Source organism: Metabacillus idriensis, assembly GCF_050483325.1.
Classification (GTDB): Bacteria; Bacillota; Bacilli; order Bacillales; family Bacillaceae; genus Bacillus_P; species Bacillus_P idriensis_A.
In genome coordinates, this window is record NZ_JBCMYF010000014.1 from 57672 (window position 1) to 161571 (window position 103900).

At 40.4% G+C, this 103900-nt stretch carries 98 protein-coding genes and 1 riboswitch (1 of these 99 running past the window's edge); of the genes, 30 read left to right on the top strand and 68 right to left on the bottom strand.

What is annotated here, in order from left to right:
• From ABEQ24_RS09900 to ABEQ24_RS09945, 10 genes are all read right to left on the bottom strand, one after another.
• Positions 1–417 carry the 5' portion of a hypothetical protein gene (locus tag ABEQ24_RS09900; protein ID WP_430006634.1) on the bottom strand. It extends 84 nt beyond the left edge of the window, so only the first 417 of its 501 coding nucleotides appear in the window; its start codon is at positions 415–417; the stop codon falls past the left edge of the window.
• A gap of 132 nt (positions 418–549) precedes the next feature.
• Positions 550–1134, bottom strand: a complete 585-nt coding sequence (locus ABEQ24_RS09905; protein ID WP_430006635.1) for a DUF2441 domain-containing protein — start codon at positions 1132–1134, stop codon at positions 550–552.
• Positions 1135–1188: 54 nt separating this feature from the next.
• Positions 1189–1377: a hypothetical protein gene (locus ABEQ24_RS09910; protein ID WP_430006636.1), complete on the bottom strand. Its 189-nt coding sequence runs from the start codon at positions 1375–1377 to the stop codon at positions 1189–1191.
• Between the two features lie 159 nt (positions 1378–1536).
• Positions 1537–1749: a hypothetical protein gene (locus tag ABEQ24_RS09915; protein ID WP_430006637.1), complete on the bottom strand. Its 213-nt coding sequence runs from the start codon at positions 1747–1749 to the stop codon at positions 1537–1539.
• Between the two features lie 781 nt (positions 1750–2530).
• The gene (locus ABEQ24_RS09920; RefSeq protein WP_430006638.1) at positions 2531–2818 is read right to left on the bottom strand and encodes an RNA polymerase alpha subunit C-terminal domain-containing protein; all 288 of its coding nucleotides are present in this window, start codon (positions 2816–2818) and stop codon (positions 2531–2533) included.
• Positions 2819–2942: 124 nt separating this feature from the next.
• A complete protein-coding gene (locus ABEQ24_RS09925; protein ID WP_430006639.1) occupies positions 2943–3326 on the bottom strand; it encodes a VOC family protein in 384 nt (127 codons plus the stop codon).
• Positions 3327–3858: 532 nt separating this feature from the next.
• The gene (locus ABEQ24_RS09930; protein WP_430006640.1) at positions 3859–5202 is read right to left on the bottom strand and encodes an ABC transporter substrate-binding protein; all 1344 of its coding nucleotides are present in this window, start codon (positions 5200–5202) and stop codon (positions 3859–3861) included.
• A complete protein-coding gene (locus ABEQ24_RS09935; protein WP_430006641.1) occupies positions 5199–6806 on the bottom strand; it encodes a response regulator transcription factor in 1608 nt (535 codons plus the stop codon). The genes ABEQ24_RS09930 and ABEQ24_RS09935 overlap by 4 nt, the downstream gene beginning before the upstream one ends.
• Positions 6778–8586 carry a cache domain-containing sensor histidine kinase gene (locus ABEQ24_RS09940; protein WP_430006642.1) on the bottom strand — a complete coding sequence of 603 codons (1809 nt, stop codon included), beginning with the start codon at positions 8584–8586 and terminating at the stop codon, positions 6778–6780. The genes ABEQ24_RS09935 and ABEQ24_RS09940 overlap by 29 nt, the downstream gene beginning before the upstream one ends.
• A 475-nt stretch (positions 8587–9061) precedes the next feature.
• Positions 9062–11449, bottom strand: coding sequence for an immune inhibitor A domain-containing protein (locus tag ABEQ24_RS09945; protein ID WP_430006643.1), 2388 nt, complete (start codon positions 11447–11449; stop codon positions 9062–9064).
• 290 nt (positions 11450–11739) lie between these two features.
• On the opposite strand from ABEQ24_RS09945, the gene ABEQ24_RS09950 reads away from it, so the two are divergent.
• Positions 11740–12057 (top strand): hypothetical protein, encoded by a 318-nt coding sequence (locus ABEQ24_RS09950; protein ID WP_070875801.1) that lies wholly within the window; start codon positions 11740–11742, stop codon positions 12055–12057.
• A 400-nt stretch (positions 12058–12457) separates the two neighbouring features.
• On the opposite strand, the gene ABEQ24_RS09955 is transcribed toward ABEQ24_RS09950, so the two are convergent.
• The 4 genes from ABEQ24_RS09955 to ABEQ24_RS09970 all read right to left on the bottom strand — a co-directional run bounded on the left by ABEQ24_RS09955 (position 12458) and on the right by ABEQ24_RS09970 (position 16075).
• A complete protein-coding gene (locus tag ABEQ24_RS09955) occupies positions 12458–13339 on the bottom strand; it encodes a 5'-methylthioadenosine/S-adenosylhomocysteine nucleosidase (RefSeq protein ID WP_430006644.1) in 882 nt (293 codons plus the stop codon).
• Between the two features lie 242 nt (positions 13340–13581).
• Positions 13582–13685: riboswitch (purine riboswitch) on the bottom strand.
• A gap of 242 nt (positions 13686–13927) precedes the next feature.
• Entirely contained in the window at positions 13928–14173 is a 246-nt protein-coding gene (locus ABEQ24_RS09960) for a phosphatase (RefSeq protein ID WP_430006645.1), read from the bottom strand.
• Between the two features lie 113 nt (positions 14174–14286).
• Positions 14287–15126 carry an MBL fold metallo-hydrolase gene (locus ABEQ24_RS09965; RefSeq protein ID WP_430006646.1) on the bottom strand — a complete coding sequence of 280 codons (840 nt, stop codon included), beginning with the start codon at positions 15124–15126 and terminating at the stop codon, positions 14287–14289.
• A 55-nt stretch (positions 15127–15181) separates the two neighbouring features.
• A complete protein-coding gene (locus ABEQ24_RS09970) occupies positions 15182–16075 on the bottom strand; it encodes a TRM11 family SAM-dependent methyltransferase (RefSeq protein WP_430006730.1) in 894 nt (297 codons plus the stop codon).
• 131 nt (positions 16076–16206) lie between these two features.
• Here ABEQ24_RS09970 and ABEQ24_RS09975 point away from each other — a divergent pair, with 131 nt between their 5' ends.
• On the top strand, positions 16207–16479 hold the full coding sequence (locus ABEQ24_RS09975) for a hypothetical protein (RefSeq protein ID WP_430006647.1): 273 nt from the start codon (positions 16207–16209) through the stop codon (positions 16477–16479).
• Positions 16480–16655: 176 nt separating this feature from the next.
• Entirely contained in the window at positions 16656–17081 is a 426-nt protein-coding gene (locus ABEQ24_RS09980) for a hypothetical protein (protein WP_430006648.1), read from the top strand.
• A gap of 68 nt (positions 17082–17149) precedes the next feature.
• On the opposite strand, the gene ABEQ24_RS09985 is transcribed toward ABEQ24_RS09980, so the two are convergent.
• From ABEQ24_RS09985 to ABEQ24_RS10015, 7 genes are all read right to left on the bottom strand, one after another.
• Complete coding sequence (locus ABEQ24_RS09985; protein ID WP_430006649.1) at positions 17150–18595, bottom strand: DEAD/DEAH box helicase; 1446 nt, start codon at positions 18593–18595, stop codon at positions 17150–17152.
• 162 nt (positions 18596–18757) lie between these two features.
• Positions 18758–19867, bottom strand: a complete 1110-nt coding sequence (menC, locus tag ABEQ24_RS09990) for an o-succinylbenzoate synthase (RefSeq protein ID WP_430006650.1) — start codon at positions 19865–19867, stop codon at positions 18758–18760.
• 1 nt (position 19868) lies between these two features.
• Entirely contained in the window at positions 19869–20678 is an 810-nt protein-coding gene (locus ABEQ24_RS09995; RefSeq protein ID WP_430006651.1) for a GNAT family N-acetyltransferase, read from the bottom strand.
• 17 nt (positions 20679–20695) lie between these two features.
• Positions 20696–21817: an amidohydrolase gene (locus ABEQ24_RS10000; RefSeq protein ID WP_430006652.1), complete on the bottom strand. Its 1122-nt coding sequence runs from the start codon at positions 21815–21817 to the stop codon at positions 20696–20698.
• Between the two features lie 13 nt (positions 21818–21830).
• Positions 21831–23210, bottom strand: a complete 1380-nt coding sequence (locus tag ABEQ24_RS10005) for a YjiH family protein (protein ID WP_430006653.1) — start codon at positions 23208–23210, stop codon at positions 21831–21833.
• 24 nt (positions 23211–23234) lie between these two features.
• Complete coding sequence (locus ABEQ24_RS10010) at positions 23235–24086, bottom strand: MurR/RpiR family transcriptional regulator (protein WP_430006654.1); 852 nt, start codon at positions 24084–24086, stop codon at positions 23235–23237.
• A gap of 166 nt (positions 24087–24252) precedes the next feature.
• Positions 24253–25029, bottom strand: a complete 777-nt coding sequence (locus ABEQ24_RS10015; protein ID WP_430006655.1) for a LysM peptidoglycan-binding domain-containing protein — start codon at positions 25027–25029, stop codon at positions 24253–24255.
• A 1027-nt stretch (positions 25030–26056) separates the two neighbouring features.
• Between ABEQ24_RS10015 and ABEQ24_RS10020 the strand changes: the two genes are divergently transcribed.
• The 5 genes from ABEQ24_RS10020 (at position 26057) to ABEQ24_RS10040 (ending at position 31878) form a co-directional block, all read left to right on the top strand.
• A complete protein-coding gene (locus ABEQ24_RS10020) occupies positions 26057–27088 on the top strand; it encodes a LacI family DNA-binding transcriptional regulator (RefSeq protein ID WP_430006656.1) in 1032 nt (343 codons plus the stop codon).
• Positions 27089–27393: 305 nt separating this feature from the next.
• On the top strand, positions 27394–28650 hold the full coding sequence (locus tag ABEQ24_RS10025; protein ID WP_430006657.1) for an ABC transporter substrate-binding protein: 1257 nt from the start codon (positions 27394–27396) through the stop codon (positions 28648–28650).
• Positions 28651–28742: 92 nt separating this feature from the next.
• Positions 28743–29672 carry a carbohydrate ABC transporter permease gene (locus tag ABEQ24_RS10030; RefSeq protein ID WP_430006658.1) on the top strand — a complete coding sequence of 310 codons (930 nt, stop codon included), beginning with the start codon at positions 28743–28745 and terminating at the stop codon, positions 29670–29672.
• Positions 29672–30502, top strand: coding sequence for a carbohydrate ABC transporter permease (locus ABEQ24_RS10035; RefSeq protein WP_430006659.1), 831 nt, complete (start codon positions 29672–29674; stop codon positions 30500–30502). The genes ABEQ24_RS10030 and ABEQ24_RS10035 overlap by 1 nt, the downstream gene beginning before the upstream one ends.
• Positions 30503–30546: 44 nt before the next feature.
• Positions 30547–31878 carry an alpha-glucosidase/alpha-galactosidase gene (locus ABEQ24_RS10040; protein ID WP_430006660.1) on the top strand — a complete coding sequence of 444 codons (1332 nt, stop codon included), beginning with the start codon at positions 30547–30549 and terminating at the stop codon, positions 31876–31878.
• Positions 31879–31938: 60 nt separating this feature from the next.
• Here ABEQ24_RS10040 and ABEQ24_RS10045 read toward each other — a convergent pair whose 3' ends face one another.
• Positions 31939–32820 carry a sulfite exporter TauE/SafE family protein gene (locus ABEQ24_RS10045; protein ID WP_430006661.1) on the bottom strand — a complete coding sequence of 294 codons (882 nt, stop codon included), beginning with the start codon at positions 32818–32820 and terminating at the stop codon, positions 31939–31941.
• Positions 32821–33158: 338 nt separating this feature from the next.
• Between ABEQ24_RS10045 and ABEQ24_RS10050 the strand changes: the two genes are divergently transcribed.
• Positions 33159–34190, top strand: a complete 1032-nt coding sequence (locus tag ABEQ24_RS10050; protein WP_430006662.1) for an FUSC family protein — start codon at positions 33159–33161, stop codon at positions 34188–34190.
• A gap of 58 nt (positions 34191–34248) precedes the next feature.
• On the opposite strand, the gene ABEQ24_RS10055 is transcribed toward ABEQ24_RS10050, so the two are convergent.
• Both ABEQ24_RS10055 and ABEQ24_RS10060 read right to left on the bottom strand, forming a co-directional pair.
• Positions 34249–34563, bottom strand: a complete 315-nt coding sequence (locus ABEQ24_RS10055; RefSeq protein ID WP_430006663.1) for a TM2 domain-containing protein — start codon at positions 34561–34563, stop codon at positions 34249–34251.
• A 154-nt stretch (positions 34564–34717) separates the two neighbouring features.
• On the bottom strand, positions 34718–35836 hold the full coding sequence (locus ABEQ24_RS10060; RefSeq protein ID WP_430006664.1) for an acyltransferase: 1119 nt from the start codon (positions 35834–35836) through the stop codon (positions 34718–34720).
• 345 nt (positions 35837–36181) lie between these two features.
• Here ABEQ24_RS10060 and ABEQ24_RS10065 point away from each other — a divergent pair, with 345 nt between their 5' ends.
• Positions 36182–37081, top strand: coding sequence for an NAD(P)/FAD-dependent oxidoreductase (locus ABEQ24_RS10065; RefSeq protein WP_430006665.1), 900 nt, complete (start codon positions 36182–36184; stop codon positions 37079–37081).
• Positions 37082–37112: 31 nt separating this feature from the next.
• Here ABEQ24_RS10065 and fabF read toward each other — a convergent pair whose 3' ends face one another.
• On the bottom strand, positions 37113–38351 hold the full coding sequence (fabF, locus tag ABEQ24_RS10070) for a beta-ketoacyl-ACP synthase II (protein WP_430006666.1): 1239 nt from the start codon (positions 38349–38351) through the stop codon (positions 37113–37115).
• A 216-nt stretch (positions 38352–38567) separates the two neighbouring features.
• Between fabF and ABEQ24_RS10075 the strand changes: the two genes are divergently transcribed.
• Positions 38568–39998 (top strand): TerD family protein, encoded by a 1431-nt coding sequence (locus ABEQ24_RS10075; protein ID WP_430006667.1) that lies wholly within the window; start codon positions 38568–38570, stop codon positions 39996–39998.
• A gap of 171 nt (positions 39999–40169) precedes the next feature.
• Here ABEQ24_RS10075 and ABEQ24_RS10080 read toward each other — a convergent pair whose 3' ends face one another.
• Positions 40170–40388 carry a hypothetical protein gene (locus ABEQ24_RS10080; RefSeq protein WP_430006668.1) on the bottom strand — a complete coding sequence of 73 codons (219 nt, stop codon included), beginning with the start codon at positions 40386–40388 and terminating at the stop codon, positions 40170–40172.
• A 211-nt stretch (positions 40389–40599) separates the two neighbouring features.
• Here ABEQ24_RS10080 and ABEQ24_RS10085 point away from each other — a divergent pair, with 211 nt between their 5' ends.
• The 6 genes from ABEQ24_RS10085 (at position 40600) to ABEQ24_RS10110 (ending at position 46029) form a co-directional block, all read left to right on the top strand.
• Entirely contained in the window at positions 40600–41931 is a 1332-nt protein-coding gene (locus tag ABEQ24_RS10085) for a 5'-deoxyadenosine deaminase (protein WP_430006669.1), read from the top strand.
• A gap of 95 nt (positions 41932–42026) precedes the next feature.
• Complete coding sequence (locus tag ABEQ24_RS10090; RefSeq protein ID WP_430006670.1) at positions 42027–42398, top strand: hypothetical protein; 372 nt, start codon at positions 42027–42029, stop codon at positions 42396–42398.
• A gap of 336 nt (positions 42399–42734) precedes the next feature.
• Positions 42735–43049 (top strand): PTS sugar transporter subunit IIB, encoded by a 315-nt coding sequence (locus tag ABEQ24_RS10095; RefSeq protein WP_430006671.1) that lies wholly within the window; start codon positions 42735–42737, stop codon positions 43047–43049.
• Between the two features lie 5 nt (positions 43050–43054).
• Positions 43055–44371: a PTS cellobiose transporter subunit IIC gene (gene celB / locus ABEQ24_RS10100; RefSeq protein WP_430006672.1), complete on the top strand. Its 1317-nt coding sequence runs from the start codon at positions 43055–43057 to the stop codon at positions 44369–44371.
• A 12-nt stretch (positions 44372–44383) separates the two neighbouring features.
• Positions 44384–44704, top strand: a complete 321-nt coding sequence (locus ABEQ24_RS10105) for a PTS lactose/cellobiose transporter subunit IIA (protein WP_430006673.1) — start codon at positions 44384–44386, stop codon at positions 44702–44704.
• 2 nt (positions 44705–44706) lie between these two features.
• Positions 44707–46029, top strand: a complete 1323-nt coding sequence (locus ABEQ24_RS10110; protein WP_430006674.1) for a 6-phospho-beta-glucosidase — start codon at positions 44707–44709, stop codon at positions 46027–46029.
• A 38-nt stretch (positions 46030–46067) separates the two neighbouring features.
• On the opposite strand, the gene ABEQ24_RS10115 is transcribed toward ABEQ24_RS10110, so the two are convergent.
• Both ABEQ24_RS10115 and ABEQ24_RS10120 read right to left on the bottom strand, forming a co-directional pair.
• Positions 46068–46541: a CBO0543 family protein gene (locus tag ABEQ24_RS10115; RefSeq protein ID WP_430006675.1), complete on the bottom strand. Its 474-nt coding sequence runs from the start codon at positions 46539–46541 to the stop codon at positions 46068–46070.
• Positions 46534–47031 (bottom strand): CBO0543 family protein, encoded by a 498-nt coding sequence (locus tag ABEQ24_RS10120; RefSeq protein ID WP_430006676.1) that lies wholly within the window; start codon positions 47029–47031, stop codon positions 46534–46536. Before ABEQ24_RS10120 ends, ABEQ24_RS10115 begins: the two co-directional genes overlap by 8 nt.
• A 138-nt stretch (positions 47032–47169) precedes the next feature.
• Here ABEQ24_RS10120 and ABEQ24_RS10125 point away from each other — a divergent pair, with 138 nt between their 5' ends.
• Positions 47170–48000 (top strand): STAS domain-containing protein, encoded by an 831-nt coding sequence (locus tag ABEQ24_RS10125; protein WP_430006677.1) that lies wholly within the window; start codon positions 47170–47172, stop codon positions 47998–48000.
• Between the two features lie 162 nt (positions 48001–48162).
• Here ABEQ24_RS10125 and ABEQ24_RS10130 read toward each other — a convergent pair whose 3' ends face one another.
• The 3 genes from ABEQ24_RS10130 to ABEQ24_RS10140 form a co-directional block, all read right to left on the bottom strand.
• The gene (locus ABEQ24_RS10130; protein ID WP_430006678.1) at positions 48163–48552 is read right to left on the bottom strand and encodes a DoxX family protein; all 390 of its coding nucleotides are present in this window, start codon (positions 48550–48552) and stop codon (positions 48163–48165) included.
• Positions 48553–48614: 62 nt separating this feature from the next.
• A complete protein-coding gene (locus ABEQ24_RS10135) occupies positions 48615–49466 on the bottom strand; it encodes a M56 family metallopeptidase (RefSeq protein ID WP_430006679.1) in 852 nt (283 codons plus the stop codon).
• Position 49467: 1 nt separating this feature from the next.
• Complete coding sequence (locus ABEQ24_RS10140) at positions 49468–49881, bottom strand: BlaI/MecI/CopY family transcriptional regulator (RefSeq protein WP_430006680.1); 414 nt, start codon at positions 49879–49881, stop codon at positions 49468–49470.
• Positions 49882–49998: 117 nt separating this feature from the next.
• Between ABEQ24_RS10140 and ABEQ24_RS10145 the strand changes: the two genes are divergently transcribed.
• Together ABEQ24_RS10145 and ABEQ24_RS10150 are read left to right on the top strand one after the other, a co-directional pair.
• Entirely contained in the window at positions 49999–50904 is a 906-nt protein-coding gene (locus tag ABEQ24_RS10145; protein ID WP_430006681.1) for an exonuclease domain-containing protein, read from the top strand.
• Positions 50905–51003: 99 nt separating this feature from the next.
• A complete protein-coding gene (locus ABEQ24_RS10150) occupies positions 51004–52551 on the top strand; it encodes a multicopper oxidase family protein (protein ID WP_430006682.1) in 1548 nt (515 codons plus the stop codon).
• A 137-nt stretch (positions 52552–52688) separates the two neighbouring features.
• On the opposite strand, the gene ABEQ24_RS10155 is transcribed toward ABEQ24_RS10150, so the two are convergent.
• The 4 genes from ABEQ24_RS10155 to ABEQ24_RS10170 all read right to left on the bottom strand — a co-directional run bounded on the left by ABEQ24_RS10155 (position 52689) and on the right by ABEQ24_RS10170 (position 58534).
• Positions 52689–53054 (bottom strand): winged helix-turn-helix transcriptional regulator, encoded by a 366-nt coding sequence (locus tag ABEQ24_RS10155; RefSeq protein WP_430006683.1) that lies wholly within the window; start codon positions 53052–53054, stop codon positions 52689–52691.
• Positions 53055–53238: 184 nt separating this feature from the next.
• Entirely contained in the window at positions 53239–54225 is a 987-nt protein-coding gene (locus ABEQ24_RS10160) for a Gfo/Idh/MocA family protein (protein ID WP_430006684.1), read from the bottom strand.
• Positions 54226–54300: 75 nt separating this feature from the next.
• On the bottom strand, positions 54301–54987 hold the full coding sequence (locus ABEQ24_RS10165) for an MgtC/SapB family protein (RefSeq protein WP_430006731.1): 687 nt from the start codon (positions 54985–54987) through the stop codon (positions 54301–54303).
• A 328-nt stretch (positions 54988–55315) separates the two neighbouring features.
• Positions 55316–58534 carry an efflux RND transporter permease subunit gene (locus ABEQ24_RS10170; RefSeq protein WP_430006685.1) on the bottom strand — a complete coding sequence of 1073 codons (3219 nt, stop codon included), beginning with the start codon at positions 58532–58534 and terminating at the stop codon, positions 55316–55318.
• A gap of 220 nt (positions 58535–58754) precedes the next feature.
• On the opposite strand from ABEQ24_RS10170, the gene ABEQ24_RS10175 reads away from it, so the two are divergent.
• Positions 58755–59606 (top strand): TetR/AcrR family transcriptional regulator, encoded by an 852-nt coding sequence (locus ABEQ24_RS10175; RefSeq protein ID WP_430006686.1) that lies wholly within the window; start codon positions 58755–58757, stop codon positions 59604–59606.
• Between the two features lie 80 nt (positions 59607–59686).
• Here ABEQ24_RS10175 and ABEQ24_RS10180 read toward each other — a convergent pair whose 3' ends face one another.
• The 7 genes from ABEQ24_RS10180 to ABEQ24_RS10210 all read right to left on the bottom strand — a co-directional run bounded on the left by ABEQ24_RS10180 (position 59687) and on the right by ABEQ24_RS10210 (position 67021).
• A complete protein-coding gene (locus ABEQ24_RS10180; protein WP_430006687.1) occupies positions 59687–60301 on the bottom strand; it encodes a protein kinase family protein in 615 nt (204 codons plus the stop codon).
• A gap of 34 nt (positions 60302–60335) precedes the next feature.
• Complete coding sequence (locus ABEQ24_RS10185) at positions 60336–60782, bottom strand: DUF6376 family protein (protein ID WP_430006688.1); 447 nt, start codon at positions 60780–60782, stop codon at positions 60336–60338.
• Positions 60783–61040: 258 nt separating this feature from the next.
• The gene (locus ABEQ24_RS10190; RefSeq protein WP_430006689.1) at positions 61041–61355 is read right to left on the bottom strand and encodes a hypothetical protein; all 315 of its coding nucleotides are present in this window, start codon (positions 61353–61355) and stop codon (positions 61041–61043) included.
• 103 nt (positions 61356–61458) lie between these two features.
• Positions 61459–63327, bottom strand: coding sequence for a PTS fructose transporter subunit IIABC (locus tag ABEQ24_RS10195; protein WP_430006690.1), 1869 nt, complete (start codon positions 63325–63327; stop codon positions 61459–61461).
• A gap of 24 nt (positions 63328–63351) precedes the next feature.
• Positions 63352–64263, bottom strand: a complete 912-nt coding sequence (gene pfkB, locus ABEQ24_RS10200; RefSeq protein WP_430006691.1) for a 1-phosphofructokinase — start codon at positions 64261–64263, stop codon at positions 63352–63354.
• Entirely contained in the window at positions 64260–65012 is a 753-nt protein-coding gene (locus tag ABEQ24_RS10205) for a DeoR/GlpR family DNA-binding transcription regulator (RefSeq protein ID WP_430006692.1), read from the bottom strand. Before ABEQ24_RS10205 ends, pfkB begins: the two co-directional genes overlap by 4 nt.
• Positions 65013–65257: 245 nt before the next feature.
• Positions 65258–67021, bottom strand: a complete 1764-nt coding sequence (locus ABEQ24_RS10210) for an ABC transporter ATP-binding protein (protein WP_430006693.1) — start codon at positions 67019–67021, stop codon at positions 65258–65260.
• A gap of 155 nt (positions 67022–67176) precedes the next feature.
• Between ABEQ24_RS10210 and ABEQ24_RS10215 the strand changes: the two genes are divergently transcribed.
• Positions 67177–67956, top strand: a complete 780-nt coding sequence (locus ABEQ24_RS10215) for a hypothetical protein (protein ID WP_430006694.1) — start codon at positions 67177–67179, stop codon at positions 67954–67956.
• Between the two features lie 12 nt (positions 67957–67968).
• Complete coding sequence (locus tag ABEQ24_RS10220) at positions 67969–68433, top strand: hypothetical protein (protein ID WP_430006695.1); 465 nt, start codon at positions 67969–67971, stop codon at positions 68431–68433.
• Between the two features lie 275 nt (positions 68434–68708).
• On the opposite strand, the gene ABEQ24_RS10225 is transcribed toward ABEQ24_RS10220, so the two are convergent.
• On the bottom strand, positions 68709–70103 hold the full coding sequence (locus ABEQ24_RS10225; protein WP_430006696.1) for an L-cystine transporter: 1395 nt from the start codon (positions 70101–70103) through the stop codon (positions 68709–68711).
• A gap of 200 nt (positions 70104–70303) precedes the next feature.
• Here ABEQ24_RS10225 and ABEQ24_RS10230 point away from each other — a divergent pair, with 200 nt between their 5' ends.
• Positions 70304–71128 carry a protein-glutamine gamma-glutamyltransferase gene (locus ABEQ24_RS10230; protein ID WP_430006697.1) on the top strand — a complete coding sequence of 275 codons (825 nt, stop codon included), beginning with the start codon at positions 70304–70306 and terminating at the stop codon, positions 71126–71128.
• A 470-nt stretch (positions 71129–71598) separates the two neighbouring features.
• Here ABEQ24_RS10230 and ABEQ24_RS10235 read toward each other — a convergent pair whose 3' ends face one another.
• The 4 genes from ABEQ24_RS10235 to ABEQ24_RS10250 all read right to left on the bottom strand — a co-directional run bounded on the left by ABEQ24_RS10235 (position 71599) and on the right by ABEQ24_RS10250 (position 74903).
• Positions 71599–71859, bottom strand: a complete 261-nt coding sequence (locus ABEQ24_RS10235) for a hypothetical protein (RefSeq protein WP_430006698.1) — start codon at positions 71857–71859, stop codon at positions 71599–71601.
• Positions 71860–71930: 71 nt separating this feature from the next.
• On the bottom strand, positions 71931–72554 hold the full coding sequence (gene kynB, locus ABEQ24_RS10240) for an arylformamidase (RefSeq protein ID WP_430006699.1): 624 nt from the start codon (positions 72552–72554) through the stop codon (positions 71931–71933).
• Positions 72551–73822, bottom strand: a complete 1272-nt coding sequence (gene kynU, locus ABEQ24_RS10245; protein WP_430006700.1) for a kynureninase — start codon at positions 73820–73822, stop codon at positions 72551–72553. The genes kynB and kynU overlap by 4 nt, the downstream gene beginning before the upstream one ends.
• Positions 73788–74903, bottom strand: a complete 1116-nt coding sequence (locus tag ABEQ24_RS10250; RefSeq protein WP_430006701.1) for an NAD(P)H-dependent flavin oxidoreductase — start codon at positions 74901–74903, stop codon at positions 73788–73790. Before ABEQ24_RS10250 ends, kynU begins: the two co-directional genes overlap by 35 nt.
• A 171-nt stretch (positions 74904–75074) precedes the next feature.
• Here ABEQ24_RS10250 and ABEQ24_RS10255 point away from each other — a divergent pair, with 171 nt between their 5' ends.
• Both ABEQ24_RS10255 and ABEQ24_RS10260 read left to right on the top strand, forming a co-directional pair.
• Positions 75075–75473 carry an HIT family protein gene (locus ABEQ24_RS10255; protein WP_430006702.1) on the top strand — a complete coding sequence of 133 codons (399 nt, stop codon included), beginning with the start codon at positions 75075–75077 and terminating at the stop codon, positions 75471–75473.
• 59 nt (positions 75474–75532) lie between these two features.
• Complete coding sequence (locus tag ABEQ24_RS10260) at positions 75533–75865, top strand: DUF948 domain-containing protein (protein ID WP_430006703.1); 333 nt, start codon at positions 75533–75535, stop codon at positions 75863–75865.
• Between the two features lie 56 nt (positions 75866–75921).
• Here the strand turns inward: ABEQ24_RS10260 and ABEQ24_RS10265 are convergent, their stop codons facing one another.
• The 12 genes from ABEQ24_RS10265 to ABEQ24_RS10320 form a co-directional block, all read right to left on the bottom strand.
• Positions 75922–76848: an MBL fold metallo-hydrolase gene (locus ABEQ24_RS10265; protein WP_430006704.1), complete on the bottom strand. Its 927-nt coding sequence runs from the start codon at positions 76846–76848 to the stop codon at positions 75922–75924.
• Positions 76845–77249 carry a secondary thiamine-phosphate synthase enzyme YjbQ gene (locus tag ABEQ24_RS10270; RefSeq protein ID WP_430006705.1) on the bottom strand — a complete coding sequence of 135 codons (405 nt, stop codon included), beginning with the start codon at positions 77247–77249 and terminating at the stop codon, positions 76845–76847. The genes ABEQ24_RS10265 and ABEQ24_RS10270 overlap by 4 nt, the downstream gene beginning before the upstream one ends.
• Positions 77250–77339: 90 nt before the next feature.
• Positions 77340–80216, bottom strand: coding sequence for an ATP-binding protein (locus ABEQ24_RS10275; protein WP_430006706.1), 2877 nt, complete (start codon positions 80214–80216; stop codon positions 77340–77342).
• Complete coding sequence (locus tag ABEQ24_RS10280; protein ID WP_430006707.1) at positions 80203–80574, bottom strand: response regulator transcription factor; 372 nt, start codon at positions 80572–80574, stop codon at positions 80203–80205. Before ABEQ24_RS10280 ends, ABEQ24_RS10275 begins: the two co-directional genes overlap by 14 nt.
• Before the next feature lie 370 nt (positions 80575–80944).
• Positions 80945–81793 (bottom strand): hypothetical protein, encoded by an 849-nt coding sequence (locus tag ABEQ24_RS10285; RefSeq protein WP_430006708.1) that lies wholly within the window; start codon positions 81791–81793, stop codon positions 80945–80947.
• Complete coding sequence (locus tag ABEQ24_RS10290; RefSeq protein WP_430006732.1) at positions 81786–83138, bottom strand: glycosyltransferase family 2 protein; 1353 nt, start codon at positions 83136–83138, stop codon at positions 81786–81788. Before ABEQ24_RS10290 ends, ABEQ24_RS10285 begins: the two co-directional genes overlap by 8 nt.
• 49 nt (positions 83139–83187) lie before the next feature.
• Complete coding sequence (locus tag ABEQ24_RS10295) at positions 83188–84222, bottom strand: HEAT repeat domain-containing protein (protein ID WP_430006709.1); 1035 nt, start codon at positions 84220–84222, stop codon at positions 83188–83190.
• Positions 84223–85827, bottom strand: coding sequence for a GGDEF domain-containing response regulator (locus ABEQ24_RS10300; RefSeq protein ID WP_430006710.1), 1605 nt, complete (start codon positions 85825–85827; stop codon positions 84223–84225). It abuts the gene before it with no gap.
• A 138-nt stretch (positions 85828–85965) separates the two neighbouring features.
• Positions 85966–87627 (bottom strand): glycoside hydrolase family 13 protein, encoded by a 1662-nt coding sequence (locus tag ABEQ24_RS10305; RefSeq protein WP_430006711.1) that lies wholly within the window; start codon positions 87625–87627, stop codon positions 85966–85968.
• Positions 87628–87931: 304 nt separating this feature from the next.
• Positions 87932–89167, bottom strand: coding sequence for a dicarboxylate/amino acid:cation symporter (locus ABEQ24_RS10310; protein ID WP_430006712.1), 1236 nt, complete (start codon positions 89165–89167; stop codon positions 87932–87934).
• Between the two features lie 101 nt (positions 89168–89268).
• The gene (locus ABEQ24_RS10315) at positions 89269–90582 is read right to left on the bottom strand and encodes a hemolysin family protein (RefSeq protein WP_430006713.1); all 1314 of its coding nucleotides are present in this window, start codon (positions 90580–90582) and stop codon (positions 89269–89271) included.
• Between the two features lie 117 nt (positions 90583–90699).
• A complete protein-coding gene (locus ABEQ24_RS10320) occupies positions 90700–92004 on the bottom strand; it encodes a glycosyltransferase family 2 protein (protein ID WP_430006714.1) in 1305 nt (434 codons plus the stop codon).
• Positions 92005–92161: 157 nt separating this feature from the next.
• Between ABEQ24_RS10320 and ABEQ24_RS10325 the strand changes: the two genes are divergently transcribed.
• Both ABEQ24_RS10325 and ABEQ24_RS10330 read left to right on the top strand, forming a co-directional pair.
• The gene (locus tag ABEQ24_RS10325) at positions 92162–92404 is read left to right on the top strand and encodes an atypical membrane-integrating protein (Mistic protein) (protein ID WP_430006715.1); all 243 of its coding nucleotides are present in this window, start codon (positions 92162–92164) and stop codon (positions 92402–92404) included.
• Between the two features lie 12 nt (positions 92405–92416).
• Positions 92417–93409 (top strand): potassium channel family protein, encoded by a 993-nt coding sequence (locus ABEQ24_RS10330; protein ID WP_430006716.1) that lies wholly within the window; start codon positions 92417–92419, stop codon positions 93407–93409.
• Here the strand turns inward: ABEQ24_RS10330 and ABEQ24_RS10335 are convergent.
• From ABEQ24_RS10335 to ABEQ24_RS10345, 3 genes are all read right to left on the bottom strand, one after another.
• Complete coding sequence (locus ABEQ24_RS10335; RefSeq protein ID WP_070875860.1) at positions 93406–93810, bottom strand: YugN-like family protein; 405 nt, start codon at positions 93808–93810, stop codon at positions 93406–93408. The genes ABEQ24_RS10330 and ABEQ24_RS10335 overlap by 4 nt on opposite strands.
• Positions 93811–94453: 643 nt before the next feature.
• Positions 94454–95803, bottom strand: a complete 1350-nt coding sequence (locus ABEQ24_RS10340; RefSeq protein WP_430006717.1) for a glucose-6-phosphate isomerase — start codon at positions 95801–95803, stop codon at positions 94454–94456.
• A 143-nt stretch (positions 95804–95946) separates the two neighbouring features.
• Positions 95947–97110 (bottom strand): iron-containing alcohol dehydrogenase, encoded by a 1164-nt coding sequence (locus ABEQ24_RS10345; protein ID WP_430006718.1) that lies wholly within the window; start codon positions 97108–97110, stop codon positions 95947–95949.
• Between the two features lie 158 nt (positions 97111–97268).
• Between ABEQ24_RS10345 and ABEQ24_RS10350 the strand changes: the two genes are divergently transcribed.
• Positions 97269–97502 carry a DUF378 domain-containing protein gene (locus ABEQ24_RS10350; protein ID WP_430006719.1) on the top strand — a complete coding sequence of 78 codons (234 nt, stop codon included), beginning with the start codon at positions 97269–97271 and terminating at the stop codon, positions 97500–97502.
• An 83-nt stretch (positions 97503–97585) separates the two neighbouring features.
• On the opposite strand, the gene yugI is transcribed toward ABEQ24_RS10350, so the two are convergent.
• From yugI to ABEQ24_RS10380, 6 genes are all read right to left on the bottom strand, one after another.
• The gene (gene yugI / locus ABEQ24_RS10355; protein ID WP_133312401.1) at positions 97586–97984 is read right to left on the bottom strand and encodes a S1 domain-containing post-transcriptional regulator GSP13; all 399 of its coding nucleotides are present in this window, start codon (positions 97982–97984) and stop codon (positions 97586–97588) included.
• 100 nt (positions 97985–98084) lie between these two features.
• A complete protein-coding gene (locus tag ABEQ24_RS10360) occupies positions 98085–98615 on the bottom strand; it encodes a GNAT family N-acetyltransferase (RefSeq protein WP_430006720.1) in 531 nt (176 codons plus the stop codon).
• A 59-nt stretch (positions 98616–98674) separates the two neighbouring features.
• On the bottom strand, positions 98675–100321 hold the full coding sequence (locus ABEQ24_RS10365; RefSeq protein ID WP_430006721.1) for a hypothetical protein: 1647 nt from the start codon (positions 100319–100321) through the stop codon (positions 98675–98677).
• Positions 100314–100871, bottom strand: a complete 558-nt coding sequence (locus tag ABEQ24_RS10370) for an RNA polymerase sigma factor (RefSeq protein WP_430006722.1) — start codon at positions 100869–100871, stop codon at positions 100314–100316. Before ABEQ24_RS10370 ends, ABEQ24_RS10365 begins: the two co-directional genes overlap by 8 nt.
• 208 nt (positions 100872–101079) lie before the next feature.
• Entirely contained in the window at positions 101080–102246 is a 1167-nt protein-coding gene (locus tag ABEQ24_RS10375) for an aminotransferase (protein WP_430006723.1), read from the bottom strand.
• A complete protein-coding gene (locus ABEQ24_RS10380; protein WP_430006724.1) occupies positions 102243–102743 on the bottom strand; it encodes an Lrp/AsnC family transcriptional regulator in 501 nt (166 codons plus the stop codon). Before ABEQ24_RS10380 ends, ABEQ24_RS10375 begins: the two co-directional genes overlap by 4 nt.
• Positions 102744–102984: 241 nt before the next feature.
• Between ABEQ24_RS10380 and ABEQ24_RS10385 the strand changes: the two genes are divergently transcribed.
• Positions 102985–103818, top strand: a complete 834-nt coding sequence (locus tag ABEQ24_RS10385) for an alpha/beta fold hydrolase (RefSeq protein ID WP_430006725.1) — start codon at positions 102985–102987, stop codon at positions 103816–103818.
• Positions 103819–103900 lie beyond the last annotated feature (82 nt).

Below are 103900 nucleotides of genomic sequence, written 5' to 3' on the forward strand. Positions count from 1 at the left end.
TGCTACCACAGACAGAGGTAATATAACTATATCTCTCTTTTTGGAGTAAAGAGCTGCCTCTTCTTCAATACACTTGTGTAAGACGTTAAGTTTAGAAGAATAATGATATACAGAATAGAACTCATACCATTTAAAGTCCTGATTAATATCCCTTTTTATTACTTCTCCAATATATGCACCTAGTCTTAACACGAATATATCAAAATGATCATTTAAAAGTGTCGTACCAACTTCCGAAGTCATTAATCGTTTTGTATATATATCAATATAGCGAATACTTTCAATAGTGAAATCTAAATTTCTCTTTGTAAGGTTCTCTTGATCCCAAGTATCGTTTGAGACATCCTTATACATCAATTCCGCTATACCTTTTAAATCATCTTTTATCAATTTTGTTCTGTTTATGAAACTAAACATACAAGGAATCTCCTTTATCAATTATCTTCAAAATTATTTTGCCCTTTACTTTAATAAGAAGAGACAACACTTTGTTAAGCAATCGCCCCCGATTGTTTAATAAAAGAATTCAAGATATCACCTAGTCTGTTTTTAAAATTCCTCAATAATTTCTACAACTTCTATTTTCCCATTTACCAAAAGCTCCGGTAAATCGTTTTCTTCACCGTTTTGCCAATATTCTTTAGCTTGTTTCATTTTTTGTGAAAAAGGAACCCCATCTTCTTTTGGTAAGAGGTTTCCGTTCCCTTCAAATGATTTACCCTCCACACGCAGTTTAACAATCTGCAAAACTCTTCGATTGTACGAGTCGAATATTTTTTTCCATTTCAAAACATCACTATAGGTTTTAGCTGCATACAAACAAGAAAGCCGTGAAGGATATTCAGGATAATCTTTTAGTCTAACGATTTCAACTATAACTTCTCTTACAGCTCTCATTGTTTGATCCATATACTTTACTGCTACTACAGCATCGTCTTTATTCAACTTCAAGCCATTATCGGAGATACCACTTTGTAAGATCTGATCAAATGTTTCGCCTTTAGCATTTAATTGATTTGTTTCAAAAAAGAACCGGAACAAGGTATTGTATTCGTTATTGTCAAAGTTAATAATCTGACCAAGACTCATTTTATTCTTGGTAACTAGATGGTATACATTTATGACCTTGTTCATTGATTTGATTTCCTCCAATGCTTTTCAATAATGTAGTTATATACCTGTTCAAATTTAATCATTATCCCTAATAATAACCTTGGCCATTAGTCCACCGACAATAGTTGTTAATCCAGCAAAAATCCCAGCATATATCCTTTTATCCCAGTCTATAAGAGAATTTGAAATAGGAACTACAGTGGCAGCAAAAACGCTCATAAGTATTATTTGAGGGAGGTTTAATTTCATTTTTAACTTTTCCATCGAAAGCTCCTTTTCAGACCAGAGAAATCCCTATTAGATAATACCAATTATTTCAAATGAGAATCTTAATAACAATACTATTTATATAAAAAAGGAGACTTATCTTGTTCCGGATAAGCCCCCAATAGTTCAAAATTACATATAAGGAATTTACAGCTTTTATTTTGTCAATTTTTGATCATTTTCTTCATATGGAGCTTCGTGTTTTGTGTCACTCATTGGTATTTCATTTGAATAATTCCGCACAAGACCATTGTCTATGTCGTTTACCGGTGTATATTCATTGCTTGGCAGCTTGCGGTTTTTCCTTATAATTTTATAAAGAGAAAAAGCGACTACACCAATAATGACAGTAAGAAAGATGATTTCCATTTGAACACCTCGTTTTTTTGACCTTCATTAACCTAATTCGCTTATGTATAAGATTATCCTGCTAAGGATTTATCTATTAAATGGAAAAACCGCCCTTATGCAAATGAGAATCAAATTTAAAAAAATATACTTAATTCCAATAAAAGTTAATCATACTTATTCCATTAAACTGCCCTTTAATTGAATAACTGTTATTTCCATTTTAACATAATTGTCCAATATCCTGATTTAAAAATTCAATGAAAAAGCACACCATATTATTGGTGTGCTAATTAGTTTGCTTTCTAACTTTTTGTATCTCTGAACCCAAAACGTGATAGCTGTTTATTGCATTTTTATCCTTGGTAGATTTAACCAATTAGGTTGCTCCGCATTAAGGTTTTTTGGTTTGATATAGTTCCATTTCTTAACTGTCACTTTCTGTAGAACTTCCTTTCATCCATAACTTTTAGCACAGGTTTTAGCACACTAAATAACATATCAATTTTATGCTGGACAATAACCATTGTCCACTGGTTTTTTGGAGTGCTATTCCTACTGTTATTTCCATTACTAAAACACGTTATACCTTGATATATCAACAAAAGAAAGAGACCAAAACGCTTTGCGAATTGGTCTGCTAATTATAGTGCTATTTTGTATTTTCCCTCCCAAAACGGAACCCGTTATCCTGAGACTTCGGGTTTCTTTTTGGAGAGGAAGAACCTTAAACTGAAATCGAACAGGTTAAGATTTCGTTTGTTCGATGAATTTACTGAATATGATTGATATGATATTGAAGTTAATTTCTAAATGATAAACCACTTTCTTTCAAAGAAGCTCTAAGCTTCGGTAAAGATGCCGGACCTATACCATGTAAATTAAAAATCTCTTTTTCACTAAAACCAGATAGCTGCTGCAGGGTGGTTATTCCTTCGTGCTCCAAAGCTCTTCTTGCAGGTGAGGATAGCTGTGAAAGAAATCCGTTATCCGGTTTGCGTTCCTGCTCACATGTTGGACAACTTGGACAATCACTGCTCTTATAGTATTTATGCCCTTCGTCGCATATCCTTAAAGTTTTGGCTGACATATATATTCGCTCCTTTTTATCATTACAAATATAACTTTTTTATCATTCTTTTTATTTTTGGAAGCCTGCAATGAATTTAAAAGCCGATCCCAATTGGAATCGACCAAACGTTTTAAGTTGTTTTTTACTTATTTTTCTCCATGACTGCAAAATAGTTCTTTTCACTATCAGCAAAGTTAAAAACTCTCCGTGAAGGCATTTCTGCAATTTCTCCAACGGTGACTTCATTATTTAACAGGCGGCTATGGAATTGATCGAGATTGTCTGTGAAAAACATTAAGGAAGGTGTGCCCAGATTTAGTTCTGGCTGCATTTTGGCGATGAGTTCTTTATCATGAAGAATAATACTTGTTTCAGCATCATTTGAAGGGGCAATTTCAATCCATCTCATTCCTTGACCGTTTTCCTCTTCAGAAATAACGGTGAACCCTGCATTTTCCGTCCAAAATTTCACAGCCTCATCCTGGTTCTTTACATATACCATGACCTGTCCAAGTTTCTTAATCATCCTAATTCACTCCTTTTAATTTTTATACAGAATTACGGGCTGCTCATCATGTTCAATATTTTTTATTCAACAAATCTGGACTTTTTCCTTCCTAAACGTCTAATCCCAACTCAAAAACAAAGTGCATTCCTCCTTTTTGAAGAAATGCACTTATTAGCAGCCCTAACTTATACTTCTCGAATCCATCATTCTTTGTTCTTTAATAAATTTAGCAAATAGATAACGAACGAAAGGTCCCATAATGATGAGCTGGAGAGGGAAGGCAAATACAGTCCAAAATAAAAACTTTCTCTCTTCGATGTCGGCAAATTGCTTCATCCCTTCTTTTAAGTACTTCGCCATTATAGCGAAAAGGGATATCCTTTCATAAGTGACAACTTTGCGAACAATTTCTCATATTGAAAAAACGGCTCCAATAGCTGAATAACCAGCCTTTTTTTGTTGGGAGGCTGGTTATTCTATGTTTTATTAATTTTAATTTTTTTTATAAATGCATCATTCATGTAAAGAATGTCTTGTGCAGCAGCACCGTTCATTTCTTTTCATCAATATCTTCCAATCCGCCATTAATTTTAGCCACAGCCTTATCAGCAGATGCTTTAACATCTTTTCCCCCTATGCCGATGTCTTCAAATAATTCCTTAAGAGCATCGCTGATGACAGGGTATGCCGGTGAAACTGGCCGGTTTTTTGAATACTTTAATGCCTGCTGCACAAAGATGTTTTTCGGATAGGCTGTCAGCTCGGGAAATGCTTTTGAGACGGAAAATCTCGCTGGCATGTCGCCGGTTATTTCGACATATTTTTTTGAACCTTCAAAGCTCGTCATATACTTGATAAACGCCCATGACTCTTGCGGATGCTTTGATTTAGCTGAGATGCCGAGGGCCCAGCCTCCATTTGGAGTAACTTGATGGTCTCCTTTAGGTAAAGGAGCTACTCCATAGTCCTCCCCTAGTTTGAAATCCGGATAGTTCCGTTCGATTTCCTCAAGCATCCATGATCCCAGGACAGACATGCCCAGATGCCCTGTTACAAATGGATCTGGAGGCAGCTCAACAGCTGCCACTTTGTAGCGGTGATAGAGATCCTGATATAATTGCAGGGCTTCTACCGCATTTTCCGAATTAAGATACCCCATGGCAGTAGTTCCATCAGGACTGAGAACATCTGCACCGAATTGCCATAATAATGGCGTTTTGAAGTAGGCAGGAGATTCTCCGTCGCTGAATCCCTGGCCAGGATCAATTCCGTAGATTTGATTCCCTGGATCATTGATTTTTTGTGCAAGTTCCACCGCTTCGCCCCATGTCATCGGATCAGCCGGGTCCTTGGACGGAAGCGGCAATCCCGCTTTTTTAAACAGGTCAATGTTATAAAATAAGGCCACACCGGATTCTGCAATGGGAGACAAATAGATTTCATCTTTAAATTTCATGCCTTCAAGTGTTGAAAAAGGAATATCCTCGATTTGCCCTTCTTCTTTCATTTCCCTGTCAATCGACAATAGCGCACCTGAATTGGCATAGAGCGCCAGGTTAGGACTGTCGATCGACATAATATCAGGCGGACTTCCTGCCGCTATTTCCGTCCTCAATCTTAATTCATAGTCCCCATAAGGGATGGCATTCATATTAATGGTGATGCCGGGGTGGGAGGATTCAAAGGCCGAAATCAGTTCTTTATAAGCTTCATTTTCTAGCTTGGTGCCATAATTTCTCCAGAAAGTAAGTTCAATGTTCTCTGATTTCTCAGCTGGCAGCTGATTGTTCTTTTCCTCATCTGAAAACAAGCTAAATGATGAAAAAGCATAATATCCTGCTGCAATGAATAGCAAAATGAGTATTGTAAAAATAAGGACTCTATTTTTCATCATCTTTCCCTGCCTGCCATTTCATCCAGGTTCAAAGCAGTCTTCCGGTATTCTGCCGGTGTCTGTCCAACGTGTTTTTTAAAGACGGTGCTGAAGTAGCCTGAATTGGAATAGCCTGTTAAGTATGCAATATCAATCACTTTCAGCTGTCTGTCTTTTAACAGTCCGCATGCATGCTTCATTCGCACTTCCACTAAATAATCACTGAAGTTCTGACCGATATGAAGCTTAAAAAGTTCAGATAAGTAGGCACTATTAATATGAAATTGCTCAGCAAGCGAGGTCAGCGTTACTTCATTTGCATAATTCAGATCCAAGTAGCGGCGGACATTTTCAACGATGGCTAAACCATTGGGCGAAGAACGTGACTTGCTTACAAGAAGAATAATTCTGTGAGCAAAAGCCGTTACTTGTTCAATGACTTTTTCATGGGCAGTCAATTCTCCGATACTCTGCTGGCATGTCCACATTGTTTGATTTATGTCCGTTCTGTCCATATCATATTTCGCAGCAAGTGATTCAAGCATCAGGAGAAGCCTGTTGGCTGCAAACGAGAAAGACAGCATAGACTTGTTTTTTGCTTCATTCAAAAGATCAAATATCAGCTTGCTGCATTCCTGTAAACTGCCATTTTCAATGATGTTTGCTGCTTTTTTCTCCTGATCAGGCGAAAGTTCGAAAACCTTCTTATGGTGCGTACCATCGATTATTTGTGATTTTGCACAAGGATCACTCTGACTCCACGCAAGCAGGGAAGAAATATAGCCTGTCTTTAACTCTGTCACACTTACCGGTTTTCCCATTCCAATCACTGTCTCAGCTTGGAGATATTTTCTAACATAAGTTTGCACCTTTTTCACCATACTCGACGTTTCTAAAGGCGTTTTTTTATCTTTACAATGAAGAAAATGAAGCATGTTTGCATAGCCCGCATCATAAAAAATACAAGTTCCTTTATCCTGATCAGCCATTTCTTTGCAGAGCATCCTGAACGGGAGCCAGAGTTCTTTTACTGATTGCTGAGCTGACGCCCTAAGTTCAACAGTGAAGAATTGAACTTGCATTTCATCCTCCGCCAGAAAGCCCAGATTGAGGTGATGGAGTCTTTCTGCCGCAGCTGGTTCAGACCATTCTTCCTTTACCAGCTGCAGCACATATTGCTCTTTCATTTCTTCGAGCTGTGTGTGAACAAGCCTCGCCACTTTTTCTGTTTCAAGCAGCTTCTTTTTTTCAAGAACAATTTCATCCTTCACTCTTCTCAAAGCCTCTGCCAGCTCATTGGGAGCAACAGGCTTAAGCAAGTAATCTTTCACACCTTCAATAAGAGAAGATCGAACATAATCAAAATCTGAGTATCCCGATAACACAATGACTTTTACATGAGGATATTCCCTGCTGCACCTTCCCGCAAATTCAATCCCGTCCATGACAGGCATCCGTACGTCCGTTATCACCAGATCTGCTTTTTTTTCCTCTACTAATTGGAGGGCTTCCTTTCCGTTTGATGCTTCTCCTGCAATTTGAAATCCCTCTTCTTCCCAGTTTGCTTTCATTTTCAGCCCTCTGCGGACTTGAATTTCATCGTCCGCTATAATGACCTTCATCATGTATATCCCCCTCGTTTCCCTTTATACATAATGCAATTCTTGTCCCAATGCCCTTTTCTGAAAAGATTTCGATTGAAAAGCGGCTGCCATAATAAAGTTTCAGCCTGCCAATCACATTTCTCAGGCCTATGCTGCTCCCCCCGCTGTCCAATACACCCATCGTTTCATATTCTTTTTCTTCATCCAAAAGCTGTGAAATCAATTCCTCAGACATGCCTATGCCATCGTCTTCGATTAATATGGTTAACTTATTTTCTCTCCATTCCGTCCGAATCAGGATTTCTGCAGATGTTTTTTCCGCCAAACTATACTTCACCGCATTTTCAACAAGCGGCTGGATAATAAATTTACAGATTGGGAAGGAAGCAGCTGCCGGATCGTCCTCAATTCTAAACATAATAGCACCATCGTACCTAAGCTTCACAATTTCAATAAAATCCCGGATATAGGCAAGCTCTTCCCCTAACCTGACAATGTCTGTTTTCGTGTTTAATGAGTATCTCATCATTCTGCCAAGGTAGATGCTTACATCCAAAACCTCTTTCTGTTTATTCTGCAGCGCAAGACTGCCGATCACCTCAAGTGTATTGTTCAAAAAGTGGGGATTGATCTGGAGAAGCAGTGCTTTATATTCAGCATCTTTCCTTCGGAGGTTCGCCTTATATTCTGTTTTAATCAATTCATTCAGTTTCCTGATCGTATGATCAAACACCTTTATCGCATACCCGACCTCATGATTATAGGATTTAATCGTCGGCATAAATGTCTTTGCTCCTTCAAGATCTCCTTTTTCAACGAATTTCATCGCATTTATGAGCTTTCCAAGCGGACGGACAATATTTGAAGAGAGCACATAAGAGGCAAGGATCGTCAGCAGAAAGATCAATCCGCTGAAAATCAATAATTTCTGCTGCAGCCTGTCAATTTCTGCAAACAGCTCAGACTTCGTGATTTCGCTCACCAGCGTCCAATTGCCTATCTTCAGCTTTTGAAAAAAGACAAGATAGTCTTCATCGCTGTACGCTGATTCTATTAATCCATTAAACTGCTCCATTCGATGAATTTTTCCGAGGCTGTCATTTAATACGGAAGCCGGGGTCTCCATCTTTCCGGTCAGCACGTTCTCTCCGTTATCATCCAGCAAATAAACTCTTCCATTTTCGCCGAGCTTGATTTTTCCAAGTGCCGTTTCAAGCAGCGAAGATGGAAAACTGACTTTGATAATTCCGGATAAATCAAGCATCTGCATATCAAAAAGCGGAATTAAATAACTGTTAATCTCTGTTTCTCTCATCGTCTGGTGCAGCTGATACGGGTCACGGTGATGGTTGACCCAGCGCTTTTCGCCCTTTGAAAACTCTTTATACCATTCTGTTTCAGCAAGCTTGGGGTTATCCCCCCAGGTCCCTGTCCCATCGTTTAAATAAACAGAAATGTCCATCCCGTTTGAATTATTAATCATCATGGAAGAAAGCTGCATTTTCAGCTGATTTTTGATCAGCAGCCGTTCAGAAGATTGAACAGCAGGATCACTTTCAGATTGCAGCCACTCCTGAGTTGCCTGATTGACCAGTACCTGCTTTCCCAAATCCTCTGCCTGCGAGGTGACCGAGTTAATATAGATGGAGTACTGCTCCATCATTTCGACTGTTGAATCCTTCGTCTGATCTTCAATCACGGATGTAAACCAAGCCGGAATGAGAAGGGATAAAACAAGGAATGGAACGGTCAGGAGAATTGTAAAAATGATGAACAACCGATTTCTAAGAGAATAAAACATGCTGCCTCCCGGTAACTTTTCAAAAGTTTCTGTCAGTTCTTTTTTCTTACAGTATAATACAAACTTGAGTTTGCTGGTTTGGATTTTTATTAATAGTCCATTTAGTAAACGTCAGAATAAAAAAAGAAAGTGGCGGGGAGAAACCTTGTTGTTCAATTTCTAACGTTTCTCAGAACACGATTTAATCCTGAAAATACAGGAAAGGATAAGAAGAATTGACAGCACTGTTTGAGGTAGCTCCACATTGAAAAAGTGGCAGCACTCCGGGGAATTCCGCCACAACTGAGAAGACACCACCTGAAAAGTGGCAGCACTCCGGGGAGTGGCGCCACAACTGAGTATGGGACATCAAATATCCAACAAAAAAATTATGGCTATAGAACCTTTTATACAGAAAAAATCCGAACTATTAACTCCCAGTTCGGATTTTTCTTTGCCTATCTGAATTTTGTCCCAGCTTCTTCACTCATAATTCTTATTTGCGGATCCAGACGGCTCCAGCAGAGTTATCCTTCGCTTCGCCTACAACCTGGAATTTCAGGCCGTAGTTTGGAACATTTCGTCCAGCGTCTGGAATAACTTCATTCATGTATGATCTTGAGTCATCGAAGAATGTGACTCCTTTTAATCCGTTGTAGCTGTATTCGCCGCGTGTCGGGCTGTCTACGTACCATGAAGCAGATTTGTCATATGAGAATGCTGCATCTGCAATTTGATAGCGTGTTGATTGTGCTGTAGTCAGTTTCCCGTCAAGCAACCCGTATAATGGCTGAGGATGAGAGTCAACGACTCCAAGGAACCCTTCACCAGGATGCACGCCAACCCAGTTGTCTGAGTAGCTGTCATCTGCATACCAGACGACCATGCCTGTATTGTATTTAGGTCCGCGGGAGAAAGCTAATGCTTTGTCAGATCCGGCGTAGTTTCTCCACTCCAGGTAGTAATGGTGTTTTGCAAAGAATGTTCCGTTAAATGCTTTGAAGCCGTCTAATGTAAATTTAGGTGTGCCTTCTGCATCGTCGGTGAATAGCTCCTCGCCATCAGCAGTAAGAATGGCATTGTCTAAAGCAAATCCTTCAGGTGCAAGGCCACCGTCTGTTAAGTAATCAAATACCAGTTTTACTTTTTTACCGGCAAATTCACTGAGATCATAGGATTTGTCGATCCATGCTCCATTGGTTGTTCCTTTAGTAGTGTCGCCGTCAGAAACATCGCCGCCTAAGACTTCAAGAACTTTGGTGCCGTCAGCTGTTTCTGCACTTACAGTCAAGTAGTCACATGCACAGCCATACTCAATGTCATAGTTTGCTTTGTAAGTAAATGCTGCGGTTGTTTTTCCTGTTAAATCAAATTCAGGTGTTTCCATCACAGTGTGAAGGTCATCGCCTTTTGTACTGTGATAGTATTTTTCGCCGAATTCAGGCTGAATTGTACTTTTCACTTGTTTTTCAGGAAGGTTGACTTTCACGATTCCTGGATTGTTTGATTTAGTGACACTCTGATCGAGGAATGCTGCTGTTCCTTCAGCTGTCACCTCTGTGTAGTCAATCTCTTGAATGTTTGCCCAGTTTCCGCCCATAACAGTTTGGAAAAACTCTTTGTTTTGCGGGGAGAAGCTTGTCGGTTCTGTTCCCGCTGTCTGGCCATTCCAGCTGCCACCGCTCATGATGGACCATGAAGCAACCGGCTCGCCATTTCCGCTGTACTGCGTGTCATATTCATCAGGAAGACCTAAATCATGTCCGAATTCATGTGCGAATACGCCGACTGCACCATCTTCTGGCTGGATTGTGTAGTCAAATGCAGCCATTTGTCCACCCCAGTATGGTACTTCTGCTTTTGTTCCTTCAACTTTGTATACTCCGTCCAACGTCCAGCGGTGAGACCAGATGGCATCGCTGCCAAGCTTGCCGCCGCCAGCTTCTTGCCCGGTTCCAGCATGTACAATCATCAGATGGTCAACAAGTCCGTCAGGCTCGTTTTGATTGCCGTCTCCATCTAAATCATATAAATCAAACTCGTCATATTCAGCTAAGTCCATTCCTGAGGCAGCTGCAGCATTGAGCGTTTCTTTTACAAGATCACGAGGTCCAAGCGGTGCCAGGTTGTCATGGCCGCCTGCTGGATTGTCATCTCCATAATCAGCTGCTTTGCCCGGAACAGTCAGCCATTCTGAAACAGTGCCGTCAACGGTATAGCTTCCGCCTGACTGCTCTTCATAATATTGCTTGAAAGTCTGTACTTTTTTACCGCCTAACAGCTGAAAGGGCTTGTCCCCAAACAGCATTTTTTCATAATGCTCTTTGCTGAAGTCATTTGAATACATGTAGCCGTCTTCTTTGATAATATTGTTATGCTTGAAATCTTCAAATTCAACAAGCAAAATCAGGACTTTATCTTCTCTTACAGCACCATTGTATTTAGCCTGTTTTGCCGGTTTTACATTTACAAATCCGTCTTTTTTGCTTTTGCCCAGCTTTTCATGGCCTTTATTTAATTGCTTTGTCAGCTTTTCCTTTTGCTTTGTTAAAAAATCCTTTGATTTCTTGTCGATTTCCAGTTTTGAATCCTGATCGTCTTCATGGAGATCAACTGTTGGCTTTTCCCCTTGCTTTTTCTCGATATATTTCTGCACAGCGATAGCGACTTCTTTATCACTTGCTTTTTGCGGAATGAGCCCTTGTTTTTTCAAAGCATTTGCCAGACGGTCCTCATTGATAATGTTCAGATCAATTGGTGCGGACAACGCCGTTTGAACGTCTGTTGGTACAGGTTCTTTCGCAAATGCAGCTGGCGCGAAAAGGCTTGCGACCAAACTTGTTGCTAGAAGTGATGTTCCGAATTTCTTGCTCCACTTTGCCAATACTACCCCTCCTATTTGTAAGAACATGTAGAATTTTCTGTTTTTTCTACATATTTAAAGATAGCACAATCTGGATTAGATAGAATTGACCTTTTCTCCTATAATCGGAAAAATTTTACTAGAATAATAGACCAATAGCAATATGATGAAACCGTTCTATTCAGCCTATAAACATGGAGCAAAAGCAGGGAAGAAGGACGATAATCACCCAATTACCCCCACAAAATTGTCATAGATGATAAATAGTGTATTGAGATACATAGGCAATCAAGCTGCTGAGGAGGGTAAATATGGAATCATATGTGAAAGATTCTCTGCATGAATGGAAAGAGGACATGCTGAAGCAAAAGAATGAAATAGACGCAGAATATGATAAGGTCAAAAGCGAGCTACAGCTATATTCCTATAAATTCGGCATTACAAAGCAAGTGATTCAATCTACTATAAATGATGAAATCATAAACAATATCAAAACAACCTATCAAAAGCCATTCGAAGAAAAATTCAATGAGCTGAAGCTTTATATAAAAGAGCTGGAAGAAAAGCGCAGGGTTTATCAGATGTTTGTGGAGAAGATCGAGAAGGTCAGCGAGTCTGAGGAAAATTAACGATTTTACAAAGAGGCTGGGACATAATAATCATCTCCTGAATGAAAGCCGAACATTGAAGTGTGCGAAAACCATTAAAAGAAATGGCTATTTTCGCATAGATTGTTGTCTTTCATGATAAATAATGTCCGTTCCCTTCCGCTGCAGGAACTTGCTTTCTGCGGGGAGCGTGGAAGCCTCCTCGGCGAGCCTGCGGGGTCTTCCATTTCGCTCTATTTTCCCGCAGGAGTCAAGTTTATCCGCTGCAATCCACTTAAGGTTTCTACCATTTAGTCAAAGAAAAAAATCCGAACTAAAACGAAATTCAAGTTGGAATTTCACATAATAGTTCGGATTTTTCTTTGGTTGGAAACCTTTTGTCCCAGCCTCTTGATCTATATTCACTTAAGCCTGAACTAACTTACTTACTCGTGATATCAGATATATACTTTTTAACAACTTCATAAACATACTCTTGATTTGCTGCAGCAGTATCAGGGTTATATTTACCGCCGTTTACTTTATTATTAGATAATACACGGATACCAAGGAATGCTACATCATAAGCTTTGGCAATTTGTGCGGCAGATGCGCCTTCCATTTCTTCTACAGACGAACCATACTTAGCATGAAACCATTTAATGCGGTCAACTTCATTATTCCATACGTCTGCAGAACCTATCGTACCTTCGACAATTTTACCTTTTGTATATGTATCTTTGACAGCATTAGCAGCTTTAAGTAAATCTTTATCGCCCTCATAGAAACGCGGCTTTTCAGCATTAGGATCTTCTCCTGCACTTCCTTCAGAAGCCATTAAGTCCATTGGTTTCCAAATTGTTGGATCAATTCCTTGATTTTCATCCTTATCTGCTGTTTTTAAGGAACCTAAGTTTACCGTTCTTTTCCCCAAAACAATATCAAATACGTTTAAATTCGGATCATGTCCGCCTGAAGTTCCTTGATTAATGATTGCAATTGGATTATATCTTTCGATAGCTAGCGCCGTAGCAGCTGCAGTATTTTCCATACCCTTGCCTGTTTTTGCAACGATAACCGGATAGTTGTCCAATTTTCCTATGTAAAATATAAATGTCCCTGATTTTTCTTCTTTAACATCTTCTAACTTTTTTGCGAAATTTTCAGCTTCGATTGGCATTGGCCCTTGAACAAGAATAGGTCTTTGATCATCTTTTTTAGCAGCTTTATACTGGGAAGCAGTACTGCAGCCTGCTAATACTGTTAATACATATATGGTGATAATTGCTAATGAGGCATATTTTTTCAGCTGTTTGTTTTTCATTAATTCTCTCTCCTTAGTGTGACTCATCTGATTGTATTTCTGCAGTATTAAATATGAAATCCTCCTTATTTAGTCCAATTTGCTTTTTCTGCTTCCGTCTGAATATGATCTGAATGCTTCTGGTTCTGACACAAAAAAGAGGTCTAGAAAAAGCAGAATGATTTCTACCTTCTAGACCTCTAAGTTAAAGTATGAAAAATTCAGCAAAATAGAAACTTCTTGCCAAAGCTAAAAAAGCTGAACAGCCTAATACTTTAACTCGTAGTCCAGTTCTTTCAATGGGAACCAGGTAGAGACGCTCAGACCATATTACTGAGGATATACGAGAAATGATATATAAATTAATTACTTTGATAATATAACAAAATAATGATGGATAATCAATAAAAATACGAATATTAATTAATAAATATTTTATATTGTTCGCTTTATCGGCACGTAATAGACACTATTTAAAATTTAAGATGATTATATATAACTAACACCGAATTTTATTATTCAAAAACGTTTCCTGCTATCTGAATTCAACAAAAATATGGATTTGAAAAGGCGCTTCCTCTTTTAAAAGAAACGCCTTCCATTCATGAATCACTGCTCCTTCATTCCAATAATTACATAATATACCGCCCCTAGAAAAAGCAAAGCGCTCAATATTAATGGGAGTGTGCCTATCTCTATTAGTGCTGTACTAAACAAACCGAATCGAGAGTCAAATCCTCCTCCGATTTCAGGAGACGATAAATAGAGTGAATAAACTGCTGCTGCGACAAGTGTTAATCCAAACAGCACAGCACTTGATATGACACCCATGCCACCAATGACTATTTTCTTCATTTCCTTCTCTCCCTAATTCAAAGTAAGACTATGTATCTATTCCATATTCAGGTAAAATAACCCTTCTTTGAAAAAATAAAAAAGCAGCCGGTGCATAGTGTGCCGGCTGCATCCTATTGAAGATATTTCCCATGATCAGGCATGGCAAGCTTTTCAAAATCCCTGCTTAATTCGGCTAGGCCGCCTCTCAGCTCTTCTCCTGACATAGGCAGTCCGTGACCAGTGATGGCAGTGGATGGCTTCAAAGCTTCCAATGTTTTCACTGAGTTCCAGGCAGCTTGCCAGTCTGTTGTGTAATACCTTGGGGGACCTGAAAGTTCCTGCTTCTGAGTGAATACTTTGTAGAGTGAATCCTGTCTGACTGTGACGAATGCATCTCCCGCGATCAATGTCCGGTCTTCTTCACGATAAAAAGAAACATGGCCAGGCGTGTGCCCAGGCGTATGGATCCATTTCCATTCTGGCAGTCCCGGAATCTGTCCATTTTCTCCTAATGCTTGAACATGATCCGTTAAATTGATGGCATCATTAGGAAAAAACCGTGAAATCTTGGCGATCAACCCGCCTTCAACACTTCCATCAGGTTCCGGATAATCTTTTTGACCCGTCAGATATGGCAGTTCAAGTGCATGAGCGTAGACAGGCACCTGCCACTGTTCAACAAGTTCAATGATGCCGCCGACGTGATCGAAATGCCCATGTGTCAGCAAGATTGCTTTAGGCGCCATTTCTACCCCTGCATGTACTTCGAAAGCTGATTTAATCGTGTCTGCAGAGTGCGGCATTCCTGCGTCAATTAAATACCAGTCGTCTCCGCTTCTCAGGAAAACAACATTTACAATTTGATTCGTGTAGCAATATACCCCAGGCAGGACATCGAACTCCAGTCCGCTTGCAACAGATGTCATCGGCACCCATTTGTTCTCAAAGGAGCTCTCCATTTGGTCACTCATTGCTGATACCTCCTATGTATGATTCAAAGAGTTAGTATCCACAATTTGTATGTCTTTATTCACAAACCAAAATCTGTCTGCTGAACATCTGTTTTCTCACTGTACAGCGGTCTGCAATGCGAAACCCGGCCTCTTCAACCATATGATCCATTGTTTCACTTGTCACAACCACCGTTTTATCTGCAATGCGGCGTGCATGTTTTAAGATCGACAGCTGCTCATCAGGTGTAGCGTGAGTATATAGATTATAGGGCATATCAATAATGGCGACATCATACGTGTCTGTGATTTCTGATATCGGTGCTGTTTTGACGTCGCATTCATAGCCAAAATGAGCGATGTTTTCTCTGGAGCCGTCTGTCACCAGAGGATTAATATCGCGGCCGACAATATCAATGCCCATGGATAATGCTTCTACTAAAACGGTTCCTATTCCGCAGCACGGATCGACTGCTTTTATGCCGGCAGGGTTTGGCACAGCAATATTGGCAACGGCTCTTGCAACCCTAGTGCTAAGTGCGGTGGAATATTCGCGCGGTTTTTTTAAATGATGCAGCCAGACCGGTTCGCTTTTGCGGTACTTTCCGAAATACCAGCGGCCGCCAAGAGTTGTCAGGCCAAATGTCTGGTCAGGATTCCGAACATCTGCTTCAGCTTTGAATTGCCAGCCAACCTGCCGCTCCATGTTTCTGCGCTCCTGGTAGCTGATTTGCTCGTGATCTTCAAGATCATTGATTTTCAGAAAAATAATCTTAAACGTATCCGTTCCGATATCAATCTGCTCAACCTGCTTTACAATCTCAGAAAGCTCGTCTCCTTCGTAGATGACTTCGAGTCTTTCTTTCATAAAAGGACTTCTGCTAGGATCTATGCCCACTTCACTTTTCAGACTGAATCCGTCGGGCTGAACGCCAAAAAAAGAACGCATTTCCAAGTGACATAGGGACATCTCCTCTTCTGTACATGCAAATGTATATATAAATGCCGGTTTTCGGCTAAATTTATCCAATTTATTCCCATCCTTCAACACTTTAAAATATTCATCTATCAAACCATATCTGTATTCAGAGAGAAATGCAATTGTCCAGATGGGTAATTTCTTCTTTTTCGGCAAATGATACAGATAAAAGGAGGCTGATTTTCCTGAAAGAGCGAGAACGAAGGGAAAACCAAGAAGACGAGCAAACTTCACAGGGTCTTAACCAGATTTTTGAGATCATTAATGCAAAAGGTGATGAAGGAGAATTAAAAGAAATCGCAGAAACTCCTGATGAACATTTGTTATGCAGTGATGATTTGTTTGACCGCCAGCTGTTTGCGATTGTGGATGATACGGTTCGTGAAGATGAATAAAATATATGAACGGGTTTAAATGATCACGTCATTTAAACCCGTTTTTATTGAAGCGTTTTTTCCCCAGGCAGCATAGGATAATTTATACTCCAATCCATTCTAACAACCCCTGTACAAACAGACTTTATCCATTATTAATATTCAAAACGAATAAATCTGCGAAGGAGGGAACTCTATTGTCAGCTCCAGAACCCAATCAGAAAGTGAATAAATTTGTGCTTTGGATAACCATTCCGATTTTTGCCGCCATGTTATTTTTTCTTTCTTTCTCTTTAGGCAAGAATTCAGCAACCACTGATATATCCGGTGAAAAACTTAGTTATGACAATCTCCAATCAGTCATAGCAGAAAAACAGACGGAACTAACTTTTCTAAAAAAAGAAATTGAAGATATAAATGATGAAAGAATTGATGAGGAAAAAGAATATGATGAAGTTATTGCTATCATAAGCGATAAAGAAAAGTTTGAAAGCCAGTTTAAAGAAGCAAAAGAAAACTTAGCAAACGTGAACACTCAGCTTGCTGAATTAAATAAAAAGGTAGAAGCAAAGAAAAAAGAACTAGCCGCTCTTGAAGGGAAAATAGAAGATAAAAAAAAATAATGGATTTGAACATATGTTAAAAAGCGAAAGACCTTCTAAAAAACAGGACTTTCGCTATTATTATGCTATTATTTAATCGCTTCGTGAACTTTCAGAAGCTTGCCTTTAATCGTTGTATTTTTCATTGCTTTCAAAACGACCGGACCTTTTCCATTTAGAATCTCTACATATGAAACATTATCCTGTATGGTAATGATTCCAATATCACCAGCTGTCATTCCGGGAATCTTGGCGATTGTTCCGACAAAATCGACTGCTCGGATTTTCTTTTTCTTGCCTCCATTGAAGTAGAGCTTCATAATGCCTTTGTTCAGGTTAGCACTTTTATCTTTTTTAATCACAGGACGAGAAGTTATTTTTTCTTCAAATACATCTTTTGCTTTAGATATATCCTCTCGCAATGGCGCCAGTCTTCTAGGAATTTCAAAACCGATATATTCTTCTATTTCAGCCAGGAATTTTTCTTCGTAAGGCGTAACAAAAGTTATCGCTTTTCCCGTCTTCCCTGCGCGCCCTGTTCTGCCGGTCCTGTGAACATAGCTTTCTTTCTCAAGCGGGAGGTCATAGTTAATGACATGTGTAATATTATCAATGTCGATTCCTCTTGCGGCTACATCCGTCGCAACTAGATAACGGAATTTCCCTTTTTTGAAATCATTCATGACAGCAAAACGATCTTCCTGATAAAGACCGCCATGAATTTTGTCACAAGGATAATTCGCGCGGTCTAATTGCTTAAATACAGTATCAACCTGCTCTTGTGTTCTGCAGAAGATGATGCAGCTGTCAGGGTTTTCGACGACTGTAACAGCTTTAAGAAGCGAAAATTTCTCCTCTTCTCTCACTGCAATTAATGAATGCTCAATGGATGCAGTCGTCAGCCCAGCTGCTTTTATTTCAATTTCCACTGGTTTTTTCATATATTTATGACAGAGATTTTCTACATCCTTTGGCAGAGTAGCTGAAAAGAGCATCGTGATTCTGTCCGCAGGCAGCTCTTCAATAATCGCTTCGACCTGGTCGATGAAGCCCATATTCAGCATTTCGTCCGCTTCATCAATAATCAGATATTCCAGCTTCTCTAAAGCAAGTGTTCCTTTTTCGATATGATCAAGTACTCTTCCAGGTGTTCCCACTACCACATGTGTTTTCTGCTTCAGCTCCAGTTTTTGCCTGTCAAATGGCTGTTTGCCATACACGGCGGCCGCTTTTATCCGTTTGAACCTGCCAATGTTCGTGATATCCTCTTTTACCTGTGCAGCGAGTTCCCTTGTTGGTGTCAGAATTAACGCTTGAGGCTTGTTTTCCTCCCACTCGACCATCTCACATAGCGGAATGCCGAACGATGCCGTTTTCCCGCTTCCTGTTTGTGATTTCACGACAAGATCCTTCTTTTCTAAAGCCACAGGAATCACTTTATCCTGAACTTCTGTAGGCTTCGTATAATTCAAGCTACCAAGCGCTCTCACAATTTCCGCACTTAATTTATAATCATTAAAGCTTTTATGACTCATTTAGCAACCTCATTTTTTTCTTGTGTTTTTTCAAGTATTTAACGCATGAATCATCATTATACTTGAAAAGAAGAGATGAGCGGGATAAATATTGGTTTTTGATCTTGAGACACTAAAAAACAAGAAAGGCTTCCCTCTCTTGTTTCGGTTGTGCTGCTATAATTAATAATGATAAAACCTGCTGTAAGAAGTAATATTCTCGATTTTTTCCATGTCAGGTTCAAACCCGATTCCCGGAGTTTCAGGAATATAAATGTACCCATTTTTCATTTCCACTTCCGGTGTGATAATATCCTGTTTCCAATAATGTGAGGAAGGAGCTGTATCTCCAGGCAAAGTAAAATTGCTCAGGGACGTTATCGCAATATTATGAGCCCTTCCGATTCCCGCTTCAAGCATTCCCCCGCACCACATCGGAATGTTGTGACGCTCACATAAGTCATGAATTTTCAGGGATTCTGCAAGTCCCCCGACCCTTCCGATTTTAAGATTGATAATCCTGCAGCTTCCAAGCTCAATCGCTTTTCTGGCATCTTCTGCAGTATGGATGCTTTCATCCAGACAAATAGGCGTTTTCAGCTCTGCCTGAAGTCTCGCATGGTCAACGATATCATTATGATCAAGCGGCTGTTCAATCATCGTTAATCCAAATTCATCGAGTGCTTTTAGATGTTCTATATCGTTCAGCGTATAAGCGCAGTTTGCATCGGCCATCAGCTGAATTTGGGGAAATTCCTGACGGATTAATTTGATGATTTCTACATCCCAGCCCGGCATAATTTTCACTTTTATCCGCTTATAGCCGTCTTTTAAGTACCTTTCAATTTGTTTGAGCATCTTCCCTTGAGATTGCTGGATGCCAACGCTCACCCCAACCTCAATTTTATCTTTTACCCCGCCGAGCACTTTTGCTAAAGGCATATTTTGCTCTTTTGCAAAGAGATCCCATACAGCCATTTCAATCGCTGCTTTGGCGTTATAGTTTCCTCTAATTTTCTTATATCGCTCTGACACCTCATCCGGATGACTGACAGGCTCCTGATAAAGAAGGGGAATCAAATGATCGCTCATCATATGCCAGTTTGTTTTGACTGTTTCTTCATTATAAATTGGCTGTGTAATCGAAACAGATTCTCCAAAGCCTGATAACCCGGATTTCGATTTCACTTCCACTATGATAATATCCTTATCTTCCTCAGTTCCGACACTTGTTGTAAAAGGATGCAGCAGATCCATTTTAAGTTGTCTGAGGATGATGCTCTTAATCTCCAATTCATCCTTCCCCTTTCACTAAGAGGTATAGATACTGCCCGTTGTGCTGATTGTCTCTGACTAAATCGGAGACTGCAAAGCCCTGACTCAAATAATGGGTAAACACTTCGCTTGTTTTCTCTCTCCATTGTTCAGCTAGCTTGAGATCCGCCGTTTTGATTTCCTGAAATTGTCCGGGCACTGGGACAAAAATTTGCGGACTATTCAGTGTAAGGTCTGTTCTCACCGGAAAAGGAAAATCATTTTTCTCACATGTATAAAGAGCATATGGAATAGTTGCTTCTTTCGCATATGCTCTGGCTGGCTCATTCAAATGCCATTCGACGAGAAAACGATCTGTCGATATCCCGGCATTCAAATGATCTGCCATTTCTCCGTAAACATCAGGAATATACTCTGTGGCAACAGCCCCCAGTTTATGTAAGTTCAGATTTCCGTTGACAGTTTCCAGCGGATCGTAAGTCCAGGTGATCAGGTCATACCCCATCTCCAGCGCTGTTTCTTTTTGAGCCATTTTCAGTTTTTCTCCGATACCAAATGTGCGGTAATCTGGATGGATGCCTAAGCTGTGGGAAACGAGATACACTTTTTTTCCGTCATACCCCGGAAAGCTGTATTGAAAGCCAATGAGCTCCTTTTTAATAAATGCCCCCAGAATAAAGCCGCCGTTTTTCACTGCAGCTACACTTTGATTAACAGGCACAGCATCCTCCATGCTCCAGATCATTGCTTCAAGGCGTTTGACTTCTTCCAATTCATTAACTGATTGAAGATTGCGGATAATCATTGATTCCTGTATTTCTTTTTTCAAAATATGAACCTCCATATTTACCATTGCTGCTGATCTGCCTCCAGCAGCATTTGTGTTAAAATCTTTGTGCCATAAATTAATGCTTCTTGATTAAATTGCATCTTTGGGTGATGCAAACCTGGCTTTAATCCGCAGCCGAGTCCGATCATTGTTGCTGCAATTCCCGGATTCTCTGCCGTGTAAAAATGAAAATCCTCTGCCCCGGGAGATACACAGACATTTTCAGCATTCTCTTCGCCGAGAATGGAGATGATCGCTTTTCTTGCAATCGCAATCGCAGGAGAATTCTTTACCGCTGCCGGTGAATATTCCTCTGTCTTTGAAATGATTTCTGTTTCGGTTAACTCTCCCGTCTTTGTAATCGTATGCTCCGCTTTCTTAAGAAGCATGTCCATCGTGTTATTCGATTCTGCTCTCAAATCAAGGGTAAAGCGAGCGTTCTCAGGGATGGAATTGGAGGCTTCTCCCCCATGCAGTTCCGTTATTTTAATCGAATAATGATCAGCTGCATTCAAGCGGATTTGACGTATCGCCACGATTAACTGGGCTGCTGCTTCAAGCGGATTATTTCCCAGTTCCGGTCTTGCAGCGTGGGCAGGCAACCCTTTTATAACACCTTTTATACTTGCAGTTGAACTATGCAGAATAACGGGTGCGGCTTTTCCAAACGGAATTTCCATCTCTGGGCGCACATGGATGCCGCCAAGAAATTTCACATTCTGAAGTACGTTTTCCTCTATCATTTTAAGTGCGCCAGCCGCCTTTTCTTCTGCCGGCTGAAAGATAAATCGGACCGTATGCTTCAGCTTCTGTTTTGAAAGGGCCAGTGCGGTAAACAGAACCATTGTGCTGTGTGCATCGTGGCCGCATGAGTGGTTAGGCTTTATCTCGCCGTCCACTTCCTGAACCAGGGCATCCATATCTGCCCTGAGAGCAATCATATCCGGCAGCTCACCTTCAAGATCTGCGGTAAAACCGAAATGCCCTTCATAGGTTTGGACATTGAAGCCTGCATTCAACAGTTTTTCTTTTAAATACCGGGAAGTCTTTTCTTCCTCCCAGCTGGGCTCGGCAAGCTGATGCAGCTCCTTGTAAGTTTTTAGAATTTCTTCCTTGTGTTCGTCTGCAAAGTTCATCATCTCTTGCCTCCTATCAAAAAATCAGATGAGCGAATACTACTATAATAGGCAGTGTAATTAACGTTCGGATTAAGAAAATCAGAATCAAATCAAAAAAGGTGACCGGAAGCTTTGAACCAAGCAATAAACCGCCTACTTCTGACATGTAAATAAGCTGTGTAACAGATACACATGCAATAATAAACCGTGTCATTTCGCTCTCAATTCCACTCCCGATTACTGCAGGCAAAAACATATCCGCAAATCCAACCACCATCGTTTGAGCTGCTTTATCCGCTTCCGGCACTTGCATGAATGTAAGAATCGGCTCAAAAGGTTTTCCCAAATATGTAAAAAACGGAGTGAATTCAGCAATAACCAGCGCCACCGTACCAATGGCCATGACAATCGGCAAAACCCCAAACCACATATCTGCTACATTTTGGATTCCTTCTTTTAATACAGCACGAGGTCCTTCATTCTTTTTCGCTTTAGATACAGCTTGCTGAAATCCCCATTTGAAGATGGAAATGTCAGGAAGCGTTTCAGTTTCTTCTTTGAGGTCTGTTTTTTCATAGCCAGTATCTGCTTTTCTTGAAAGCGGCGGTATGCGCGGCATGATGAGAGCGGCCGCAAGTCCTGCAACCACAATCGTTCCATAATAATGCAAAAAATACTGTTCTAATTTCAAATAGTTAATCACAACAATTGTAAACGTGATAGAAACCACAGAAAAAGTTGTTGCAATAACTACAGCTTCGCGTTTTGTATAATACCCTTCCTCATATTGCTTTGTTGTTAAAAGAACCCCAATTGTCGCATCCCCTACCCATGAGGCCAGGCAGTCAAGAGAAGCCCGGCCAGGGAGCCTAAACACAGGTCTCATGATTTTCAAGAACAGAGCTCCGAAAAACTCCAGCAATCCAAAGTTTAATAGAAGCGGCAGCAGCAGCCCTGCTAATAAAAAGGTAGAAAAGAGAATTGGAATCAAGTCATAGATTAATAGACCTCCTGTATTCTCTGAAAAAATCATTTCCGGTCCTATCTTATAGAAAGTGATTACCGCAAACACAGTACCGAGAATTCTTGCCATCAGCCAAAACGGGCTGACGTTCAGCAGCGTATTTAAATAAGAACTTTCTTTAATAAATTTCGGCTTCAATCCTGCAGCGGCAAGTGATCCTGCTGTGGAAAGAACCATAATTAAAACAGTAATAGCAGGAATAAACCCACCTATGTATGAGTTAATCTGTCCGGCTAAAAAAGCAACCGGAATGGTCATTCCGTCATCCGTCATAATCGGCAATATAAATAAGAAGATTCCAATCAGTGAAGGAATCAAGAATGTTAAAACATCTCCGGCAGGAAACGTTTTGAATTCTGCTTTTTCATTTAATTTCGGCACTCCATTCATCCAGATCCACCCCAATGTATGTTTTTACTCTAAAAATAACCCCTGATCTGTATAAAGCTGTTCTAGTTTTTGCTGTCGAATGCTGATTCTGTCGCTGTCCCGATGCCTGACACCTTCCATAATCACTTCCAATAAACTGACGACAGGTGCAATTGAATGATGACCCGAGTCTGCCTTTTCCTCGGTTGTCAGTGTAATCTCGGCAAGCTGTCCAACAGGAGACAGCTGTCTATTTGTAATGGCTATCACCTTTGCCCCTTGTGCTTGAGAGCATTTAGCAAGCTCAAGAGCCTCTTTTCGGTACCTTGGAAAAGAGAAAATGATGACCGCAGAATGCTCATTCAGATCGTAAATATCTTCAAGAGAGAATCCTCCCGGACTTGAAATTGCTGCATTTTCCCTATATTGCTTGAGTGTGTAATGCAGCCAGTAGGCAGCTCCGTAGGAACTCCCAAACCCGCCAATGTAAATACGGTCTGCCTTGATTAAATAATCCACCGCCTTCCAAATTTCATCCTCATCAATTTGCATTAATAATTGCCTTAATACAGATGCTTCTTTATCTACAATCCCGCTGAATAAGTTCTTTTCCTGCTGTTCTTGTGATAGTGAAGGAATTTCTTCTGCCGGCTGTTTTCTTTTCAGCCAGTCCCTGCGAACTGCCTCCTGCATATCTGAATAGCCTTTAAAACCTAATGCATAGGCCAGGCGAATGACAGTCGTTTCACTCACACCTGCTTTTTTTCCTAATTGAAAAGCAGTAAGCAATGCACCTTCATCCTTATGAAGAGTAAGAAATTCAGCTGCTCTTTTCTGTCCTTGCGACAAAGAAGAATAGTTTTCTTTAATCATTTGTGTGATTGATTTTGATTTCATGTCGGCTCCTTTTTTATTTAAGTGAAGCAAAAACTTCATTTATTTCATTATAGTAAATCCTATCCTTCATGTTCAACAATTATTTTATAATTCTGAAATTAACCACTAAAAAAACGGCAGACTTCCCTTTAGGAAATCTGCCGCACTTTATCACTCTGCTAATCTATTAGTTTAAAACCTTCACATTTAATTCTCTCTTGCCGAATGCTATTGCTGCATCTTGTGTTGGAATGAAGACATCGATGCGGTTTCCTTTAATAGCACCGCCAGTATCTTCTGCTGTTGCATAACCATAGCCTTCAACGTATACCTTAGATCCAAGCGGAATCACGTTAGGATCTACCGCAATAACTTTTTTATCAGGGTTTGCTTTTAGATCAACACCTGTAGCAGTTGTTCCTGAGCAGCCATCACAAAAAGCAGTATAAGCTGTAGCAGTAACGGTTACTTCCTTCGCAACACCTTCTACATCGTTCTCTGAGACTGCACTTGCAGAAGCTTCATCCACTGAAGGGTTTTGATCCTTCGGTTCTGGTTTAGGCTCTGGCTTTGGCTCTGGCGCTGGCACTGGTTCTCCTGCGTTGTCAGCGTCACTGTAGATCACAAGCTCTTGACCAGGATGAATAAGTTCATCTGATAATCCATTTTTCTCTGAAATATGCTCTACACTTGCGTCAAATTTCTCTGCAATGCTCCAAAGCGTATCGCCTGAAACAACTGTATATACTTCTTCATCTGATATTTTTAATGTATTGTCTGCCATAATTATGTCTGATGTTAGGTTGTTCCAGTTTTTAATATCATCTACTGAAACCTTGTGTTCTTGAGATAGGCTCCAAAGAGTGTCTCCTTTATCCACTACGACCTCTTCTGCCTGTGCGCTAAATCCTGCTGTCGTTGTTAGTGCGGCTGCAGCCGCTAATGAAAAGATAGTTTTTTTCATATTTTTTCCTCCTTCAGCAATTTCGATGGTTCCCATGTTATCACAAAAAGAAGGCTTGTAAAAAACAGCGAGATAATAAATCTATTACAATTGTAACAGTGCTATAACAATAACCTTACTAAAAAACTGAAAATTCCCACTTTATTCCTTGTTTTCCTTTAAAAATTTCTTATATCCTAGTCATTTTTTCACCTTCCTACTATAACGTTTCGTTATATTAGCCCAGTTTCGTTTTCTGTTTTTGGGGGAATTTAAGAAAAGGAATGTTTCCGTTTTTCTATCGTTTATATATAAAGAAAGAAAAGCACTTCATTTATTTTATTTACAATGAAACCATTCAAAAATAAAAATCGTCTTATTTATACGCTGTTTTCGCATAGATTGTTGTTTTTGATTTTAAATGTTGTCCGTTCCTTTCCGCTGCAGGAAATTGTTTTCCGCGTGGAGCGTGGTAGCCTCCTCGGCGAGCCTGCAGGGTCTTCCATTTCGCTCTATTTTCCCGCAGGAGTCAAGTTCCTTCCGCTGCAATCCACTAATAGTTTTATAAACATCTAGTCTAAAACCACAATGTTTACGAAAAGAGCCTATTAAAAGGCACAAAGGGGTAAATCAATCATGGGGAAATTATTAAAGAAGATGGATATGACGAAACAAGACCTTATTTTTGGAATTGCCGGCTCTTTACTGGTCGCTTCATTTGTACAATTCCTTTCTTAGACGTCTTCCTTTAAGAGGAAGGCGTTTTTTTATTGTCTTTTTTCTATTTAGATCACCCCCATGATTTTTTCAGGATTATTCCATAGTACATTTATCGATTATTTAGTAAAAAAATTGTTGCCGTTCTTTTTCCTCAATTATACAAACCCTATACAATCAGCGATTCTAAACATCCCAAACGATAATTTTCAGAAAAATCCAAAATAAACATTGAAAGCCTTTTCATAATTTGGTATTATACTCATAGTAAATAATTTAGTAAATATTTTTAACTTTATTACTAAAAATATAGCCGATGTGAGGTATGCAAATGACCACAATAAAAGATATTGCCTTATTGTCCAATGTATCGGCTTCTACTGTTTCAAGAGTTCTGAATAATGACAAGTCGATTTCGGTCCAAGAGGAAACTAGACTGCGAATTTTTGAAGCTGCCAAAGAACTGGGATATAGGACAATCCACGAACGACGAATTACTAAAAGACCAAAAAAAACCAATCTCAGTATAGGCATCGTGGTTTGCCAATCATTAGAGGAAGAACTGGATGATCCTTATTTTTTGTCTATCAGGCAAGGAATTGAAGAAGAGTTAAAAAACCAGGGAATCAACAACAGCGCTATGTTCAGATTGTATGACATGGAGTCAAATCAAATGGTTCGCGACTTAGACGGTATTTTAGTGATTGGAATAATTAATGAGCAGGCATTAAAAATGATCAGTGATCATAGTGATAACGTCGTTTATGTCAATCATTCACCAGATGAAGACCTATACGATTCTGTCATCATCGATTTTGAAAAAGGCACTGAAAGAGCACTGACACATTTGCTTAATGCCGGACACAGAGAGATAGGATTTATTGGAGGCGTTGAGCGAGAACATTTAAATCATGCAAAAGTAGTGATCCAAAATCAGCGTCTTGCCACATTCGAAAGAATTATGGAAAAAGAAGGAATACATAATCAAGAGGCTATTTTTATAGGTGAATATAAAATGTCATCCGGATATGAGCTGATGAAAAAAGCACTGAAGCAGCCAGAATATCCTAAAGCATTTTTCATTTCGAGTGATCCCATGGCAATTGGTGCACTAAGAGCTATTCAGGAAGCAGATCTCTCTGTGCCTGAAGATGTTGCCGTCATTGGCTTTGATGATATAGAAATGGCAAAATTCTGCAGTACCCCTCTAACTACTGTAAAAGTTCATACAAAAGAAATGGGTAAAACAGGAGTTAAACTATTAATAGATAGGATTAATGGCAGAAAGATGCCGTTAAAAGTGATTGTATCTACGGAATTGGTCATAAGGCAAAGCTGCGGAGCATCAAAAGGGGCTATCTGAAAGTGATTTATCATTTTTAGATTTAAAATTATAAGGAGGTGATGCATTAGTGGGGAATCAGCGGTCAGAGGTGACGATATGAAGCCTAATAGTCCTGCCTTCTAATTTTTATTAAATCAGAAAGTAACAGTGACGGCCAATCACAAATCTTCAGGACTATTAAACTTTAACTCCTTATCAATGGAGCCACTATCATTATATAGTAGCCCCATTCTACTATCAAGAATTGCAAACTTTTTCCTTTCATTGCCTGAAATACTGTATTTAATTTTTACTAATATTAAAGGAATTTGGGGGCCCTATTTATGAAGAAACTATTCAAGGCATTTATGCTCACAGCAGCTGTGACTGCAATTACGGCAGGCTGCAGCAGCCAAGAATCAAGCGGCAGCGGAAAAACGACATTGACATTGTTTTCAACAGCAACAAATGAATCTGATCAAAAAACCCTTACAGAAGTCATTCAAAAATTTGAAGATAAACATCCGGATATTGATATAAAAGAAAATTATCCTGCCGATGGGTATGAAGGCATGCTTCGTGTAAAGATGGCTGCAAATGATATGCCAGACTTATTCGATACACATGGGTGGGCTAAAAATCGATATGGAGAATATGTAGAAGACTTAAGCAGCATGGAGTGGACTGCATCACTTGATCCTGCTTTAGATCCGATCCTTAAAGACGATTCAGGAAAAGTATATGCCTATCCTCTAAACCAGGCAAAAGACGGTATTACATATAATGCAACTTTATTAGAGGAATACGGGATAGAACCGCCCTCCACCTTCGATGAATTTATGAAAGCGCTTGAAACAATTAAAAAGAAAAGCAATGGAGAAGTAACTCCACTATGGTTTGCAGGATCCGACAAGTCTGCATTTGGACAATTTTTCGATCAATTTTCTACGCCATTATTGGTTACAGACACAAAAAATAACTTTGAAAAAGAATTACTGGATGGTTCGTTTGATTGGTCGAATTATACGTATTTGCCAGAGAAACTAAAAGAAATGTTTGATAAAGGACTTCTCAATGAAGATGTTCTTACTGCACAAAATCATCAAATGACTGAGCTGATGGCCCAGAATAAAATTGGATTTATCATTGGCGGAGGGATGCTCGGACCTTCAGTTGAAGAACTTAATCCTGATGTTCAGCTTGGAGTCATTCCTATGCCCGCTATTCACCAAGGTGATGAGCAAAGCTGGATTGGCGGCGAACGGCATACATTAGCTGTCTGGAAAGATTCCAAGCAAAAAGAAGAAGCAAAAAAGTTCATTGAATTTATATCACAGCCAGAAATTGTGAAAGAGATTGCTGAAGGAACATCACTTCCTCCCGGTTTAACAAACACTGAATCTGAAAACTATTATTCTGAGTACTTCGAAAAATACAAAAGCATAAAAGTACAGCCCTACTTTGACAGAGTCTATTTGCCAAGCGGCATGTGGGACCCAATGGGAGCAACAGGGCAAGAATTATTAACAGGAAAAATGACGCCTGAACAGGTTTCCAAAAAAATGAGTGAAGAGTACGATCGGTTATTAAATCAAAAATAATCACTTTAATGTTGCTGATCCGGGAAGGGGCAGACAGCATGCTGCCTCTTTCAATTAAATCCCAAATGCCTTAATTAGGAGTTGGAAGGATAATGATCGGAGTCGAAACGCAGAAGAAAGCTATAACAAAATCGAAATCAAAAAGCAGGTTAAAAAAAGACAAAGAATCTTCTTTATGGTGGATGTATCTCCCTGCTCTTTTTGCAGTCAGTTTTTTCATTCTATATCCTTTTATTAACGGTTTGAAAATATCGTTTACAAACTGGAATGGCTTTTCACAAACTTATGATTATGTTGGATTCAGTCAGTATATCCGTATGCTTCAGGATCCTGATACCTGGCTTATAGTTAAAAATACTCTGTTATATGGACTCGGAAGTACATTTTTTCAAAATATCATTGGGCTATTGTATGCCCTGCTCTTAAATCAAAGTATTAAAATGCGCTCCATTACAAGAACGATTATCTACTTGCCGGTTATCATCAGTCCTTTAATCATGGGATACATCTGGTATTTCTTCTTTTCCTATCAGGGAGGAGCACTAAATGACGTTCTGGTCTTTTTGGGATTAGATAAAATTAATGCACTGGCCGATCCTGCTATCAATACTTGGATCATTGTATTTGTGAATACGTATCAGTTTGTCGGGGTTGCTATGATAATTTATCTCGCAGGACTGCAAAGTATTTCTAAAGATTTCTATGAAGCCGCGCAAATTGATGGTGCATCTTCTCTTCAGCAGTTTATAACGATTACCCTGCCGCTTTTAATGCCTTCTATAACAATTAATATGGTGCTGAATATTATCGGAGGTCTTAAATTATTTGATGTTATCGTTGCACTTACAAATGGCGGACCAGGCAATGCCTCACAATCCATGTCTACTTTTATGTACGATCTTTATTTTAATAGACAGGATGCAGGATATGCAGCAACACAAGGTATATTAATGGCTGTCATAATTTTAGTGATCAGTCTTTCTGCACTGATGTATTTTAAACGCAAGGAGGTCGAAGCTTAATGGACTATATGAATAAGAGAAAAAAGCTTATTTTGTCAATTGTCGCATCTTTGATTGCCTTATTTCATTTAGTTCCCTTTTACATTTTAATCACGACCTCTTTAAAAGCAAAGGGAGACTTTACTTCAAAATGGATTTTCCCTGATTATTTTACGCTTGAAAATTTTACTGAAGCCTGGAGTATGGCAAATCTGGGAAATGCTTTTATCAATACAAGTGTAATAACGTTATTTTCAGCATTGCTGCTCATTTTCTTTGGATCTATGGCAGCTTACGCTCTTGCCAGAAGACAAACGAAATTAAACAAATTTGTATACATGCTGTTTATCGCGATTATGGTCATTCCACCTTTAACTGCATTAGTGCCCCTGTATCAGCTTGTTGTTGATATCGGAATGATGAATACACATGAAATCGCGATTTTCAATAATGTCGCAGCTTATTTGCCTCTTGCCATATTTCTTTATGCCGGTTTTATTCGTTCAACGGTGCCAAAAGAGCTTGAAGAAGCAGCAAAGATCGATGGTGCAACTACACTGATTATCTTTTTTAAAATCGTATTTCCATTATTAAAACCTGTCACTGCATCAATTCTAATTATTTCAAGTGTGTATATTTGGAATGATTATCAATTCGCTATCTTTTTCCTTCAGGCTGAAGAAGTGAAGACATTGACTGTAGCTCTTGCTGGTTTCTTTGGACAAAATGGAAATAATCTTAATCTTGTTGCAGCAGCTGCCATCATGGCAGTCGCCCCTATGGCCATTCTTTTCCTCCTTTTGCAAAAACATTTTGTAAAAGGATTAGCATCAGGATCTGTAAAAGGGTAATCATCAGAGTCAATAAAATAACATAAATATTGGAGGAACATTCAATGAAAGTTACTATTATTGGTGCAGGAAGTGTTGTTTTTGCCAAACGTTTAATCTCAGATATTTTGAGTTATCCGGAATTACAGGAAACTACTTTTTCTTTAACAGATATTCATGCAGACAGACTTCAGACTGCAGAAAAAATGACTAAATCAATCATTGAGAAGAATGGGAATCTGGCACATGTCGAGGCAAATTTAGACAGAAAACAGGCGCTTGCAGATGCAGATTATGTTCTGAATTTAATACAAGTCGGAATGCATGAATCTACTTTGATTGATTTTGAGATTCCCAGAAAGTACGGTTTAAAACAAACAATCGCAGACACACTCGGAGCAGGCGGGATTTTTAGAGGATTGCGCACAATTCCAGTCCTTCTTGATATATGCAAAGACATGGAAGAAGTATGTCCTGACGCCCTTCTCTTAAATTACACGAATCCTATGGCCATGCTTATGCTGGCAATACAAAAGGCGACACCGATTAAATCTGTTGGCCTATGCCACAGTGTTCAAAATACAGCTGAAGAATTAGCCTCCTATTTAAGCCTTCCAGTAAGCGAATTAGAATATAAGGTAGCAGGCATTAATCATATGGCTTGGTTTTTAGAGCTTAAACGGAATGGAAAAGATTTATATCCAGACCTTTTTGCCAGTATAGAAAAAGAAGAAATCTATGCTAAAGATAAAGTACGTTTTGAAATGATGAAGCGATTAAACTACTTTATTACCGAATCAAGCGAACATTTGTCAGAATATACCCCATACTTTATTAAACGTGACAGTTTAATTAAGGATTTTGATATTCCAATTGATGAATATATTAGAAGAAGCGAAGAAAATCTCGAACATTTTGAGCAAATGAAACAGATTATCAACCGAAATGAATCTTTTGAGGTTGAGAAAAGCCACGAATATGGCGCACCTATTATTCATTCAATCGAAACGGGAGTAAACCGGGAGATATGGGGGAATGTTCTAAACACAAACCTCATTTCTAATTTACCGGAAAATGCATGTGTTGAAGTACCTTGCTTAGTCAATAAGCGTGGAATCCAGCCCATTCATATTGGAGAATTGCCGCCTCATTTAGCAGCAATGAATATGACAAATATCAATGTGCAGCAATTAGTTGTTGAAGCTGTTCTTACAGGAAATGTAGACTGCGTCTATCAGGCGGTTATGCTCGATCCTCACACCTCGTCTGTTTTGTCACTGGATGAAATCTGGGATATGACTGCTGAGTTAATAAAAGCGCACGGTGATCGACTGCCAAAGTTCATAAAAGGAAGAAATCTTGTTAAAAAAGGAAAGGCAGTTTCACAATCTTTATAAACAAGGATGAAAAAGGAGGAGCCTAACCCCTCCTTTTTTTATTCTAATCAATCAAACTCATTAAACACTGATCGCTTCCTCCGCCTTTACCCGGTTTCTCTTGACTGCATATCCAACCGCAAGCGCCCATCCAATTAAAATAAATCCGTATACAAATGGCACTGCAGAAGTGTCAACAGCCCATGTCGTAAGCAGAGTTCTGGAATTTGTCAGAACAATAAAGCCTCCAACAAGGACACCAAGCAGATAGGCGGGAAGTTTTTTGACTAGCCATGCTGCAATTGGGGCTGCCACAATTCCTCCAATCATGAGTGCAGCTACCCAATACCAGTTTACCTGTTCCCATCCAAGGGAAATGAAAAATCCAAGTGTCGCAGAAACAGCAATGGCAAACTCACTTGTATCGACAGTACCCACAACCTTTCGTGCAGATGTTCCTTTCTGAGACAGAAGAACCGGTGTTGCAATCGGGCCCCAGCCTCCTCCGCCAGTTGCATCTGCAAATCCTGCAATTAATCCAAGCGGAATGGATTTTTTACGGGTTAGCGGGATGGTTTCACTTTGCTGCTTTGCTTCATGATGGAATAAAAAACGAAGCAGAACATACAGGCCTAATGCTAAAAGAAAGATAGCTATAAAAGGCTTAGCAAGATCTCCGGGCAAGCTGCTGAGAAAGCACGCCCCTGCAAAAGCGCCAATCGATCCAGGAATAATTAATTTGTACACTGCCTGCTTATCGACATTCCCAAATTTAATATGAGATGCTCCTGACGCTGCAGTCGTAACGACTTCTGCCAAATGAACAGAAGCAGAAGCGACCGCCGGTGCAATGCCGAACGTCAGCAGCAGAGTTGTTGATGTCACGCCATATGCCATACCCAAAGATCCATCAATAAGCTGTGCCAAAAAACCGATGAAAGCAAAAAGCATTAACTTTCTCAAAACAATTCCTCCCCCTTTGGAAACGAAAAAGGTCCCTAACATTATGTTAAGGACCTTTGGTTATCCAATCAGTCTGATTATTAGAAATATTCAAATGTAACTTTATTATACATAATTCCTATGTGTTTACAAGGATTTATTTTTATGTTTTTAAATTGGTCGTTCCAGATTAAAAAGCACCCGTTTTTTCTTCCTATTAAAAATCTGATAAACTAAACAATAGACAAGCGCACGCGCCCTTTTAGTGCAGGCAGACAGGAATGGCCGGGTGTTTCGATCTCCATCGAAGCGCAAAATTTTATACTTTCTTATCACTTAAGAAACGGAGTGCTCCCCAATTGATACTAGGACCCAGAGTTTTAAAAACCGGATTATCCGTTACACTTGCCTTATTTATCTGCTCTGTCTTTCAGCTTGAGCCTTCGGTTTTTGCAGGTGTCGCGGCTATATTTACTATTCAGCCTTCCATTTACCGGACATGGAAACAAGTGCTTGATCAGCTTCAGGCGAATACACTTGGGGCATTGCTTGCTCTATTTGCTATTTTCTTTTTCGGCAGTAATCCGATCGTGATTGGGGTTGTTGTGATTTCAGTCATCTTAATCAGCTTGAAGCTCAAAATGGAACCGACCATATCGCTGACTTTAGTAACGGTCCTTGCGATTATGAGCGCTCCGGGCAATGAAGACTTTTTATTTGTCTGGAATCGATTCTTAATCATATTAATAGGCATAGCCTCTGCATTTTTTGTTAATCTGCTGATTTTGCCGCCAAAGTATAAAGAAAATTACTTTACAAAAGTTCAATCAGTTTTTGAAACCATGTCATTATTGATGAGGACAGCCATCTCAGATGAATTAACTGAAAAGTATTTTCAGGAAAAGCAAAAAGAATTTAGAAGTGAGCTTCAGAAGCTTGAGGATTTATACGAAATCTTTGACGAAGAACGTGAAAAAATGGCGAAGGTAAATCCTGTGAACGTCAGAGAGCTTGTCGTTTTTAAACAAATGCTGAAAACGATTCAGCAGGCTGCTGATGTTTTAAAAGTCATTGAAGAACATTACTTTCAAAGCCGCAGTACAACAGTTGACGATCAATTATTTGATTCTCAGATTGAACAATTAATTAAATGGCATGAATACCTTCTCTTTAAATATGAGGGAAAAATCAAATCCAATGATCATTTTGAAGATGACTCGTTAATCAGGGAAAGCAGGATTTTTCTGATTCAAATGATGGAATCTGATTCTGAGAAGCTTGAAAATCAGCGCTTAACTGTCGTTGCTTCAGCTATTTATGAATATGCTTTCCAACTGCAGCGTCTTGATCAGCTTGTAGACAGATTTGTGAAAAAGCCTGTCAGTCATTAAGCCGTCTAAACTGGACCATAATACTCCATCAAAAAAAGCCCTGAACCAGGGCTTTTCTTTATGATACAGCAAGCGTGGAAATCTCAGAAATAATTTCGCGCTCAATTTCCTCGTTTATTTTGTCCACTTTTTTGACTAAACAATAGATGCCGTCAACAAGCGGCCAGATGAATAAAGTAGCCCAGCCAAGCAGCAGCATAGCAATTGCCAGACCTGTATTTCCTAGGTAGAATCTATGAGCCCCGAACGTGCTTAAAAAGAACCATAATAAAAAGGTAATGCCTTTAGACTTCTTTCTTTTGTCAAATTCAGATGCTAAAATCGCGTGCTGATGCGGTGACAGGTTTTGCTTAAGCTTTAAATTAATGCTCATTTTTTTCTCCATTCTAGTAAAATATAATCAGGATATAAGACTTATAAATACTTTCATATCATACATGATAACTTCTAGCTGTTCAATATGAATCATATAAAAGTCGGCCAATACCAAAAAAGTCCGGCTTTTCGCCGGACCTTTCTTAACAAGCTTATGCAGACTGCACTCTTTTTTCAGATTCTGTCTGAGAAGTGCGCTTTGTTTTTTTGATTTTCGGAACGGGGATAATATAACCGCTATGCGGGATAAACTGCAGAATCCGGATAAATGCGACCGCAATCAGCATGACGGCCAGAAACATCAAAGGAACATTAGATACTGTCCAATAATGATCCGGCATATGATTTGCGAAAAGATACAGAATCATTGGGTGGATCAAATATATGCCCATTGAATATTGCCCGATCAGCTTCAGTGGCTTATTGATTATATTCCACTTTGACAGCAGCGGATAAATACCGATTGTCGCAATGCACAGAAGCGGAAGGTTGATTAAGTTTGTCAGCCTCCTGTTGGATACTTGTCCAGTCACATTGTACTCAACGACAGCACCTGCAGAAACGATCAGGGCAACAGCAAGCATTTGCCGCGGCCGCTTCGTTGCAAAACGGACAATTTCATCCCAGAAGTACGCAAGAACGCCTCCAAATGCAAAATAGAAGATCCAGATCGGCATGAACGTTTTACTTGCTAAAAACTCACCCATAGCCCCTTCAATTCCCGGATTAAATCCAAATAATTGATAACTGATGATAAGAGCAATAAATGTAAAGACAATGATAAGCGCCTTTGTTCGGAACAGCTTTTGGACAAATGGAAAAATAAAATAAAACTGAACCACAATGGCAACAAAATAGAGATGATAAAAAGATTCTCCCCTCAGAATCTTTGTTAATTCTGAACCAAGATCTAAAAAGGCCTGCTGATCATAATAATATACCAGAAAACGATACACCATACTCCAGACAAGAAAAGGAATCAGGATTTTAGAAAAGCGCGACTTTAGAAAGCTTCCCATTTCAAACCCTTTTCTCTTCACTTGATAAAAAAGGAGAAACCCGCTGATGACAGCGAATGCCGTAGTGCCAAACCTGCCTATCTGATTAATAAAATACGTAAACCAATGCCATGTTTGCTCATTGGCATAATAATGTGTCGCAGTTACATGCACCCCGACCACTGCGATACAGGCAAAGGCCCTTAAAAAATGGATCTCAAAAATGTAATTTCTGCTTTTTGAACTTGTAGCACCTGCAGACTGAGCAGACATTCATTTTCCCCTCTCTTTCTTCTAGGTCCCATCTTAGTTTAGATTGAATCACGAAACAAGTGGTGCTTTTTGTAAAAAAGCGTTCTTTCGTATTGAGTTACCCCAAGGGATATTTGATTCAGTTGCCTGCAATGTATGCGCTCTAATTACTGGTGTTGCTTATGTTAGTATTTATACCTATAAAAGAAGCTTCTGATAAAATCAGCTGAATAGTCATTTATTTCTTCCAGCCATTTCTTTTTTGTGGAAAATGAAAGAAATATTCTCAGCTGATGAATCTTAAGAATCACATTTCGAAATTTACATAACCTAAAACTATCTTTTCTGCAAAGGCGTGTTACTCATATGAAAGATCCATACGAATGCATCATCATTGGCGCAGGCATCGCAGGACTGCAGGCTGCTATCCAGCTTGGACGCTATAATCGCAGGGTTCTTGTGATTGATTCTGGTACTGGCCGTTCTACCCTGTGCAGAAGCTATCATAATCTTTTGGGGTGGCCTGATGGTGTCAGCGGTCAAACGCTTAGGGAGCTTGGCAAAGTGCAGGCTGAAAGATCAGGCATTCAATTTTTGAATGACCGTGTAACAGGAGTCACGAAAGCAGATTCTATCTTTCATGTCGAGACAGCAAATGGTGACAGGCATGAGGCCATGAGAATTTTACTCTCAACCGGACTTACGGATCGCCTGCCTGATTTGCCAAATCTACTGCCTTGTCTTGGAATTAGCATCTATGTCTGTCCTGACTGTGACGGCTATGAGGTGCAGAAAAAAAAGACATTGGTGCTTGGATCAGGAACAGCTGGAGCAAATCTCGCTCTTACTCTTACTTATTGGACAAGCGATCTTACTTATATCAATCATGAAAAAGAGAATGTGCCTGAGGAGATAAAAACGAAATTGGATGAGAAAGGAATTGTCTGCATAGAGGAAGCTATTGCTTCTATATTAGTGAAAGACCAATCTGAGTTTGCGGGAGTTCAGCTTTCAGACGGAAGAAAGCTTTACGGCGAACGGGCATTTACTGCATTCGGAGGCAATGCCGTTCACTCTGAATTAGCAGGAATGCTTGGAGCAGAAAGAATCCAGAACAAGCATGTAGTGGTGAATCCCAGAACTAAAGAGACGAGCGTACAGCATGTCTGGGCTGCGGGGGATATCGGGGTTCATTCTGAACAAGTCACGATCGCAATGGGAGATGGCTGTCAGGCAGCTATCTGGATTCACAAGAGTTTGCTTTAAAGTGAAAAGCCGGCGGACCGCCGGCTTTTTTCTACTTCTTATATTTTTTAAAAATCAGTGTGGCATTATGACCGCCAAATCCAAGTGAATTGCTTAAGACAACGTTCAGCTCTTGATTTCTTGCTTCGTTCGGAACATAATCCAAATCAAGCTCAGGATCAGCTGTCTCATAATTAATTGTAGGCGGGATCACTTTATCTCTGATAGCCATTACAGAAAAAATAGCTTCGATCGCACCGGCTGCCCCGAGCAGGTGACCCGTCATGGATTTTGTTGAGGAAATCGGAAGCTTATAAGCATGGCTGCCGAATACCGCTTTGATGGCCTGAGTCTCGTAAAGATCGTTATAATGAGTGCTAGTGCCATGGGCATTAATATAATCAACGTCTTCAGGCTTCAGTTTTGCATCCTCAATCGCCATCAGCATGGAACGCTGACCGCCTTCGCCTTCTGGTGCAGGTGTAGTAATATGAAAAGCATCACCCGTTGCGCCGTATCCTGCAATCTCACCGTAAATTTTGGCGCCCCTGGCCAGTGCGTGATCGAGTTCTTCAAGAATTAATATACCTGCCCCCTCCCCAATGACAAAACCGTTTCTGTTTTTATCAAAAGGCCTCGAGGCTGTTTGCGGATCTGGATTTGCAGACAAAGCTGTCATATTAGAAAATCCGGCAACCGTCATTGGAGTAATGGCTGCTTCAGTGCCCCCTGTAATCATAACATCAGCATCTCCGCGCTGGATCACTTTAAAAGCATCGCCAATTGAATTCGCGCCGCTTGCACAGGCCGTAACAGTACAAGAATTAATTCCTTTCGCACCGAGTTCAATGGAAACTCGTCCTGCAGCAAGATCAGGAATCAGCATTGGAATAATAAAGGGACTGACCCGTCTTACTCCTTTGTCTAAAAATTTAATGTGCTGCTCTTCAAACTCGCCTAAACCGCCGATGCCTGAACCAATCCAGACTCCGACTCTGGCTGCATTCTTTTCATCAATAATCAGATCTGCATCCTGTGCGGCCATTTTGCTTGCAGCTACAGCAAGCTGTGTAAACCTGCCCATTCTGCGAGCTTCTTTCATATCCATGTACTCTTCGGGTTTAAAATCGTTTACTTCTGCAGCAACTTTCACGTTATAAATACTGGAATCGATATGAGATAAGGGTCCAATTCCGCTTATTCCTTTTTTAATACGATCAAAGCTTTCCTCAGCTGTGCCTCCAACCGGCGTGACAGCTCCAAGGCCTGTTACGACAACTCTTTTTTTCAACCTTAATCGCCTCCCTGATATTGTTTCTGTAAAGTTATTCTATCATCAAGCAACAGCCTCTTTCCACCAATCTTCTCTCTTAAAAGAAATGCCAGCTAATGATTGAAAAAATAGTTTAAAAGACTTAGTATTTAATTAGTAAGAAAATTTACTGATTTTACATATTATAGAAATCTTTTTTTCTGCGGAAAAATTACCTAAGGAGTGAACAATTGAATGGGTGTTACGCTCAGCAAAGGTCAAAAAGTTGATTTAACTAAATCCAACCCCGGTCTTCAGAATGTCATTGTAGGATTAGGCTGGGATGTTAGCCAGCATGGGGCTAATTACGATCTCGATGCTTCGTCTTTCTTGCTTGGACAATCCGGCAAAGTAAACAGTGATCTTGACTTCGTTTTTTACAATAATCCTTCCGGCGGAAATGGCTCGATTTTATACACTGGTGATAATCGCACAGGTGCAGGACACCAGGATGATGAACAAATTCAGATTAATTTAACGGCTGTCCCTCAGTCCATCCACCGTATTGCCTTTACCATTACAATTCATGATGCACAAATGAAGCAGCAAAACTTTGGACAAGTTCAAAATGCGTATGTCCGAATTTTTAATCCTCTTAATAATGAAGAGCTTCTTCGCTTTAACCTTGGCAGAGACTTCACTGTTGAAACAGCGATTGTGGCAGCAGAGCTTTACCGCCATAACGGCGAATGGAAATTCAATGCAATTGCAAGCGGCTTTCAGGGCGGACTTGCGGCACTGTGCCGAAATTTCGGAGTAACTGTTGATGATGAGCCGGCCCCTGCGGCAGGCATTCATTCTCAAGGATTTCAGCAAAGCCCGGCACAGCCTGCATATTCTCAGCCTGCTCCATCATACGGTCAGCAGAATCAGGCATTTGGGCAGCAAAGTCCGTCCTATAGTCAGCAAAATCCAACGTATGGACAGCAGGCATTTGGGCAAACAGGCAATTCGTATTCAGCGCCTCCTTCCCAGGGATCCCAGACATACAGCGGCGAAAACATCAGCTGTACCCGCTGTCACTCAACGAATGTCAGAACTGGAGAAAAAGGATTTGGCCTTGGAAAAGCGGCTGTCGGAGGATTAATACTCGGTCCTGTCGGTTTGCTTGGCGGATTCATCGGAAAAAACAAGCTGAAGTTCACATGCAGCAGCTGCGGAAATTCATGGTCCCCCAATCAGACAGACTATGCAGACTGGGCAAATCAGCAGAAAAGAAAAGCTATGGAATTGTTCCAGAAGTATAAAAGCCAGGATGTGCTCGAAGCCGTTGTTTCTGCATGCGCACTTGTAGGAATGGCAGATGGAAGATTAGATCCGGCAGAGCGTCAAAAAATGATGGAGTTTGTGAATCAGAGCGAGGAATTACGAGTTTTTGATACAAATAAAGTCATACAGCAATTCAATTTATATGTACAAAGAATCGAAAGAGACCCTATGATTGGGCGTGCTGAAGCATTTAAAGCACTTGGCAGAGTCAGGTCAAAACCCGAAATTGCGAGACTTGTAGCACGCTACTGCATCGCAATCGGCTATGCTGACGGCCATTTCGATCACAATGAACAAAGAGTGGTAGCTGATATCTGCAATGAACTTGGATTAAATCCGAATGAATTTCTTTCATAAGAAAAGCGGAAGCGCCAGAAATTGAATTTTATAACTGCTTACTTCATAAAAGTGGAACCCCTGAATCGATCAGGGGTTCTTTTTCACGGAAAAAAGGCTGTAATATTTTCTCACACACTTGAAGTACTTACGATTTTTCTATAGTAGAATAAGAGAAAATCAAAAAAAAATTTATCCTTCCCTGATCATATAAACCCCTCTTCTTGGTTTTACGACAGTAGGATAGCGTTCAATAACCTTTACCATAAATGCGGAGGGAGACGATACCCGTTTGCCTGTCTGAGCTTCCAGATCATCTGCAATTTGTTTTGGAGTAGCTACTTTTCGGTTTCTTAAAAGGTGAAAAGCAGCTGCAATCAATTCATTGGACTCTTTTTTTGTATATCTCACAGTTCTCCATCCCTTTCTGATAAAATTCCTATTTTGTCTATTTTACTTGGAAATCCCCCTTAAATCTACACCGTTTTAAAACGTTAAAGCGTTGATTCGTATATTTACTATATTCCTATATTAACTTTTTATGACTTCAATTTTTTTAAAAATTTCTGATCAGAAATTTACATATAATGATCTATGTCACTTTTTTCGGCGGAGGTTTTCTATGGACTCTCTTCTTATTAAAAATGCACAAATCATTACAATGAATGAACAGAATGACATTTTCACAGGAGATCTTTTTATTAAAGATGGCCTGATTGCGGCGATTGGACTAAATCTGCAGAATCCTGCTGAAAAAATCATTGATGCTTCCGGCAGAACCATTATTCCCGGGTTTGTTCAAACACATATTCACTTATGCCAGACACTCTTCCGCGGCAGAGGAGACGATTTAGAATTATTGGATTGGCTGAAAAAAAGAATTTGGCCGCTTGAAGCATCCCATGACGAAGAATCCGTCTTTTATTCGGCCATGCTTGGGATTGGAGAGTTGATTCAAAGCGGCACGACAACTATAGTTGACATGGAAACCGTTCATCATACCGATTTTGCGTTTCAGGCTATTGCCGCAAGCGGAATACGGGCGTTATCAGGAAAAGTCATGATGGATAGAGGATTTGATGTGCCTTCAGGTCTTAGAGAGAAAACAGAGGCCTCTATTCAGGAGAGTGTAGATTTACTGGAAAAATGGAATTTGCACGATAATGGCAGAATCCGTTATGCGTTTTCTCCAAGATTTGTCATCTCCTGTACAGAACAGCTTTTAAAGGAAATAAGAGAGCTCTCGTATAAACACGAGGTGAAAGTTCAAACACACGCTTCTGAAAACCAGGAAGAGATCAAGGTCGTTCTTGAAGAAACAGGCATGAGGAACATTGTCTATTTAGATCATCTCGGCCTTGCGAATGACCGTCTGATTCTTGCCCATTGTGTCTGGCTCGATGATCAAGAGAGGAAAATTATTAAAGAACGCGGCGTCCATGTCAGCCATTGCCCGGGGTCAAATCTTAAGCTTGCTTCGGGTGTGGCCGACACGAAAGGACTGCTCGATATGAATGTGAGCTTAAGCCTCGGAGCGGATGGTGCTCCCTGCAACAATAATCTTGATATGTTTAATGAAATGAGGCTTGCTGCCCTTCTTCAAAAGCCGATTCATGGTCCTGCAGCCATGGATGCAAAAACCGTTTTTCAGATGGCGACGATCGGAGGAGCTAAGACCGTTGGATTAGAAAAAGAAATCGGCAGCCTTGAGGTTGGAAAAAAGGCAGATATCGCTATATTGAATCTCAATCAGTTCCATACATATCCTTCTCAAGAATCAGACCCTATTTCACGTATTGTCTACTCTTCCGGACGCAGTGATGTTGAGACAACAATCATCAATGGAAAAATCGTGATGGAAAACCGCATCATGAAAACTATGGATAAGGAAATCATATTACAAGAAGCCAATAACTCCATTCATCGCCTGCTGAAAAGAGCAGCATTGACTTAGGATGTATAATAGAGTCATCACCTTATAGAAATGAGTGAAGGATTCTGAAAGATTTTATTAAGCTTATAGCTGAAATCGTTAATAATATACACGATATGATCAATGCGGCTGCCTATCAGACGCTTGGACTGAACGTGACAGATAAAGACTTGCATTTTTGGATTATGGGCATCATCGGAATGGGCGTATTTGTGTTCATCTATCTTTTATCCAAATGGCTGTCAAAGCTTCCATTTGGCATTACTGCCCTTTCATTCTTATATACTCTGACCTTTATGTTTGTTCTCGTATTTGGAATTGAGATTCAGCAGGCCCTGACTAATAGAGGGAATATGGAATTTATTGATGCTATTGTAGGTCTGTGGGGATTCATTGCCATGTTCTTGATTTATATAGGACTCATTCTTGCATTCTTGATAGTCAGAAGGCTTTTCAAGAAGAGTAAAAATGATGAGATTGATCTGTAAAAGAGCCCTCGTATGAGGAGCTCTTTTCTTTTGGCTCTTTTCGTAAACTTTGTGTTATGCGAAAACAGCCTTTCTTTTTGTGCCGTTCTATTAGGAGTAATCAGCGTCTGTTAAATGGGCTTTCTATCAATGTAACGTGATCCTATCAGTTGCTATCACCGCTTCATCAAAATTACAAAATCAGGTTTGGTCCATATACAGCCTGTCCGCCTTTATTTTTCTGTTTTCCCGCCGGAAGCTTATACATATTTCAAAAAATTCTCCATACCTATTATTAAGCTCGTTTATTTTTTAAAACAACTTATGAAATCGCTTACAAAAGGAGGGGCTGGCAAGGTGAATATTTTATTATGCTGTGCTGCCGGGATGTCAACAAGTCTGCTTGTTTCCAAAATGGAGGCAAGCGCAAAGGAACAGGGACTTGATTGCAGGATATGGGCTGTTGGCGCCAGTGAAGTAAACAAGCATTTGGATCAGGCAGATGTTCTGCTTGTTGGACCGCAAGTCCGCTATTTGCTGCCGCAATTAAAGACAAAGGGCCAGGAACGCGGCATCCCGGTAGATTTGATCAATATGCTCCATTATGGAACATGCAATGGAAAGGAAGTATTGAATTTCGCTTATGGGCTTATTAATTCAGCTAAGGGGTGACTAGAATGGGAAAGGTCAATCGCTTCTTTGAGGAAAAATTTATGGTGGCAGCGGCCAAGGTTGCAGGACAGAGGCATCTTCAGGCTTTAAGGGATGGAATTATTCTTACTATGCCGCTCATTATTATCGGTTCTGTGTTTTTAATTCTCGGATTTCTTCCGATTAAAGGATATCCAGAATTCATGGCGGGTGTGTTTGGGGACGAGTGGCTGAGCAAGCTTCTTTATCCTGTAGGTGCTACGTTCGACATTATGGCGCTTATTGCCTCTTTCGGCATTGCTTACCGTCTGGCTGAAAAGTATGGAGTTGATGCGCTCACTGCCGGGGCAGTCTCAGTAGCAGCATTCCTCTTAGCAACTCCTTATCAAGTTCCATTTCTTGCAGAAGGTGCATCAGAAGCTGTTATGGTCGGCGGGGCCATTCCTTCTGCTTTAATGGGAAGCAAAGGCCTGTTTGTGGCGATGCTTCTTGCCATCCTGTCAACTGAAATCTTCCGGTTCGTCATTCAGAAAAACCTGGTCATAAAAATGCCGGACGGTGTTCCCCCTGCTGTAAGCCGGTCGTTTATTGCGCTTATCCCGGGATTCTTTATTCTTACAACTGTGTGGCTATTGCGTTTATTGGTTGAAAATACATCCTTTGAAAGTCTCCATAATGTGGTCAGCATCCTTCTTGGAAAACCGCTTGGTGTCCTTGGCGGAAGCTTGATCGGCAGTCTTGTCGCCGTCATCCTGATTCAGCTTCTCTGGTCCACAGGACTTCACGGGGCAAGCATCGTCGGCGGGGTCATGGGGCCGATTTGGCTCACTTCTATGGATGAAAACAGGGTTGCTTTTCAAGCTGGAGAAGCCCTGCCCAATATCTTCACTCAGCAGTTCTTTGACCTTTTCGTCTATATTGGCGGATCGGGTGCCACGCTTTCACTTGTCTTCTGTATGCTTTTCCTTGCTAAAAGCCAGCAGATGAAGCAGCTTGGAAGGCTGTCCATAGGTCCCGGCGTGTTCAACATTAATGAACCGGTCACGTTTGGTATGCCGATTGTCATGAACCCGCTGCTGATTATTCCATTTATCTTAACACCAATTGCAATTACAATCACAACCTATATTTGCATGTCAACTGGACTTGTTGCTAAACCGGCGGGAATCGGTGTTCCATGGACAATGCCTCCACTCTTTGGCGGATACTTGGCTACTGGAGGAAAGATATCGGGGCTCATTATGCAGCTGATTAACATGCTGATCGCCTTCTTTATCTATTATCCGTTCTTCCGCATGTGGGATAAACAGAAATTCAGTGAAGAAAATCAACCTGCTTCATAATGGAGGAAGTTTATGAATAAAGAACAGCTTTACGAGCTTTCCTTCCATCTGATCGCCCATAGCGGCAATGCAAGAAGTCTTGCGATGGAAGCAATACAGGCAAGCAAACAAGGAAACTTTGACCTTGCTTTTGAAAAACTTGAGGAAGCGGATAAGGAGTTCGTCAAAGCTCACCGGTTTCAAACAGAGCTGATACAAAAAGAAGCTTGCGGTGAAAAGTACGACCTCCCTATCATCCTTATACATGCGCAGGATCACTTAATGACTGGAATGACCGTTAAAGATCTTGCTGCCGAAATCGTTGAAATTTATCAGCTGACAAAGAAGGTGTAAGCTTGATCAATAAAAAAGGATTAAAGGTCGCAACGATTGGCGGGGGTTCTTCTTATACGCCTGAACTGATTGAGGGTTTCATTAAACGCTATGATGAACTTCCCGTTTCAGAGATTTGGCTTGCGGATATTCCTGAGGGAAAAAAGAAATTAGAGATTGTCGGCAGCCTCGCTAAACGCATGGTGGAAAAAGCAAATGTGCCAATCTCTATTCACCTGACTCTTAATAGGCAGGAAGCATTGGAAAACGCAGATTTTATTACAACCCAATTTCGGGTCGGTCTTTTAGAGGCACGGGCAAAAGACGAACGAATTCCGCTGAAATACGGCGTACTTGGCCAGGAAACAAATGGTCCTGGGGGATTGTTTAAAGGACTTCGCACCATTCCTGTTATCCTTGACATATGCAGGGAAATGGAGGCCCATTGTCCCGATGCCTGGCTGATTAATTTTACAAACCCAGCTGGAATGGTCACAGAGGCTGTGCTGAGATACAGCAATATCCGCAAGGTTGTCGGTCTTTGCAATGTGCCGATTGGTATGGAAATGGGTGTGGCAAAGCTATTGAATGTTGAGCACAGCCGGATCCGGATTGATTTTGCTGGTTTAAATCACATGGTATATGGACTTGATGTGTATTTAGACGGGGTAAGCGTTAAACAGAAAATAATTGATCTGATTACAAATCCCGGGCAATCGGTCACCATGCAGAATATTGTGGCGCTTGGATGGGAGCCTGAATTTCTAAAAGCTCTGAACGTATTCCCGTGTCCTTACCATCAGTATTATTACAAAACGAGAGAAATGGTTGATAAAGAGATAAAAAATGCCGAAACCACAGGCACCCGTGCAGAAGTGGTAAAAAAGCTTGAGGATGAGCTGTTTGAACTCTATCAAGACGAGGAGCTTTCAATAAAGCCCCCACAGCTGGAAAAACGCGGCGGTGCCTATTACAGCGATGCTGCTGTCAGGCTGATTCACTCCATCTATACAGACAAACGGGACATTCAGCCAGTAAATACAATGAATAATGGAGCGATTGCAAGTCTTCCACATGATTCTGCGATTGAAATCAGCTCTGTTATCACAAAGGATGGTCCTAAACCGGTTGCGATTGGTGATTTACCTGTTTCTGTGCGAGGTCTTGTTCAGCAAATCAAATCGTTTGAACGTGTTGCAGCTGAGGCCGCTGTTACTGGAGATTACAGCACAGCTTTGCTCGCAATAACGATTAATCCTCTAGTAGCATCCGATGTTACCGGAAAAAAAATACTCGATGAGATGCTTGAAGCTCATAAGAAACATCTTCCCCAATTTTTCAAATAAAAGAGAACCGGCCAATTACTTGTTGGCCGGTTCTCTTATTAACCTCTGTCATATGTAAATCCCTTCTGAAACCAAACGTAAAAAATCCGGATAATCGCCAAAATCAATATATTCATTAGAAAACTCATCAGCCAGCTGTACCTGGTATACTCCATTAAATCTGTATATTCAGCAAGCAGCCACGCAGATAACTGAATCCCGAATGCGGATAATGAAAAGTAAAAGACTTTGAGCCAAAAACCCTTCTTTGGATAACCAAGAATAAACAAGACTCCGATGGCCGGATAAAAAAGATAATACAGAGTGAAGCTCATTTTTGTCGCATCTGGAAATTCCCTGAAAGGAAATTTCATTCTTCCCGTCAATGTCTGAATATAAACATACAGCCAGCCAACCGATTGTGAAAATAAAAGAACGATTTGAGCATCTCTTCGTTTATTTTTTGGGGTTTTCCACACAAGCAGGATAATGGCCAATCCCCAAAGTGAAAGCAGCACAAGGATCTCACGCATGATTTTCTCCAGCGGGCTTGAGTCCTTTTTTAAACCAGATGACATATTGATGATTCATCATCAGGGCAAGCATCACTGAGAAGAATGTCCAGTACCATTTCCATTCATCATATTCCACAGCATTTGTGTACTTTTCAAGAATGACTTCAGCAATCGTAAAAACTCCGGAAAAGACGATTGCATAGAGCCACTTACTTTGAATTTTTTTAGATGAAGGATAATGAAGGCTAAACAAAATGGCCAGTACCGGGAACAAAAAAAACTCAAAGGTAAAGCTCGATTCATTTACCTGATTCTCCTTGCTTAAAAGTTGAACAGGATAATAAATCCATCCTTTTTGGACGACAAATAAACCGGCTGCCCATGTCAGTGAGCTCATTGAAAGAAAGGGCACCCAAGCTTCCCGGGCCTTCTCTTTCGGGACAAATTTCCAGATTAATAAAATACATAATACAATCGCACCTGCTATAATCCATCTCTCTATGTTCATAATCTCTTTTCCCATTTCCATTTTTTTATTACTATCTGTTCAAAAACAGAAAATTATGTGAGAAGGAATAGGATGTTGAATTTTTTTATGATAAAGTGATTGTACATAGGTCATATCTTTTATATGGGAGAGACGTTTATGAAAACAAAGGCGCTCCACGATTTCTTAAGGGAACAATCAGAGAACATGACAGCACGCTTGCTGGAATCCAGAACATATGAACCCGTGTCCGTCTATTCGATAGATGCTCCAGAAGATGTAAAAAAAGAAATTCAGGAGCAAAATCAGCATTTCATTGATACAATCGTCAATCTACTCGAAGACCCATCTGCAGATCGCATCAGCAGCTGGGCTCAGGAAGTTGCAGCAAAGCGTGCAATGTCAGAAACGCCTCTTTACCGTTCGATTCAGCAATTCAGACGATTCAGGGAAATCTTTTGGGATACCGCTGAAACCTATATCTCCATTCATAAAGATGAAATTACTTCTCAGGATATTCTTCATTGGAGCAAAAACATCCACTCTGCTTTTGATCATGCAATTGAACTCTTTACGCTCTACTATCATCAAGTGTCAGAAGCAAGAATGGAAGCTCATAAAACCATGATCTATAAATTAACTACCCCCATCATCCCCATTTCAGATGAAATAGGCATACTGCCGATCGTTGGCGATATTGATACACACAGGGCCATGCTTATATCTGAGAGCGCCGTTAAAAAAGCCGAGCAGCTGAATTTAAGCCATATTGTGATTGATATGTCCGGCGTATTATTGATAGATACAATGGTTGCGGGCAAGTTTTTTAAGATGATACAAATGCTGAAGTTACTTGGCATCGAGGTCACGATAACAGGCCTTCGCCCAGAAATCGCCCAAACGTCAATCCAGCTCGGAATCGACTTTGGAAACCTCGGCACCTTCGGACAGCTTAAACACGCATTAAAGTTTTTATATAAAGAGAATTAAGAAAAGCGCAGGCATGACAGACAAGGATCCGGCAGAAATGGCGCTTTTTGCCGATACTTTCGGATCCGTTCTGGCCGAGGAGCCTGAGCGATTCCGTTCGCCATCGAAGCACAAAATTTTATATTTTCTGAACTAATAAAAAGACGTGCAGCACGTCTTTTTTTAGTCTTTATTTTTAAAAATGAGCTGCTCTGCCGTAAGAAATCTACTGCCGCTCAAAACAAGAAAGGCTGACATAGCGAGCAGGGCCGCATCCAATTCATATCCACCGATAAATTCACTGCCAAGTTTAGCTGTAAAGATGGCTCCGAGCATAATCAGCCCGAAAAGAGCAGCGACAATTCTAGTACCAATGCCAAACATTAAGAGGATTCCTCCCCCAGCTTCTATTGCGGCTACAGGATAAGCAAGAAAACCTGGAATTCCTATACTGTCAAAAAATCCCGCTGTATGTTCAATTCCTCCCTGAAATTTCGCTAAGCCGTGCACGAAAAAAATAAATCCTAAAACGATGCGGATAAACAGTCCGCCAAGTTCTGTATTCTTTTTCATATGTAAATACACTCCTTTTTCATTTCATACTACATCACATAGTGTAAATCCTTAAAATTTTTTCAGGACAGCTCAATCAAAAACATCGCGAGCAGCAAAAAGAAAATCAGCATGGAAACTGCAGCCTTTTTTAGCGGAAAATCTAATGGCGTCTCTGCAAATGGATCAAGAATTTTTTGGATTCTTATATTTATTGCCGTGTCTGCAAATGGGGCATACGAGATTGATAATAGCTTCTTTTTTTGATTTGTTTTCACGATTTTGAGCAGCGCACTTCCCAAATCTGCTGAAGACTGGAGGCTGCTGATCGCATAATGATCTGCCAGCAATTCGCGGATGGTTCTGTATTTTTGGTAAAACCAGCTGAGAATCGGAATATACCACATCACCGATGAGCAAACGGATAAAATAAACAGCTTTAGAGGGTCCCTATTTTGTTGATGATACATTTCATGTAAGACAACGGCCTGTCTTTCTCCTTCATCAAGCAAATTCAAAAGTCCGGTAGAAAGAATGATTTTCGGACGAAAAAATCCCATCGTTAAAGAAAGAACAGCATTCTCGTCAATCACCTGGATGGTTTCTTTTGGCAGTGAAAATTGCCGATTGTATTGAGACGTTAAAGCTGTGTTCATCCTTATAGCCATTTTTTTATGAATGGTATGAGAGAGATAAAGCTGTTTTATTATCTTGTAAATTGTCATGGAGACGGTCGCATAAATGATTACTTCCAGTACATATTCAAGCGACGTAAAGCCCAGGGATTGAAGAGCTGTGCTGCACAATTGAATTAGGTTAAACTCAATCGGAAGGCCCAGCAATTTTCGAACAAGGTAGATTGTCATTTGTATAAGCAGAATCATTGCGACGGACAGACATGTCAAAAATACTTGTTTTGATCTTTTTTCCCACATTCTATTTTTCCTTTTTCATTTCTTTGATCTTTTGCTCAAGCTTTGCAATCAAGGTTTCATCTGCTTCCTCAATGCTGTCAATCATATGGCTCACGACAATTTGTCCAAACTCGTCAATCAGTCCGTTTGTCAGCTCTTTGGATTGTGCTTCGAGAAACTCTTCCTTTGTCAGAACAGGGCGGAACAACGATCCTCTTCCCTCAGATCGTTTTGTCAGAACATCCTTTTCGACAAGCCTGTTCATGACAGTCATCACTGTGTTAAAGCTCATTTTTTTCTCTTTTTCAAGCTTCTGCTGAACATCTTTGATTGACAGTTCAGGTGAATTCCAAAGAATAGTCATAATTTTAGCTTCTAAGGGTCCAAAAAAACGATTTAACCCTTTTTCATTGAATTTAAAATGCTGGATTTTCACACTCATAACACCTCACACTACACATTGTAATGTGCAAATACTCCAGAGTCAAATACTTCTTAAAGTTGTTTCAATCTGATAATAGATGGTAGATTAGTAGAAAGGGGGAAAATCTGCATGATTCTTACCGGTATGATTCTCGATGTGGAAACGACAGGCCTATCGCCCATTCAGGATGAAATGATTGAAATTGGTTTCCTGCTGTTCCGTTATGATACAGATACAGATGTTTTTTTAGAGACACTTGAAGAGCATTCTTTCTTAAGAGAGCCTTTGTCTTTTTCAGCCAGAAAAAATTATGAATTTGCCTTTCGAATCCATTCCATTCCTTTTGAAGATGTTAAGGGCAGATCATTTGAGGATACTAAAGTAAAGTCAGCAATTCAGAGGTCCGATTTTATTATTGCCCATAATGCTTCATTTGACAGGAGCTTCACCGCAAAAATGTACCCAGAGCTGCATTCAAAAAAATGGTTCTGCTCTGCCAGAAATATACCGTGGAAAAAATACGGCTATCAAAGTGCCAAGTTAATCAGCTTATTACATAATCACAATCTTGCTGCCGTCCAGACTCACCGTGCTCTCGATGATGTGAAGCAGCTGTACATGCTGCTGAAAAGCTCAAATTACGAAGGCAAATCTTATTTGCAGGTCGCTCTGACAGAGCCTGCTTCTGCACCAAAGACAAAGTCCATTAAATGTTCGCTTTCGGGTGTAAAACAGAAAAGTGCAGACGGAACGAGTCCGCAAACCTATCTGCCGCATATTACTCTAAACGAAACCCTGCTCCTCAAAAAAGTAGAGGAGTCAGACCGTTTTCATGTGTATACAGAAGACCGCAGTTATCTTGGCTTCATCGGCGCTGCCCAAAGCAAAAAACTGACTGGCTATTTAAAAGAATCTTTTCAGCTCACAGCTAAAGTAATCGAAAAGCTTGTTAATGAAAAAGGAGAGCACGGCTGCAGGGTAGAGATTGTGATAGAAAAGCAGGCAAAGAAAAAAGAGCATTTGTATAACAGGTAAAAGAACAGCGTGCAGCTGTTCTTTTTTTTTTTGCAAATTGAGGGCACCGTTTCTGAATAGAATGATTGTATAGTGAGAATGGAAAGGAGAAGTTTGCCGATGACACATAAAACTCCTGAGCTTACTAAGTTTACAGATCCCTTGCCTATTATTCCTTTATTGAAGCCTCATCATAAAGAGAAAAACTTTACGTATTTTAAAGTGAGAATGACCGAATGCAGGCTCACCCTGCACAGCGAATTAAATCCTTCTACTCTCTGGTGCTATGAAAATTCCTTTCCAGGTCCAACAATTGAGGTCGAAACAGGAGAAAAAACCTATATTAAATGGATGAACAAACTTCCGACTAACCATTTTTTGCCTGTCGATTATACTGTTCACGGCGCTCATAGAGATGTTCCTGAAGTGAGAACAGTCGTTCATGTGCATGGCGCCAATGTTGAATGGGAAAGCGATGGGTATCCTGAGGCGTGGTTTACTAAAGGGTTTAAGCAAACAGGTCCCAGCTTCAGAAAAAAAGTTTACGATTATGAAAATAACATGCGTCCCTGTACACTTTGGTATCATGATCATGCTCTCGGTATTACAAGATTAAATATTTATGCTGGACTTGCAGGATTTTATCTTATACGCGATCAGCATGAACGCTCATTGAATCTGCCTTCAGGAAAATATGAAATACCACTGATGATACAAGATAAATCATTTAATAAAGATGGCTCACTCTATTATCCCAAGCAGCCGGAAGAACCAGTTCCGGACCTTGAGGTATCTATCGTTCCTGAATTTTTTGGAGATGTCAATTTAGTGAATGGTAAAGTATGGCCTTATTTAAATGTTGAGCCCCGAAAATACAGGTTCAGATTGCTTAATGCGGCAAACTCCCGATTTTATTTATTAAAGCTTGATTCTGGCCAGCTTTTCTATCAAATCGGAACGGAAAGAGGATTGATGAAATATCCAATCGGTGTACAGGAAATCATGCTGGCTCCGGCTGAACGGGCAGACATCATCGTTGATTTTACGAATTTAGAGGGAAGGAAAGTTATTTTGCAAAATCACGCGAAAGCGCCTTTTCCAAGTGGGGATATGCCTGATCCGAATGCAGCCGCGATCATGGAATTCAGAGTGTCACTTCCACTCTCCGCAATCGATACAAGTGCCATTCCAGCTTACCTTGGACCATATACAGCCTTTAAGGAGAACTGTGTTTCGTCGATGCGGTTTTTAACTTTAGATGACAAACTTGATCGATATGGCCGCGAGCTGATGTTATTGGACAATAAAACATGGGATGATCCAATAAGCGAAAAACCTAAACTTGGCACAATTGAAATCTGGCACCTGATCAATTTAACTGCTGACACCCACCCCATTCATATTCACCTCGTCGATTTCCAGATTCTTGATCGAAGGCCATTTGATACAGAGAAGTTTAAAAAGGAGAAAGTCATTTCTTATACAGGTTTTAGTATTCCCCCAGAACCTCAAGAAAGAGGCTGGAAAGATACCGTCAGAGCAAATCCAGATCAGGTAACCAGAATCATAATGAAGTTTGAATCCTACACTGGACTTTATGTTTGGCATTGTCATATGCTTGAGCATGAAGATTATGAAATGATGAGGCCATTTATCGTTATACGCTAAATATTTGATTAAAAGATCAACTTATAGAGGAGTTGATCTTTTTTTAGTATTGCCATTATTCCTTTAACCAGATTGGTTCGAATACAGCCCATGTTAAAGCCGGGACATTAACCTGTGTCAGTTTATTTTTTCACTTGTTAGATATTTAATATATTATCATCAAGTACAGCCGACTTATCTCCGTACACTTTTTCAATATGCTGAAGTCCCCAGGCAGATAAGGACTCAAGAATTGATGTGACGCTCCACCCATACTCACTTAGTTCATATTCCACTTTTGGCGGAACTTGATTATAGGTTATGCGGTTGATGATTCCATCTTCTTCGAGCTCCCTCAGCTGCTGGGTCAGCATTTTTTGGGTGATGCCCGGCATCAGCCTTTTCAGCTCGCCTGTTCGTTTTTTTCCCCGCATTAAGTGGCAAAGAATGACACATTTCCACTTTCCGCCTATCACTTCGAGAGCTGCTTCTACCGGAATGTTATACCGCTTTGTTTCTGCCATTATCATGCTCCTCCTTTGTTCACGGGGTTTTTATTTTTATTATAGCCACTTATGATGAATTCCTAAAAGCATAGAAAGAGGCTGTCCATCAAGTCATTTTACTGACTTCTTGGACAGCCCTTCTTTTGGGACCTTGCTCCTCGTAAAACTCGGCAGCTCTAAGGAGAGATATATCGGACAGTCCCTATTTTTGATCAGCCGGATAAACAACGCCGATTTGATTTCTCGCTTCATCCATAACTTCCATTACCTTAATAGAATTTTCATAGGTATTAATTGTTGATTCATAAAGATCATTTTGGATTAAATCGATGAATTCTTTCATTTCATAATACATCGTATCTTCTTTTTGAGGTTTTGTAATATCTTCTGTTCTGCCGTCACGGTAGCGAATTTCTACTTTTTCAATCGTACTGATCCGGTCAATAACGATCGTTCCTTCTTCACCCTGAATTTCAGATGGAAGCGCTGAGTCTGTGATCTTGGAATACATCATTACAGCGTCTTTGTCTTTATATTGAAGAAGAATGCTCCCTTCTCCGTCAACACCCGAGCTTAAAAGCAAGCCGCTCGCTTTGATGGTTTCAGGTTTTCCGAACAGTACGATTGAAGGATACAGGGCATAGATTCCAATGTCCATAAGGGATCCGTTTGAGAATGCCGGATCGAATGCATTCAGCACAGTCCCTGAGCGATAGGCATCATAACGGGATGAGTATTGGCAGTAGCTTGCAATATATCTTCTTACGGTGCCAATTTTGTGCAGGTTTTCCTGAATGCTTCTGAAGTTTGGCAAGAACGTGGATTTCATCGCTTCCATGAGCAGAACGCGGTTTTCTTTTGCAGCCTGTATCATTTCAGAAATCTCTTTAACGTTTGAGGCAAGCGGTTTTTCACACAGCACATGTTTCTTGTGATTCATGAATAAAACGGCCTGCTCTGCGTGCAGGGAGTTGGGGCTTGCTATGTATACAGCATCAATTTCATCACTTTTTGCCATGCTTTCTAAATCTGTAAATATAGTCTCTACACCATATTTTGCAGCGAATTCTTCAGCTTTTTCGCTCGTTCTTGAATAAACGGCCTTAAGCGAAAAATCCTCGATTTGCAGGGCTGCATTTAATAAGCGGTCGGTAATCCAGTTTGTTCCGATAATTCCAAAGCGTATCAATATTGTTCCTCCTATATACCTTGTTTGCTATTACAATACCATATGTATAAAGCAAACGTCTTCACTGACGCTTGCTTATATGAGTTCAACCTCAACTGACTCTATGCCTTGTACTTCTTTTATGTCCTCATATACGTCTGATGTATAGCGGTCATTTTTTATCAGCAGAAGCAAGTCTACGGTTCTTAATTCACGGTCGGTAATATCTTTAATCTTGACCCATTTTATTTTCATATCTTTTTTGCGGAGCACATGAAGGATATCCGAAATATTCACATTAACAGGAACAGTAAGCTTTACCTTCAATTCTTTCAGTCTGAGCGTCTTAGGCCCAAGCTTCTTTACTAACGGAGCAATGATTTCGATTGACCCGATCATGAAAATAAGGGCTATGAGCGCTTCCTGATAAAATCCGGCACCAATAGCAATTCCAAGTCCAGCAGCTCCCCAAATCATCGCAGCGGTTGTAAGCCCGCTTATGACATCATTGCTTCGGCGTAGAATCGCTCCCGCTCCCAAAAATCCGACCCCGGAAACGATTTGCGCTGCAAGCCTGAGCGGATCCATCGGCCGATTATAATCATTAGAAAATGTATACGCTGCTTCAATTGAAATCACGGTTAACAGGCAGGAGCTGACCGCAATGATAATCGTGGTTTTCAGACCAAGCGGCTTTTTCTTAATTTCCCGCTCAAGTCCGATAATAATTCCAACCAGCAGGGATAAAAATAATTTGATAATTGTATGCTGATAAACAATAATATCCTCCAAGTCCCATCACCCTTTTCTTTGTCTATAGTCTGCTCTAATTTCATTTTCATCATTATACCATTCGGCAAGCGCTGTTTATATGTGTATTTTGCCGGGCTCTTATGCTAACTGAGTTTATTCTGGCAGCCTGCATATTATTCAATTTGCGGGAATTGGTTAGAAATTGGACCAGCCGTGATTAGACCCGGACATCAGATGCATATTGACTTATCAGACCCGCCATTTATCTTATTGAACAGCTTTACATTCCTTTTTTTAGTCGAGGTCAATCATCAATAGCCAAAAAAAAGCACCCCGACAGGGTGCTTTTCATTGAACCTTATTCTTCCTCAACTGCTCTCGTTTTTTTTCGTCTGAATTTGCTCATCATTTCATAAACAATCGGTACAATGAGAAGTGTCAGCAGCGTAGAACTCGTTAAACCGCCGATTACTGTAACACCAAGACCTTTTGAAATGATGCCGCTGCCGCCTTCGATTCCGATTGCAAGCGGGATGAGTGCTCCGATGGTAGCGATTGCTGTCATCAGGATTGGACGAAGACGTGTCGTTCCTGCTTCAAGAAGTGCGTCTCTAGTAGACAGGCCTTCACGCTCTTTGTGAATAACGCGGTCAATAAGGACAATCGCATTTGTTACAACGATGCCAATCAGCATTAATGCGCCTATCATTGCATTAATACTAATCGTTTCACCTGCAATCAATAATCCGACCAATGCACCGATCACGGTAAATGGAAGAGAGAACAGGATCGCAAAAGGTGCAAGTCCGCCGCCGAATGTTATGACAAGGACAAGATATACAATGGCAATCGCAGCAAGCATAGCAAGTCCAAGCTGTGTAAAGGATTCCTGTATGTCTTCTGTTACTCCGCCTGTATCAATGTCAACACCTGACTTCAAATCCAGGCCATCCACTTTCTTTTGAACTTCAGCAGATGCTTTGGCAACATCATCCGTTGTCAGTTCTCCTGAAACCTGGACGTAAATGCGGCCGTCACGACGTGTTACAGTATCTGAAGTTTTTCCTTCTTCAACTGTTACGACATCACCGATTTTCACTTCTTTGCCAAGCGGTGATGTGATTGTTTTTTCGGTTAAATCTTCAACATTTTCATACGTTTCTTTCTCTGTTTGAAGGTAAACGTTTAGTTCTTCTCCGTCTTTTTCAACTTGAGTGAGAACCGGACGCTCTCTTTGCGGGCTAAGCTCCATGCCGATTTGACCCGCGGTTAAGCCAAGCTTGCTCAGTTCTTCCTGATTCGCAACAAGGGTATATTCATCATACGATTCAGCTAGGCTTGAGCTTACGTTTTTAAAGCTTCCATTGTCGTTCATGATTTTTTCAATTTCTCCGACAGTCGGCTCAATATCTTCTATTTGATTCCCATAAACAAAGAATTGAACTTCGTTGCTGCCTGCGCTCTGAGTGAAGTCCTGTGCAGCCCATTCACCCTCTGCCGTCTCAGCTTGAAGATCTTCAATTACTTTCTCTTTTTCCTTATCAAAATTCTCTGTATCATCTTCATACTCGATAAAGAAAACGGCACTGTTTGTGTCACCCGGGCTCATTGGGTTTTCGCTTCCTAAAGAGAACTGCACTAACGATACACCCGTTCGGTCCATTAACAGTTTTTCTGCTTTAGTAACCACTTCTTCAACTTGTTCCTTTGTTTCACCTGGAGCAGGCTTGTAAGTTGCATAGACAAGCTTCTGTTCTTCTGACGGCAAGAAGCTGACGCCGATTACCGGAACAAGGAATAAGCTGCCGACAAGCATCAGGACAGCAAGGCCTGATGTAATCCATTTATGGTTAAGTGACCAATTTAAGATGCTTCTGTATGCACCGGTCATTTTCCCTGGTTTGTGTTCATCATGCTTTTTAGCCGTTTCGCCGTATAGTCCTTTTTTGAACAGGCTGTGGGCGAGCATTGGCACTATTGTTACGGCAACAACAAGGGAAGCAAGCAAGGCAAAAACGATTGTTAATGCGAATGGAAGGAATAATTCTCCGATAACGCCATTCACAAGAGCAAGCGGCAGGAAGACAGCTATTGTTACAATTGTTGAAGACATAATCGGAACAAACATTTCCTTTGTAGCTTCCCGTACTAGACTCATGCCTTTTAACTTCTCGCCATGCAGCGACATTCTCCGGTAAATATTTTCAATGACAACGATTGAATCATCAACCACACGGCCAATGGCAACCGTCATGGCACCGAGTGTCATAATATTAAGCGTAATGTCCATTTGCTTTAATAAAAGAACAGCAATTAATAAAGATAATGGAATGGAAACCACTGAAATCAAAGTGGATTTGATATCTCTTAAGAATAAGAGAATAATGATAATCGCAAAAACTGCTCCAAATAATGCTTTGCTCAGCATCGTGCTGACGGATTCTTCAATTGGTTCAGCCTGATCGAGAGTAGAGAGGATCTTAAGGTTCTCATACTCTTTTTCAAAACCAGCAAGTTCTTCTTTTACAGCATTTGCTACATCAACTGTATTTGCATCTGCTGATTTAACGATTTGAAGACCGATTGCTTCTTCACCGTTTGTTCTGGAAATCGATTCTGCTTCACCGACTGTTTTAATATCAGCAAGCTCTGACAGCTTTACAGTCGGAAGCTCTATGTCCTGTGCAGCAGGCGGTGTCTGTCCGGCTGCTTGCGCTTCGGCTGATCCTGGTGCCTGTGCTTCAGTTTCGGCTGATCCTGCTTGATTCTGTTCTGATCCAGGAGCATTCTGGCCCGGCATACCGCTTTGGTCTTGTAGAGAAGCACCTCCGCCCGGCGTGATCGGGATTTCCATATTCTTTAAATCTTCCATTGTCAGGATGTTTCCATCTACAATTACAGATTGTTCTTTATCCCCAAATGTATATAATCCAAGAGGAAAATGAACATCGGAGCCTTTAATCATATTTTGAACGGTTTCTTCATCTAAACCGTATTCCTCAAGCTTCTCTTCTTTAAAAGAAAACTGGACTTCTTCCACTTGCTGTCCTGAAACCTGAACAGAAGAAACACCTTCCAGTCCTTTTATTGCCGGTACAATTTCATCTTCGGCAAGAGCAGTCAGATCACTTAGTGATTGTTCATTATCTGATATACTTAAAGCCAGAATTGGAAAAGCATTGATGCTGAGTCTTGAAATATCTGAATCATTTACTCCATCTGGCAATGAGAGATCTGAAACAGTACTCTTTACTTCTTCTGCCGCTTTATCCATATCTTTTTCAAATTCATATTCAATTTGAATAGATGAGGCATTTTGGAAGGAGGTTGAACTGACTACGTTCACTCCATTTAAATTTTGGACTGCCTGTTCAATCGGCTCTGTTACTTTTTCTGCTACTTCTTCCGGTGTTGCACCAGGATAGACAGTTGTAACTGTTACGATTGGTGTTGTGATGTTCGGAATAGTCTCAAGCTTCATATTCAAGCCTGAGTAAAGACCTGCAACGGTCACAATAATAGTAAGAAGCCAGACTGCAAATTTGTTTTTCAAAACAAAATTAATGATTTGATTCATGTTGTCCTCCGGGAATTTTTATTTATTGACTGACTGGTCATAATAATTAATAATATAAATGACCAGTCGTTTACAGTCAATTAAAAATAACCATTTTAAACATGAATTGTTTGTAAATGTGAACATTCAGTCAGAAATATTCAAATTAAGAACATTATGCCCAAGTTATAACTATGTATGCTTATACACAATCTTTACTGTTAAATAAGGAGATTACACGATGAAGGAAAAAGAAAAGCGGATTATTGAAGCGGCTATGAGCCTTTTCGCTAAAAAAGGAGTTTCTTCCACTTCCATACAGGATATTGCGAATGAATGCGAAATTTCTAAAGGGTCATTTTACCTTTATTTTAAATCGAAGGAAGCTCTTCTGCTTGAAACATTCAAATATCATTTTGAGCTGATCCATTCAAAAATGGAGGCTGTGAAAGAGAAGGATCTGGAACCTCGTGCCCTTTTAATCGCTCAGCTTTCCTGCCAGCTGAGTGAAATTAATAAACATAAGGATTTTATTATTATGCAAATGAGAGAAAACGCCATACCCAATAATCCTTCAATGGCAGCTTTCATTCAAAAGATGAATATTGATTCCAATCTTTTTGTTAAAAATGCGCTTCTATCTATATACGGCGAGTCCATTAAAGAATATATCTGGGATGTAAGCACGATCCTTCAGGGGATGATTCATTCCTATTTAAAATTCATTATCTTTGAAAAAGCGGAATTGGATTTTGATGAACTTGCTGCTTTTCTTTTAAACAGAGTGGATGATCTTGCTGCAGGACTGAAAAACTCGCAAGAAAAACCAATCCTTTCCGGCGAAGGCGAGAAAAACATCTTCTCTTTATGTTCAGCAATAAGCCATGATGAAATTTTAGCGAAAATTGAACACATCAAACAGCAGCTATCAGGAGATCTTCAAGTTACACTTGAAGTGATTGAGGCTGAAATGAAGGAAGATTCACCGCGTATCCCTGTCATACAGGGAATGCTTGCGAACTTAAATCAGGATTCTTCTTTAGCAGAGCTGCAGCAGAGCATTGCTGCTTATTATCAAATAAAATTATTATAGGAAAGAAAAGCGCAAAGTTTTATACTTTCTTATTTCTAAAAAAAAACGAGAGATCTCATTCACCAGAAATCTCTCGTTTTTTATGATGGAAAGGGAATCAGCTTTTTCTTGTACAGGGCTGCAATAAAATTCATCATGGCAGCAGGTATTTTTTTAGGGAAGTAGGTTTTTCGGTAATATTTATGAAAAGCCGTTTTCAGATCGTCCCACTGTGTGCAATTTTTAGTTTGGCGGAACCGGGCAACATCAATCATTTTGATTTCGCCCCGTTCATTTATGAATATATTGCGAAGGTGAATGTCAGACGGATTCAGTCCTCTTTCTTTAGCGTGCATAAGGGCTTTGTCAATTTCCGCAATATGCTGATCTGTAATGGAAATTCCCGTGCTGACACAATCAAAAAGAGTGCTTCCTTCAATATAATCAATAACTAAGAAGTTTTCCCCCGCTTCATATAAATTGGGGTAATACTCAATTCCCTGAAGAGTTCTGTATATTTCCGCTTCTTCCATTGCAATATGAGTAAAAGAAGGAAAGAACACTTTTAACGCTTTGTTCTCATTCGGCAGTTTAAAAACAAATGCGCTCCGGCCTGCTCCGATGAAGGTCAAAGAAGAGTCATAGCCTTGCAGTTTGGCGCGAGTCCCTTTTCCTCCTATTTTAACGCTATCTGCAAATTGCTTATATCCTTTCATTCTGAGAACCTCCTCTCCCTCTTTACCTTTATCATTAAGATCCAAGCTGTTCAATTTGATCTAAGATCCCTTTCATATCTGATATGGTTTTGACAATTTCAGAGTCTTCAAGAAGCTGAATGTTCCAATCACCGTTTTCAATTTGCTCCAAAGCAGAATCAATTCCGCTTTCAAGGGATTCGCTGTAGCCGACAAGCTGATTATGGGCATCCAGAGCAATCTCAGGCGCTTCAGTTTCTTTAAATATCTTTATTTCTTCTTTCATATCATTTAAGCTCTTCTCAAGCTCTGCTCTGGCTTCTCCATTATTTACAGCCTCTTCAGCCAGTGCCGGCAGCTCTTCTGCAAATGCACTCGCCTCATTAATATAGTCCTTAGTATCATTTGCATACTGAAGGGAAGAATTTACGCCGTCAAGTATAGAACACCCGCTTAGAAACACTAATGACAAAACAGCCAATACTTTAAACATTTTCATCATCACACAGCTCCTTTTGGTTTATTTTTATAAAAAAATAAAAGACGTCAGATCCAATTACTTGGTCATAACGTCTTTTTTCGAAAGAGACTTCACCAAATAATCGGCAAAGGTCTCGCTAACAGCATCGCTGCCAGCAAAGCCGGGGAACATTCCCGTAATGACGACTTTGCTGTTAAAGCTACTCCCCTTTAAGGAAGAAATATTTAAGTTAGTTTTATTATACACTCAGGCAAGCAGCGAGGTCAATTTTAGAGCTGTCTATTTTCCTTGACTGACAATCATTTTTTCGTTCATCACAAAATAAAAACCTGTTGTTTTGATATCACGGACGACACTGTGCAGCCCCTCTTCTTCAAGCTTTAAAAATAAGCGATCAGCGTTTAACACGTCAAAACTAAGCAGCTCTTCTTTATTCAATCCTGAGATCCGGACATCATCCAATAGCTGATCAAATTCTTCACCTGCAAACACATGAATGCCGACTTCATAAGCTACTGCTCCTGTATCAGAGCCGTCAAGCTTAATTTCTTCTGATTTTAAATACCAAAAATCATAATAAATGTTGTCTGTCATGTTTGTTCCTCCAATCAATTAAAGCAGATACTCTGCCTATTGTATCAAAAATAGTTGGCTTCATGTAAGAAAGGCCTATTCATCATGTGAATAGGCCTTTCGTTTATTCTTTCACTTCTTTTTTCATAAACCCGACTATGACTGCTGTGATCAGGGATCCAATCAAAATCGCTGCAACATACAGCAATGGATTTCCGTCAACAATCGGGATAACAAACGCTCCCCCGTGGGGTGCGCGAAGACCGATGCCAAACATCATCGTAAGCGCTCCTGCCGCCGCAGATCCGATAACCGCAGCCGGAATAACACGGGCCGGATCAGCTGCTGCAAACGGAATCGCTCCTTCAGTAATAAAAGATGCTCCCATAACGTAATTCGTTTTCCCTGCTTCACGCTCTGCTTTTGTAAACTTCTTTTTAAAGAAAGTTGTGGAAAGAGCCAGACCAAGAGGAGGCACCATTCCGCCAGCCATAATAGCTGCATGCGGTGCAAAGTTTCCTGCGTCAATCATGGCAATCCCGAATGTGAATGCCGCTTTGTTGATTGGCCCGCCCATATCTACAGCCATCATCCCGCCTAAAATCAATCCGAGCAGTACAAGGTTTCCTGTTCCCATGCCTTTAAGCCAAACCGTCAACCCATCATTTAATGCTTTCACTGGTTCGATAATAATAAACATCATAATCAAACCTGTCAGTAAAATACCGAACAGAGGATAAAGCAGTACAGGCTTGATGCCTTCAAGAGAATTCGGCAGACCGCTGAATGCTTTCTTCAGTCCGACCACTAAGTAGCCTGCCAGGAAGCCTGCGATTAATCCGCCAAGGAAACCAGCTCCCCCTGTAGCTGCCATAAGACCGCCGACCATACCCGGAGCAAATCCCGGCCGGTCCGCAATACTCATTGCAATAAATCCAGCTAAGACAGGAATCATGAGATAAAAGGCATTGCCGCCTCCGATTGTGCTTAATGCTTCAGCTATCGGATGATAAGACGGGTCGTTTGGATCTGCTGCTTTAATACCAAAAACAAAGGAAAGCGCAATGAGAATCCCCCCACCTACGACAAACGGCAGCATATTTGATACACCATTCATGAGATGCTTATAAAAACCGCTTCTTCCTGTTTTAGGTGAGTCAGCTGTTTTCTTCTCACCGCTGCTTTTATAAACAGGCGCATCTTGATCCAGCGCTTTTTGAATCAATTCCCCTGGCTTTCTGATTCCTTGCGCAACAGGCACCTGAATGACATGCTTGCCTGCGAAACGATCCATTTCCACTTGCTTGTCAGCAGCTACGATAATCGCTTCTGCTTCTGCAATGTCTTCAGCCGTCAAACCATTTTTAATTCCGCCTGATCCATTTGTTTCAACCTTAATGCTCACACCCATTTCTTTCGCTTTTGCCTTCAGGGCATCTGCAGCCATATATGTGTGTGCAATTCCAGTTGGACATGCTGTGACAGCAAGGATTTTCTTGCCTGCACCGGATGATGCAGGTTCTTCTTCTGCTTCCATCTCTTTTTCTTTTTGATCAATAGCAGCGAGAACTTCTTCTTTAGTAGCCGCCTCTTCAAGCTGCTTTTTGAAAGCTGGATCCATCAAAAAACTGGAAAGTCTGGAAAGCGTTTGCAAATGTTCATTGTTTGCTCCTTCAGAAGCGGCAATCATGAAAAAGAGATGAGCATTTTGTCCATCGAGAGATTCATAGTCTATGCCTTTTGCAGAGCGGCCAAATGCAATCGCAGGTACAGATACTGCACTTGTTTTTGCATGAGGGATGGCAATCCCTTCGCCGATTCCAGTCGTGCTCTGATCTTCCCTTGCCAAAATAGCTGTTTTATACTCTTCTTTATTTTTAAGCTTGCCTGCACGATCTAGTATCTCAATGATTTCGTCGATAACAGCCGCTTTTGATTGGGCATTCAGGTCAAGGATCATCGTTTCGCTTGTTAATAAATCTGTAATCTTCATTTTTCTTCCCCCTTCAATGAATATCTAAATCTCATTGACTTTCACTTCAGTTATGAGCTTTGCCGCAAATTCCTGTGTTGTCAGATCTTCTGAAAAAGCAGTTGCGCTCCCTGTGGCAACACCCTGTTTAAAGGCTTGCTTATAATCCCCATGCTCTTTGTATCCAGCAATGAAGCCTGCAACAACTGAATCTCCCGCTCCAACGGAATTCTTTACTTTTCCAGACGGTACATTTGCAAAAAATGCTCCGTGCTGATTGATGAAAATGGCGCCTTTTTCCGCCATTGAAACAATCACATTCTGCACGCCTTCTTCAAGCAGTTTCTTCCCATAATGAACAGCTTCTTCCTTGCTGCTGACCTGAGTATCGAACAGTTCGCCTAATTCATGGTGATTTGGCTTGATGAGGAACGGCTTGCTTTGGAACGTCCTTCTTAAAGCATTGCCTGCTGCATCAATGACAACTTTCACTCCGTTTTTCAAGCATATATCAGCAATTTCTTTGTAAAAGCCTTCGTCAAGAGCGGATGGAATGCTCCCTGCTAAAACAAGTACATCCCCGGCTTGAAATTTATCCATTTTCCCAAGCAATTCAAGCTTTTGCTGTTTGGAAATCTGAGGGCCCTGGCCATTGATTTCTGTTTCTTTAGCAGATTTAAGCTTGACGTTAATTCTTGTATGATCTGAGACACGGATAAAATCATGTGTAATTTCCTCTGATGAAAGAAATTCTTTGATGAACTCGCCTGTAAATCCGCCTGCAAATCCAAGGGCTGTGCTTTCTGTTCCCAGACGTTTCAGAACTCTTGAAACATTAATGCCTTTACCGCCCGGAAAAACGTTAGCGCTCTCCGTGCGATTGAGGTGCCCCTCTTTAAAATCGTTTACCTTCACGACATAATCGATGGAAGGATTCAGCGTACAAGTATAAATCATGCTGTCACAACCTTTATCTCTGTCTTTTCCTTAAAATCATATGCGGTGTCTTCATCCAGTTCATTCGTAATCACCGCTGCTTCATGCAGACCCGCTATTTTAGAGAACGAAATTTCGTTGAACTTTGTATCATCTGCAAGAATAAAAGCTTCTTGAGACAGTGTAATCGCAAGTCTCTTGATTGCGGCTTCCTCTGGATCAGGTGTTGTAAATCCTGCTTCCGGATGAATGCCGTTTACACCCATAAAACATTTATCAAATCTGTATGCATTTATCCCTGACTGTGCTGCACTGCCTACTAGCGCTCTTGTTTTCGGCTTTACAATCCCTCCGATCAGGTAAGTGGGTATTTGATATTCAAGCAGCATGTCGAGATGTGTTACGCCATTTGTGACGACCGTTATTTCTTTTTCTTTTAAATATGGAATCATCTGCATGGTTGTAGTACCAGCGTCGATGTATATGCTGTCTCCGTTTTTTACAAGCCCTGCTGCAAATTTAGCTATTCTTTCTTTTTCAGCAGCATTTTGCGTGGATTTTTCAATAACACTGAGCTCTTCTCCCTTTTGATGAAAAAGAGAAGCACCGCCGTGTACCCGCTTTAATTTCTTTTCTTTTTGGAGCTGGCTTAAATCTCTTCTAATTGTAGATTCTGAAGAAGATGTAGCATCAACTAATTCCTGTATCGTTGCGACCTGTTTTTCACCAAGTACCTTGATGATGATCCGGTGCCGTTCTGGTGTAATCATTCAGTCACCTCCAGCTAATCGTTCTTTTTGCCTAAAATCTTTACCTTGAGTTCATTCTAACGTAAGCCTTTTCATAAATCAACCAAAAACTTTCAAAAGCAATCATTATTAATCATAAATTCTATTATTCAATCAAAAACAGTCAATAATTCTCTACCTTTCCCTTTTATCTTCTAAATGAATGTCATACGCACGCGTGTGTTTTCCTTTAAAATTTCACAGCAAAAAAGACGATCTGAGCTAACTCAGACAGTCTTATTTAACCTGCTATCATTCAGTTTTAATTGCTGAACAGCAAACTCTCTGTACATCGGATGAGTTTCCAGCAGTTCCGAATGTGTGCCTGTTCCAGTGACTTTCCCTTTATCCAAAAAGATAATTTGATCGGCATCAATGACCGTAGATAGCCTGTGGGCAATAACGATCGTTGTCCGCCCGGCCATTAAGTTGCCGAGTGCTTTTTGAACAACGATTTCAGAATGGCTGTCAAGGCTTGAGGTGGCTTCATCAAGAAGGAGAATTTTAGGATCCCTGATCAGCGCTCTGGCAATGCCGATGCGCTGCCGCTGACCACCTGAGAGTTTAACGCCGCGTTCACCTACTTGCGTATCATAGCCATCAGGAAATTCTTCAATAAATTGATCCGCATAGGCCATCTTCGCTGCTTTTGCTATTTCTGCATCTGTCACTTCTCTAGTTAATCCATAACAAATATTTTCTTTGATTGTGCCTGAGGTAATCGGACTTTCCTGAGAGACATAGCCAATATGCGCTCTCCACGAATCAAGGGTAAAGCCGTCTATTTTTTCATCCCCAAGATAAATGGCTCCGCCTGTCGGCAAGTAGTAACGTTCAACAAGTGAAAACAGCGTCGTTTTTCCGCTTCCGCTCGGTCCGACAATGGCCGTTGTCATACCCGGTTTAATCTCAAGAGTTACCTTGTTTAATACAGGTTCCTCTTTTTTGTAGGCAAAATCAATCTCATTAAAGTGGATCGATTGATGAATGTCCTCTATTTTCTTGCCTGAATGAAGATGTTCCTCCTCTTCCTCAAGAATTTCAATGATCCGCTCAGAAGCTCCCATTGCTTTTTGCAGCTGGGTGAAAAAAGCCGTGAATTGAGTCATTGGAATGACAATTTGAAAAAGATAGAGAATAAAAGCAACCAGATCCCCGGAAGAAAGAATTCCTGCTTGAACTCTCAAACCGCCGTAGCCCAGAATTACTACGAGCAGCGACATAATCACAAGTGAGATTAACGGGCCAATCCATGCATGAATTTTAGCCTCAGCCAGTCCAAATTGAAAGAGGCGGCCCACTCCGTTTTTTCCTGAAGCGTACTCTTTTTGTTCCGCATTGGAGGATTTTACTAATCGGACATGAGATAACACTTCACTCAATAACGCTGTAAAACTGGCCGTTTCATCCTGAAGACCTTTTGAGACTTTGTACATTTTTCTTCCGAGCGGAAGCAGAATGAATATGGAGAGAGGAATCAAGGCAAGCATGATCAGCGTCATTTGCCAGTCCAGATAAAGGAGAATGCCAAACGATCCTATTATGGCAATGATTCCTGTAAAGAAGTTCGTAATATGATCTGTAATCAATCCTTTTAAAATGGCTGTATCATTTGTCATCCGGCTGATCATTTCGCCGGTTTTGTGCTCGTCATAAAATCGAACGGGGAGATGGACATGCTTATTCCAGAGTCTTTCCCTTAATCGGGCAACGACATGCTGACCGACATGATTGAGAAGATAGATGGATACCCCGCTTGTAATTGCCTGTGCGATAAAAGCTGATATCAGCAGAAAGATATGCACACTTCCAAAATTGTCAAAACTGAAATCATCGATTAAATTTTTTGTGAATAAAGGGATGACAAGACCGACACCTGTAGATAAAACGCTGAGCGTGCCTGCAATTGCCATTTTTGTCTTTGAAGGCTTTGTCTCCCGTATCAGCTGATAGAATACCCGCCATTTTTGTCCTGTCTTTTGTGAACTCATCTCATTTTGTCTCCTAACTTGCGTTCTATCCTTTATTATACATTTTCCTATCAAATAGTTTAAATTTGAAACTTCCAGGACTCTCCGCATGTATTTCCATAAAAAAGGAAATAATAAGGGGGGATATCAATATAGAGAAAGCAGCAGGAAATAAGATGGATAATTACACTGGCAATAATCAGCACAGACGGTATAAAGCTCATTTAAGCATGTTTGGAACGACCCAATTTCATTTAAGAAATCCATATATCATTGCATGGTGGTCTGCAGCCTTTCCGGGGTTTGGACATCTTCTGCTTTCTAAATATTTCAGAGGCCTGCTTTTATTTATCTGGGAAGTGTTTATTAACATGCAATCTCATTTGAACATCGCCATGGTTTATTCATTTTGCGGTGAAATTGACAAGGCGCGGGATGCCCTTGATTACCGCTGGACTCTTCTATATATTCCTGTTTACATCTTTGCTATTTGGGACAGCTACAGGACTACCATTGATTCTAATCGTGTTTTTCTGCTTGCTGAAAGGGAAAATGCCCCTTTCAACACGTTTTCAATAGGGGGGATGGAAATCAATTATCTAGATAAACGAAATCCCAGAATTGCAGTCGCCTGGTCTTTTTTAATGCCGGGAACTGGGCAGCTTTATATTCACCGCCTCATTACGGGATTCTTTGCTCTGATCTGGACAGTGGTTTTTGTGTACTATTCTAAATGCCTGCTTGCGGTACATTACTTGTTTTTAGGACAAGTTCAGCATGCTACAGATATTCTGAATCCTTCATGGCTGATGTTTGTCCCCTCTGTGTACGGTTTTGCTGCCTATGATGCCTACATAAATACAGTTGAAAACAATAAGCTTTTTATAGGTGAGCAGAGGAATTTTTTAGTGAAAAATTATCAGCATTATCGCGTGAAATTTAGAGACAGAGTTTGAGAGGCGATTCCATTGCAAGTATTTGCTACCTTTGAACACAGCACATATCTAGAACTGGCCATTTCTCAGCTGGAACAAGAAGGAATACCAAAAGAGAAAATACTGGCGGTTTCATTAAGCACAACAGACGATTCAATGAACCTGATGGATTCAATTCATCACTCTGATGGAGTCAGTTTGTTTGATACGGGTGCCGCACTTGCGACCGCTTTTGCAGTAATAGGCGTGAGCATTGGGTTTAAGTTAGAGTGGGGGCCAGTTTATTGGGGGCTGATCGGAGCCGGGAGCGGGCTGCTGCTTGGATTTCTTCTCAATTTTATCTATTATCGTGTGATTAAAAAGAAAAAACTAAAGCTTCGTTCTAAAACGAAAGAAACGGAAGTAGTTTTGGTGATTGAATGCAATGAAGATTTTTATAGAAGAATCAGCCAGGTTCTTACGGATCATTATGCCATTTCGATCGGGTTTGTAAAATAAGGCTCATTTCGTAAACTTTGTTGCTCTAGGACTAGATATTTAAGACCATGAGTGGATTGCAGCGGAAGGAACTTGACTCCTGCGGGAAAATAGAGGGAAATGGGAGACCCCACAGGCTAAAAGCCAAGGAGGCTCCCACCCTCCCCGCGGAAAGCAAGTTCCTGGAGCGGAAAGGAACGGTCAACATTTATCATCAAAACAACAATCTTTGCGAAAACAGCCTAAAATAAAAAGCAGTTAGACTGAACCTTTTCAGTTTCTAACTGCTTTTTTTATTAAGCTTCCAGCTCCAATTGTGATGAGCCGCTGCGATTATACGTTTCTGTATCTAGTTCTTTTGTTATTTTTCCAGTTAAAACTCCCGCTGTCATACTGCCGCTTACATTTAATGCTGTACGGCCCATATCAATCAGCGGCTCAACAGATATAAGCAATCCTGCTAAAGCAATCGGCATATTCATTGTTGAGAGGACAAGAATTGCAGCAAAAGTAGCCCCTCCGCCAACACCTGCAACTCCGAATGAACTGATGGCAACAACCGCAATTAATGTAAAGATGAAAGAAGGACTTAACGGGTCGATTCCGACAGTCGGTGCAATCATGACGGCAAGCATTGCCGGATAGATGCCCGCACAGCCATTTTGTCCGATGCTGAGGCCAAAAGATCCTGCAAAATTTGCAATTCCTTCTGGAACACCGAGCTGTTTCGTTTGTGTGCTGATATTTAATGGCAGGGTTCCTGCACTCGTACGTGATGTAAAAGCAAACGTCAAAACAGGGAAAACCTTTTTAATATATGTGATCGGGTTAAGTCCCGCAAACGTCAGGAGCAGCAAATGAATGATAAACATGACAAGCAGAGCCACGTAGGAAGCGAGGACAAATTTTCCAAGCTTTAAGATGGAATCAAGATCACTAGAAGCAACCGTTTTTGTCATGATGGCAAGCACGCCGTACGGTGTAAGACGCAGGATGAGTGTGACAACTCTCATGATGATGGCGTAAAAGGCGTCTACAATTTTTGAAAACAGCTCTGCATGCTGAGGTTCTTTTCGTTTAACCCCCAAGAAAGCCAAACCTAAGATTGCAGCAAAAATAACAACAGCTATCGTTGAAGTCGGGCGGGCTCCAGTAAAATCAAGAAAAGGATTTCCCGGAAGCAATTCAAGGATCTTTTGAGGAAACGTCTGATCCTGAATCTCAGTGTAGGATGCATTAAGCGCTTCCCCTCTTGCTGTTTCTGCCTCGCCTTGCTCAATTTGGACTGCCTCTAAATTAAAGCCAAGAGAAGTGCCAATTCCAATTGCGGCAGAGATTGCTGTAGTCCCTACAAGAATACCTAAGATTAGGACACTGATTTTTCCAATGTTATTCGATAATTTCATTTTGGTAAATGCTGCAAGAATGGAAATGAACACAAGCGGCATCACAATCATTTGAAGAAGCTTTACATAACCGCTTCCTACGATATTAAACCAGCCGATTGATTCAAGAAGAACTTCATTTTCCGGTCCATAAATAAATTGAAAAGCAAACCCCAGGATAATTCCGAGGCCAAGTGCAGCAAATACACGTTTTGAAAACGAAATATGTTTTTTCTGCATAAAAAATAATAAAAAGATAAGACCCAAAAGAACGGCAATATTAATAATTACTAAAAAAGAAGACATTTTTTCTCCCCCTAACATTTTCCTTTAATACTAAAAAAATATAATGCAATTATTCCAATCAGTCAAGTAGGAATTACTGATGAAGTACAATTGATTCATCATACGTCCTTTCTTCAGGAAATATTCATCAGAGGTTCCAACCAAGAGGTCGCTCTCATAAATTATTAAATCAGCTTCATAACAGGAGGCGACTGATTGCTGTGATCAAAATCCAAAATGCGAATCAAAGTCAAAATATTATGAATACATCCGTATTGACCGGTGAGCAAAAAGAGATTCTGGATTTAATGGTGAAATATGAAGAAGTCTATTCCTTTGAACATTTTGATCAGTTTAAATTTGAGATGGATTTAAGAATTGAGATTGTCAAAGCTGCCTCAGCCCTCTATCAAAGCGGCGTTAAGTTTACAACCTTTGAATATTCCAAATGCAACCCGGCTTTATGGGATCTGACAAGTCAGGGAGCCATTGTCATAAAACCCGGAGTTCCACCATCTGAAGGGATCAGGGATCTTTATGCAAACGGGGAACTGTATGCTTTTGAATGTGCCACTGCCATTGTGGCTGTTTTTTACAAAGCGGTGCTTGAGATGATTGAAGAGCGTCATTTCAATCGGCTATTTGCCGGCATGATTCTGTATGACTGGCATTACGATGATGATTTGGGTGTGTTTACTAGAAGAGGCAACGATTATCTGCCAGGCGACTGTGTCTATTTTAAAAATCCGGATTTCGATCCAGAGAAGCCTCAGTGGCGCGGAGAAAATACAATCGATATGGGATATGATCTCTATTACGGCCATGGGATTGGAATTAAAGATGCAGAAGGAATTATTGCATCCCTGAATAAATACCGGAAAGAGGGAGCAGTCCAAACTGCTTATCTGCTTTCACAAGTTACGAGGCTTGATTACAGATATTTATACGATTACAGAAAGCTTGGAAGAGCCATCCAGGGAAATTTCCCGCTGGCTGACGATCAAAAAATCGTTTCAAAAATTGGGACGGCCATTTATTTAAAGTAACATAAGTAAAGCGCAAGCGGCTTGGTCAAATCCGGTAAGCTGATATGAATCCGGCGGAAAGTCTTTAGCCCGCCTTCTTCTATGAAAACAGGTTTAAGAATCTGGGTGGTGAAAGATGATCGCTGTACTGGAGCGGGAAACGGAAGGTATTTTCATTTTGAGGAGAGATTATCTGTGACATTCTTACCCTGCAATACCGTTATTCGATTTTGCGGGGTACGATTCAGACGTTTTCCTACCCTCCCATACCGTTATTCAATTTTGCGAAGCGTTTCAACTTGCCATTGAAGCAAAACAGATATAAATTCTGATCCTACAAGAACGCACAGGCATGATAGATAAGGACTCGACAGAAAAGGCGCTTTTTGCAAATACTTGCGGAGCTGTTCTGGCCGAGGAGCCTGAGCGCTTCCGCACGCCATCGAAGCGCACTATTTTATCCTATCTGATCTCATAAAAATAGCCGCCTATTATTTAGGCAGCCCAAATCGTTCCTTATCAAAATATTTGCGCTGCAAGTAGTATTCCTCACGTCCGAGGTACTGATTGACAATCAGCTCCATCTTGCCAAGGTCATCTCTGGCTACGGGCGGATCAAGGTCGCTCCACTTAACAACTCTAATAAAATAGTATTCTTTAATTGGAGTAAAAACGACGGGCGAATTTGGCCACTGATCAAACCAGAATTCAATTTTGCCGCGCTTTCTATAAGAATAATGAATGATTTTCATTTTCCATCACCTGCTAACAGAATACACGTTCTATCCTAAAAAGAAAAGAAACAATCGGTTTTAAAGGTCTATTATTCAAACGTTCTTAAAATAGCTCTGACAGGACTTCCATCTCCATCTACAATCCGGAGCGGCAAAGCGATCAATTCATAATCCCCTTGTTCTGCGGCGCTTAAATCCAGTCCTTCTAATATAAAAATAGAATTCTCAAGGAATGAATGATGGGCAGGAAGCTCTTTGCTTTTCATAAAATCAACGGAAGGAACATCTACGCCTATAAGCCTGACACCGATTTCTTTCAGGTATGCGGCTGCATCAGGGTGAAAATAAGAGAATTCTTCCGGAAATCTTAACGGGTCATCCCAGGAATCTGTACGGATTAACAGCCTTTCTGTTTGAAGAAGGCCGAATTTTTTCAACTCGTGTGCCGTTATCACTTCTACATCTTGAAGATGGATGACTTTTGCTTTTCCGCAGTAGATGGAAAGATCAAGCTCATGTACTTTTTTCGCCTCTGAATCAAAATGAAACGGGGCATCTATATGCGTCCCTGTATGGGTGCTCATTTCAAGCTTGCCCACGTTAACAGATCCGCTTGCTTCTTTTGTCCACATTAGTTCAAAGTCAAATGGCGTATCGCCGGGCCAGGTTGGCGTGCTATTTTGGACAGGTCTTGAAACATCAATAATTTTCATGCAATCACCTCACGTTTATTTTCATATTTTTCATACTTTTTTTCCCTCATAATGTCTTTTAAAACCTGAATGGTTCTCCAAATTTCTTCGTATGAGGTATACAATGCAACAGGGGCCAGTCTGATAATGTTTGGTGAGCGATAATCCGGAATAACACCATCCTGCTTCAGTGCTTTGCAGATTCTTGCTGCTTCAGGGTGCATGAGTGCAACGTGCCCCCCGCGTCTTTCGTCTTCTGCAGGATTGATGATGCGAAAAGCAAACCCTGAAAGCTCTGAATCCATTAAATCCATCATAATTCTAGTCATATTCAGTGACTTTTTGCGGATGGCTGACAGGGTAGCCTCTTTAAAAAGCTGAAGAGAAGCAGATAGAGGGGCAGAACTGAAAATATGTGGTGTGCCAATCTGATAGGCTCCGGCTGTGGATGCAGGGGTAAACGTGTGTTCCATATCAAATTGAGTATTTTTATTTGACCCGAACCATCCGCTTAAACCAGGCATTTTTCCTAAGTGCTTCTCATGAACAAACAGCCCTGCAGCAGCCCCTGGCCCCCCGTTTAAATACTTGTAATTGCACCAGTAGGCAAAATCAACTCCCCATTTATGAAACTCATGCGGAACGGCTCCCACTGAATGACACCCGTCAAAACCAATCAAAATCCCGCGCTCGCTTGCGGCCTTCGTCAGCTTTTCAATATTCAAAAGCTGTCCGCTCCGGTATAAAACAGTTGGCAAAACAATTAAAGCAATCTCATTTGTCATAGATGCGATAATATCGTCTTCATTGAGCGTATGCCCATCCCTGCTTTTCACTTTAACCAGATGCACGGCAGGATCCAGTCCTCTTAGTGACAGCTGACTTTGCAGGGCATAAATGTCAGATGGAAAGTTCAGGTCATCTGCCAGAATTTTCGTCCGTTTTTTTTCCGGATGAAAAAAGCTTGCTGCAAGCTGATGCAGATTGACTGTTGTTGATCCCGTTACAACTACCTCTTCTGGCTTTGCCCCTACCAGAAAAGCAGACTGCTCCCCAAGGGTTTCAGCTAAGTAATACCAGGGCTTTTCTCCTTGCGTCCAGCCGTCAATCCCAAACTTCTTCCAGGCATCAAGCATAGACAGCAGGGCTGACTCTGCCCTTTTTGAAGGCAGGCCAAGGGAATTGCCATCTAAATAAATCGTATCCTTTTTCAGATAGAACTCACCTCGAAAATGGGCAAGCTCATCTTTCTCATCAAAAGCTGCCGCCGTTTTTAGATCCATTTGCATTCACGTCCTTCCAGCTTGATTCTGTTACATCGTTCACTCCCGCAATTAATTGGTCTAAAACCTCTTTTGCAGACATTGATTGATTAATCAGCCTTAAACTCTGCCCTGCCCACAGCGACATGTTTTCTGCATTCAGCTCATGTGCCGCATGACTGCGCAGCCGCTTTGTCAGTTCATTTTGCACAGGATAAGGCAAAATGCTGCTGTCAAATGGTTTCATCTTCTGAATAAAGGCATTCGATATTCCGCGGGCATATTTCCCTGAAAAAGCTCTCGTCAAAACAGTTTCATCCTCTTTGCTGCTAAGTATTTTTTCTTTATAAGCTGCAGGTGCGCCGCTTTCTGTGCAAGGGATAAAAACACTGCCAAGCTGAACGCCATCTGCTCCAAGGATAAACGCTGCTGCGATTCCTCTTGCATCTGCTATTCCCCCAGCAGCAATTACCGGAACGCAGAGAGCATCTGCCGCCTGGGGAATAAGAGACATCGTGCCAATACAGGCATCAGCGGAATCATTGAATGTACCGCGGTGTCCTCCTGCTTCGCTTCCCTGCATGACGATCACGTCTGCACCCCGTTCTTCAAATAAAATAGCTTCCGCAACCGTTGTTGCCGTCCCTATTACAATCCTGCCTGCCCGTTTCAGCTCCTTTACAGCTTCTATTGAAGGAAGGCCGAATGTAAATGAACATATCGGCACATCATTTTGAAGAACAGTCTCAAGCTGCTTTTCATAATTTAAATAACTCGTTTCATTTGTAAATGAAACATCATCCACAGGCATGTTCATCTTTTTAAGGATACCTGCCATTGATTGAATATCTTCTTTGCGGATGCTTACTTCTTTTTCAGGAACGAAAAGATTCACGTTAAACGGTTTTTCCGTTAAAGCTTTTATCTCTTTTATGTGCTGATCAAGCTGATCGGACGTTAAATACCCTGCACCTGCTGACCCCAATGCGCCGGCTTCACTGACCGCGCTGATAAGCTCAGGAACAGTGATCCCCCCTGCCATCGGTGCTTGTACAATCGGGTATTTTATCTTCAGCAGCCTGCTAATAGAAGTATGATGCCATGTCATTTTCTTTCCCCTCCACTTTCAGAAGAATGCTGTATACCTTCTTCTACATGTCATGCGCTGTTCCCTGCCATACTAAAAGGAATACCGTCATAGAGGCAAATGGTGACGTCCTTATAGCTGATTATGCTAAAATGGTAAAAAATAGATCCAGAAAGATTGGAGTTGTCTGAGGTGGAAGAATTATGCCCGCTTTGCAATCCCGAAATGATAGAAGATCAACAAGCCGTTCTGTCTAATGAACATTGCAGCTTTTTGCAAATGCCGCAAAAAGTGCTCAAAGGTTCAGGCTTAATCGTTCCAAAAGAGCACCGGCCGACCGTTTTCGACTTAACAGAAGAAGAGTGGCATGCAACTTTCAGGCTCCTGCTGGAAGTGAAGAAATTGCTTGATGAAGAGTATCAGCCAGATGGCTATACGATTGGATGGAATTCAGGAGAAACGGGAGGACAGCATATTTCCCATGCCCATCTCCATGTTATTCCGCGTTTTGAAGACGAGCCATATGCAGGCCGCGGCATTCGCTCCTGGCTGAAGGATTCAGAAAATATGAGGCCTTCTGTACAAGATTAAGAATGTTCTTTTTAGGGTAAAAAATAAAAAAGAGATGAATTTGAAAGGAGTTTATTCAGATGGCCATAGTTTATATAAGCATCGCTCTTGTAGTTTGTGCTCTTATTTATTTAGGAGTTTCTGCTTTTAGAACGTTTAAAAAAACGCAGCCTGCCTTGCAGGATCTTCAGGAAACGGCTAACCGCATCCAAAAACAAACAGAGGGCATTCAAACCGAAACCACAAAGCTTTCTGCCAACCAGGAAAAAATCATGTCAGATGTTGAATACAAAAAACAGACCGTGCAGACAACCATTGAAATCGCTAAAGAAACTCCGGAAACAATCAAAGGCTTTAAAGAGTTTTTGCCGGCTAAAAAGGAAGAAAGGTTTACACATAAGGTACGGGGATAAAAAGAAGCCGGTTCGTTTAGACGAGCCGTCTTCTTTTTAAATTTCAGGAACAGTTCTCACTGCTCTCTCCACCATGTTTCTCCAAGCTTCATGACCTTAAGCTGCTCTTTATCAAGAGCAAGGTTATCCCATTCTGTATAAAGTCGTCCCAGTGCTTCGGGCCCAGTATCATCTGCCAGCCTATATGCACCATAATGCATGGGGATAAAAGGACCTTTCGCGTTTAAATCAAGATAAGCCTGAATGGCATCTTCCGGATTAATGTGGGAAACCTTCATAAACCACTCCGGTTCATACGCTCCAATCGGCATTAATACTGCATCAAGATCGTATCTGCTTCCAATCTCTTTAAATCCTCTGAAATAGCCTGTATCGCCAGCGAAATATACATTGTATGGCGCAATTGTATCTCCTATTACCCAGCCCCCCCAATGAGAAGTGTTGGTATCCCAAAGCGTTCTCCTTGTCCAATGCTGAGCAGGAACGAAGGATACCTTTCCGCGATTTACTTCGAAGGAATCCCACCACTTCGCTTCTATTACTTGCTTATACCCTCTTCTTCTAAAAGCAGGCTTCAGGCCTTCCGGCACATAATAAACTGGATTTCCTTTTAATCGTTTAATGCTTCCAAAATCAAGATGATCATAGTGCCCGTGCGAGATTAATACCAGATCGATTTCAGGAAGATCCTCTATCTGCAATCCCGGCTCTGTAAGCCTTTTTTGAACACCCATCCGTTCTGCCCACACCGGATCGGTCAAGATGTTCATTCCGTTTAGCTGAATCAGAAAAGTAGAATGGCCGATCCAGGTGATGGTCATGTTTGATCGATTGGTTTTTAATTCTGATTCAACTGTTTTTTCAGCCCGCTTAATCGATAGAGAGAGATCCTTTTGCTTGCTTCTGCGTTCTTTCATCCACTTTCTCAATTCTGAAAAAGTTTTTGTATTTTGAACCTGATCAAGGTTTTGATATTTTTTCACAAGGATGACTGCACCTTTACGTAAAATGTCCGTTCTCTGGGACCGTCAAACTCACAGAAGTAAATTCCCTGCCACGTACCCAGCAGCAGCTTGCCGTCTGTCACGATTAGATGCTGCGACGCCCCCACAGTGCTCGCTTTCATATGAGCAGCGGTATTTCCTTCTTCATGGCGGTCTTCCTCATGATGCCAAGGATAAATTTCGTCAAAACGTCTGATCATGTCTCGTTTAACATCCGGATCTGCATTTTCATTGATTGTAATGCCTGCTGTAGTATGAGGGCAGTAGACAATAACTGATCCTGTTTCTATCGAAGCGCTTTTCACCTCATTTTCAACGATTGACGTAATATCCACCAATTCATTCCTTGTAGATGTTGTCAGTTGAATTTTCTTAAGCATGTTTCCATCTCCTATCATCATTTCATACTAGAATTGTAGCACCTCTTGTTAAATATCTAAAACAAAGAAAGAACGCTTCATAGCGTTCTTTCATTTTCCTTCATCCCGTAACAGTAAATGTGCTTCCCGGTCTTTGCTTAATAGGGCCTGCAAAACCAAATTGGAAAGCTTGCTCGGCTGATAAGGCTTTATGAGAAATTCATATGCTCCAAGAGCCATTCCTTTTTCTTTTTCGTCTAAAGCAGATGAGATAAAAATTGGAATCTTATTTAATTCAGGCAGTCTATTCATTTCGTGGAGGATATCCCATCCTGTCAGCACACTTTCATCAAGCATGATATCAAGAACGACAGCATCGGGCTTTTTGCTTTTAATGGCAATGAGTGCCTCCTCTCCACTATTGAATACTTTGGCATTGAATCCGCTCTCTTCAAATTCTGTTTTCAGCAAGCTTGCAAGACTTTGATCATCTTCGATTATCATAACATTGGCTCTTTTGGAATCTTGCGTCAGATCTGAATCTGCTGAACTATATTCAGAAGCTAAAGGAAGAGCGACAGTGAATACACTTCCCTTACCAATGCGTGAACTTACCGAAATTTCTCCATCATGTTCTTTTATGATTTCTTTTACAATCGCAAGTCCAAGGCCTGTACCACCAATTTTTCTGCGGTCTGAATTGTCAACTCGGTAGAACTTTGAAAAAAGCTTATCCACAGCTTCCTCGGGAATGCCCAGTCCTTTATCCTCTACATCAATTTTCAGCATGTTTTCTTCTTCATACATGAGAATCTTAATATCTCCTCCGTCTGGGGAGTACTTCACAGCATTGCTTAAAATGTTCTGAAAGACCTGGGCCAATTTATCACGGTCTCCAAATACCGTTGTAAAGTCAGCTTTTACATTTAGAATGAGCCTGTGCGCTGAGGTTTGGATCTGCTGATTTTCTATCACTGTTTGAAGAATAGTTGAAAGTTCTTCAAAGCGTTTTTCATACGTCTGCTTGCCGGCTTCCATTCTTTGCACATCCAGGAATTCATTAATAAGGGAAGTCAGCCTTTTGCCTTCTTGAAGAATTGTCATTAAATACTTCTTCTGACGTTCTGGTTTAAGGTCCTTGTAAAGCATGAGTTCTGTAAACCCAAGAACACTTGCAAGCGGGGTTCTCAGTTCATGGCTGACTGTGCTGACAAATTCAGATTTCATCTGATCAACTTCGTATTCCTTTGTAATATCGCGGTGAACCATAACGGTTCCAAATTTCCGTCCATTTCTGTACAGAGGCTCAATATATACCTGGATAACCATACCCTTATCCATCTTGTAAATATAGCTTTTATCCTCTTGATGTTCTGAAAAAATAGATCTCTTTAAAAAACAAATAAGCGGTTCTGGATCTACTATAGCTGCAGAGAAGTGCTGTGACCACTCATCGAATGAAGAATGGTTTACATTTATCTCATGACTTTTCATGAGCAGATTCTGCATTCTGATGTTCATTTGTAAATTCACACCGTTTATATCAACGAGCTGAATTCCTTCATGTATTGTATTTAGGATATGTTTTGTCATTTCTCTGTCTGCTTCTGATTGTTCGAATAATTTAATTTTGTCTAAAGATACAGCAATATTTTTGGAGAGGGATGAATATTCCTTAATTTCTTTATCATTAAAAGCTGATGCAAACCTTGTGAATATCATCACTGCATCTGCTTCATCTGAAGAAGAAATGACCGGCAAGTACAAATCATAGGAGAATTGATCCTTTTGATGATACCCTTTTTCTTCAGGCGGTGCTTCTCTTTTATAGACTGCTGCTTCTTTAGTCTTTTTCAATTGTAAGATCAAGCCCGAATCAAGATTATTTCTTAATTGGGAGACAGCACTTTCAGACAAGGAGACTGACGCAAAGTCCTTATGCTGATCTAAAGTCATGATGACTCCTTTATCTGCTTTAACGATCCTGCACATTGTAGCAATAATACTGTTTAAGATTTCTTTTTTATTTAACGTATTGGATATTCCATTGCTGAGCTCATTGCGGAGCATTAATTGCGATTCTCTCTCCCACATCATTTCAAGGGCTGATTTCAATTCCTCCTGCTGTGCTTGAAGCTCATCCTGCTGTGCTTGGAGTTCTTCATTTTGAACGGTTAAATCCTGTTCTTTTTCTTGAATGCTTTTACTCATTTTGGAAAAGGCTTTGTGAAGCAGTCCAAGCTCGTCGCTTCGATTCGATACTTTATCAAATATTACATCCCTTCCTGCTGCAATCTCACTTGCTGCAACAGTAAGTGTATTTAGCGGTTTTTGGATTTTCCTCAAGAATCTTCTAATAAATCCAATTAGAGTGGCAACCATAATAATCAGCAGCACAAGAAAGCAGATTTGACTGAACAGGATGTTCTGTGTGAAGTGTTTGCGGTTTTCTTCGATTTCCTGGTCAATTTGAAGACTGTAATTCTGAAGACTTTTTTGGAAAGTTCTTACTGTTTCAGATGCACCTTCGACAGCCTTTTTGGATACTGCCAGTGTATTACCATTTTCGTATTCTTTAACTGTATTAGGCAATTGATCTACAAAGTAAAATTGATAGAATGCATTCAAGTCTTGCAGAAACCTGTAATCATTATCATTTTCTGCAAGCTTTTCTAATTCTGCCGCCGCTTTTAAGACTCTTTTTTTATTATCAATGCCCCGGTTATAATAATGTTTATTTTTTCCATTTTCACCATAAGCAAAATAAGCTCTAAATTCTGAAATTGCCAGATTGTATGAGTTATCAAGAATAAGTGTTGTGCTTTCTTTTTCATCCAACTGACGATTTCGCTCTTCAAAATTGGATGTGATTGTGTTTTGATACCAAACATATAAAGTAATGACAGCGGTAAAAACAAAAATAATGACACCCGTCATGATTCCAAATTGACGGGCCAGACTCTTATTGAAAAACTTAGAGTTGTTCACTTAAAATCTCCTCTACCCTTACTATAAGATTCATAGGACTAAAAGGCTTTGAGATGAAGTGGTCAGCTCCTGCTTCAAGGACGGCCATCTGATCAGCTGCCTGATTTTTCGCACTAAGCATGACCACTTTAGCATACTTCCGATTTGGAAGGCTCCGAATCATCTGTATGACCTCAAGACCAGTATGAACAGGCATCATGCAATCAAGCAAAATCAAATCATATTCATTCTCCTGAATCAGTTCATACGCTTCTGCTCCGTCTGAAGCCTCATCAATATCATGCCCTTCATCCTCCAGAGTATCAACAACAAGCATTCTAAGTACTTCCTCGTCTTCTGCGAGCAGGATTTTTGCCATTCATTTTTCCTCCTTTTATTTAAGAATTTCTGCTTTTACAAACGACTCATTTATCCCACTGTAAACAAGATCGATTGGTTCCTCCTATTATCCCAGATGGATGAAAGGTACCCTTGTCGGTTTTTCAACGGCTTCCGATAATTTTCTCCATCATCGGTGCATAAACTTTCCAAAAGAATCCGTCAGTTCTGCCCTTTTTATCAGACGACGTCATCTGTTTCCATCGAGTGATTCCCTTTGCCTGATAAATGAGGGGAACATTGGGAGTATCCGCGAAATCTCCAGCAAGGTAATGTGTATCATAGTTTGGACCAGAGTGATGAACGACTGCAGGAAAAGTTGCGTTTATGCCTTTTTCTGCAAGCTTTGTCTAAGCAGATTGATTCAGCGAAAGGTTATAATCTGCCAGTACTTCCTCTTCATTCCTTGGCTCTATCACATCAAACCAGTAGTTATATCGGACACTCTCATTTAACTGAAACAACTTCTTTCCTTTCTCTGTAAAAGAAAAAGTGACAGGATGATCTTCAAAATCTTTTTTTGTAAAAATCATCACTTCTTCAGATTCATGAACAAAGACAAGTCCTGGTCCTGAAAATGAATAATCTTGTTTAGTTGAAGTCTCATAGTTTTTCTTAAGCCAGTCCGGAACTTCCTCACTATTTAAATCGAGATAATATCTCCCTGTCCATCCGGTCCAGTGTAGGTGAAATAACTCCTCTAATTTTTCTCTGGCCTCATTTTTTGTGGGTGATGCAAATGTGTTGAACTCAGCAACAATACTTTGACTGTTTTTTTTTACGGAGTCTAGAAGCTTTTCTGTCTCTTCAAGCTTCATTCCGCCATAAATCAATCGATTCTCACCTTTTTCTGATTGATCTGAATCTCCTGTAAATACTCCGTACGTATCTGCCAGATAGATTAGCTGATAGGAACTGAGACTATCCGGAATCTCCCTCCCCTTCTTTTCCTTTGGAAGGTAACCGGAATAATCTTTTGCTGCATCATACACTTTCCCATTGTCTTGTGTTTTCTTCATAGTGTTGAGCAGCCAGACAATTCCTTTATGCTCTCTATAGCTGTCATCCACAACGGTTTTATCAATAATGAGCACATTCAATTCTTCTGATTGCTCCATCCTCCAAAGCCAAAAAGGAGCCGACAGCAGGATGATTAAGAGCAGACAGGCTGCTGTATAAAAGAGTCCTTTTTTATTCACTTGAAACACCTTTCCTAACCATTTCTCCCCAGCCGTTTTTACCTAACATGACATCAATTATTCCTTCTATTCTCCATAGGACTGTGAGGGGTCTGTACCAAAATGATTCCGTCAAAGCGAATAAAAACAGAATCATGAGCTGGTTCACATGAGGATATTTTTCCATACTCCATTCCTCAAGCAAAACAGCTGCAACAGAAAAAATAGAACCGTAAATCAAGGATAAAAAGAAAAAGAGGATGGCAATCTCTGCGAATACATCTCCTCTGAAGAATGAAATGATAATAATGAAATAGCCTAAAACTTCAATTATAGGCCCTAAAAATTCAATGAAAAAGTAATATGGCATAGAAATAAGTCCAATTGATTTATATTTTGGATTCAAAATTAAAGTTCGATGTCTCCAAATACTGTCAAATAAACCTTTATGCCAGCGTTTGCGCTGCCTCCTTAAATACTTGATCGATTCAGGAGCTTCAGTCCAGCAAACAGGATCAGGCACATAAACAATTTTTTTCTTTAGTTTTCTTTCCTTAATCAGCCTGTGCAGCCTGACAACAAGTTCCATATCTTCTCCTACTGTATGCGAATAGCCTCCTGCCTCAATTACCCACTGCTTTGAAAAAACACCAAAGGCACCAGATACGATTAATAAAAGATTTGTGTGACTCAATCCTATCCTTCCCGAAAGAAACGCCCTAAGATATTCAATAACCTGCATAATCACCAAGGGCTTATCCGAAAGCCCGACACGAGTCAATACACCGTTTTGAATCGTGCAGCCATTTGCGATTCGAATGCTCCCTCCAGAGGCAATAATTTCATCACGGGACTCAATAATAGGCTTTAACACCTTGAGAAATGCATTTCGCTCTATGACAGAGTCGCCGTCTAATGAACAGAAGTAGGGATAGCGGGAAAAATTGATTCCCGCATTAAGCGCATCCGCTTTTCCGCCATTTTCTTTATCAATGACATAAAGATTTGAGTATATGTTTGATTGATAAATTGCTTTAATTGCCTTTGTCCCGAGCTGCTTTCTAACGACACGCTTTATTTCCTTCAGATCAAACCGTTCTCTTAATTTTGCAAGTGTGTCATCTGTCGAACCATCGTTTATGATCAGCATTTCATATTCTGGATATTCAATACTGATCAGTGAACGGATTGTACCGTATATTCCTGCTGATTCATTATAGGCAGGGACAAGAATTGAAATTGGCTTTGTGTAGACAGATTGAAGAATTTCTTCATATGGCTCCCGTTCATCTAGCCTATATTGTTTTCTTACTTGTAAAAGAGAAATAAGCAGCATTCCTCCATATACTGCAACTACAAAAGCCATGTACAGTAAAAGGACCCAGCCTATTCCTTCAAGTAACGCATCCCATTCATTAATAATAAATCCTCTCCTTTTCAATCCACTCTATCGCCATATCTTTTGCAAACCCATCTTCAGACCGATTGATCACATCTATCAGTTCATCTCTCCCGTCTTTAAATTTCACAAGGGACCTGGCAGACTCCATTCGAACCAAATATTCTCTATCTTCAAGCAGCAGTTTGACATCCATCTTGTAAGCGTCTATTCTCAGAGCTCCGATTACCTTTACCGCCATCATGCGTTCCTGCCAGCTTGATGATTTAAGGAATGGGGCTATTTTTTCCGGGTGAACAAGCCGTCCCATATCTGAAATTGCTCTAAGGGAGCGGAGTTTTTCCTCCTTGTCGCCTGTATACAGCAAGTCTTCAAGAAAAACATTGTGCTCAAATAATTGTTTTTCACCGATTAAATTAATCAAATTATATTTCACTGGCTTTTTCAATTGTGGATAATGGAGGATACATTGCTTCAGCTGCTCAGCAGGCAGACTCTGAAAAATGGTGAAAAATGTAAAATCAGATAAATCATTTCTTACCATATTCAGCTTGCTGATAAAACCAGGTTCTCCGGATACCGCAAATATTTTTAACATTTGAGCTTCTTCAGATGCAGAAATCTTTTTCACCTGATATTGTTTTTCTATGTCATCAAGAAAATGAAAGAGCCTCAAATCTTCTATTATATATAAAGCGTTCATACGAAAGCTCCACTTTCCTGAGTACAGATGTTTTCTCAGCCATTTTGTCAGCGACTTTTCAGCTGCATTACGCAGCCTCTCTTTTACGGTTTCGCTATCAAGGACAACAGCAAACTCCTGCAATAATTCACTAAAAGCTTCTGCATCCATTTTATTGTCAGCAAATTCAGCTTGATCATTCAAATAATGATAGAGTGGAAGTCTATACCTTTCTTTGCTCTCATCCATTTTTTTTCTTTTTTGTTTTCTGAAAAGCTTTGCTGCTGTCAAATACAGGAGCAGAAAAATCAATACACCCATAGAACTTATTAATAAAAAAAACAGCTGATTGACAGAAAGTATATTCACTTATTTCATCCTTTTTATTAAATGATGCAGTCTCGACTCAAGTTCTAATAAACGGAAAGGCTTTGTCAAATAATCATCTGCGCCTAATTGGAGGGCTTTAGATATGTCATGGTCGCTTTTCCTTGAAGTCAGCATCATTATTGTAAAGAAATGCTGATTGGGGAGGCTTCTAATCTTTTGCAATACCTCGATTCCATCCATCTTCGGCATCATTCCGTCAAGAACGATAAAATAATGTTCTTTCTTATTGTAAAAGTGCGATTCAATAAACTCCATTCCGTCCCTGAAAACAGCTATATTAAGCTCAAACTGCTCTGATAATAATTTGCTTTTCTGAAACAAGTCACTTAAAATTGTGCGGATAATCGGATCATCGTCCACAATTGCCACATTTAAAGTTTTCTTACCAGCAGCTGCCTCTTCAGAAAAAACAAGCTGAATGTTATTTCTTCCTTTTAGTTTTGCCTCATACAAAGCCGCATCTGCCAGCTCAACGGTTTTTTCTGCATGCTGTTCTTTATTCACTTCAATGACACCTGCTGAAAACGTACATGTAAATTCTTGATCTTGATATGTAAACACCTGAGTCTCAAAAACTCTTCTTACCCGGTCAAGCACTTCTTTTGCCTGTTTATTTGTTGTTCCAGGAAGCAAAACAATAAATTCCTCACCGCCATACCGGATTAAGACATCACTGCTCCTCAAGGTTTGTTTAATACACTCAGCGAATCCTACTAATACAGCATCTCCTGCCGCATGACCGTATGTGTCATTTATCCGTTTAAAACGGTCTAAGTCGATGATGCCCAAACTGAATATATGTCCTTCCCGCATTAGTCTGCCATGAAGCCGATCATAAACAGGCTGAAGAAATTTTCTGTTGTACACTCTCGTAAGTTCATCAAGTATCACAAGTTCATCAATATTTTTTTTCTTTTCAATTTGGCGCTGAACTCTGATTAAAAATTCGTCTATATCAAAAGGTTTTGTAATAAAATCATCGGCACCGTATCGATAGCTGTTTAACCTGGTCTCTTTCGTCTCGTCGGCACTAATCATAATAGTTGGCACATATCTTTTTTTCATTAAGTTTTTCAATTCCATAAGGGTATCTAATCCGCTTTTATCCTTCATGTGCATATCAATGACAATACAATCCGGTTCAAAATCATAATAAGAATTCATACCCCGGCTGGAATCTGTAAATGCAACTACTGCGTATCCTTCATTTTCTAACTGCTCTTTAATAAACATCAGCAAGGACGTGTCATCATCAATCAGCATAATTAAATCTTTTTCTATTTCATAATCACTGCCTACATGACCATCTTTTGGCACTTCCACTTCATAACAAGCTGAAATTAAAGGGAACATCAGCCTCTGGACCTCTTTAGGTAGCCATACTTCTCTATTAAGTTTCATAATTTGTTTTAATAGCGATGATGATATTTCTCCAATTTCATAAAGACCTATTGTTGGGGCGGTTCCTGAAAGTGAATGTAAGAATCGGTATAGATCATCTTGCTCAATTGTCTGATCTAAATTCAGCCAAGAGTCTAACTGGTGTTTCATTTTATGCAGCAAATTTTGTTTGTATTTATCCATCCATAACTCTCCTGACCACTTTATTAACCCCCATTATTTTACTAGTAGTTGTTGAATTTGCAACCGTCCAGAAGTCCTTCAAACGTAAAAACCCCAAAAGATGTCAAAATGGTGACATTCTTTCGGGGTTTTATTCATTTATAGCATGTATACTCTTGCTTCAAACGGCTTCATTGTGAATGACGTTGTGTGTTTATGCTCAGAGACTTCATAGTTTTGAAGAATCAGATGCTCTTTGGATAAAGGCAGCCTGCTGTACTGATAAAAAGCAGTTTTATTACTGATATTTGCAATAATCAGAGCTGTTTTGCCATTGAATGTTCTTGTGTATGCATAGATCTGTTTGTCCTCCGGAAGAATCAAATCGTATGACCCATAAACGAACATGTCATTTGCTTTGCGGATCTCAATCATTCTTTTATAGAAATGATAGACTGAGTTCTCGTCTTTCAGCTGCTGTTCAACGTTAATGTGTTTATAGTTTTCGTTAGCTCCAAACCAAGGTGTGCCTGTTGTGAAGCCTCCGTTTCCCTCTTCATTCCACTGCATTGGTGTACGTGAATTATCACGGCCCTTATGCCAGATAATTTCCATGATTTCTTCATGTGAACGTCCTTTAGCCGTTTCAATGCGGTAAAGGTTTTTCATCGCTACATCATCGTAATCATCAATTGACGGGAAATGAACGTTTGTCATTCCAAGCTCCTGCCCCTGATAAATAAATGGTGTCCCCTGCATTAAGAAGTACATGGCTGCTAAAGCTTTTGCACTTTCAATCAGGTATTCTTTATCGTTGCCCCATGTTGAAACAGAGCGCGGCTGGTCGTGATTTTCAAGGAATAATGCGTTCCAGCCGGAACCATCCAATCCTTTTTGCCATTTTGTTAAAGTTTCTTTTAACTTTATAAGGTCGACTGTTCCTTCTGTTCCATTATCCCATAATCCAAGGTGCTCGAATTGGAAGATCATGTTGAAGATGCCATTTGTGTCGCCAACCCAGTCTTCCGCCTGCTCGAGCTTAACGCCGTTCGCTTCGCCGACTGTCATGATATCATAACGCGCAAACGTTTGCGCTTTCAGCTCGCTTAAATGCTCCATAATCCCTTCTACGTTCATGTGATAATCAAATGAGGAAACAAAGTCAAGTCCGTTCGGATTAGGCAGATCAGGAAAGCCATCTTTTTTATTAATATGTGAAATTGCGTCTACTCGGAAGCCGTCGATGCCTTTATCAAGCCACCAGTTAATCATATCGTATACAGCTTGTCTCATTTCTTCGTTTTTCCAGTTTAAATCAGGCTGCTTTGTTGCGAATACGTGCATGTAATATTGGTCTGTTTCTTCATCAAGCTCCCATGCCGAACCGCTGAAGATGCTTTCCCAGTTGTTTGGCTCTTTGCCGTTTTTGCCGTCACGCCAGATGTACCAGTCCCGTTTGCCGTTCTCTCTTGAAGAGCGTGATTCGATAAACCAAGGATGCTCATCACTAGTATGATTTACGACTAAATCAAGGATCAGCTTCATGTCTCTCTTATGCACTTCAGCCAGAAGGTCATCAAAATCTTCCATTGTTCCGAAGTCTGCCATAATATCCTGATAATCACTGATGTCATAGCCATTGTCAGCATTAGGCGATGTGAAAATCGGGCAAATCCAGATTACATCGATGCCGAAATCTTTTAAGTAATCTAATTTAGAAATAATGCCGCGGATATCGCCAATTCCGTCACCGTTTGAATCCATGAAACTTCTAGGATATATTTGGTATGCAACTGCTTCTTTCCACCAAAACTTTTTCAACTGAAACACTCCTTTATATCAACCTTAACGTCAAGTAAGACGAATTTAAAAATGGGTTAAAATGTTAAAAATAAAAGTATTCGCTTACATTTAATTAAAAGCTGTCATTACTAAAAAATATTATACTCTAATTATGTTAAAGATTGAACAATTTCCTTTGAATTCCTTCTAATAGTTTTATAATCAGAAAAGCGTAAGCGTCCGTAAGCTCCAACCGTTGCCGAAGTTGGAGGTGCCTATGCCAGGCATCAAAGCATTAAAAATAGAAGAAGCTATCTGCAAAAGATACCTTCTTCTTAGTCAATTATGCAATTTTGGAACTAAGTTCAGCTGATTTTTTCTTCAGCCAGTCTTTTCCTTCTACTAATCTCGAAACCATCATGCTGCTGACATTATCCCCGGTAGCATTGAGCATTGTTGCCGGCGGATCAATAATCGTGGAAATTGCCGCTATGATAGGCAGAGCTTCAGGTGGAAATCCGTAAAGGGTCAAAATCAGCATTTCACCAATCATGCCTCCGCTTGGGATAGCCCCCATTACCGTTCCAACCAGGATCGCTACAAGGACCACACTTGTTAATGTGCCAAAACCTGAGAAGTTCATTTCAAAGATTCCAAAAAGAAAGGCAATCTTTAATACGCCTCCAAGTACGGATCCATCCTTGTGAAGAGCAGCACCCAGAGGAACAGTAGTCTCGCGGATATCTGCGCTCACACCCATTTTGCGTGCAGCTTCAAGGTTCACAGGAATTGAAGCTGCACTGCTGCATGTAGCAAGTGAAGTCACGGTTGGAGAAAGCATGTTTTTCCAGAATACGCTGACTGCCTGCTTTTTGCCTGACATGAATGCGTAAATCGTAAAGGCAATCACAAAATAGATAAGGGCTGAGACGTAATACATGACACCCGCTTTAAAATAAGTGCCTAAAAGCATCGGACCGTATTCACCGACTAATGTAGCGAAATAGGCGCCAAGCCCGATCGGCGCATAATGCATAATTAATGAAACAAGCTTCATCAAAACTTCTGATCCGGATGATAGAAAGCTTGCGAACGGCTTCCCTTTTTCGCCGATCATCGAAACCGACAGGCCTACTAAAACAGAAAAAACAATCATAGCAAGCATGTTATTTCTTGAAAATAACTCAACAAAATCCGGAACCGTAAATGTGCTGACAATTTGGTCTGCAAGTGTTACATCTTCCAGCGCTTCCGGTTTTTCAAGCTGAAGCGACACTCCCTGTGCAGGCGGAATGATTTTAACAACGGCCAGCATATAAAGAGCAGAAATTAAACCTGTAAACAGGAACACGCCAAGCATGCTTCCCATAATTTTGCCGAGCCGCTTTGTTCCTCCCATATTTGCTATGGAAGAAGCGATTGTAAAGAATACTAATGGTACAACAACCGTAAACATGGCATTTAAAAACAGATCACCAAACGGTTTTAATAATGTTGCTTTTTCTCCAAACACAAGTCCGAATATTCCGCCAATAAGGACAGAAGACAGCAAAATAAGCGGAAAGCGATAAGCTTTCATTCAAAAAATCCCTCCAACTAATTACAATAAGAACTCACTAATGCTATCAGAGGGAAAAAAATTATTCAACTATATAATAGTGGAAACGGACAAACAGGCAATCATTCTCGATCACCTGTTAAAACTTCCATCTTCTTCTTTGCTTCAAGCGTCTTAATATGATGCCCTTCCATGTCCGTTACGGTAAACTCGTATCCGTCAGACATGATTTTGTCTCCTTTTACAACATCGATTTTCTCGGTCAGAACCCAGCCTCCGATTGTATCTACGTCTTCTGAATCAATCTCGAGCTGAAGGAGATCATTCACTTCTTCAATTAGTGCTTTGCCGTCGAAAATGTAATGATATTCACTTTTCTTTTGAACATTAGGCAGTTCGTCCACGTCAAACTCATCACGGATTTCTCCGACAATTTCCTCAAGGATGTCTTCTACGGTTACAAGGCCTGCTGTTCCGCCATATTCATCAACAAGAATCGCCATGTGAATCCGGTCTTTTTGCATTCTCAGCAACAAATCCTGTATGGGAATTGTTTCAATAACCTTGATAACGGGACGTATATAATTTTTAAGAAGCACGCCTTCTTTGGACATGTACAGCGCATCTAATACTTCTTTGATATTTACGAGCCCCACAATGTTGTCTTTGTCTTCATGTTCAAGCGGATATCTTGTATACCGTTCGCTCCTCATGATCTCTAAGTTTTCCTCAAAAGAATCCTCGAGTGCCACTGTAATCATCTCTGTTCTTGGAACCATGATTTCTTTGGCTATTCGATTATCAAATTCAAAAATCTTATTGACGTATTTATATTCTGACTGATTGATCTCGCCGCTTTTTAAGCTTTCAGACAATATGATCCGGAGTTCCTCTTCTGTATGAGCCATTTCATGCTCTGATGCCGCATGGAGACCGAACAGCCTGACAATAAATAAGGCAGAACCATTCAGCGTTTTTATGAAGGGATACATCATTTTGTAAAAAAAAATGAGCGGCCGGGACAGTGTCATTGTCACCCACTCGGCTTTTTGAATAGCAAGCGTTTTTGGCGCCAGCTCTCCTATAACTACATGCAAGTAGGTAATAGCTATAAAAGCGAGGACAAACGATAAAATGCCGGAGAGCGATGGGTTTAGTCCCCATGAGTCAAATAAAGGATGAAGCAAATGTTCAATTGTCGGCTCCCCAAGCCATCCAAGCCCTAAGGCCGTAATTGTAATGCCCAGCTGGCAGGCAGATAAATATTCATCAAGGCTGCCTGTCACTTTTTTTGCGGCTATTGCATTCTTATTCCCTTCACCAACCAGTTGATCTATTCTGGAACTTCTCACTTTAACGATGGCAAATTCCGCAGCAACGAAGAATCCGGTAGCCGCAATTAACAGGGCGACCAATAATAAATTTGTGACAATCAAGAGTTCCCTTACCCTTCAGCGGATAAGGTCACCTCCCTTCTTTGGTGAAATCCATCTAGGTGAATACTCATATATAGTTTCTATTCTTTACTAATTAGAAGATGCTTAGCATCTCATTTATTTCCATATTCTCCTTAATTTTAAAAATTCTTGGATATACCCCCACACGGACACTGGTGACATGATGATTTGATAAGTTAAAACAAATAAGAAAAAACCAGCTGTGTTTTTTCTTACTTTTAAATCAAGTTCCCTGAACACTTTTTTCTGATAAGAGTAAATGCTGAAATAGCTGATTAAGGTAATCGGAAGAACAAATAATGTCATCGGGCCTACAATCCAAAAGTAACCGAAGAATGCGAGAATAAGTCCTGGAATCCAGCACACTGTGTATGTAAAATCCAGGTATGGCATGATAAAGTTTATGCCGGTCAAAAATTTCACGAAGAGAACCGGCTGGTGCCATGGCTTCATTTCCTTCAAGGCTTCGATCATTCCCCTCGCCCATCTTGATCTCTGTTTGGCAAAATGACGAAACGTCGCTGGAACTTCAGTAAAAGCAACAGAAAGCGGCTCGAAGTAAACCCTGTAATTGCGGCGCAGGAACCGCCATGTCAGCACAATATCCTCACCAATGGCTTCAGGCCAGCCTCCGATTTCCTTTACTGCATCTGTCTTATAAAGACTAAACGCCCCTTGTGCGACAAGTGTTCCCTGATAAAGTCCCTGAAGTCTCTTTATGGCTGCAATACCAAGGAAATAATCCCACTCCTGCATTTTAGTGAGTAAATTCTCACGGCTGTTTCTGGCAAGAATCGTACCCGCAACGGCACATACATCTTCAGGTGAACTGACCATCCTTGCGACAATATAGCGAATGGCACTTTTATGCAAAAGAGTGTCAGCATCAAGCGTCAAAACAAACTCCGTATTTGTTTGGCTGATTCCACGGTTTAGAGCATGAAATTTCCCCGGCTTTTCCTCATTGAAAACACGAAGATTCAGACCTAGCTCTTTCCCGGTTTTTTCAGCTTCAGCTGCAGTATCATCAGTTGAACCATTATCAGCCACTATCACATGAATCTCACCTTCATAATCCTGTTTAGCAATGTAATGAATCGCAGTCACAATATTTTTTTCCTCATTTTTTGCAGCAATAATAACGGTAACCGGCAAAACAGGGCTGATGTTCTTATGTCCAGGCTGCCTGTCGATCCACAGACTGCACACTAAAAAAGCATTTAAAAATCCCGGAATATAAGCAATTCCGGCAATAATCATTATAGCAAGAGGAAGCCCTATGATTTCTGCAAGCTCCCTTACCCACGGCAATGAAATGTAGATCGAGGCGCCCATCCAAAGAAGGGCAGCTGTCTGGCTGATCCAAAACTTCTTTTTAACTGATACATATCTTTTTTTCATAAGTTATCAACCTCAGGTTATGCCTTTTTTTTATCTTTTACAAAAGAAAAAAGAACATGCCCTTAGAACAAAGATGATAACTTTCACCATTTGCCGAAAAAATAGATCAAGATTGCACATACTACGGAAGAATACGTTTTGAACGGGAAGTGAAACGATGAAACTGACAGAAGATGAAAAAAACACACTCAGCGATGCGATTGATAAAATGAATGAAGGACTTGATGTCTTTATCCAATTTTACAATGATGCAGAAGAGGATAAGCCTATCATCGAATTTAATGAGAAAACGATGTCAGCAATCGAAAAAGCTATAGGTGTCTATGGAAAAGATACAGTCACTGAGAAAATTAATTCTATTATCAGAGAGGTCCTTTCTTTTCTTCCAAAAGAAAAATAAGAGGTGAAAATTGTGAGGTCTAATAAATTATTGATTGATTGGCTGAAGTGGCCGCTGTATTTTAGAATTGTTTTAATTGTGATGCTGATTGTGCTTCTTTTCGGACAGGTGATTTCACTTATTGAACCTGAAGTTTTCCCAACCGTGTTTGACGGAATCTGGTGGGCGCTTGTCACTGTATCCACAGTCGGTTTCGGAGACTATGTGCCTGAAACCGTAGCGGGTCGCTTTGTAGGAATGGTGCTCATCTTGATCGGTGCAGGGTTTGTCACAACCTATTTTGCCACGTTGTCAGCTGCAGCTTTTCAAAAACAGCATTCATACCTTAAAGGGGATACCACGTTTAAACATGGCAATCATATCGTCATTATCGGATGGAATGAAAAAACGAGCGAACTCATTGAGACCTTTCAAAAAATAAAACCATACAAAAACCTCGTTTTAATAGATGATACGCTTGAGGAATCACCCCTCATTGAAAACCTTCATTTTATTAGAGGCAATCCGACAATAGACCGTACACTTGTGAAAGCGAATATAGAACATGCGGATGCAGCCATCATCACAGCGAACCAGCATAAAAATGAATCGGACGCTGATATGCACTCCATCCTCATTTTACTTGCTTTAAAAGGGATAAACCCTGATTTATATACTGTCATTGAGCTCGTTACCGGATTGCAGCTGAATAATGCAAAGCGTGCAGGTGCTGATGAAATTATTAAATCCTATCAGCTGTCAAGTCACTTAATGATGAACAGCTACTTAGCAAAATATGGATTATCAAGCGTATACTCAGAACTCAATCCCGCAAATGGAAACTACTTCAAAATTGAACCGATTCCAAAGGAACTAATTGGAGAAACCTTTCATGCGGCAAGCCACGCCCTTCTAGAAAAAGAGCTGCTGTTAATCGGCATCAAAAAAGGAGATAAGACGAAGTTAAACCCGCCCATCTCCCAAGTCCTGCAACAGGATGATTTACTCATTCTGATTACTCATTAGTCAAGCAAGACTGCTTCAAGTTCTTTCACTAGATCCTTTCCAAGATCAATATACTTTTCAGGAAACTCAGCATCCTTATCCTGGGGTTCCTGAAATTGATCAAACGAAGCTTTCACATTTCCAATATGAACATTGTCATCAAGTCCGATTTGGTATTTATGCGAAAGCAGATATGGATTTGTCAGCTTGACTGTCGTATTTTGCGAATCAAGCTGGCCATCCACCGCTGTAAATGGAACGCGCAGGAACTGATAGCCAACTTCATCATCAATCTTATAATCAAATGATCCATGATCATACTCCCAGCCTCCGCCAATCGCATATCCAAGCGGTTTCAGCTGCTGTTCAAGATGATAAAGCTTAAATGACTTCCCTTCAAGCTTTGATGGAATTTCAATCACGTCCATCAACCTCCTTTTAAAGAATAGGTTCTCCTAAAGGATGTTTTTTTATCATGAAAAAGGGACTGGGACGTAACGATATTCTCCCGAATTAAAACTGAACATTGAATTGGGCGAAAACCATTAAAAGAAAGGGCTATTTTCGCATAAATTGTTGTTTTTCATAATGTCCGTTCCTTTCCGATGGAATCATAGCGTACGGCTGATTCCACTTTTACGTGCAAAAACCTGAATGGCGGAATCATAGCATGCGGTTGATTCCACTCTTCCGTGCAAAAAACAAAATGGTGGAATCATAGCATGCGGTTGATTCCACTCTTCAGTGCAAAAAACAAAATGGTGGAATCATAGCATGCGGTTGATTCCACTCTTCCGTTCAAAAACCAAAATTGTAGAATCATAACATACGGTTGATTCCTCTTTTACATGCAAAAACCTAAATGGTGGTATCATAGAGTGCATTTGATTCTATTTTTCTGCACAATAACCAAATTATAGGCTAATTAAAACAACCATCTATGCGAAAACTGCCTAAAAGATAAAGAAAAAAATCCGAACTAAAAGGAAATTCAAGTTGGAATTTCACATAATAGTACGGATTTTTCTTTGGCTGAAAACCTTTGTCCCAGCCTCTTTTTGTATTTTATTTCAAACGTTTTTCAAGCTCTGCTTTTACTTCTTCAAAACCAGGTTTGCCAAGTAAAGCGAACATGTTTACTTTATATGCTTCAACACCAGGCTGGTCAAATGGATTGACTCCTAAAAGGTATCCGCTCATTGCACATGCTTTTTCGAAGAAATAAACAAGGTATCCGAATGTGTACTCGTTCATTTCCGGAAGGTTCACGATCAAATTCGGAACGCCTCCGTCTGTATGAGCAAGCATTGTGCCCTGGAATGCTTTTTTATTAACGAAGTCAACTGTTTCTCCAGCTAAGTAATTTAAGCCGTCCAAATCATTTTCTTCCGCTTCAATTGTTAATTCATGACGCGGCTTCTCAACGTTCAGCACGGTTTCAAATAGATCGCGGCGTCCTTCTTGAACGTATTGTCCCATTGAATGAAGATCTGTTGAGAAGTTGGCTGAAGCAGGGAAAATACCTTTTTGATCTTTTCCTTCACTTTCGCCAAACAGCTGCTTCCACCACTCTGCAAAATATTGAAGACCCGGCTCATAGTTAATGAGCATTTCAATTGTTTTGCCGCGGTTATATAATGCATTTCTGACAGCAGCATATTGATAAGCAGCATTCTCTTCAAGTTCAGAAACTGCAAAGTCCTCCATAGCAGCTGCTGCACCTTTCATCATTTCTTCAATGTCAGCTCCTGCAGCAGCAATCGGCAATAAACCAACAGCTGTTAAGACAGAATAACGTCCGCCAACATCATCAGGAATAATGAATGATTCATAGCCTTCTTCAGCCGCCAGTGTTTTTAGAGCACCGCGAGCTTTATCTGTTGTTGCATAAATACGGGATTTCGCTTCTGCTTTTCCGTATTTTTCTTCAAGCAGCTTGCGGAAAATACGGAATGCAAGCGCAGGTTCTGTCGTTGTGCCTGATTTAGAAATAACATTGATGGAGAAGTCTTTCCCCTCAAGAAGATCCATTAAGTCCTTCATGTATGTTGAGCTGATATTATTTCCTACAAAAATGATCTGAGGCGTTTTGCGCTGTTCTTTAGAAAGTGCGTTGTAGAAAGAATGGTTCAGCATTTCAAGAGCAGCACGTGCTCCAAGGTATGAACCGCCAATTCCGACAACTAAAAGAACATCTGAATCAGATTTGATTTTTTCAGCGCTTTTTTGAATGCGTGCAAATTCTTCTTTATCGTACTCAGAAGGAAGATCAACCCATCCAAGATAGTCGCTTCCAGCACCTGTTTTTTCATGAATTGAATGATGCGCCACTTTAACGAAATCGCGCAAATATGTAAGTTCGTGTTCACCAAAAAATGACAACGCTTTAGAATAATCAAAACGAACATGTGTCATCGCAGTTCCTCCATCGCATATAAAAATTTTTATCCTCTTTCACTTTAACGAAACTGAGAAGGTAAATCAAGCAAGCCTCCTGATGTAAACGCGTTCAATTCAAAAATAAATAAAACACCCTGCCGAAACAGGGTGTTCTGCTATTAAAGAGATGCTCTCAAGATTGCAAGAACGTCTTCTTTATTCAGCTTTTTAAAATTGCCGAATTCGCCATTAGCCATTGCTTTATCAGCAATCAGATCAAGCTTCTCATCTGTGATGTCATAATCAGCCAGGCGGTTTGGCGCGCCTAAGCTGCTCCAGAATTCGCTTAGCTTATCAATTCCTTCTAATGCGATATCACGATCTGATTTTCCTTCTGGGTCTACATTGAATACACGTTCAGCGACTTGTTTAAAGCGTTCAACATTTTCATCCAGCGTATGTCTCATCCAGTTTGGGAAAAGGATTGCAAGACCGCCCGCATGCGGAATGTCATAAACTGCTGATACAGCATGCTCAATGTTATGAGTTGCCCAATCGCCGCGGTATCCCATTTGCAGAGATCCGTTTAATGCAATTGTGCCTGAATACAGAATGGTTTCGCGAAGCTCATAATTTTCTAAGTCACTCATCAGCTTAGGAGCTGTTTCAATAACTGTCTTTAAAGCAGCTTCACAAAAACGATCCTGCAGAGGTGTGTTTTTCGTATGGTGGAAATATTGTTCAAACACATGGGACATCATGTCCACCATGCCATACACTGTTTGGTCCTGCGGAACAGTATACGTGTTGACAGGATCTAATATAGAGAATTTCGGGAATGTCAGAGGACTTCCCCATCCGTATTTCTCCTGAGTTTCCCAGTTCGTAATAACAGAGCCTGAATTCATTTCAGATCCAGTTGCAGCTAATGTGAGCACTGTTCCAAAAGGAAGAGCTTCAGCCGGCATATGTTTTTTCGTCACAATATCCCAAGCATCTCCGTCATACTTTGCTCCTGCAGCGATCGCTTTTGTACAGTCAATGACGCTGCCTCCGCCTACGGCTAAAAGAAAGTCGATGTTTTCGCTTTTAGATAAATTTACGCCCCGTTTTACAGTCGATAACCTTGGATTTGGTTCAACCCCTGCCAGTTCAAACACGTTCGCTCCGATTTCCTCAAGCTGCGCAAGAACTTTGTCATATAAACCATTGCGTTTAATGCTTCCGCCTCCATATACAAGGAGAACATTTTTGCCGTATTTAGGCACTTCTGTTTTTAGCTGTTCAAGCTGATCTTTACCAAAAATTAATTTAGTAGGATTATGGTATGTAAAACTTTCCACAATCATCGCCTCCTTACTTTATATGAATTAAGTATGACCATTTTTTGATTGTTTTTGCAAGAAATGCGCTCGGCAAACTCTTTTTTCACACCATGAATAATTTGGCCGATATCTTCACACTCTATGAGTGCATTCACACATTTAAAGGAGGTAACAGCATGAGCGCATTACAGCGAATTGCACTTGTACTTACTATTATCGGAGCGATAAACTGGGGTTTAATCGGCTTCTTCCAATTTGATTTAGTAGCTGCTATTTTCGGCGGCCAAAACGCTGCATTATCTAGAATTATCTATGGACTGGTAGGAATTGCAGGTCTTATCAACCTTGCCATCCTCTTTAAGCCGGCAGCTGAACTCGGCCGTACAGAACCAAAACCGGAAGCACGCTAAAGAGTAAGCACCGGATTTTAATCCGGTGCTTTTTTTATGCAAAAAAAAGAATCCATCCAGCTGGATGCATCCTTTTCATGTTCTTATTTGTTTGTTTGTTTAGACTGCTCGATCCACTCTTCTAATTTTTCTTTAAGAGTGTTGAAACCTTGTGGAGTTTCATTAGAATAAGCAGGAGTTGCCTTCATTGTAGCTTGACGCTTTTTAGGCTTTTTAGGAGCTTCAGTTTGTGCTGGAGCTTCTTGAGTTGCACGAATTGAAAGGCTGATTTTTCCAGCTTGCTCGTCAACTGAAAGAACTTTTACTTGAACTTCATCGCCAACTTTTAATTGCTCGTTAATATCTTTAACAAAACCGTGTGCGATTTCAGAAATGTGAACTAGACCTTGTGTTGATTCATCTAATGCTACAAACGCTCCGTAGCGTTGGATTCCTGTTACTTTGCCTGTGTGAACAGAACCTGTTTCGTATTTTGTGCTCATGGTAACACTCCTATATAAGTTGTATTTTTCTCGTTTAATATACGCAATTTAAAACTATATCATATATCCCCATTTTTTTCAATGAAGTTTTTTATTTATGTCAAGCATTTGAACTCTTTGACATCAGCCAGCAATCCCGGTAAGCGTTTTCGTGAAAAAGGTGTTTCGAAAGCAGTTTTACTTTTTGGAAGCCGCACTTTTCATAGCAGCGAATAGCACGTTCATTTTTCGCCATAGGGTCCATAACCAATCGATCTGCACGAGAAAGCAAATAGGATGACACCGCTCCAATAACCTTCTCTCCAAGTCCCAGGTTCCATAAGCCCGGTTCTCCTATGAACTGATCCATTCCAAAAACGGTTCCATCTGCATACCCGTACAGTTCACGTTCTTTCACACTTATTTCATAAAATTGCAGGTATCCAATCGGGTTATCATCATAGGCTATGATACATCTTGTTGTTTCGCTATTCCGATCATAAAATTTCTTTTCAGTCATTGAGAGTGAAAACGGTTTGTCCCTTCCCTCGTAAAACTCCAGCAGCCTTTCATCAGAAAGCCACTTTGCCAATAAAACGCTGTCCTTTCTTTCTAATTTACGAACTGAAAGCCTTTCAGTTTGAACAAGCATTTGAACGCCTTCCTTTCCTATTTAAAAAACCGGGCTGCAGCCGCCCGGTTTGAAAACGTTTATTTACTTTTCTGATAAACAATCTTCGATGAATAATTCTTTGGATCAATTCTTACTTCAAAGCTGTCAACAGAACCATCTTCATAGAAAAATTCTAATTTCACGTTATTTTCATCATAGTTCTCACCTAGCTTATACAGCTTATCGGAAAGTGTTTGATACTCCGGTGCTTTATTCTGTATTTTACGTTCAAATTCCTCTTTTGACGAAGTTCCTTCTTCCTTAAAAAGAAGTTCATAAGCAGTATCTGTATCTCCCATAACAATTGTATAAAAATATAGTCGAATCATATCTGCAGGCTGGAGTTCATTTAGTGCTGTTTCGTTTCCATGGTCCTTAAATGAACGGTAGGCATTGTATATTCGATTTGATAAAGGTAGCAATTTGAATTCTCTTCCTCCGTAATACGATACTGCCGGCCTTAAGCTCTCTGGTACTGTTACCTTATATTGCTGATATTCTTCTATTGTATTAAACGTGAAATTCTTTTCTTTCAAGTAATTGTAGTATTCTGATACGGCAGCCGCGGTTTGACTATTTGGATTCTTTTCCATGACATATTCCATTGCCGACTTCCATTCCTCTTTCAAACGATTCTCTTCATCGATTGCAGGAGTGTTGTTAAGCCCCTTTAAGAGGAGGAACAGCCAAAATTCATACCGCTCTTTTAGCTTTTCACTATATTTAAAATTCGGGTTTTTATTAATAAAGTCTTCTAATGCAACTGTCCGATCTGCGAGCTCCTGCGGCGGAACACTGACAGCAGCGTCTTCTGTCACCTGAGCCTGATTTTCCATTTCAAAATACGTCTGCATTTGAGGGCTTGGCTTTAGTTCCGCTTCAAATAAAGCCAGGTCAGACTGAAAATTAATCATCCCTTCCCCTTCATGGTAAAAACGATATCCGCTGTCCCTGATCTCTTTTACGACTGGACCAGCTTCAGGGTCATCAGTACCGGAACGATTCAATTCGTCTGCAAAAGCAAACACATCTGTATATTGTAAGTTTTGTGAGACGGAAAGCCATTTTTCAAAGTAATATTCATTCATGATTCGCTGTTTTTCAAGCAAACTGATGATTTCTTCATCTTTAATTTGCTGTCCTTCTTTTGCCTTTGTACGCAAATTATCAAGCTGTTCACTTGGAACTGCGACATTTTGCCAAACCGTCTGCTTCACTTTATTGTAGTAATTTTCAAGTTCCGGCACTGATTTAAAACTATCTCTTTTTTCAAAATCAGCTGCTGCTTTTTTTGCATCTTGTATAAAAGAATATTGTTCAGGGTCAGCTATACTGACTTTTTCATCAAATGCCGCCAGTTGATCATCATACAGCTGTCTGATTTCTTCATGCCTTGCTTCAATTTCTTCAGCTGAAGGAGGAACTGCAGCTGCTGGAGGCTGGTCTCCTGTTCCGCCATTACGGTGTTCTTTTTGCATTAAAAGCTGTGTTCCCAGGAGTCCAGCTATAATTAGAACGCCAATGAAGCTTGCTGCATATAAGGTGTGTGCCGAGAAAAAGCTTCGCTTCTTTTTCTGTTCTTTATGAATTCGTTCCATGATTTTATCTGCAGAAGTCTGCACAGGCAGCTGCTGGTAAGATTGTTTTAAGTTCGATAATCTTTGCTCAAAGATTTGATCATCCATGAGTTTCACCTTCTTTCTTCTCTTGCTCCTCCAATATCTTCTTAAGCATCGCTTTACCTCTTAAAATTCTTGTTTTAACAGTAGATAACGTAATCGACATAATTTCAGCAATCTCTTCATATTTAAGCTCATGAAAAAAATAAAGCACAATTGGAACTCTGTATTTTTCATCAAGCTTTTGAAGGCACAGATGAAGAGTCCTGTCTTCTTCATTTTGAAGAACATGAGCTTCGACTTCAGGATAATCATCAGCAGGCTCGTTTTGAATTTTAAAGACCTTTTGACGATTAGACATTCGTTTTCTTGCAGCATCGCGCGTTACATTCAGGGTTATTTTATAAAGCCACGTAGAAAATTTCGCTTTTGAAAATTGATCAAGAAAACGGTACACACGTATAAATACTTCCTGTGTAATATCATCTATATCATCGCGCCGGTTTCCCAGCTGATAAGCAAACTTTTCAACAACTGGAGTGTATTTCAAAACAAGCTCCTGAAACGCATTCATATTGCCTTTTTTTGCTTTTAAAACCAACTCATCATCGTTCATGTTCTGCCCTCCTTCTGACATCTATGAAACGTGAGCTAATGACTATTTGTTTCAAAAAATACCTTAAGAAATTAGTGCCTGAAAAATGTAAAAAAGAGGTTTATCCCTCAAAAAAAGGGGAATACTATTAGCGTATAAGCTTTCTAGTATTCCCCCCTTTTGTTTTTGGACAAAGCCTTAACGGTTTTGTCCATTTTTTTATGAATTCCTACTGAAAATTCTTCATGAAAATAGAAATTCTTCTTAATGCCTCCTGCAGCTGCTCTAAGGAAGATGCGTATGAACATCTGATAAAACCCTCTCCGCTTTCTCCAAAAACATGGCCAGGCACAACAGCTACCTTTTGTTCAAGAAGCAGCCGTTCAGCAAATTCTTCTGAGCTTAGTCCTGTATTTACAATGGACGGAAACGCGTAGAAAGCTCCTCCCGGCAGATGGCAAGGCAGCCCGATTTCATTAAGAGTCTCAACAAAATAATTTCTTCTCTGCCTGTAGCTTTTTTTCATCTGTTCGACATCCTGAAGTCCGTTTTTCAGGGCTTCGATTGCACCAAACTGAGCCATTGTTGGAGCACACATCATGGAGTACTGATGAATTTTAAGCATAGCCTGGGACAGTTCTGCCGGAGCCGCAACAAAACCAAGGCGCCATCCCGTCATCGCAAAGCCTTTTGAAAAGCCTGATATTAATATCGTCCGTTCATGCATTCCCTTTAAACTCGGAAAGCTGGTATAGGCCTCATCATATGTAAGTTCAGCATAAATCTCATCAGCTAATATGATTAAATCGTGTTTTTCAGCCATTTCAGCGATTTGTTCGAGCTCCTGTTTATTTAACACAGCACCTGTAGGATTGCTTGGAGAACACAGCAGCAATGCCTTAGTCCGGTCTGTAATCGCTGCTTCTATTTGTTTTGGCAGAAGTTTAAACTGATCTTCAGCTTTTGTATGAAGCGGTACAGGCACACCTCCTGCAAGCGATACTAAAGGTCCATAAGAAACAAAGGATGGTTCTGGAATCAGCACTTCATCTAAAGGGTCAGTGATTGCTCTTAACGCAATATCCAAAGCCTGGCTGGCCCCTACAGTAACAATAACTTCGTCCTCATAGCGATATGAAACATTGAATTTCTGATGCATATACCGGACAATCTCCACTCTCAGCTCTGCAAGACCTGCATTCGCTGTATAGGAAGTATAGCCCTGCTCAAGCGATAAGATACAAGCTTCTCTGACATTCCAAGAAGTGACAAAATCCGGTTCTCCGACTCCAAGCGAAATAACACCTTCCATGCCAGCCGCAAGATCAAAGAACTTGCGGATGCCGGAAGGCTTTAATTGTGAAACGGTTTTAGATAGATACCTCTTTTGTGTCATGGAGACACCACAATTCGTCTGTCTTCATCATCCTGATCGTAAATTTTGCCGTCATGCTTATATTTTTTCAAAATAAAATGAGTCGTTGTTGACAGCACGGAATCAAGAGTGGATAGCTTATCTGAAACAAAATGAGCGACCTCTGACATCGATCTGCCTTCAATCACAACAGATAAGTCGTAAGCCCCTGACATGAGATAAACAGATTTCACTTCTTTAAATCTGTATATCCGTTCTGCAATCGCATCAAAGCCTGTTCCCCTTTTCGGCGCGACCTTTACATCAATCATCGCTGTTACACCTTCATGGCCATCAACTTTGCGCCAGTTGACAGTTGTCGAATAATCAATAATAACTTTTAGTTCCTCAAGGCGTTTAATGGTTTCAATCGTTTCTTCCTCTGACAGCTGCACCATTTTAGCAATTGCAAGAGGAGTCAGTCTGCTGTTTTCCTCTAAAATCTCAAGTATTTCCGTTTCTTTTTGAGAAAGCTTCATTTCGTCGTCCTCCTTCTATCCATTAAGAATGTTCTGATAATTATAGCATGAACAAGAGAAAACAGACATGGGGCTCTTCGTTTTTTTTCTTCAAAATACGGGTAGATTTTACATGAGTTATTTTTAGATTCAAGGTTAAAATAACAGAAACTTTCACGGCAGATATGCTGATAACCGTCAGCTTTTGTCAGCTTATTCGAACTCATGTTATAGAGGTAATTCAGAAAAAATGCTGGAGTGAATGACTATGGTGACTTTTGAAAATAAACAGGAATTCAAGATGATAATACAAGGCATTCATGTTCATTACGAGCTCTATGAAAACCCTGGAAAACCTACAATGGTTTTGATTCACGGCTTTCTTTCTTCTACCTTCAGCTACCGGAGGCTGATTCCGTATTTAAGAAATGAGTATCGGATCATTGCGGTTGACCTGCCTCCTTTTGGACAGTCGGAAAAGTCAATTGCATTTGTTTACTCATATCGAAATATGGCTAAAGTCGTCATAGAGCTTTTAAAAAATCTTCAGGTGGATGACGCCATACTTGTAGGACATTCCATGGGCGGGCAAATTTCCTTGTACGCTTCAAAAGAAATGCCTGAAATGTTCAGAAAGGTTGTCCTTCTCTGCAGTTCAGGCTATATGAAAAGATCTCATCCTTCTCTTATTTTCGGATCATATGTGCCTTATTTCTATCTTTGCATTAAACACATTATGAGCCGTCAGGGAGTATGGAAAAACCTTTGCAATGTCGTTTATGACCAAACCCTGATTGATCAGGAAATGATGGATGGCTATATTCAGCCGTTTTATGATGACCGGATTTTTATGGCATTATCCCGAATGATCCGTGACCGTGAAGGTGATTTATCTGCAGAAGATTTAAGAAAAATTGAAACACCGAGCCTTCTCATATGGGGGCAGGAAGATAAAGTCGTCCCCGTTCAGATAGGGGAACGCATGAACAAAGACCTTCCAAATTCTCATTTCTTTTCATTGAAAAACACAGGACACCTAGTTCCTGAAGAGCGCCCCGATTTCGTATCGGAACGGATCTTCGAGTTTTGTGTCTGATATAAGAAAAGCGGAACCGACTAGTCAGACTAAGGCAGACAAATAAGGCTCCGGCTGAAAAGGCGCTTTTTGCCTTTACAGA

Coding starts and splice junctions, on each gene's coding strand:
- ABEQ24_RS10235 (WP_430006698.1), bottom strand. CDS start 71,859: ATGAAAATCATTCATTATTCTTATAGAAAGCGCGGCAAAATTGAATTC.
- ABEQ24_RS10035 (WP_430006659.1), top strand. CDS start 29,672: ATGGACTATATGAATAAGAGAAAAAAGCTTATTTTGTCAATTGTCGCA.
- ABEQ24_RS10150 (WP_430006682.1), top strand. CDS start 51,004: ATGACACATAAAACTCCTGAGCTTACTAAGTTTACAGATCCCTTGCCT.
- ABEQ24_RS09925 (WP_430006639.1), bottom strand. CDS start 3,326: ATGATTAAGAAACTTGGACAGGTCATGGTATATGTAAAGAACCAGGAT.
- ABEQ24_RS10380 (WP_430006724.1), bottom strand. CDS start 102,743: ATGAAGCTTTCTCAAAAAGAAACGGAAATACTTGAGATTTTAGAGGAA.
- ABEQ24_RS10105 (WP_430006673.1), top strand. CDS start 44,384: ATGAATAAAGAACAGCTTTACGAGCTTTCCTTCCATCTGATCGCCCAT.
- ABEQ24_RS10025 (WP_430006657.1), top strand. CDS start 27,394: ATGAAGAAACTATTCAAGGCATTTATGCTCACAGCAGCTGTGACTGCA.
- ABEQ24_RS10005 (WP_430006653.1), bottom strand. CDS start 23,210: ATGAATGGAGTGCCGAAATTAAATGAAAAAGCAGAATTCAAAACGTTT.
- ABEQ24_RS10250 (WP_430006701.1), bottom strand. CDS start 74,903: ATGACATGGCATCATACTTCTATTAGCAGGCTGCTGAAGATAAAATAC.
- ABEQ24_RS10055 (WP_430006663.1), bottom strand. CDS start 34,563: ATGAGCATTAATTTAAAGCTTAAGCAAAACCTGTCACCGCATCAGCAC.
- ABEQ24_RS10215 (WP_430006694.1), top strand. CDS start 67,177: ATGGATAATTACACTGGCAATAATCAGCACAGACGGTATAAAGCTCAT.
- ABEQ24_RS10290 (WP_430006732.1), bottom strand. CDS start 83,138: ATGGCTTTTGTAGTTGCAGTATATGGAGGAATGCTGCTTATTTCTCTT.
- ABEQ24_RS10385 (WP_430006725.1), top strand. CDS start 102,985: ATGACTATGGTGACTTTTGAAAATAAACAGGAATTCAAGATGATAATA.
- ABEQ24_RS10375 (WP_430006723.1), bottom strand. CDS start 102,246: ATGACACAAAAGAGGTATCTATCTAAAACCGTTTCACAATTAAAGCCT.
- ABEQ24_RS09970 (WP_430006730.1), bottom strand. CDS start 16,075: ATGTCCCTATGTCACTTGGAAATGCGTTCTTTTTTTGGCGTTCAGCCC.
- ABEQ24_RS10030 (WP_430006658.1), top strand. CDS start 28,743: ATGATCGGAGTCGAAACGCAGAAGAAAGCTATAACAAAATCGAAATCA.
- ABEQ24_RS10170 (WP_430006685.1), bottom strand. CDS start 58,534: ATGAATCAAATCATTAATTTTGTTTTGAAAAACAAATTTGCAGTCTGG.
- ABEQ24_RS10125 (WP_430006677.1), top strand. CDS start 47,170: ATGAAAACAAAGGCGCTCCACGATTTCTTAAGGGAACAATCAGAGAAC.
- ABEQ24_RS10280 (WP_430006707.1), bottom strand. CDS start 80,574: ATGGCAAAAATCCTGCTCGCAGAAGACGAGGAAGTACTTAGAATGCTT.
- ABEQ24_RS10090 (WP_430006670.1), top strand. CDS start 42,027: ATGATCAATGCGGCTGCCTATCAGACGCTTGGACTGAACGTGACAGAT.
- ABEQ24_RS10180 (WP_430006687.1), bottom strand. CDS start 60,301: ATGAAAGGATATAAGCAATTTGCAGATAGCGTTAAAATAGGAGGAAAA.
- ABEQ24_RS10015 (WP_430006655.1), bottom strand. CDS start 25,029: ATGAAAAAAACTATCTTTTCATTAGCGGCTGCAGCCGCACTAACAACG.
- ABEQ24_RS10360 (WP_430006720.1), bottom strand. CDS start 98,615: ATGCTTGTTCAAACTGAAAGGCTTTCAGTTCGTAAATTAGAAAGAAAG.
- ABEQ24_RS09960 (WP_430006645.1), bottom strand. CDS start 14,173: ATGAAGAAAATAGTCATTGGTGGCATGGGTGTCATATCAAGTGCTGTG.
- ABEQ24_RS10010 (WP_430006654.1), bottom strand. CDS start 24,086: ATGAAATCAAAATCAATCACACAAATGATTAAAGAAAACTATTCTTCT.
- ABEQ24_RS10300 (WP_430006710.1), bottom strand. CDS start 85,827: ATGGATAAATACAAACAAAATTTGCTGCATAAAATGAAACACCAGTTA.
- ABEQ24_RS09935 (WP_430006641.1), bottom strand. CDS start 6,806: ATGATGAAGGTCATTATAGCGGACGATGAAATTCAAGTCCGCAGAGGG.
- ABEQ24_RS10210 (WP_430006693.1), bottom strand. CDS start 67,021: ATGAGTTCACAAAAGACAGGACAAAAATGGCGGGTATTCTATCAGCTG.
- ABEQ24_RS10350 (WP_430006719.1), top strand. CDS start 97,269: ATGAGCGCATTACAGCGAATTGCACTTGTACTTACTATTATCGGAGCG.
- ABEQ24_RS10270 (WP_430006705.1), bottom strand. CDS start 77,249: ATGCTTAAGAAAATTCAACTGACAACATCTACAAGGAATGAATTGGTG.
- ABEQ24_RS10020 (WP_430006656.1), top strand. CDS start 26,057: ATGACCACAATAAAAGATATTGCCTTATTGTCCAATGTATCGGCTTCT.
- yugI (WP_133312401.1), bottom strand. CDS start 97,984: ATGAGCACAAAATACGAAACAGGTTCTGTTCACACAGGCAAAGTAACA.
- ABEQ24_RS10310 (WP_430006712.1), bottom strand. CDS start 89,167: ATGAAAGCTTATCGCTTTCCGCTTATTTTGCTGTCTTCTGTCCTTATT.
- ABEQ24_RS10260 (WP_430006703.1), top strand. CDS start 75,533: ATGGCCATAGTTTATATAAGCATCGCTCTTGTAGTTTGTGCTCTTATT.
- ABEQ24_RS10365 (WP_430006721.1), bottom strand. CDS start 100,321: ATGGATGATCAAATCTTTGAGCAAAGATTATCGAACTTAAAACAATCT.
- ABEQ24_RS09955 (WP_430006644.1), bottom strand. CDS start 13,339: ATGAAAAACAAACAGCTGAAAAAATATGCCTCATTAGCAATTATCACC.
- ABEQ24_RS10175 (WP_430006686.1), top strand. CDS start 58,755: ATGAAGGAAAAAGAAAAGCGGATTATTGAAGCGGCTATGAGCCTTTTC.
- ABEQ24_RS10060 (WP_430006664.1), bottom strand. CDS start 35,836: ATGTCTGCTCAGTCTGCAGGTGCTACAAGTTCAAAAAGCAGAAATTAC.
- ABEQ24_RS09930 (WP_430006640.1), bottom strand. CDS start 5,202: ATGATGAAAAATAGAGTCCTTATTTTTACAATACTCATTTTGCTATTC.
- ABEQ24_RS10325 (WP_430006715.1), top strand. CDS start 92,162: ATGAAACTGACAGAAGATGAAAAAAACACACTCAGCGATGCGATTGAT.
- ABEQ24_RS10040 (WP_430006660.1), top strand. CDS start 30,547: ATGAAAGTTACTATTATTGGTGCAGGAAGTGTTGTTTTTGCCAAACGT.
- ABEQ24_RS09965 (WP_430006646.1), bottom strand. CDS start 15,126: ATGAGTGACCAAATGGAGAGCTCCTTTGAGAACAAATGGGTGCCGATG.
- ABEQ24_RS10000 (WP_430006652.1), bottom strand. CDS start 21,817: ATGATGAACTTTGCAGACGAACACAAGGAAGAAATTCTAAAAACTTAC.
- kynU (WP_430006700.1), bottom strand. CDS start 73,822: ATGCAAATGGATCTAAAAACGGCGGCAGCTTTTGATGAGAAAGATGAG.
- ABEQ24_RS09950 (WP_070875801.1), top strand. CDS start 11,740: ATGGAATCATATGTGAAAGATTCTCTGCATGAATGGAAAGAGGACATG.
- ABEQ24_RS10340 (WP_430006717.1), bottom strand. CDS start 95,803: ATGACACATGTTCGTTTTGATTATTCTAAAGCGTTGTCATTTTTTGGT.
- ABEQ24_RS10130 (WP_430006678.1), bottom strand. CDS start 48,552: ATGAAAAAGAATACAGAACTTGGCGGACTGTTTATCCGCATCGTTTTA.
- ABEQ24_RS10155 (WP_430006683.1), bottom strand. CDS start 53,054: ATGGCAGAAACAAAGCGGTATAACATTCCGGTAGAAGCAGCTCTCGAA.
- ABEQ24_RS10075 (WP_430006667.1), top strand. CDS start 38,568: ATGGGTGTTACGCTCAGCAAAGGTCAAAAAGTTGATTTAACTAAATCC.
- ABEQ24_RS09910 (WP_430006636.1), bottom strand. CDS start 1,377: ATGGAAAAGTTAAAAATGAAATTAAACCTCCCTCAAATAATACTTATG.
- ABEQ24_RS10190 (WP_430006689.1), bottom strand. CDS start 61,355: ATGACAGACAACATTTATTATGATTTTTGGTATTTAAAATCAGAAGAA.
- ABEQ24_RS10145 (WP_430006681.1), top strand. CDS start 49,999: ATGATTCTTACCGGTATGATTCTCGATGTGGAAACGACAGGCCTATCG.
- ABEQ24_RS10115 (WP_430006675.1), bottom strand. CDS start 46,541: ATGCGTGAGATCCTTGTGCTGCTTTCACTTTGGGGATTGGCCATTATC.
- ABEQ24_RS10120 (WP_430006676.1), bottom strand. CDS start 47,031: ATGAACATAGAGAGATGGATTATAGCAGGTGCGATTGTATTATGTATT.
- ABEQ24_RS10225 (WP_430006696.1), bottom strand. CDS start 70,103: ATGTCTTCTTTTTTAGTAATTATTAATATTGCCGTTCTTTTGGGTCTT.
- ABEQ24_RS10205 (WP_430006692.1), bottom strand. CDS start 65,012: ATGATTACACCAGAACGGCACCGGATCATCATCAAGGTACTTGGTGAA.
- ABEQ24_RS09920 (WP_430006638.1), bottom strand. CDS start 2,818: ATGTCAGCCAAAACTTTAAGGATATGCGACGAAGGGCATAAATACTAT.
- ABEQ24_RS10370 (WP_430006722.1), bottom strand. CDS start 100,871: ATGAACGATGATGAGTTGGTTTTAAAAGCAAAAAAAGGCAATATGAAT.
- ABEQ24_RS09905 (WP_430006635.1), bottom strand. CDS start 1,134: ATGAACAAGGTCATAAATGTATACCATCTAGTTACCAAGAATAAAATG.
- ABEQ24_RS10195 (WP_430006690.1), bottom strand. CDS start 63,327: ATGAAGATTACAGATTTATTAACAAGCGAAACGATGATCCTTGACCTG.
- ABEQ24_RS10135 (WP_430006679.1), bottom strand. CDS start 49,466: ATGTGGGAAAAAAGATCAAAACAAGTATTTTTGACATGTCTGTCCGTC.
- ABEQ24_RS10185 (WP_430006688.1), bottom strand. CDS start 60,782: ATGATGAAAATGTTTAAAGTATTGGCTGTTTTGTCATTAGTGTTTCTA.
- ABEQ24_RS10085 (WP_430006669.1), top strand. CDS start 40,600: ATGGACTCTCTTCTTATTAAAAATGCACAAATCATTACAATGAATGAA.
- celB (WP_430006672.1), top strand. CDS start 43,055: ATGGGAAAGGTCAATCGCTTCTTTGAGGAAAAATTTATGGTGGCAGCG.
- pfkB (WP_430006691.1), bottom strand. CDS start 64,263: ATGATTTATACTTGTACGCTGAATCCTTCCATCGATTATGTCGTGAAG.
- ABEQ24_RS10065 (WP_430006665.1), top strand. CDS start 36,182: ATGAAAGATCCATACGAATGCATCATCATTGGCGCAGGCATCGCAGGA.
- ABEQ24_RS09940 (WP_430006642.1), bottom strand. CDS start 8,586: ATGTTTTATTCTCTTAGAAATCGGTTGTTCATCATTTTTACAATTCTC.
- ABEQ24_RS09915 (WP_430006637.1), bottom strand. CDS start 1,749: ATGGAAATCATCTTTCTTACTGTCATTATTGGTGTAGTCGCTTTTTCT.
- ABEQ24_RS10320 (WP_430006714.1), bottom strand. CDS start 92,004: ATGAAAAAAAGATATGTATCAGTTAAAAAGAAGTTTTGGATCAGCCAG.
- ABEQ24_RS09985 (WP_430006649.1), bottom strand. CDS start 18,595: ATGAGTCATAAAAGCTTTAATGATTATAAATTAAGTGCGGAAATTGTG.
- kynB (WP_430006699.1), bottom strand. CDS start 72,554: ATGAAAATTATTGATGTTTCAAGACCTGTCCAAAATAGCACGCCAACC.